Below are 115343 nucleotides of genomic sequence, written 5' to 3'. Positions count from 1 at the left end.
GGGCAACGGCTCGCTCCCGGGCGCGCTGCGCGAACAGGTCGAGGCGGGCGTGTGCGGCCTCAAGGTGCACGAGGACTGGGGCAGCACCCCGGCCGCGATCGACAGCGCGCTGGGCGTCGCCGACGAGTACGACGTCCAGGTGGCCATCCACACGGACACCCTCAACGAGTCCGGCTACTTCGAGGACACCCTGTCGGCGATCGACGGCCGCACCATCCACACCTTCCACACCGAGGGCGCCGGCGGCGGCCACGCCCCGGACATCATGCGGATCGCCGGCGAGCCCAACGTCCTGCCGTCCTCCACCAATCCGACGCTGCCCTACACCGTCAACTCGGTCGACGAACTGCTGGACATGGTGATGGTCTGCCACCACCTCAGCCACGACATCCCCGAGGACGTCTCCTTCGCCGACTCCCGGGTGCGCGCCGAGACCATCGCCGCCGAGACCGTCCTGCACGACGAGGGCGTCATCTCGATCTTCTCCTCCGACTCGCAGGCGATGGGCCGGATCGGCGAGTCCTTCACCCGCGCCTTCCAGACCGCCCACCACTGCAAGGACCAGCGCGGCAAGCTCGCCGGCGACAGCGAACGCCACGACAACGTCCGGGTGCTGCGCTACCTCGCCAAGCTCACCATCAACCCGGCCCTCGCCTCCGGCACCGCCGACCACATCGGCTCGCTGGAGCCCGGCAAACTCGCCGACATCGTGCTGTGGCCGATCAACTCCTTCGCCGCCAAGCCCAAGATGGTGATCAAGGGCGGGGTGATCAACTGGGCGCTGATGGGCGACCCCAACGCCTCGCTGCCCACCCCGCAACCGGTGTACTACCGCCCCATGTTCGGCGCGTACGGGCGGGCCAAGCAGGCCACCCGGGTCTCCTTCATGTCCCGGGCGGCGGTGGACCTCGGCGTCCCGGAACAGCTCGGGCTGGACAGCCGGGTGCTGCCGGTGCGGCGGTGCCGGTCGGTCGGCAAGCAGCACATGGTGCGCAACGACGCGCTGCCGAAGATCGCGGTCGACCCGGAGACCTACCGGGTCACCCTGGACGGCGAGCCGGCGACCATCGAGCCGGCCCGTGAACTGCCGCTCAACCACCTGTTCTACCTCGCGTGAGTGCCGACTCCGGAGGCCCGGGCGGCGTTCCCGAGGACCGGCTGGACGCCCTGCTGGTCTGCCTCCAACTGACCGACTCCGCCTTCCCCAGCGGCTTCTACACCCTCTCGCACGGCCTCGAAGGCTACGCCCAGGCCAAGGCCGTCACCCCGGACACGCTGCCCGAACTGCTCGCCGACCTGCTGCGGCACGGCGTCGGACCGTCCGACGCCACCGCGCTCGCCCTCGCCCACCGGGCCGCCTCGGCGGGCGACTGGGACCTGCTCGCCGAGACCGACCAGCGGCTGCACGCCACCAAGCTGAACCGGGAGCTGCGGCTGGCCGCGACCCGGACCGGGCGCCAACTCCTGGACATCGCACGGGAGTCGGTGGGCGGCGAGCCACTGGAGCGGTACGCCGCGCTGGTCGCGGACAAACGCGCGCCCGGCTGCCAGGCGGTGGCCGCCGGGGTGGCCTACGCCTCGGCCGCCGTTCCCGTCGAACAGGCCGTCACCGGCGACCTGTTCGCGTTCTGCAGCAGCTTCGTCGGCGCGGCGCTGCGGCTGCGGCTGACCGACCACCGCCGGGCGCAGGTGGTGCTGCGGTCGGTCGCGCCCGTCATCCGGGAGGTCGTGTCGGCCGCCCTGGTGCGGGAGTCGGCCGACCTGGGCGGCTGCGTGCCGGTGGCCGACGCGATGTCCGGACGCCACGAACGGGCCGAGGCCCGGCTGTTCGCGAGCTGAACCCCGGACGTGCACGACGTGACGACCACAACCTGACGTACGCACCACAACGCGACGTGAACAACGTCGCACCAGAGGAGGAGAGTTGACCGAGAACGTGCTCCGCGTGGGCATCGGCGGGCCGGTGGGCTCCGGCAAGACGGCGCTGATCGAGGCGCTCGTCCCGGTGCTGATCGCGCGCGGCCACCGCCCCGCCGTCGTCACCAACGACATCTACACCCAGGAGGACGCCCAGCACGTGCGCCGCACCCTGGCCGGGCTGCTGGACCCGGAGCGGGTGGTCGGCGTGGAGACCGGCGCCTGCCCGCACACCGCCGTCCGGGACGACCCGACGATGAACCTCGCGGCCGGCGCCGAACTCCTGGAACGCTTCCCGGACGTCGACACCCTGCTGTTCGAGTCCGGCGGCGACAACCTCACGCTGACCTTCAGCCCGGTGCTGGTCGACCTCTTCCTGTTCGTCCTCGACACCGCCGAGGGCGAGAAGATGCCCCGCAAGCGCGGCCCGGGCATCACCGAGTCGGAGCTGCTGGTCATCAACAAGATCGACATCGCCCAGTACGTCCGCGCCGACCTCGGCATCATGGAGTCCGACGCCCGCCGGGTGCGCGAGGGCGGCCCCGTGGTGCTCACCAACTGCCTGACGGGGGAGGGGCTGGAGGAGATCGCCGCGTTCCTGGAGACCTTCCGGAAGGTGCCGGCGTGACCGGGGCGCGGTCGCGCGTCGCACCGCCGGCGGTGCCCCGACTCGACCCCCGGCACTACGAGCCCGCCCGCGTCCCGTACGAGGTCCGCCGCCACGCCGGGACGCCCGACACCCTCGCGGTCGGGCGCCCCGGCAAGGTCGGGCTGCTGGAGCTGGCCTTCGAGCGGATCGGCGGACGCACCGAACTCACCGGCCACTACCAGAAGTCGCCGCTGCAGATCATGCGCCCGCTGTACTTCGACCCGGCCCGCCCCGACCTCGCCGTCACCTTCCTGATGTCCACCGGCGGCGGCATCCTGCAGGCCGACCGGCTGCGCACGGACGTGCGCTGCGGCGCCGACACGGCCGTCCACCTCACCACCCAGGCGGCCACCAAGGTCTACCGGATGGAGCACGACTACGCGACGCAGCTCCTCTCCCTGGCGGCCGGCCCGGGCGCCTACGTCGAGTACCTGCCCGAGCCGGTGATCCCCTTCGTCGACTCCCGCCTCTACCAGCGCACCGTCCTGACCGTCGACCCGGGAGCGACGGTGCTGGCGAGCGAGACGGTGCTGGCCGGCCGCCTCGCGCGGGGCGAGCGCAACGCCTACCGGGTGTTCGCCTCGGACCTCGAAGTGCGCCGCCCGGACGGCCGTTTGGTGGCCCTGGACACCGTACGGCTGGAACCCGCGCGCTCCGGCGGCGGGTCGGGGGCGGGCGTCGGCGGTGCAGGCGGTGGCGGTGGTGGAACCGGCGCTGGTGGTGCAGGCGGCGTCGGTGGTGGAACCGGCGTCGACGGTCCGGCCGTGCTGGCCGGCCACGACGTGATGTCCAGCCTCTACGTCCTCACCCCGCTCGCGCCGCCCGCGCTGGTCGCGGACGCCCTGCACGAGGCGCTGGCCGGCTCCGGCCTGCTGTACGGCGTCAGCGTGCTACCGGAGGACAGCGGCGCCTGGCTGCGCCTGCTCGGCTCGGACACCCGCGCCTGCGCGGCCGCGCTGCGCTCGGCCTGGGACGCGGTGCGCCGGCTGCTGATCGGGGCCCCGGCGCCGGAACTCCGCAAGACCTAGGAGGCGGCCGGGGCGTCGTCGCTTCCCGTCAGGCGGGCGATCTGGCGGTGACTGAGCTCCACCGTGCGGTTCATGTGCCGCAGCAGGAAGGCGAGTTCGTCCTCGCTGTCGTCGGCGAAGGCGGCCGCCCAGTCGGCGCCCAGGGTGCGCCACACCGCTCCGAAGCGCTCCAGCGCCTCGGGGCGGACGGCGACCAGGACGCGGCGGCGGTCGGCCTCGTCCCGCCGGCGGGCGACCAGGCCGGCCTTCTCCAGGCGGTCGACCAGCCGGGTGGCCGAGCCGCTGGTGAGGCCGGTCAGCTCGGCGATCCGGCCGGTGGTGACCGGGCCGTCCTCCAGGGTGAGCAGGTTGAGGCACTGGACGTCGGTGGGGTGCATGCCGAGATGGTCGGCGACGGCCTGGTTGAACAGCACGTAGGAGGCCAGGTAGCGGCGCGAGACCGGCCACAGCCGTGCCATCAGTTCGTCGCGGGTCGTCATGGGGGAAGGGTAACCGGCCGTCCGTCGGCGGCAGCCCGCCGGATAATTGGTTGCGTGACGCAGACATCTCTTTCTATGTTGTCTGCATGACGCAGATAAATGGCCTTCCCGAGTTCCCTGAGGTCTCCGAGTTCCCCGGGTTCCCCGAGGTCTCCGAGCTCCCCGTCGCCGTCACCGGCGCCACCGGCGCCCAGGGCGGTGCCACCGCCCGCGCCCTGCTCCGCGCCGGCCGTCCGGTCCGCGCCCTCACCCGCGACACCGGATCGCCGGCCGCCGCCCGACTCGCCGCGCTCGGCGCCCACGTGGTGCACGCCGACTTCGACGCCCCGGCCACGCTGGCCGCGGCACTGGACGGCGCGGGCGCGCTGTTCGCGATGTCCACCCCGTTCGGCACGGACCTCGACACCGAGGTCCGCCAGGGCATCGCCCTGCTCGACGCGGCGGCCGCCGCCGGTGCGCGGCACGTGCTCCTCACCTCCGCCACCAACGCCGACCGCTCCACCGGTATCCCGCACTTCGACTCCAAGCAGCGCATCGAACAGCACCTGGCCGGCCTCGACCTGCCCTGGACCGTCATCGGCCCGGCCGCCTTCCTGGACAACTACGGCAACGACTGGACCCTCCGGTCCCTGCGCGAGGGCGTCTTCCACCTCCCCATGCCGTCCGGCGTCCCCATCCCGGTGATCGCCGTCGAGACCATCGGCGCCTTCGCCGCCCATGTCCTCACCCACCCCGACGCGTACGCGGGCCGCCGGATCGACATCGCCTCCCAGTGGTGCACCGGCGATCAGATCGCCGCCGCGATCGCCGCCGCCAGTGGACGCCCGATCCGCTGCGAGGAGGTGCCGCTGACCGTCGTCGAGACCTACTCCGAGGACCTCGCCGCGATGTTCCGCTACTTCCAGGAGTCCGGCCTCGACATCGACACCGACGGCCTGCACGCCGCCCACCCGGACATCGACTGGCAGCCGCTGGAGGCCTGGGCCGCCGCCCGGACGTGGGACCTCTGACGGGTACCGTGGCGGGATGGCCCGCAGGACACCGCGCAGGATCCACGTCGACGGCCGCGACTACCGCTGGACCGTCCGCTCCCGGGACGCCGGGCACGTCGTGGTCCGGGTCTGGCCGGACACCCCCGAGTGCGCCGGGCGTTGCGCGGGCTCCGAGGACGCCGACAGCCGCAGCGGCTCCGAGGACGCCCGTGGCCGGAGCCGCAGCCGCCTCGGCCGCACCGGGGGCGCCGGCCGCCCGCTGGAGGTCACCCTCCGCTTCGACGACCCCTGGCTCCACTACGGCGTCCTGCTGACCGCCCCCGCCGAGCGCATCGCCGAGGTCTTCCAACTCGCCCCGGTCACCCCCGCCCTGACCGCCGCCCTGGTCCGGGCCGGCCTCGCCGCCGGCTGGCGGCCCGAGCAGCAGGGCGCGCCACGGCGCTTCACCATGGACGGCGGGCCGGCCGACTTCACGCTCCACCGGGAGGAGTGAACGGCCGACGGGCGCCGGGAAGTGCACCGTACGAGCCGGGTGCCTTCGCGCCAACCTGACGGCACGGCATCGGTGCTGCTCGGCGGCGGTGCCGAGGCGCTCCGCCGGGAGTCGGCCGGAGTGTCGGGTGTCCGGTTCCGGACGGTGCGGTCGTGCGTGTGCCGAGGAACCGCTGCTACATCGAGGGACGGGGTCGGCGGCGCACCGGGCGCCGTCCCCCGCTCGGGAGGCGCAGTGGCAGGCCGGGACGACCGGGTCTTCGTACGGGCACACCTCCGCCGTCGGCCGCGACCGGGCGGCGGGGCCGCCCCACGGGGCAGCGGCTGGCTCATCGCCGGGGTGGTGGCGGCACTGTGGCTCTGGAGCCGCTTCGTCGGGTTCTCCGACACCCCGCCCGCCGCCCCACCGCCGACCCCGGCGGCCACCGCCGTGCCGGGGGCGGTGTCGACCGGCGCGCCGCCCGCGTCCACGGCTGCCACGGCCTCCGCGCCAGCGTCCGCGCCAGCGTCCGCGTCCGCGTCCACGGCCTCCGTGCCCGCCGAGATCGGCGCGCCCTGATGGCCCGCGCCGTCCGCGTCCGCCGCCCGCGCGGTGCGGGGGAGCGGCTGGGCGCCGCCCTGGTCGCGGTGGCGGCCGCCGTGTTCGTCGTCGGCGTGCTCCAGTCGCTGCTGCGGTCCTGGGTGTTCCTCGCCGTGGTCTCGGCCGGCTGCCTGCTGTCCGCCGCCCGCGGTCCCGCCCTCGACCGGTCGCGGACCAGGCGGCTCGCCGCCCTGCGGATACCGCTGGCCACCGTCGACGCCATGGACGACCGGGCCTTCGAGTTCGCGCTGCGCGACCTGCTGGTCCGGGACGGCTGGAGCGCGCGGCAGGTCGGCCGGCACGGCGACCAGGCGGCCGACGTGATCGGCCACCACCCGCGGCTCGGCCGCATCGTGCTGCAGGCCAAGCACACCAGGGTCGCGGCCAAGGTCGGCGTGCACGTGATGTACCAGGTGAAGGGCACCGCCGGCCCGGCCCACGGCGCCGACGTGGCCGTGGTGGTGACCAACGGCGGTCTGACCCGGGACGCCAAGGCCTGGGGCGACCGGCACGCCGTCCACTGGCTGGACCGGGCGCGGCTGGCGGCCTGGGCGGAGGGCGGGGTGCCGCTGGAGGAGGTGCTGCGGCTCAGGCGCACGCGGAGGTGAGGCGGGCGACGGCGGCCAGGCCGGACCGGGCGGCGTCGCGGACGGCCTGCTCGGTGTCCGCGGCCGCCGCGTGCTCCAGGACGGTCCGGGTCCCGGGCCGGTCGGGCCACTGCCAGGCGAGCATGGTCAGCGCCCGGCGGCGCACCTCCCGGCCGGGATCGTCCTGCGCCCGCGCGTGGACGACGGACTCGGCGTCGTCGGGGGCGAGCACCGCGTAGTGGCCCAGTGCGGCGCCACGGACTCCCTGGTCCGGGTCCGCCGTGGCCCGGTCCAGGAGGAGCAGCACCGTCTCGGGGTGCGAACCCCGGTACTGGGCCAGGAGGTTGACCGCCTTCAGCCTCAGTTCGGAGTTCTCCGGGCCGGTTGCGAACCGGGTGAGCAGTTCGACGGTCGCCGGGTTGTCGGCGTCCAGGTGGGCGAGGCCTTCGAGGGCGCGGCGGCGGGTGCTGGGGCTGCGGTCGTGCAGCGCCCGGTCGTGCAGCACCGGCAGGACGGCCCGGGTGTCGGTCCGCCGGCGCGCCAGTTCGCGGACGGCGGTCTCCCGGACGCTGATCTGCAGGTCGCCCGCCGCGCGGTCGAGGAGCAGCGGCAGCACCTCGGGGTGCGCGGGCCAGGACCGGGCGAGGGACTGGAGGGCGTCGCACCGGACGGACCCCGTCGTGCCGTTGGCGGCGAGGTCCAGCAGCTGCACCGGGTCGCCCGCGGCACCGGGAAGCGTGGTCATGGGCGGGATGTCGACCACGTCGCGGCCGACGAACATCGGCGTGGCCAGGGCCGCCTCGACCTCCGGCAGCAGTGGCACGACGTCCGGGTGATCGGGCCATCCGTCCGCCAGCTCGAACAGCACCCTCATCCGGAGCGGGAAGAAGGACTGCTCGGCCGCGATCGCCAGCAGCGCCGGCACGATGCCGGGATGAGCGCTCCACCGGCGGGCCAGCGCGGTGACGGCGGCGTGCGTGTTGTCCCCGGGGCCGAACGCGGCGAGGGCCAGGGAGGTCTCGATGTCGGTGTGGAGGGCGACCGCCACGGTGACCCTCGCGCTGGTCGACGAGGCGAACTGCCCGTGCAGGTGGAACCAGCGGAGGTAGCGCTCGCGCCCCGTCCAGCCGGGAACCGCGCTCAGCGCGGCCAGCGGGGCCAAGAGCGGATCGGTCCTGAAGGCCATGGTGGTGTACCCCGCGAGGCGGCCGGTGAGGCCGTCGATCGCCCGGTCGCTCTGGGCCCGCAGCAGTCCGACCTTCCGCACCTCGGCCAGGGACCGGATCGCCAGGACCAGTGAGGTGTCGTCGCCCCGGTCGAGCAGGTGGTCGATCGCCGTCGCCGCGTCGTGCTCGCTCAGGTGGTTGACCACCAGCAGGAGCACCTCGTGCCACGCCGGGTCGTCGGCCCTGCGCGCGAAGACCTCCTCGATCAGGCCCTCCGGCGTCCACTCCCGCTGCACGGTGTAGCGGTGGACGATGTCCTCCGCCGCCAGGTGTTCCAGGAACGCGCGGTGCACGAAGCCGTACACCTCGCCGCCGTACCTCGCCAGGATGAAGTTGCGCTCGCGCAGCTGGTCCCGCAGGGCGCGGGCCGCGGCGAGGCACTGGTGCACCGGGAGCCCGAACTGGCCGAAGTAGTCCCGGAAGACGCACTCCAGCTCCTCGGCGTGGATGTGGTTGCCCGCGATGCCTCCGGTGCCCTCCTGCATCCGGCGGGCGAGCAGGCGCAGCAGTTCCAGGCGCTCGCGGTCGTCGAGGAGGTCGATGGCCTCGGCGGCGCCGGGCTTCAGCGGGGTGCTCAGGTGCTTGGTGTCGCGGTCCCAGTGGGCGACCAGGACCCGGACGGCGTGCTCGTAGACGCCCCGGCGGTCCCTGGGCAGGGTACGGCGCCGGCCGATGATCGCGAGGACGGTCAACAGCAGGGGATTCCCGGCGAGTTCGCGGATCGGCCGGGAGGCGTCCACCGCGTCGGTGATGCGTTCGACCAGCCGGGCGGCGAGTTCGGGGTCCGTCGGGCAGGCGATCGCGTACCAGCGGCGGGCGAAGTCGGCGATCCGGCCGTGGTCGAGGTCCTGCAGCATGAAGTGCGTGAAGCCGGCGCCGCCGAGGACCGCGCGCTGGTAGCCGATGACCCGCGAGGTGACGACGACGCGCGCCCGCTCGTAGCGGGCCGCGAATGCGGCGATCCGTTCGGCGGTGGCGGCGCGCACCCCCGGGTCGAAGAGCTCGTCGAGGCCGTCGAAGACGATCACCACCCGGCCCTCGTCGAGGAGCCGCAGCAGTTCGGGCCGGGGGAGGGACATCCCGGCGACGCGGTGGCGGTGGTCGAGGAAGTCCTCGAACGTGCCGTCGCGCCAGTGCCCTTCGGCGTACTGGCGCAGTTCGACCACCAGCGGCACCAGCCCGTCCAGCGGGGCGAGCGGCCCGGCAGCCCCCTGGCAGAGGGTGAGGGCCAGGTACCGGGCGAGGGTGGACTTCCCGGAGCCGGGGTCGCCGAGCAGGACGACCCGACGGCCGCGCGGTCCGGTCAGGACGGACAGCGCGTCCTCGGTCGGCCGGTCCAGGTAGTCGTCGCACAGCTGCTCGACGGCCGGCCGGCCGAGCCCGGGCGGGAGCGCGCCCCCGGCGAACTCGCCGTACACCGCCAGCCGTTGGACCAGTTCACGGGGCAGCTCCACCGGCGGCGGGTCCTCCCGGACCTGCGGGGTGACGAACACCTCCCGCAGCTCCACGGCCGGGTGCTCGCCCTGCTCGGACAGCGGGGTGAGCACCTCCAGGTCCAGCCGGCCGTACGTCTCCCGCACCCGGCGGGCGTACGCGGCGCAGGCAGCCGCCGTCGACCCGGCGCTGACCTCCGGCCCGCCGGCGCGGGTCAGATTGATCGTCCCGGCCTGGTAGACGTCGCCGGTGATCGTGTCGACGGTGACCCGGTTGACCGCCGAAACCTCAGGATCCCCACCCATGCCGCCTAGGCTAGCCGCTCCACGAACTTCCGTTGCCACGGCGTCTCGACGGCGTGCCGGCTGTAGTGCTCGCGCACGTACGCGACCGCCTCCGCCGCCGGGACGCCGTCCAGCACCGCGATGCAGGCGAGCGCGGTGCCCGTGCGGCCGCGCCCGCCGGCGCAGGCGAGTTCGACCCGGCCGGTGGCGGCGCGCTCCCAGGCCTCGCGGAAGGCGTCGGCCGCGTCCGCGCGGTCGCCGGGCAGCCGGAAGTCGGGCCAGCGCACCCAGCGGTGCTCCCACGCGATGCCCTTCGGCGGCCGGCCCAACAGGTAGAGGCCGAAGGTGGGTCGGGGCCCGGGCGGCAGCGGGAGGCTCAGGCCGCGGCCGCGCAGCAGGCGGCCGGAGGGCAGGCGCAGCAGACCGGGGGTGCCGGGCGCCCAGGAGGTCGGCGGCCCGGCGGGGTCGGCGGGGTCGGCGGGGTCGGCGGGGAGGGTCGGGTCGGAGGTGTCGGAGGTGTCGGAGGCGTCGGCCGGGTGGGTCGGGTGGGTCGGGTCGGTCATGTGGTGGCTCTCCGGGGAGTCGGCTGCCGTGCGGCGCGGGTGGGGCGGGCGGGGCGGGGTGCGGGCGCCCGGCTCAGGACGCCACGTACAGGCCCAGCGTGCCGCCCGGCATCCCGGCGCGGTGGGCCAGGGCCGCCGCCTCGCCGCGCGAGGCCACGCCCAGCTTCGCCAGGATGTTGGCGACGTGGAACTTCACCGTCGACTCGCTGATGTGCAGCGCGGCGGCGATGTCGCGGTTGCGCCGGCCCTGGGCGAGCTGGTCGAGGACCTCCGACTCCCGCGGCTGGAGGCCGTCCAGGGGGTCGGTGGCGAGGGCGGGCTCGGGGAGGGCGAGCGGCAGGTCGACCGTCACCGTGGTGCCCCAGCCGGGGACGGCCTCGACGGTGCAGCGGCCGCCGAGCGCGGTGATGCGGTCGGCGGTGCGGTGCACGGCGAGGGCGTCGGCGGCCAGCACGCCCAGGCCGTCGCCGCGGACCACCGACCGCAGGGCGGCGCCGTCCGGGGTGAACTGCCAACTGACGTGCAGGCGGCTCGGCTTGTCCTGCTCCAGCATCACCAGGACGGCCACCCGGACGGCGTCCCGGGCGGTGTGCGCGGCGTCCGCCGGGACGGAGCGGCCGGCCTCCGCCGGGGGCGCCGCGTCCAGGCGCACCCGGGTGTGCCGCAGCAGCGGGCGCAGCTCCCGGGCGAGCCGGGCGAAGGCCGCGTCGGCCGGCTCCTCGCTGAGCGTGCGGTCCAGGTCGGCACCCCGGCGCAGGTCGAGCAGGGCGGTGACGGCCAGTTCGGTGGCCGTGCGGCGCGCCGTCGCGTCGTCCAGGTCGGGCGATCGCAGCGGCGCCAGGATGGCGCTGAGCGCCGCGCTGTGGGTGCCGGTGAACTCGGCGATCGCCCGCGCGCGGGCGTTGGCGGAGGCGCGGGAGGCCGCCGCGTGCTTGGGGCCCGCGTCGGTGGCGCGGTGGTCGGAGTGGGCGATGACCAGGTCCCACAGCTGCTGCAGGACGGCGAGGGCCCCCGGCGCCACGGGGTCGGCGTTCGCCCGGACGAGCACCAGGACGGCGCCGTGGCCGGCGCCCGGTGCGGGGCCGGCGCCCGACGTGCCGCCGTCCGGGCTGCTGCCGCCGCTGCCGCTCGGGGCCGGGGTCGTGCTGCTCGGGGCCGGGGTGATGCCGCTCGGGGCCTGGGTGGTGCTGCTCGGGGCCGGGGTGATGCCGTTCGTGGTCGAGGTGGCGCCGGCCACGGGTGGGGCGCCGCCGCCCGTGCTGGTCGAGACGACGACCACCGGTCGGATGCGGCCCGCGAGTTCGGCCTCGCCCTGCCAGGGCCGGCCGGCCGAGGTGGTCGCGGTGGTGCGCTCGGCCAGTCGGGACAGCTCCAGGCTGCTGACCCCCTCGGTCAGCTCCGGCAGGCCGTACGCGTACGTGGGGGAGAGCGTGCACACGCCGCTGAGCTGGGCGACCGCCACGTGCGGCACGAGCGTGCCGAGCATCGTGGAGAGGCGCAGCAGGAGTTCCGGCCGCGGCGTGCGCAGCACCTCCACGGCCCGCGCCAGCGCGTCCTCGGGGCGGCCCCAGGCCTCCCGCCACCCCTCGTCCGCGCCGCCGGCACCGCCCGTGCCGATCTGGTCGTCCCTGCCGCTCGTCCCGCGCACGCCGTCCACACCATCCATGCCGTCGAGCCTAGTCCGGTCGCGATCGGATCCGCCTGGCCGTTCGGACAGGTCGAACCGTCCGAACGGGCAGGGTCCCGGGCCAGGGCCCCGGGACCACGATGGGAACCGTCGGAAGTGCCACATCACCGAAACCCCGAGGAGCTTCCATGACCAAGGCGATCGCCTTCCACGAGTACGGCGGCGCGGACGTGCTGCGCCCGATCGACATCGAGCTGCCCGCCCCCGGCCCCGGCCAGGTGCGGGTCGCGGTCCGCACGGTGGGTGTCAACCCGCTGGACCACAAGGTGCGCAGCGGCGCGATGGCCGACTTCTTCCCGGTCGTCTTCCCGGCCGTGAACGGCTACGAGGTGGCCGGTGTGGTGGAGACCGTCGGTGAGGGCGTGAGCGGATTCGCGCCCGGCGACGAGGTGTTCGGCGCCGTGATGGGCGGCGGCTACGCCGAGCACGTGCTGGTGCCCGCCGAGATGCTGGGCCACAAGCCGGCCTCGCTCGGCTGGGAGGAGGCCGCGGCGATCCCGGTGGCGGCCGAGACCGCCGAGCGGGCGCTCGACATCCTCGGTGCGCGGTCGGGCGAGACCCTGCTCGTGCACGGCGCGGCCGGCGGGGTCGGCACGGTGCTCCTGCAGTTCGCCCGGGCGCGCGGGATCACCGTGATCGGCACCGCGAGCGAGGCCAACCACGACCACCTGCGCGAGCTCGGCGCGATCCCGGTGACGTACGGCGAGGGCCTCGCCGAGCGGGTGCGGAAGGCCGCCCCGGGCGGGGTGGACCGGGCCCTGGACGCGGTCGGGCAGGGCGGGGTGCTGCCGCTGTCCATCGAGCTGACGGGCGGTGCGGACCGGGTCCTGACCATCGCCGACTTCGCGGGCGCGCAGCAGTACGGCGTCCGTGTCTCCGGCGGCGGCGAGGTCGAGTTCCACCACCAGCGGGCCTACGCCGCCGCGCTCGCCCTGCACGAGGCCGGGACGCTGCGGCTGCCGCTGCACCGGGTGTTCCCGCTGGCGGAGGCGGCCGAGGCGCAGCGGGTCAGCGAGCGGGGGCACCTGCGCGGCAAGATCGTCCTCACGGTCTGACGCCGGGTCCGGCGGCCGCCCGTACCCCGGCGCTCGCGCACTTGTGCGGAGCGGCAGGTACCGGTCCCCCGAAATGGACCCGGGGTGCGGCCGGAGGCGTGGGACCGGGGGCGCGGGTGCCGGGTGCGGGCGGCAACGGCGTTTGGCAGTCCGGCCGTTGACCTCGCAGTCGGCCCTTCCCCGGGGCGGGCCGCCCGGCGACGCTCCGGCGCCGAGGCGCGCCGCGACGTCGTAGGGCGGAACGCCGACGCGCCGACCGTGCGCGGCGGCGGAAGCCCGGCTTCCACCCGCTCCGGTCGGTAGAGTCACGCCCATGGTGATGGTGGACGCGGCGGGAAGCCCTGCGACCGGTCGGCTGGCCGGCCGCTCCTGCGTGGTGACGGGTGCGGCGAGCGGCATCGGACGGGCCGTCGCCGAGCGGTTCGTCGGCGAGGGCGCGGCGGTCGTCGCCGCCGATGTCGACGCCGCGGGGCTGGGCCGGCTGGCCGGGCAACTCCCCGGCGCCGTCAGCACGGTGGTCGGCGACGTGGCCGACGACGAGGACGCCCGCCGGATGGTCGCGGCCGCCGTCGAGCGGCACGGCCGACTGGACGTCCTGGTCGCCAACGCCGGGGTGATCCCGCTGATGGAGATCACCGAGGCCACCGCGGAGGACTGGGACCGCGTGATGGCCGTGGACGGCCGCGGCATGTTCCTCACCTGCAAGTACGCGATCCGGGCGATGACCGCCCAGGAGCGGCCGGGCGGCGCGATCGTCTGCCTCTCCTCGATCTCCGGCGAGGCCGGCCAGCGCGGCCAAGCGGTGTACGGGCCCGCCAAGTTCGTCGCCTCCGGCCTCACCAAGCACCTCGCCGTCGAGTGGGCCGACCGCGGCATCCGGGTCAACGCTGTCGCCCCCGGCACCATCACCACCGAGCGCGTCGCCCGTCTGCGCGACGAGCCCGGCGGTCCCGAGTACCTCGCGGCGATCGAGAAGCTCCACCCGATGGGCCGCCTCGGCGCCCCGGACGAGGTCGCCGCCGCCGTCCTCTTCCTGGCCTCCGACGACGCCTCCTTCATCACCGGTGCCGTCCTGCCCGTCGACGGCGGGTACCTGGCGCAGTAGCGCCCGCGCGGAGCCGCCCCGCCGGGCAGCCCACCCGGTTTGCGGGGTCGGTCGGGTGGCCCGTGTGGCCGCGCGGACGGTCGGGCGGAAACCCGGTGGCGTGCGCCGCCGCGCCGTGCTGGAGTGAGCGGATGGATCACGACGAGGTGCTCGCCCTGTTCGACGAGCGAATCCGGCGCAACGCACAGTCCGACGGCCCCGGTGTCCGGGTCGAGCACGACGGCGCGGTGGTGCGGCTGGTGGGCGGGCCGGGCGACTGGAACGGCGTGGTGTGGTCCGGCCTGGACGAGGCCGGGGCGGACGCGGCGATCGCCGCGCAGGTGCGCCACTTCACCGAACTGGGCCTGGAGTTCGAGTGGAAGGCCTACTCCCACGACCGCCCTTCGGACCTCGGGCAACGGCTGCTCGCGGCCGGCTTCGAGCCCGAACCGGACGAGGCGCTGATGGTCGCCCGGATCGCCGACCTGCCGACCGAGGTGGTCCTTCCCGAAGGCGTGCGGCTGCACCCGGTGACCGACCCGGCCGGGGTGGACCTGATGGTGGAGGCCCACGCCCAGGCCTTCGGCACCGACCTCCCGGGCCTGCGCGAGCGGATGCTCGGCCACCTCCGGCACGGCAGCGACACCGTCAGCATGGTCGTCGCCCTGGCCGGCGACCGCCCGGTGTCTGCGGCCCGGATGGAACTGAACCCCGGCACCGGCTTCGCCGGCCTCTGGGGCGGAGGCACCGCCCCCGACTGGCGCGGCCGGGGCATCTACCGCGCCCTCGTCGCCCACCGCGCCCGCGTCGCCGCCGACCACGGCTACCGGTACCTCCAGGTCGACGCGAGCGACGACAGCCGCCCCATCCTCCAGCGCCTCGGCTTCGTCCGGCTGAGCACGACGACGCCGTACGTGTACCGGCCGTAGGGCCCGGTCCGCGGCGCGGGCGTCGGATCGCGGATCTCCCGGCCGCCGGGCCGGAGGCCGTGCCGGACGGTGATCCCGGCCCGTGAGCCACTTCCGGTCGTTCCCCCCTGATCAACCACGAGCCAGGTACGGGCTGATCGTTCACGACGGCGGCGGGCGAGCATCGGGATCGACTTCTGTTCCTGGTGCGGACAGCGCCTCCTCGATTCCCGACGGGACCGCTGGTTCGACGAGATGGAGCGCCGCGGGATCGATCCCTCCAAGGACGACGTCCCCGCCGAGTTCCAGGACGGGGCCTGGCTCGGCCACTGGCGGGCGGCGGCGAGGGCCAGTCGGCGGGCGTCGGGGTCGGTGGTCGTGGGCTGCGGCCCGCCGTAGAGGTTGATCACCTCGGCCTGGTGGACGGTGCGCGCCTGTCCGCCGGAGAACCGGTTGGACGTCACGCTCTGCTTCGCCCTGCCCCGGGCATCGTTGTGAACCTCGTCCCGCACGGTTCCTCAGCGTACCGGCGGGGGACGGCAGTTGGACCGCCTGTGCGGAGTGGGACGGCCTCCCCCCGGCTGGGGGTGGGCCCGGCCGGCGCCGGTCATCGGGTGACCGCGAACCGCCCCGGGAACGGCTCCCCGGGCTCACCCGAGAAGACCACCTCGCCCCGGTGCAGCACGTGCACCACGGCCGCCCCGGCGAGCGTGCGCGGCAGCGACTGCGAAGCCAGCACCACCGTGCGGCCGGCGGCGGCGTCCGCCAGCAGACGGGCGTGCAGCCGGGCGGCGACGGCGGGGGCGAGGCCCCGCTCGGGCTCGTCGAGCAGGAGGAACGTCGGCCGGGCCGCCAACGCCCGCCCGACGGCGACCAGTTGCTGCTGGCCGCCGGAGAGACTGCCCGCCCGGCGGTCCAGCAGCGCGGTCAACTCGGGGAAGAGCTCCAGCACTTCGGCCGGGCCCGGGCCGCCCAGGGTCAGGTTCTCGGCGACGGTCAGCGACCCGAACACCCCGCGCTCGGCGGGGACGAGAGCCAGCCCCCGCCGTACCCGCTGGTACACCGACAGCCCGCCGATGTCCCGGCCCCGCCACAGCGCCCGCCCGCCCGACAACGGTACGACCCCGGCCAGGGCGTGCAGCGCACTCGTCCGTCCGGCGCCGTTGCGGCCGAGCAGAACGGTGAGGGCGGCGGAGGGGAAGACGAGGTCGACCCCGTGCAGTGCCTCCAGCGGGCCGTACCGGACCCGGGCGGCGCGGAGCGCGGCTTCGACGGGCATCAGGTCACCGCTCCCCAGACCCGGGTGACCCGGGGATCGGCCAGGACGGTCGCGGTCGGGCCGCCCGCCACCATCCGGCCCTCGGCCATGGCGTAGACGGAGTCCGCGAGTTCGGCGACCAGCTCGACGTCGTGCTCGACCAGCAGCAGCGCCATGCCGCGCCCGGCCAGGCTCCGCAGCACGGACACCAGACGGGCCGTCTGCGCGGCGTCGAGCCCGGCGGCCGGCTCGTCCAGCAGCAGCACCCGGGGCTCGCCCGCCAGCGCCCGCGCCAGCTCCACCAGCCGCAGCACGCCGGTGGGTTGCGCCCCGGCGGGCTCGGCGGCGACGTCCTGCAGCCCGAACAGCCGCAGCGCCCCGGCCGTCCGCTCGGCCACGGCCCGGGCCTCGACCCGCCCACTCCGCCGGGGCCGTCCGGGCCGGTGGGGTCGCTGCTCGGTCCGTCGTCCTGTTGGTCGTTCCGCTCGTCGTTCCGTCCGCTGTTCGGCGCCGACCCGGACGTTGTCGGCCACCGAGAGGGTGGGGAAGACGGCGATCTGTTGGAAGGTCCTCGCCAACCCGAGCCGCACCCGTCGGTGGGCGGGCAACCCGGTGACGTCCCGCCCGCCCAGCAGCACCCGCCCGGCGTCCGGACGCGCGGTGCCGGCGAGGCAGTCGAACAGGGTGCTCTTGCCCGCCCCGTTCGGCCCCACCAACGCCGTGATCCGCCCCGGCAACGCCACCAGGTCCACCCCGGCCACCGCCTCGATCCCCCCGTACCGCCGCACGATGCCCCGGGCGGTGAGCCGGGCAGCGGGGTGGGTGGCGGGGTGGTTTGCGGCGTGGGAGGCGGCGCGGCGGCCATGAGAGTCGCTCATGGCTGTCCGTTCCGTGCGCCGAGGAGTGCCGCTCGGTCAAGGGACGGGCGATGGCATGAGAGTCGCTCATGGCTTGTCGCGCGGGTGGTGGGATGAGTGTTGCTCATGGCTGCTCCTCTGCATGGTCGGCGAGGCGGCATGAGTGTTGTTCATGGCTTGTGACTGGAGGCGGTTGGTAGGTCGACATGAGAGTTGCTCATGGCTGCGGCCTCGCATGGCCGGCGAGGCAGCATGAGAGTTGCTCATGATGCCCGCTCCTCGCCGGCCTGCCGCGCCGCGATGGCCGCTCGTACCCGGCGTCCCGTCGGGGTGAGGCGGGTCGGCGGGAGGGGCGGGGGTTGGCGGCCGTCGCGGCGGGGGTGCAGGGGGAGGGAGGCGAGACCGCCCGGGAGGCGGCCGATGACGGCGGCGAGGGCACCGACGGCGACGGCGGAGACGCCCGCGACGGTGCCGGCGTCGAGGCCGATGAGGAGGGCGGCGGCCAGGACGGCGGCGAGGGCGCTGTCGGCGCCGGCGACGACGACGGCCGCGAACCAGAGGAGCCCGCGCACCGGGTCGAAGTCGGCGGGGTCGAAGGCGCGTCCGGCGAGGCCGATCAGGCCGCCGCCGAGGGCGGCGAGCGCCGCGCCCGCGACGAAGGCGAAGAGCTTGAGGCCGGGGACGTCCACACCCGCCGCGACCGCGCCCGGTTCGTGGTCCCGCATGGCGGTCAGGGCCCGGCCGAGGCGGCCCCGGTGCAGAGCGCGTACGGCGAGCAGGCCGAGGCCGAGGAGCAGGAGTTCGGCGAGGTAGAAGACACGGTCGCCGGCCAGGAAGGACGGGCGGTCGAGGACCAGCCCGGTGGTGGCGTACGGCTGCTGGAAGACGAAGCGGCTCATCGCCATCCCCACCGCGAAGGTGACCAGGGCCAGGGCGAGCCCGCGTCGCCGGATCGCGGGCCAACCGGTGAGTAGGCCCAGTGGCGCGGTGGCGAGGACCGCGATCAGCAGCGCGGGTACGGAGGGCATGGCCGGGATGCCGGGGATGCGGCCGGACATCAACAGCGCCGTGCCGAGCGCGCCGAGGCCCGCGTAGCCGGCCTGGCCGAGCGAGATCTGCCCGCCGTAGCCGGTGACCACGACGATGGACAGCAGCACGAGCGCGAGCGCGGGGACGAGCAGGGCGCTGCGCAGGTCGTTGCCGCGGAAGCCGAGCGGCAGCAGGAGCAGCACCAGGCAGACGGCCCCCGCGAGCCGTCCGCCCCCGCTTCCGGCACGGCGCAGGTCCAGCGGCGCCGTGCCGGCCCGGTCCCCGCCGGTGCGTGGCCCGCCGGTTCCCGGTCCGCCGATGCGCGGCCCGGCGAGCAGGGCGGTGGCGAGCAGCGCGATCACGAACAGGTTGGACTGCACCGCCTGCACCAGCGGCAGCAGTTGCCCGGACGGGTGCACCCGGGTGAGCTCCGACTGGGCGACGCCGAGGGCCAGCCCGGTGGCGACGGCGACCGGGATGCTCTGCAGCCGGGCGGCGACCGCGACCGCCATGGTCTCCATCACCAGCAGCGGCAGCCCGTACGGATCGAGCAGCAGGTACGGCGCGAGGGCGATGCCGACGAGCCCGGCGGTGAAGGTGCCGAAGGCCCAGCCGGTGGCGGAGAGCCGGTCGGCGTCGACCCCGGCGAGGGTGGCGAGGTGGCGGTCGTCGACGACGGCGCGCAGCTGGAGGCCGAAGCGGGTCCACCGGGTGACGGCGGAGACGGTGAGGCCGAGCACGAGGATGGCGGCGAGCTGGGCGACGGTGTCGGGCCGGAGGCTGTGCCCGCCGGGCAGGTGGATCGGGGTGCCGCCGAGCGGGGAGGGCGCGCCGGCCAGTGGTGCCGGGCCCCACAGCAGCACGGCCACGCCGATGAGCAGCACGAAGACGCCGAGCCCGGCGACCACGGTTTCGGCCGGTCCGGCGCCGCGCCGTTGCAGCGGGCGGTAGACGAGGACGTCGAGCAGCGCTCCCAGCGCGGGGGCGACGACCAGCAGGCAGCAGGCGACGGCAGGCCACACCGGCCAGTGCCGCACCACCACGAGGTCGCGCAGCAGGTAGGCGATGGCCATGGCCTGGGCGCCCTGGGCGATGTTGAGCACGCCGGTGGCGCGGTGGCAGACGACCAGACCGATGCCGCTGAGCGCGGCGGCGCTGCCGACGGTGAGCCCGGCGAGGGCGAGGTCGACGGTGAGGTCGAACGATTCGGTGGCGGCGGTGAGCAGCGCGGTGGCGGTCATGGGCGGTCAGCCGGTCGGCGGGGCGGATTCGCCCGGACGGGTGGTGGGGCCCCGGCCTGCGTCGGGGCCAGGGCCAGGGCCAGGGCCAGGACTTGGGTCTGGGTCTGGGCCGGGACCGCGGCCGGGGTCGGGACCGCGCTCGGGATCGCGACCGGGGCCCGGGTCGGGGCCGATCGCGGGCGGTGAGCAGAGCGGGCAGGGCGTCAGCCCCCGGTCCCGGACGGCGCCCCGGCCCACCGGTTCGGCCCGTGCCTTGCCGGTGACCAGCGGGCAGTCCGGGCGGTGGTAGTGGCTCCCCTCGGGAACGGCCAGCCACCCCCCGGCGCCCCCTCCCGCCCGATCCGCCGCAGCGGGTCCGGCACGCGGCCCGGAACCCGGTCCGGTGCGCGGTCCGGCGCCCGGTCCGGCACGGGAACCGGCGTCGGGCTCCGCGACCGGCCCTGCGTCGGGCTCGGCGACCGGCCCTGCGTCGGGCTCGGCGACCGGCCCGGCGTCGGGCGGTGCCGTGCCGGACGGTTCGACGAGCAGCTCGTACAGCCGCTCCACCCGTCGGTCGGTCAGGTCCTCGCGCTCCGGCGGGGGCGGCGGTCGGAGCGCGACCAGGAGGGTCCCGGCCACGATCAGGGCCGCGCCCGGGACGGTGGAGGAGGCCAGGTAGGGGACCTGCTGTTCGACGAAGCGCTCTCCGGAGACCCCGTACCAGCCGAGCACGCACAGCACGGCGCCGGCCGCGACGAGCAGCCAGCCGACCCATTCGCGCGCACCCCGGGGGGCACCACGACCCGGGGCGCGGCCGCCCGCGGGGCTGCCCCGGAGCACGCCGCCCCGGACGGGGGAACCCTTTGGGGCGTTACGGGTGATTTCTCCGTCGGATTGCGATTCGTCCATGGATCCGCCTTCATGGTGTCACTTGAGACGTTTCCAGGATCGGCCTGGAACAGCATCCGGGACACCGAGACACCGGCCCGGGCGGCGCAGTCGAGAGGGAACACCATGCACGTGACGCGAAGCGGCACCCCCACGGGCGGCGGCCGGGCCCTGCGGACGGCGAGCGTGCTGCTCGCGCTGGTGCTGGCGGGTACGGCGGCCGGGTGCAGCAGCAGCGGCAAGTCCAGCTCCTCGGCGACCTCCCCGGCAGCCTCCCCGGCGAGTCCGACCGCGAGCCCGAGCCCGAGCCCGACCGCGACCGGCACCGCGAGCCCGGGGGCCACCGGCAGCGCCCCGGCCGACCAGGCCGCCGCCAAGACCGCGATCACCACCAACTGGGAGAAGTTCTTCGACCCCGCCACCCCGATCGCCGACAAGGCCGCGCTGCTCCAGGGCGGCGACGCGCTGCTCCCGGTGCTGCAGGGCTTCTCGCAGGATCCGCGGGTGGGCCAGGTGCAGGCGAAGGTCACCGACGTCTCGTTCGCCGACGCCTCCACCGCGACCGTCACCTACTCGCTGTCCCTCCAGGGCACGGTGGTCGAGCCGAGCGCGTCCGGTCAGGCCGTCCTGGAGAACGGCACCTGGAAGGTGTCGCGCTCGACCCTGTGCGGCCTGCTGACCCAGGCCGGCGGTGCCAGTGGCACGCCGGTCCCCGGATGCAGCTGACGCCCCGCTCGTGCTGCCGGGCCGCCGACGCGTTCGCGCGCCGACGGCCCGGCAGCGTCGTGGCGGCGGTGCTCGCCCTCCTCCTGCTCGCGCTGCCGACCGGCTGCGGCACCCGGCTGCCCGCCGACGCCTTCACCGCCCGCGCGACCCCCACCTCCGGGGCGAGCGGGGGCACCGGCAGCACCAATGCCACCTCCGACACCGGGGTCACCGCCGGCGAGATCGTGATCGGCATCGTCACCTCCCTCACCAGCCCGGTCGGCAGCGAGGTGTTCAGCGGTCCCCGGTACGGCGCCCTGGCCTTCTTCCGGTCCCTGAACGACCGCGGCGGCCTGCACGGGCGCACCGTCCGGGTGGTGACCTGCGACGACGGCGGAAGCGGCGTCGGCAACCAGGACTGCGTGCACCGGCTGATCGACCAGGACCACGTCTTCGCCTTCGTCAGCGGGAGCGTCCTCGACTACGCGGGTGCACCGTACGTGAGCGGCAAGGCGGTGCCGGACATCGGCGGACAGCCGATCGGCACGGCGTACGACCGCTGGCCGCACCTCTACGAGATCTACGGCAACGCCGCGCCGCGCGACGGCCGCTCGGTCGGCTGGAACGGCACGCTCTACCAGAGCACCGAGGTGTTCCGTTTCTTCAAGCAGCGCCTGGGTGCGAGCAGTGCCGCCGTGGTCGCGTACAACCAGGCCGACTCGGCCCGCTACGCCGGACAGCTGAAGGCAGGGCTGGAGGCGGAGGGCTACCGGGTGCTGCTGCAGACGGTGGACTTCGCGCTGCCGAACTTCCAGGCGGTGGCGGCGGCGGTGCGCGCCGACGGCTCGCAGCTGCTGTTCGACGCCATGGACACCCGGGGCAACGCGGCGCTGTGCAGGGCACTGGACGAGTCCGGGGTGACGGTCGAGGCGAAGGTCACCAACGTGCAGAACTGGTCGGAGTCGGTGCGCAGCGACTACCAGGCCTCGCCGAACTGCCGCAACGTGCTCTGGGCGACCTCGTCGAGCCTGAACTACGAGGACCAGCAGTACCCGGCGGTGCACGACTTCCGGACGGCGATGGCCCGCTACTACCCGGACCGCGCCGGTCAGCTGTCCGCCTGGGAGCTGGAGGGCTGGGCGGGCGCGCAGTGGCTGACCGACGCACTGGACTCCTGCGGCGCCGCGCCGACCCGCTCCTGCGTCGAGGCGTTCATGAACCGTGCCGAGCCGTACGACGCGCACGGCCTGATCCTGCCGGCCTCCTTCGTCCCGCAGCCGCCGCCGTCCGGCCCGACCCGGGCCTGCCTGAACGCCGCCCGCTGGCAGGACTCGGCGCAGGGCGGGCTGGGCGGCTGGGTCACCCAGGTGCCGTCGATGACGACGAACTGCTACGACGTGCCGCAGCTGCCGTACAAGCCGTAGCGCTGCCGGCGGCGGACCCCGGCCCGGCGGAGCGCGGCCCGGCGGAGCGTGGCTCGGCTGACCCCGGCCCGGCCGCCCCCGAGTCGGTGGGCCCCGAGTCGGTGGGCCCCGAGCCGGTGGCCGCAGGGCCGAGCCCTGCGGTCGACCCGAGCCCTGCGGCGGCCCCCGCCCCGGCCGCACTCCCGAGCCCGGCCGGAGTGCCGAGGCCGGCCGGGGCGCCGAGGTGGGCGGTGGAGCGGCTGCCGTGCTGCGGTCCGTCGTCGTCCGGGAGCCGCTCGACCACGACCATGGCCGCGTCGTCGTCCAGCCGGCCGCCGACGTGGGCGAGCAGGTCGCGGCGGAGGCGGTGGAGGAGGACGGTGGGGCGGTCGGCGCGCCAGGCGGTGACCCGCTCGGTGAGCGGGTAGAAGCGCCGCTGGGCGTCGCGGGCCTCGATCACGCCGTCGGTGTAGATCAGCAGCCGGTCGCCCGGGCGGAACGGGAAGGTCTCCACCTCGTAGCGCACCGGGGCGAGGTCGCCGAGACCCAGGGGCGGCGACGGCTGGCGGGCGGCGAGAGTGGTGATGCCCTCGGGGCGCAGCAGCAGCGGGGGCGGGTGGCCGCAGTCGATCAGACGGACCGGTGAGCCGTCGTCGGGGATGTCGAGCAGGACGGCGGTGATGAAGGACTCGCCGGCCTCGCCCGACTCGTGGGGCTCCTCGTCGGCGCCGTGGGACGACGCCCGGGGCAGGGCGCGCCGATCCTGCTGCGTCCGGCGGGCCTGCCGGGACTGCTCGGCGAGCTGGGCGAGGTCCCAGCTGACGCTGCCGTCCAGGTAGGCCGCCAGGTCGGGCAGCTCGGCGTGCAGGTGGGCGGCGGCGCGGAAGGCGCCGAGTAGCAGGGCCGCGTCGCCGAGCGAGGACAGGCCCTTGCCGCGGACGTCCCCGACCAGCAGCCGGGTGCCGGTGGCGGTCCGGGCGGCCGCGTACAGGTCGCCGCCGACCTGTGCCTCGGCCTCGGCGGCCAGGTAGACGGAGGCCAGGTGCAGCGGGCCGATCCGGTCCGGCAGTGGGCGCAGCAGCACCCGCTGGGCGGCCTCGGAGACGGACCGGACCCGGGCCAGCTCCCGCTCGTGCCGCTCGCGCAGCACCCGCAGGCCGATGATCAGTGCGGAGACGACGGCCTGCGCACTGAGCTGGGTCTCGATGTTGGCGCTGGTCAGGCTGTCCCGGACGGAGCCGATGACGGTCAGTGCGGCGAACGCGATCAGGGCGACCGCGGCGGTGGCCCGGGGGCCGGCGAAGGAGGCGGTCAGGGCGGGGGCGACGATCAGCAGCGGGCCGAGGTGGATGTCCGGCGGGGCGAGGATGTCGACGACGGTGATCAGCGCGATCAGCGCGAGCGTCAGCGCCGTCAGCACCCGGGGGTCGGGTCGCCAGGTGCGGCGGCGGTCGGGGGGATGCGGCGCGTGCGGCGGGAACGGCGCATCGGGACGCTGCCGGAGGGGCACCTCTCCTCTGTACACCGTGGGGGCGGCGGGGCGCACCCCGAGACGGCCGTCGGTCCGCCACCGTCGACCGCCGGGAGCGCTCCGTCGTCGGCCGCCCCCGGCGCGCAGCCGGTCGGCGCCCGTCGGGCTCCGTCCTCGGGTTGCGTCGGTCGGCCGTGTCCGTCGGGCCGCGCCCGGCGGCTTCGCCCGGCGGCTGTGTTCCGTCAGCCCTCTTCGCCGTAGCGGGCCAGGTAGGCGGCGAACCGGGCGATGTCCTCGTCGGACCAGTCGGTGAAGCGGGTGGTGAAGGCCAGCCGGCGCTGCTCGTTGGCGTCCCGCAGCAGGGTCAGCCCGGCTTCGGTGGCGCGCAGGATCTGGCCGCGCTGGTCGTCCGGATCGGCCTCGCGGGCCAGCAGGCCGAGCCTCTCCAGAGCGGTGACCTGACGGCTGACGGTGGACTTGTCGAGCATGAAGTGCGCGGCCACGTCGGCGGCCCGGCAGCCGCCGCGCTCGGTGATCAGGTCGAGGATGCTGTACGTGACCAGGGAGAGGTCGGGGTGCAGCTGGGAGGCCTTGTGCCGGGCGCGGCGGGCGAACGCGGTCAGCTCGCGCTGGATGGTGTCGATGGACGACTCGCGGCCGGGCACGGCGTTCCTACCTCCTCGATATTTGTTGCACTATACAACGGATTCGCCCGGGGTCGCGCGACGATCCGACGCCGGCCCTCCTCGCGCGGCCTGCCAGGCGCGGGCGGCGGCGATCCTTCGGGTCGCACTCGGGTGAGTGGCGAACAGTAGCCCAAGCAGCCTGGGCGGGTCGACATCGGAGACGTTCGCCAGTGCCAGTCTGCGCTGCATCGCCACGAACTGCTCGGCATCGCCGGTCAGTTCGAGCGCGTGCCGGTCGGCCCGGGCCTCGATCCGGCGGCTCACCGCGCACTGCACCGGACCCGACAGCGCACCCAGCAGCGCCGCGAGCGCCGCCAGCAGCGGCAGCGCCCGGGGGTCCGCCGCATCGGTCGCGCCGGCCGCGTCCAGCAGCGGTTGCCAGTCGGCCGACAGGCCGATGACCGCCACCGCGACAGCCGCCCCGACCGCGCCCAGCGCCGTGCCGAGCGGCACGTCCCGGTGCTTGACGTGGCCCAGCTCGTGCGCGACCACCAGCTCCACCTCGCTCGGCTCCGCGGTGCTCAGCAGCGTGTCGTACGCGACGATCCGGCGGGTGGCGCCGAACCCGGAGACGTACGCGTTGAGCGCGCTGGTCCGGCGGGAGGCGTCCGCCACCAGGACGTCCCGCACCCGGACGCCGTCCCGCTCGGCCAGCGCCAGCAGCGCGGTGCGCAGCTCGCCCGGCGGCATCGGGGCGAAGCGGTTGAACACCGGCTCGATCAGCAGCGGGTGGAGGAAGGAGAGGGCGACGGTCAGCAGCGCCGCCGCGCCCGCCGCCGGCAGCCACCAGTGCTGCGGCGACCGGGCGGTCAGCGCGAACAGCCCGAGGGCGAGCGGAAGAAAGAGGACGAGGGTGAGGAGCAGGCCGCGCAGGGCGTCCAGTGCCCAGCCGGCCCAGCCCTGGGTCACCAGCCCGTACCGGGCCCGGACCGACCGCACTCGGGCGTCGAAGGGCAGCTGCAGCAGTCGGCCGAGGAGCACCAGGGCCGCCGCGCCGGCCAGGACGGTGGCCGTGCGGGAACCGCCGAACCAGCCGCCCACGGCGGTGACCAGCGCGGCGCCGGCCGGGGTGAGGCCGAGCAGCAGGGTCAGCGTCAGGCCCGCCAGCCGGCCGCCCAGCGCCCACGGCAGCTGGGCGCGGCGCAACGCGCGGCCCCGGGCGCGCTCGGCAGGGGTGAAGTCGGGGGAGGAGCCGGGTGTGACGTCGGGTGTGTCGGGTGTGGCGTCGGAGCCGGAGCCGGGCGTGCGGTCGGCGGAGTCGGGCCTGGGGTCGGGGGACGCGGCCGGGCCGCCCGGAGCGGACGCGGACGCGGACGCGGAGGCAGGGCCGGGGGCCGGGTCCGCGTCGGGGCCCGGGGTGGGCCGGCGGTCGGGGGTGGTGTCCATGGGCGGGGTACGGCTCTTCCGGTCGTCCGGTGTTCCGGTCGGGTGTCGCGGTTCAGCATGGCGTACCCGGACGGGCGGTGCGCACTCCTGCGCCGGGCACGGCCGTGGCGCGGTCCAGCCGGGTGCCGGTCACTCCTCCGCGGGGCCGGTGGCGCCGTGGACGCCCGCGCGCAGCAACTGGTGGCCGAGGTCCACCAGGGCGCGGCCGACCGCGAACTCGTCGCCGACCTGCGGGGCCGGGGTGTCGCGCGGGTTGCGGCGCGAACGGGCGTCGCTGTGCAGGACGTTGCCGTCGGCGTCCAGGACGGCGTGCACCCGGGTGGTGTCCCGGTCCTCGACCACGTGCAGGCTCAGCTGCCAGTCCTTGGTGCGGACGGCCCGCCCGCCGCCCCCACCACCGCTCGCCGCCGACTCCGCCGCCACTGCTGTCGTCGCTGTCGCCGCTGCCTCTGCCGCTGCTGCTGCCGCGGCCCCCGACGGCCCGGTGGCGGTGGCCCCGCCCGTGTCGCCGGGCGTGGCCCGGCTCGTGCCGCCGGACGTGGCGACGCCCGTGTCGCCGTGTGCCGCGCCGCTCACGTTGCTGCCCATCACGTCACACCTCCGGACCTCCCGCGCGGGACCGGTTCCCCGTACCACCACGCTGCGCGCCCTCCCCGCCGCCGCACCAGGGACACGGTGGCCGGGACGGGTGGGGTGATTGGGACGGGCGGGCCAGGGGTGGGTCCGTCGGCGCCCTTTTGTGGCCGGAAAGTTGCGGCTGCGGGCTCAAGTGGTGGTGATTCCGTGGCGTAGGCTGACCGCTCTTGCACCGTCCTCGGGGGGAACCACTCATGCGCCGTGCCGCGGCCGCCGTCGCGCTGCTCGTCGGACTCACCGCCGTCACCGCCTGTGGTCCGGACGACCCCGACCCCGCCCCGGCTGGCGCCGCGCCGGCTCCCACGGCCGCGTCCCCGACCACGGGTGCCCCGACCACCGCCGCGGCCCCGAGCAAGAGCGCCGCGCCCCGGCCGGACGGCACCATCACCGTCGCCTTCGCCGGGGACGTCCACTTCGAGGGGCGCACCGAGGCCCGGCTGGCCGTCCAGCCGCCCGAGCCGGCGCTCGGCCCGATCTCCCGCAACCTCGCCGACGCCGACCTCTCCGTCCTCAACCTGGAGACCGCGATCACCGGGCGCGGCGCCCCGGAGCCCAAGCTCTACACCTTCCGCACCGAGCCCAAGGCGCTGTCGGTGCTCAAGGACTCGGGCGTCGACGTCGTGTCGATGGCCAACAACCACGCCGTGGACTTCGGCGCGGACGGCCTCGCCGACACCCTCGCCGCCAAGGACTCCTCGCCGATCCCGGTCGTCGGCGTCGGCCGCAACGCCAAAGAGGCGTACGCCCCGTACGTCACCACCGTGCGCGGGGTGAAGGTCGCCGTGGTCGCCGCCAGCCAGGTCGAGGACCTCACCAACCAGAAGTGGCGGGCCGGCGCGAACAAGCCGGGCATAGCCTCCGCCCTGGACGTCCCGGCACTGGTCAAGGCGGTGGAGGGGGCGAAGCAGCAGGCCCCGGTCGTCCTCGTCTACCTGCACTGGGGCGAGGAGGGCAAGGCCTGCCCGACCGCCGCGCAGACCACCATCGCCAAGAAGCTCGCCACCGCCGGCGCCACCGCGGTGGTCGGCACCCACGCGCACACCATGGTCGGCTCGGGCATGCTCGGCAACACCTACGTCGGGTACGGCTTCGGCAACTTCCTCTGGTACGGCACCTCCGACTACCCGAACTCCAACGAGACCGGCGTCACCACCCTCACGCTCACCGCCGACGGCAAGGTGACCGGCGAGGCCTTCGCCCCGGCCGCCATCGACGACAAGGGTATCCCCGAGCCGGTCACCGGCGCCGCCGCAGCGGCCGCCCTCAAGCGCCGCGACGGCCTGCGCGGCTGCGCGGGACTCTCCCCCGCACCGAAGGCGCCGACGGAGCCCTCGGCCTCGCCGTGAGGTCAGGACGCACCGTGATCGCGGCGGGACGGTGATCGCGGCGGGACGGTGATCGCGGCGGGACGGTGATCGCGGCGAAACGGTGATCGGGGCTGCACGATGATCGGGGCGGAGCGGTGATCGAGGCGGAGCTGAAGGCGCTGGTGCGCCACCCCGGTGTGCTGCTGCGCCACTTGGAGGGCCTGCACGGACCCGGTCGGGCCGAGGTGTACCGGGACACCTACTACGACCTCCCCGACGGCAGCCTCCTCGCCGCCGACCGCGAGCTGCGCATCCGTGAGATCGAGTCCTCGGACGGTGGTCGACGTGCGCTGCTCACCCACAAGGGTGCGCGGGTCGACGACGCGTCCGGCTCGAAGCCGGAGCACGAGACCGCGGTGGCGGACGCCGGGGCGGCGCACGCGATCCTCCGCGGCCTGGGGTACCTCCCGCGGCTCGCCTTCGAGAAGCACTGCCGGAACTACACGCTGGAGCGCGACGGCCGCCGGTTCCTGGCGACGCTGGTCCGGGTGCCGCAGCTGGCCGGGGTGTTCCTGGAGGTCGAGACGGCCGCCGCCCGGGTGGACGAACTGGCCCCGGCGCTGGCCGCCGTGCGGGCAGTCCTGGGCGAACTCGGCGTGGGCGACGCGGATGTGACCGGCGAGCTGTACACGGACGCGGTCCTGCGCGCCGGCGGCGCGGGTGGTGCCGGTGGTGCCGGTGGTACCGATGGCGAGGGTGGTGCGGGCGACCGCCGGTAGCCGCGGCGGTCCGCGCGGTGGTTCGGGGGGTGGCACGAGGACTCTGCGAGACGAACCGTCTCGTTTTCACCTGCCCCTCGGGCGTCGGCATTCGAATTGACGGTCGCACAGGCTCTCGGCGTAGGCGAACAACTGTGTTAGGTTAGGCTTGCCTAATCTTGCTGGTCGGAGGGGATGTCCTGTGCAGCAGCAGTCCGAATTCACCGGTACCGTCGCGATGGTCACCGGAGCCGGGCAGGGCATCGGCGCGGCCGTGGTGCGGGCGCTGGTGGCCGAAGGAGCCGTCGTTGCGGCGGTGGACCGCCGTGCCGGTCCGCTCGACGCGCTGGCGGCGGAGCTCCCGGCCGTCAGACCGTACGTGCTGGACGTGTCCGATGCCCAAGCCGTCGACGACGCCGTCGAACTGATCGAACGTCAACTCGGCCCGATCGCCACGCTCGTGAACGTCGCGGGCATCCTGCGTACCGCACCGGTCGTCGAACTCACCGACGCCGACTGGGCGGACACCTTCGCCGTCAACACCACCGGCGTCTTCCACACCGGTCGCGCCGTCGCTCGGCGGATGGCCGGCCGGGGGCGCGGAGCCGTCGTGACCGTCGGCTCCAACGCCGCCGGCGTGCCGCGGGCCGGGATGGCCGCCTACGCGGCGTCCAAGGCCGCGGCCACCATGTTCACCCGCTGCCTGGGGCTGGAGCTCGCCCGCTCCGGGGTGCGGTGCAACGTCGTGTCACCCGGGTCGACCGACACCGAGATGCAGCGCGCGCTGTGGGGCGAGGACGCCGCGGCGGCCGAACAGCGGGTGATCGAGGGCGACCTGGCCGCCTGGCGGGTCGGCATCCCGCTCGGCCGGATCGCCGCACCCGCCGACGTCGCGGAGGCCGTGGTGTTCCTGGCCTCCGACCGGGCGCGGCACATCACCATGCACGACCTGTACGTCGACGGCGGCGCGACCCTGCGCGCCTGAGCCGCCTCGGCCCCGTCGAACCGCTGCCTCCGCGCGGTTCCGCCCGCGCCCCAAGCCCTGTCGGCCCCCGAGTTCTGTCGGCCCCCGAGTTCTGTCGGTGCCGAGTTCCGTCGGCCCCGAGTTCGGTCGGCGCCCACGGTTCCGCCGGCGCCCCCGAGACCCGCGGCCCCCGAAGACATGCCGGTCCCCGAAAGACGTGCCGGCCCCCGGGATCCGCCGACTCCCCGTAGAGCTGCGATCACCCCCCCGCAGACCCGTCCCAGACTGGAGATTCCACCGTGACCACGGTGCACCACGCCCCGGCGGCCCCCCTCGCCGGCGGCCCCGACCACGCCGTCATCGGCGCGGCCAGCGGACTGCTCGGCCAGTACCGGGCCGCCTCCGACGACGCGTTCTTCGCCTCGCCGACCCGCACCCTGCTGACCTCCGGCGTGCGGGCCCGGGTGCCGCAGGACGGGCGGCCGCTGCCCCTGCGGGTCGCCGAGACGCTGGCCGAGGCCGGCCGCACGGGGGGCGAACGGCCGTTGGTGGTCGGCGCCGTGGCGTTCGACCGGGACAGCAGGGTCGAACTCGCCGTGCCCGAGCGGGTCCGGACCGCCGGTGCGCTGGGTGAGGACCCGCTGATCGCGCTGCCCGCGCCGCCGGCCGAGCGGGTCGACTGGCGGATCCGCCCGGTGCCCGAGCCGGAGGCGTACGGCGCCGGCGTCGCGGTGGCCGTCGAGTGGCTGCGCGGTGGCGAGTTGAGCAAGGTGGTGCTCGCCCGGACGCTGGAGCTCAGCGCCGCCGAGCCGCTCGACCTGCCGGCCATCCTGCAGCGGCTGGCCCGGCGCGACCCGGGCGGCTACACCTTCGCCGTCCCGGCCGGCGGCGGCCGGACCCTGATCGGTGCCAGCCCCGAACTCCTGCTCTCCCGGCGGGGAACGGCCGTGCTGGCCAACCCGCTGGCCGGATCGGTGCCGCGCAGCGAGGACCTCGGCGAGGACGTGAGGCGCGCTGCCGCCCTGCTGGAGTCCCCGAAGGACCTGCACGAGCACGCCGTGGTGGTGGACGCCATCCGCGAGGCGCTGGCGCCGTACTGCCGCACCCTGGAGGTGCCCGAACGGCCGACCCTGGTGCGGACGGCCGCGATGTGGCACCTGGCCACCACGATCCGCGGCGAACTGGCCGACCCGGCGGTCTCGGCCCTGGAACTCGCCTGCGCGCTGCACCCGACTCCGGCCGTCTGCGGCACGCCGACCGACGTCGCGCGCCGCGTGATCGGCGAGGTCGAGCCCTTCGACCGCGGGCTGTACACCGGCATGGTCGGCTGGGAGGACGCGACGGGCGACGGCGAGTGGGTGGTCACCATCCGGTGCGCGGAGGCGGACGAACGGACACTGCGGGTGTACGCCGGTGCGGGGGTGGTCGACCGCTCGCTCCCGGAGGCCGAACTCGCCGAGACCAGCGCCAAGTTCCGGACCTTCCTGGACGCCGCGGGGGTGTCCCGGTGACGCCGGCGGACGGGTTCACCCCGTACCCCGCCGAGTTCGCCGAGCGCTACCGGGCCGCCCGGTACTGGCGCGGCGAGACCTTCGGTCGGATGCTGCGCGAGCGCGCCGCCGCACACGGCGGGCGGATCGCCGTCGTCGACCCGGGTGGCCACTGCGCGGCCGGGGAGGAGCGCCGCTGGACGTACGCCGAACTCGACCGCCGGGCCGACCGGATGGCCGCCGGGCTGCTCGCCCGGGGCATCCGGGCCGGGGACCGCGTGGTGGTCCAACTGCCCAACGCCGCCGAGTTCTTCGAGGTCGTCTTCGCGCTGTTCCGGATCGGTGCGCTGCCGGTCTTCGCGCTGCCCGCGCACCGGTACACCGAGATCGGGTACTTCTGCTCCTTCACCGGGGCGGCGGCGTACGTCGTGGCCGCCGTCGACGGCGGCTTCGACTACCGCGAACTCGCCTCCCGGGTACGGGCGGAGAACCCCGCGCTGCGGCTGGTGCTGGTGGCCGGGGAGGACGCGGGCGAGCACGTCCGGCTGGCCGACGTGCCCTGCGACGGTCCCGGCCCCTCGGACGAACCCCGGCCGGGGGACGTCGCCTTCCTGCAGCTCTCCGGCGGCAGCACCGGCGTGCCGAAGCTGATCCCGCGCACCCACGACGACTACATCTACTCGCTGCGCGGATCGGTCGAGCTGTGCGCGCTGGACGCGGACAGCGTGTACCTGTGCGTCCTGCCCGCCGCCCACAACTTCCCGCTCAGCTCGCCGGGTTCGCTCGGAGCGCTGTACGCGGGCGGCCGGGTGGTGCTCTGCCCGCAGCCCGCTCCGGAGACGGCCTTCCCGCTGATCGAACGCGAGGGCGCGACCGTCACCGGTCTGGTGCCGCCGCTCGCCCTGCTCTGGCTGGACGCCGCCGAGCGCGGCGCCCGGGGGTACGAGAGCCTGGAGGTCCTGCTGGTCGGCGGCGCCAAGTTCAGCACGGAGGCCGCCCGCAGGGTGCGGCCGGTGCTGGGCTGCACGCTCCAGCAGGTGTTCGGGATGGCCGAGGGGCTGGTCAACTACACCCGGCTGGACGACCCGGAGGAGCTGATCACCACCACCCAGGGCCGTCCGATCTCCCCGGACGACGAGGTCCGCATCGTCGACGACCAGGACCGCGACCTGCCCGACGGCGCCACCGGTCACCTGCTCACCCGCGGCCCGTACACCATCCGCGGCTACTGGAACGCGCCCGAGCACAACGCCGCCTCCTTCACGGCGGACGGCTTCTACCGCACCGGCGACCTGGTCCGGCGGACCCCGACCGGCCACCTGGTGGTCGAGGGACGGGCCAAGGACCAGATCAACCGGGGCGGCGAGAAGGTCGCCGCCGAGGAGATCGAGAACCACCTGCTCGCGCACCCCGCCGTGCACGACGCCGCGGTGGTCTCGATGCCCGACCCCTACCTGGGCGAGCGCACCTGCGCGTACGTGGTGCTCCGCGCCGAGCACCTCGAACAGCCCCCGAAGGGCGTCGAGTTGAAGAGGTTCGTGCGACAGCGCGGACTGGCCGACTACAAGGTGCCGGACCGGGTCGAGTTCGTCGAGGCCTTCCCGGCCACCGGCATCGGGAAGGTCAGCAAGAAGGACCTGCGCGCCGCCATCGCGGCCTCCCTGACCGCCGCCCGTTGATTCCCCCCGACTGCTAAGGAACGACCATCGTGGGCCTGCCCCGCATTCCCTCCTATCCCATGCCCGCCGCCGAGGAGCTGCCCGCCAACCGGGTCGCCTGGACGGTGGACCCGGCACGCGCCGTCCTGCTGGTCCACGACCTGCAGAACCACTTCCTCGACGCCTTCGACACCGCGGCCGCTCCCGTTCCCGAACTCCTGCACGGTGTCGCGGACCTGGCCAAGGCCGCCGGCGCCGCCGGCGTGCCGGTCGTCTACTCGGCCCAGCCGGGCGGACAGAGCCCGGCCGAGCGCGGCCTGCAGCAGGACTTCTGGGGGCCGGGCATCCCGGACGACCCGCGGGCCATCGCGATCGCCGACGCCGTCGCGCCGGCGCCGGGCGACACCGTGCTGACCAAGTGGAAGTACAGCGCCTTCGTGCGCACCGAGTTGGAGCGGCTGCTGCACGAGCAGGGCCGGGACCAGTTGGTGATCACCGGGGTGTACGCGCACATCGGCGTGCAGGCCACCGCCTGCGACGCCTGGATGCGGGACGTGCAGGCCTTCGTGGTGGCCGACGCGGTCGCCGACTTCGGCCCGGCGGAGCACCGCGCCGCGCTGGCCTGGGTGGCCGGGCGCTGCGGGGTGGTGACCACGACGGCGGCCGTGCTCGCGATGCTCGACGGCGGCACGGACGGGCCGGTCCCGGTGGGCGGGACGCTCGTGGTGGACAGGACGGACGCTGTGGACGGGACGGACGAGGTGGAGGGGAAGTGACGGGCATGGGCTTCACGGTGGAGCGGATCCGGGCCGAGGTCGCCGACGTGCTCGGCGAGGACCCGGCGGACATCCCGCTGGACGAGGACCTGGTGGACTGGGGGCTGGACTCCATCCGGCTGATGACGCTCGCCGAGCGCTGGCGGGCGGAGGGCGCCGAGGTGGCGTTCGTCCGGCTCGCGGAGCGTCCGGCGGTCGAGGCCTGGGTCGAGCTGCTGGGCGCGGTCTGATGGAGGCGGTCGTGCGGGAGGCGGCCCGGGGGGCCGTGCGCGAGAGCGTCCGGGGGCCGGTTCAGGAGCCGGCGGGAACGGTCGTCCGGGAGCCGGAGCGGGAGACCGTCCGGGGGTCGGTGCGGGAGGAGGCGCCGACCCCGGTGCCGTCCCTGCCCCGCCGTACGGTGACCTATCCGGCGACCACCCTGGTCGGGCCGGTGGAGGCGCAGGCGGCCCGGACGCCACACGCGCCGGCGCTGGTGCTCGCGGGCGGACTGACCGTCACGTACGGGGAGTTGAACGCCTCCGCCAACCGGCTGGCGCGCGCCCTGGCCGCCCGTGGGGCCCGCCCCGGCACGGTGGTCGGCTTGGCGCCGTTCCGCCGCCCGGCCGAGCTGCTGACGGCGCTGCTGGCGGTGGTGAAGTCGGGCGCGGCGTACCTGCCGCTGGACCCGGCGGACGCGCCCGGGCGACGGGAGCGGCTGCTCGCGGAGAACGCGCCGGTGTGCGTGCTGGGGGAGGGGGTGCCGGGGGCACTGGCCGGGCTGGAGGTGGACGGCGCGCCGGCCGTCGACCCGCCGCGGGCGCTCACCCCGCAGCACCTGCTGTGCGTCGGGTACGGCCCGGGCGGGCGCCCGACGGCCGTCCGGCTCACCCATGCCGAGGCGGACCGCCGGGTGCGCGAGCTGCAGGCGGAGCACCCGCTGGGCCCGGGCGACCGGGTGCTGCAGCTGGGGCTGCCGCTCTGGGAGTTCCTCTGGCCGCTGCGGACGGGAGCGGCCGTGGTGCTCGCCGACCCGCAGCGGGACGGGGACGTCGGGGCGGTGGTCCGGGAGCTGGGTGTGACGGCGGTGCGGGTGGCACCGGCCGCCCTGCTGGGCGCGTGACGGCGGACGGGTTTCAGATGACAACTTTCAGCGAACAGATGATGAAATCTGTTCGCTGAAAGTTGTCGACCGTCACGTCTGCGCCCTCGCCCCAGTCGAGGCCCCAGTCGAGCTCGCAGCCGAGCCCGCGGCCGGGGTCGGAGCCGAGGCGACCAGGTCCGCCGCTGTCCACGCCATGGCGACCGCGCCGTCCAGCACCGCACGCTCCGCCTCCGCGCCCAGCGCCGCCTCGGCGAACGCCGCCTCGTGCGGGGCGCAAGCGCCGCCCGTGATGTCCAGGACCGGATGGATCGAGGGCACCACGTGCGACACGTTCCCCATGTCCGTACAGGCGAACGGCCCGCTCTCGACCGGCTCCGGCCGGCCGAGGGCCGCCGCGTTGGCCCGCCACAGGGTCAGCAGTCCCGGGTCGGACCGCATGTCCAGGTAGTCCGGCTCGGGGCGGGACAGCTCCACCTCGCACCCGGTGGCCAGCGCCCCGGCGCGGAAGCAGTCCTCGACCCGGGAGCGCAGCTCCGCGAGGTCCTCGGCCGCCGAGGCCCGGATCTCGTACTCGGCGCTCGCGCTGTCCGGGATCAGGTTCGGCGCCGTGCCGGCCGCCGTGGTGATGCCGTGCACCCGCCAGTGCGGCGGGAGTTGCTGACGCAGCAGCCCGATCGCGACCTGGGCGACGGTGAGCGCGTCGGCGGCGTTGCGGCCGTCGTGCGGGTTGAGGCTGGGGTGGGCCGCGCGCCCGGTGTAGCGGACGGACAGGGTGCCGAGCGCGAAGGAACGGAAGTCGGCGACCTCGACCGGGCAGGGGTGCACCATCATCGCCGCGTCCGCTCCGGCGAAGGCGCCGGCCTCCAGCAGCAGCGCCTTGCCGGCCCCGCGCTCCTCGGCGGGCGCGCCGATCACCCGTACGGTGAGCCCGAGCCGGTCGGCGTACGGGGCGAGCCCGACGGCCGCGCCCAGGCCCGCGGCGGCGATCAGGTTGTGGCCGCAGGCGTGCCCGAGGCCGGGCAGCGCGTCGTACTCGCAGACCAGGGCGACGGTGATCGGTCCGCTGCCGAGGGTCGCGCTGAACGCGGTGGCCAGGCCGTGCGCGGGCGCGGTGACGGTGAAGCCGTGGCCGCGCAGCAGTTCGGCGCACCAGGCGGCGGCGCGGTGCTCCTCGAAGGCGGTCTCGGGGTGGGCGTGGATGCGTCGACTGAGGGCGAGCAGCTCCTCCCGGTGTGCGTGCACGCGCTCGCGGACGGCCTTCTTGGTCGCGTCGAGGGTCGGCGTGGTCGCGCTTCCGGGCGGGGGCGTCGCTCCGGGCGTGGTCGCGCTTCCGGGCGGGGGTGTGGACAGGGGCATGGGTGGCGCCTCCGGGGTGTCAGGGCCCGGCTGGTCCCGGGCCGTTGACCAGATCATATGAAGTTAGATTAGGCTAACCTAAGTAAGGCGTTCCGGATCCCGAGGAGCTTTCCGAACCATGCCCGCCGCCGAGACCCACCCTGGCGACACCCAGACCGGCGACACCCAGCCCGGAGACACCGTCGACACCGGGACCGTCGAGACCCTGGCCGCCGATGTCCCGTTGCTCGCCGCCCAGGCCGCCATCTGGTACGCCCAGGAGCTCGACCCCGCCAGCCCGGTCTACAACACCGGCGACGCCGTCGAGATCGTCGGGCCGTTGGACGAGGACCGGTTCGAACGGGCCCTGCGGCAGGCGGTGGAGGAGGCGGAGGCGCTGAGCGCCGTCGTCGTCACCGGCCCCGACGGCACGCCCCGTCAGCGTCTGCAGCCCGGCCGCCACTGGCCGCTGCACCGGCTCGACCTGCGCGTCGCCGTCACCCCCGCCGAGGTCGTCACCCCCGAGGTCGTCACCCCCGCCGAGGCCGCCGAGGCCTGGATGCGCGCCGACCTCGCCCGCCCCGTCGACCTCGCCGAGGGCCCGCTGTTCGCCCACGCGCTCATCCGCCTCGCCGACGACCGGCGCCTCTGGTACCGGCGGATCCACCACCTCGCCGTCGACGCCTACGCGTTGACCCTCCTCGGCGACCGGGTCGCCGAGCTGTACCGCGCCGCCGGTGCCGACGCCGCCGAGCCTGTCGGTGCCGCCGCCGGTGCCGAGCCCGCCGGTGCCGACGCCGCCGAGCCCGCCGGTGCCGAGCCCGCCCCGAGCCCGTTCGCGCGCCTCTCCGAGGTCGCCGCCGAGGAGGCCGCCTACCGCGCCGGCGAGGACTACCGGGCCGACCGCGCCTACTGGACCGCCCGGATGGCCGACGCCGACACCCCGCCGACCCTCCCCAACACCCTCCCCAACGCTCTCCTCCCCGACACCCCCGCCCCCGACCCCCGCCCGGCCCCGCTGCGCCACACCGCCGACCTCCCCGCCGGCACCCGGGACCGCCTGGAGCGCGCCGCCGGCGCCGTCCGCGCCACCTGGGCCGAGCTGCTGCTCGCCGCCACCGCCGGCTACCTGCACCGCCTCTCCGGCAGCCGCGACGTCGTCCTCGGCCTGCCGCTCGCCAACCGCCGCGGCCCGGCCGCCCTGCGCACCCCCGTCGCCACCGCCAACGTGCTGCCGCTGCGCCTCGCCGTCCGCCCCGCCGACAGCGCCGAGGCCCTGCTGCACCGGGTGGTCCGCGAACTGCGCGCCGTCCGCCGCCACCAGCGCTACCCGCTGGAGGACCTGCGCCGCGACCTCGGCCGCACCGCCGACGGCCGCGCCCTGTTCGGCCCGATGGTCAACATCAAGGCCTTCGAGGGCGACCTCGACCTGGCGGGTCTGCCCGGCACCGTCCGCAACCTCGCCGCCGGCCCCGTGGACGACCTCGCCCTGAACGTCTCGCCCGGCCCGGACGGCGCGCTGCGCCTGGTCATCGACGCCGACCCGGCCCGCCACGGCGCCGCCTCCGTCGCCGCCCACCGCGACGGCCTGCTGCGCTACCTCGACGCCCTCGCCGACCTGCTGCTCACCGCCCCGAAGACCCCGATCGCCCGGATCGACCTGCTCGACGCGGACGCCCTGGGCCGGGCCACCGCGGGCCGGACCGAACCCCCGGCCGAGTCGACGGTGCCCGAGCTGTTCGCCGCCCGTGCCGCCCGCACCCCGGAGGCCGTCGCCGTCCGCAGCGGCGCGGACGCCCTGACGTACCGGCAGCTCGACACCGCCGCCAACCGGCTGGCCCACCGCCTGGCCGCGCTCGGCGTACGGGGCGGCGCGCCGGTCGCGATCGCCCTGCCGCGCGGCGCGGACACGCTCGTCGCGATGCTCGCCGTCCTCAAGGCCGGCGGTGCCTGCGTGTCCCTCGACCTCGCCCACCCGCGGCAGCGGCTCGCCGCCGTGCTGGCCGACGCCCGTCCGGTCTGCGCGGTCGGCACCGCCGAGGCCCTCGCCGCGCTCGACCTGCCCGCCGACCTGCCCACGGTCCGCCCGGGGGAGGCGGACGGCGAGGCGGACGGCGAGCCGGACGACGCCCCGCCGGCACCCCGACCGGCCGACCCGGCCTACGTGCTGCACACCTCGGGCTCCACCGGCCGCCCCAAGGGCGTGGTGGTCACCCACGCCTCACTGGCCAACCTGCACGCCGGCCTCGGCGAGGACCACATCGCCCCCGCGCTGCGCCGCACCGGCCGCGAGCGCCTGCGCGTCGCCCACAGCGCCTCGTTCGCCTTCGACGCCTCCTGGGACCCGGTGCTCTGGATGGTCCACGGCCACGAGCTCCACGTGCTGGACGACGCCACCTACCGCGACCCGGCCGCCCTCGCCGCCCACCTCGACCGCGAGCGCATCGACTACCTCGACCTCACCCCCTCCTACCTCGAAGTCCTCATCGCCGAAGGGATCCTGGACGAGGGCCGGCACCGCCCGTCCGTCCTGGTGGTCGGCGGCGAGGCCACCCCGCCGGCCCTCTGGCAGCGCCTGACCGCCGTCCCCGGCCTGCACCCCGTCGACCTCTACGGCCCGACCGAGACCACCGTCGACGCCTACGCCTGGACCCCCGGCCCGGACGGCGCCCCGGTCGGCCGGGTGGTGCGCGGCTCCCGCGCCTACGTCCTGGACGGCTCGCTGCGCCCCGTGCCCGACGGTGTCACCGGCGAACTGTACGTCGCCGGCGCCTGCTTGGCCCTCGGCTACCTCGGCCGCCCCGACCTCACCGCCGAACGCTTCCTCGCCGACCCCTTCGGCCCGCCCGGCAGCCGGATGTACCGCACCGGCGACCTCGCCCGCCGCCGCTCATGGGGGTCCCCCCGGCCGGAGGCCGGGGGAAGCACCCTGGAGTTCCTCGGCCGCGCCGACGACCAGGTGAAGATCCGCGGCTTCCGCGTCGAGCCGGGCGAGATCGCCGCGGTCCTCGCCGAACTGCCCGGCGTCGCCCAGGCCGTGGTGATCGCCCGCCCCGGCCCGCAGGGCACGCGCCTGCTCGGCTACGCCGTCCCCGCCGCCGACGGCGCCCCCGACCCGGCCGGACTGCGCGCCGCGCTGGCCGCCCGGCTGCCCGCGCACATGGTCCCGTCGGCCGTGCTACTGCTGGACGAACTGCCGCGCACCGCCCACGACAAGCTCGACCACCGGGCCCTGCCCGAGCCGGCTGCGGAGACCGAGGGCACCGCCGCGGCCACACCGCAGGAGGAGCTGGTCTGCGGCCTGTTCGCCGACGTCCTCGACCTGCCGCGGGCGCCCGGCCGGGAGGCCTCCTTCTTCGACCTCGGAGGCCACTCGCTGCTCGCCGGCCGACTCGCCGCCCGGCTGCGCGAGACCTTCGCCACGCCGGTCGGATTCGCCGACGTGTTCCGCCACCCGACCCCGGCCGGCCTGGCCGCCCTGCTCGCCGAGCGAACCGCCCAGGACGAGGCCGACACCCACGGGGCCATCCCGACCGAGGCCGCCGCCAGCCGCCGCGGCGCCCCCCGACCGGGCCCCGCCCTCGTGCCCGTCCCGCGCACCGAGCGGATGCCGCTCTCGCCCGCCCAGCGCGGACTCTGGTTCCTGCACCGGCTCGAAGGCCCCAGCCCCACCTACAACATCCCGCTCGTGCTCACCCTCACCGGCCCGCTCGACCGGCCCGCGCTCACCCGCGCCCTCGGCGACCTCGTCGCCCGGCACGAGGTCCTGCGCACCGTCTACGGCGAGGAGCCGGACAGCACGCCGTACCAGCGGATCCTGCCCGCCGCGCCCCTCGAACTGCACGACGGTTCGGGGGACTTGGCCGACGCCGTCCGGTACGCCTTCGACCTCGCCGCCGAACCGCCGCTGCGGGCCATGCTGTTCTCCGCCGGGCCGACCGAGCACACCCTGCTCCTGCTGCTCCACCACATCGCCGGCGACGGCGCCTCCACCACCCCGCTGATCCGCGACCTCGCCGCCGCCTACGCCGCCCGGCTCGCCGGAGACGAACCCGAACTACCGCCGCTTGCTGTCCAGTTCGCCGACCACGCGGCCTGGCAGCGGCAGCGCCTCGGCACCGCCGACGCGCCCAGCCCGCTCGCCTTCCGGCAGGCGGAGTACTGGCGCACCGCGCTCGCCGGGCTGCCCGACCAGCTGGAGCTGCCCGCCGACCGTCCCCGCCCGGCCGTCGCCGACCACCGCGGCGCCACCGTGCCGTTCGCCCTCGGCGCCGAGGCGCACGCCGCCCTCGCCGCCATGGCCCGGGCCGCCGACAGCACGGTCTTCATGGCCGTCCAGGCCGGGCTCGCCGCCCTGCTCACCCGGCACGGCTGCGGCACCGACATCCCCATCGGCACCCCGGTGGCCGGCCGCGAGGACGACGGAACCGCGGACCTGGTCGGCTACTTCGTCAACTCCGTGGTGCTGCGCACCCCGACGTCTGGCGACCCGACCTTCCGCGAGCTGCTGACCCGCGTGCGCGCCGCCGTCCTCGACGCCCACGAGCACGCCGACCTGCCCTTCGACCGCCTCGTCGAGGAGCTCAACCCGGCGCGCTCACTCGCCCGCCACCCGCTGTTCCAGGTGATGCTCGCCTGGCAGAGCCGCCCCGACGAGCCCATCGACCTGGGCGGCGGCCTCACCGCCGAGATCGCCGCCGTGCCCAGCGGCACCGCCAAGTTCGACCTCACCCTCAACGCCGGCGAACTGCCCGGTGGCGGCATCGGCGGCTTCCTGGAGTACCGCACCGACCTCTTCGACGCCGGCACCGTGGCCGCGCTCGGGGAGCGCCTGGCCAGGCTGCTCACCGCCGCCGCCACCGCGCCCGACACCCCGATCGGCGGGCTCCCGCTGATCAGTGAGGAGGAGCGGCTGCGCGCCCTGGTGGAGTGGAACACCGCCCCGGCGCCGGCGGGCCGGGCCGGCGCCGCTCCCGGCTCCACGCCCGGCGCCACCCTGCCCGAGCTGTTCGAAGCGGCGGCCGAGGCCAACCCGACGGCCATCGCCGTGAGTTACCAGGGGCACCGGCTCGACTACACCGAACTCGGCGCCCGCGCCGACCGGTTGGCCCGCCTGCTGGCCGCCCAGGGCATCGGCCCCGGCACCATCGTCGCCCTCGCCCTGCCGCGCTCGGTCGAACTCGTCGTCGCCCTGCTGGCGGTGACCAAGTCCGGTGCCGCCTACCTGCCGCTCGACCCCGACTACCCGGCCGACCGGCTCGCCTACATGCTGGCCGACGCCACCCCCGCCGCCCTGCTCACCGACCGCGCCACCGCGTCCCGGCTGCCCGCACACGAGGTGCCGCAGATCCTCGTCGACGGACCGGAGGCCGAGCGGTACCCCGCCGTCCCGCTGGGCCGGCACGAGCGCACCCGCCCGCTGCGCGCCGACGACACCGCGTACGTCATCTACACCTCCGGTTCCACCGGCCGTCCCAAGGGCGTGCCCGTCACCCACCACAACGTCGTCCGGCTGTTCGGCGCCACCGACCACTGGTTCGGCTTCGGCGCCGAGGACGTCTGGACGCTGTTCCACTCCTACGCCTTCGACTTCTCCGTCTGGGAGCTGTGGGGCGCCCTGCTGCACGGCGGCCGGCTGGTCGTCGTCCCGCACCTGGTCAGCCGCGACCCGGCCGCCTTCCTCGACCTGCTCGCCCGCGAACGCGTCACCGTGCTCAACCAGACGCCGTCCGCGTTCTACCAGCTGAGCGCCGCCGACCGGGACCGCCCCGGCAGCGAACTCGCCCTGCGCTACGTGGTGTTCGGCGGTGAGGCCCTGGAGCTCGCCCGCCTGGACGACTGGTACTCCCGGCACGCCGAGGACGCGCCGACGCTGGTCAACATGTACGGCATCACCGAGACCACCGTGCACGTCTCCCACATCGCCCTCGACCGGGCGAGCGCCGCCGCCGGAAGCAGCAGCACCATCGGCGTCAACATCCCCGACCTGCGCGTCTACGTCCTCGACGGGCACCTGCAGCCCGTCCCGCCCGGCGTCACCGGCGAGATGTACGTGGCCGGGGCGGGCCTCGCCCGCGGCTACCTCGGCCGCCCCGAGCTCACCGCCACCCGCTTCGTCGCCGACCCGTACGCCGAGCTCTTCGGCGAGCACGGCACCCGGATGTACCGGTCCGGGGACCTCGCCCGCCGCCGCGCCGACGGTGTCCTGGAGTACTTCGGCCGCGCCGACCAGCAGGTCAAGCTGCGCGGCTTCCGGATCGAACTCGGCGAGATCGAGGCGGTGCTGGCCGCCCACCCGGCCGTCGCCGACGCCGCCGTCGTGGTCCGCGAGGACACGCCGGGGGACAAGCGGCTGGTCGCCTACGCGGTGGCCGGCGGCGAGGCGGACGGCGCTCCGCAGCCGGAGGAGCTGCGTGCCCACGCCGCCGCCGAACTGCCCGTCCACATGGTGCCGTCCGCCGTCGTCCTGCTCGACCGCCTGCCGTTGACCGCCAACGGCAAGCTCGACCGCCGCGCCCTGCCCGCCCCCGAGGCGCCGTCCGCGGGCGCCGGCCGGCCGCCGCGCACCCTGCGCGAGCAGCATCTGTGCGAACTCTTCGCCGAGGTGCTGGGCGTGGCCGCGGTCGGCGTCGAGGACGACTTCTTCGCCCTCGGCGGGCACTCCCTGCTGGTGGTGCGCCTCGCCGGGCGGATCCGCGAGGTGCTCGGGCTGGAGGTCGGCATCGGCACGCTCTTCCAGGCCCCCACGCCGGCCGCTCTCGACGCCTCGCTCGCGGCCGGCGCCGAGTCGACCGACGCGCTGGACGTCCTGCTCCCGCTGCGGCCCGCCGCCCCCGGACGGCAGCGCCCGCTGTTCGCCGTCCACCCGGCCGGCGGCCTCAGCTGGTGCTACACCGGCCTGATCCGCCACCTGCCCGGCGACGTCCCGATCTACGGCCTCCAGGCCCAGGGCGTCGGCGCCGCCACCGCCGCCGAACCGCTGCCCGGCACGATGGAGGAGCTCGCCGCGCACTACGTCGACCGGCTGCGCGAGGTCCAGCCGGAAGGACCGTACCGACTGCTCGGCTGGTCCACCGGCGGGATCATCGCGCACGCCGTGGCGGTCCGGCTCCAGGAACTCGGCCAGGACGTCGAGCTGCTGGCCATCCTGGACGCCTACCCGGCCGAGGGCTTCCGCGAGCTGCCCGTGCCCGACCAGGCCGAGGCCCTCGAAGCACTGCTCACCATGGGCGGCTTCGGCCCCGCGGACCTCGACGGCCGGCCGCTCGAACTCGACGCCGTCACCGAGCTGTTGCGCCGCGAGGGCAGCCCGCTCGCCGGCCTCGACGACGCCACCGTGGCCGCGCTCAACCGGATCTACCTCAACACCAACCACCTGGTGCGCGGCTACGACCACCGGCGCTACGACGGCGACGTGCTGTTCTTCCGCGCCACCGTCGACACCATCGACGACGCCCTGGTGCCCGAGCTGTGGGCCCCGTACGTGACCGGCCGGATCGCCGACACCGACGTGGCCTGCTCCCACAAGGACATGACCCTGCCCGCCCCGATCGCGCACATCGCGAGCGTGATCGCCGACCACCTGGAGAAGACCTCCGATGAGTGACGCCCCCGTCAACCCCTTCGACGCCGAAGGCGAGTTCCTGGCGCTCGTCAACCCCGAGGGGCAGCACTCCCTCTGGCCCGCCTTCGCCGCCCTCCCGGCGGGCTGGGGCGTCGCCCACGGCCCGTGCGAGCGGGCCGCCGCCCTGGAGTGGATCACGGCGCACTGGACCGCCCTGTGACCCCTCCCGACGCCGCTCCCGGGGCCGCCGACGCCGCCGCCGAGGCCGCTCCCGGGGCACCCGGTGCCCGGGGCCCGGCGCGTCCCCTGCTCAGGGGGCGCGCCGCGGTGGTCGTCGTTTACACGGCCGCGATGTGCATGAACGGCCTGGACTCGACCATCGTCAACCCCGCGCTGTTCAGCATCGCCGAGGACTTCGGCCGCCCGGTCTCGGCGGCCAACGCCGTCGAGACCGCGTTCCTGGTCGGCCTCGCCCTCGGCCTGCCGGTGGCCGGCTGGCTCGGCGACCGGTACGGCGTGAAGCGGGTCTTCCTCGGCGCGCTCGCCGCCTTCACCCTCGCCTCCGCGCTGTGCGCCGCCGCCCCCGGGCTCGGCCCGCTGGCCGCCGCACGGGCGGTCCAGGGCGTGGCGGGCGGTCTGCTCACCCCGGTCGGGATGACCCTGCTGTTCCGGGCCTTCGCCCCGCACGAACGGGCGGGCCTCGGCCGGATCCTGATCGTCCCGACCGCGCTGATGCCCGCCCTCGGGCCGCCGCTCGGCGGCTTCCTCACCGAACACCTCTCCTGGCACTGGCTGTTCCTGGTCAACGTGCCGATCGGGGCCGCGGCCGTCGCGATCGGCCTGCTCGGCCTGCGGGGAGCCGAGGAACCCCCGGCCGGCCGTTTCGACACCACCGGTTTCCTGCTCGCCACCCCCGGTCTCGGCCTGCTCACCTACGCCCTCGGCTTCGGCCCGGCGCACGGCTGGTCCTCCCCGGGCGTCGCCCTCAGCGGGGTGACGGGCCTGGTCCTGCTCGGCGTTGCCGTGCGGCACCAACTCCGCACGGACGAACCGCTGGTGGACCTGCGGCTGCTCGCCGACCGGACCTTCGGGGCGGCGAGCTCATTGGCCCTGCTCACCTCGGCCGGGCTGATGGGCGCGCTCTTCACCCTGCCGCTGCTCTACCAGGCGGCCCTCGGCGCCTCCGCCCTCGACGCCGGGCTCAGCGTCTTCCCGGAGGCGATCGGCCTGATGGCCGCCTCCCAGGTGGTCGACCGCCTGCTGCCTCGCCTCGGGCCGCGCCGGCTCGCCCTGCCGGGGCTGCTGCTGGCCGCGGCGGTGCTGGCCGCACTCGGCTTCGCGGAGGACCCGTGGCTGGTCCGGGCCCTGATGTTCGGCGTCGGCCTGATCCTCGGCACCGCCGTCCTCACCGTCCAGATCGCCGGCTTCGCCGACGTCCCGCCGCCCGCGATGGGCCGGGCGATGGGCCTGTTCACCATCCTCCGCACCCTCGGCGGCGCCCTCGGCATCGGTGCCGCCGCCGCCCTCATCGGCGCCCTCCCCGCCGACTCCGGCACCACCCCCTACCGGCTCGCCCTCCTCCTGACGGCCCTGCTGGTCGCCGCCGGAGCCGTCCTCGCCGCGCGCCTCCCGGCCGAGGCCCCGGGCCCGCCCCCGGAGGACTGAGCGCCGCGTGGATCCCGCTCCGCGTGCTCCGGCTGCCGTACGGTGGCCGGAGCACCGGAGGAGAGCGCATGGATCCCGATCGCCACCACCTGCTCGAAGAGGCCCGCCGCGCCGTCCCGGACGGCTTCAAGGCCGAGCTGTCCGGCGACACCGTCGTCATCCAGGCGCCGCCGTCCCCGATCCACCAGCTCGACCTCGCGATCGTCCAGCGCCAGTTCGAGGCGCACTGCCCGCCCGGCTACTTCCCGACCGGGAACAGCGACCTCTCCTCGCCCGAGGTCGGCTCCGTCCGGAACCCCGACCTCACCTACCTGCCCGAGGACGTCATCGAGCTGGGCCGCGAGGTCCCCGCCGAACTGGCGCTGATCGCCGTCGAGGTGGTGTCGCCTTCGAGCCCCGAGAACGACTGGACCGGCAAGGTCCGCGACTACCCGCGGATGGGTTTCCCGCTCTACCTGATCGTGGACCCGCGGCAGAAGACCGTGACGTTGTTCTCCGAGCCGAATCGCGACCGCTACCACACCAGGACGGAACGGGAGTTCGGCGAGACCCTCCGCATCCCCGAGCCGTTCGCCTTCGAGCTGGACCTGTCCCGGCTCGTCCCGTACCGGGACTGACTTCACCCGCCGCTGCGCGGATCCGGCGGGCTCGCAGATCGACAGGGGCCCGGCCGCCGGGCGACCGGGCCCCCTCCGTGTCACGTCGCCGTCCCGGGCGGCGTGCCGTTCCCCAGCAGGTGCGCCAGCCCGTCCGCGAGTCCGCCGCGCCAACAGGCGTAGTCGTGACCGCCGTTGAACTCGCGGTAGGCGAGGTCGTAGCCGCGCGCCCACAGCACGTCCCGCAGGTGTCGGTTCTGGGTGAGCAGCATCCACTCCTGCAGCCCGACCTCGACGTAGAAGCGGGCCGCGCGGCGTTCCCCGGTGGCGAACTGCCGGGTCAGCCACTCGCTGCCCTCGTCGAACTCCGTCTCGTCCGGCCACCAGAAGGAGCCGGACTGGGAGAGTGCGTTGCCGAAGCGGTCCGGCCGGCGGTAGGCGGCGTAGGCGGCGGTGAGCCCGCCCGCGCTCTGGCCCGCGATCACGGTGCCGGCCGGGTCGGTGGTCGCGCCGAACTCCGTTGCGGCCCAGGGGAGGAGGCGGTCGGCGAGCAGGTCGACGAAGGCGGGGTTGCAGCTGAGGTCGGCGGGCCGTTCGGGGCCCATGGTGTGGACGAGCAGGGCCACGGTGGGCGGGATCGCGCCGGCGGCGGCCAGGTTGTCCAGCGTGTCGCCGACGGACAGCACCTCGCCCCACATCTCGCCGTCGAGCAGCACGACGACCGGGTGGGGGCCGTCCCCGTGCTCCGCCGGCAGGTGGACGTCCACCCGCCGCCGCGCGACGGTGTGCGGCACGGTGCGGCCGCGCGGAACGCCCTGGCGCCGCCGGACGTACGGCTGCGGCGGCGCGTCGGGCAGGCTGAGCACCGAGGCGGGGTGGCGGCCGTCGCGGGCGGGCAGCCGGGGTTCGGTGTCGTACGGGTCCGGGCGGGCGTGGTCGAGGACGCGCAGCCAGTCGGAGCGGGTCGTGCCGGGGGCGTCGCCGCGGAACGGGTAGAGCTGGTAGGAGGCCCGGTGGTCGGCGCGCAGCCGGTAGGTGATCGACCACGTCCCGTCGTCCCGGCGTGCCATCAGGTGCGGCGTGAGGTCGCCGTCGTGGCGGTCCTTGTCGGTCACGGTGTGCAGCAGCGCGAGGACGCCGTCGCACTCGTCGTCCCGGTGGGTGAAGGTGACCAGGCGGTGGGCGGGGTCGTGCGGGTCGGGTGCGACGAGGGGAGGGGTTTCCATGGTCGTGGTCTCCTGAAGAGGCTTGCGAAGAGGCTTACGCGGTGCGGCCGTTGCGGCCGAGCAGCACCCAGAGCAGGAAGGGGCCGCCGAGGACGGTGGTGACGATGCCGACGGGGATCTCGACCCCGCCGATCAGCACGCGTCCCAGGGTGTCCGCGAGGACGACGAGCAGGGCGCCGGTCAGCGCCGAGCCGAGGACGGGGACGCGGGCGGGCCCGGCCAGGCGTCCGGCGATCACCGGCGCGGCCAGTGCCACGAAGCCGACCGGTCCGCAGACGCCGACCGCCAGCCCGGCCAGTGCCACGGCCAGCAGCAGGCAGGTCAGCCGGACCCGGCCGGGGTCGACGCCGAGCGCGGAGGCGACGTTGTCGTCGAAGCGCAGCACGGCGAGCCGCCGGGCCGCCGCCAGGGCGAGCGGCACCAGCACCGCGAGCCCGATCAGGACGGGCGTGGCGATGGCGTAGTCCCGGCCGTTGAGGCTGCCGGAGGTCCAGACGTACAGCGAACCGGCGGAGTTGAGCGAGCGGCGGGCGAGCGCGACCTGGATCACCGCGGAGGCGAGCGCGGACATGGCGAGCCCGACGACCAGCACCCGGTAGCCGCGGGCGCCGAGCCCGCCGGAGACCAGGGTGACGACCAGGACGGCGGCGAGCGCGCCGAGCGGCCCGGCCCACCAGGCGCCGAAGGTGCCCGAGGCGGTGGCGGAGACCAGCACGGCGGCCGTGGCGCCGTCGTTGACGCCGAGGAGTTCGGGGGTGGCGAGGCGGTTGCGGGCGAGGGTCTGGGTGAGGCAGCCGGCCAGGCCGAGCGCGGCCCCGGCGGCGAGCCCGGCGACGATCCGGCCGAGCCGGAACTTCTGCACCAGCAGGACGTCGAGGCGGTCGCCGTAGCCGAACACGGCCTGGAAGGTGCGTCCGAGGTCGAGTTCGCTCTGCCCGGCGTGCGCGGAGACCACGACGGCGCCGAGCAGCGCCGCGGCGAGGCCGAGCGAGGCCGCCAGGGCCCGGCGGGGGATCAGCAGCGACCAACTGCCGTACCGCAGCGCCGTGTCCGGCTTCGGGGCGGGCGGTTCGGCGTGCCGTACGGGCGGGGCGGCGGCCTCGACCGGGTCGGTCATGGCGAGGGCGGCGGAGCGCCGTGAGCGGACGATGGCGATCAGCGCCGGGGCGCCGACGAGGGCGACGATCACCGACACCGGTGCCTCGAAGGGCCGGGCCACCACCCGGGCCAGCACGTCGGTGCCGGTGAGCACGGCGGCGCCGAACAGGCCGGCCAGCAGCGTCAGTCGGCCGACCCGGGGCCCGGCGACGGCCCGGGCGAGGAATCCGGCGAGCAGTCCGAGGAAGGAGATCGGCCCGGCCAGGGCGACGGCCGAGGCGGTGAGCAGGGTGACGGCGGCGGCGACCGCCGCGCGGGTGGCGCCGGGCCGGTGGCCGAGGCCGCGGGCGAGGTCGTCGCCGAGGGCCAGCGCGGTGAGCGGCCGGGTGGTGAGCAGGGCGAGCAGGAAGCCGGCGCCGAGGACGGGGGCGAGCTGGCGCAGCGTGGTCCAGCCCTCCACCCCGGACAGCGAGCCGAGCACCCACACCCGGTAACGGTCGTACGCCTCGGGGGAGTTGACGATCAGCACACCGGTGAGGCCGCCGAAGGTCGCGCCGACCGCGGAGCCGCCCAGGACCAGCCGCATCGGCGATCCGCCGCCGCGACTGCCCGCGATCAGCAGCACCAGGGTGCTGGCGAGCACGGCGCCGCCGAAGGCGAAGGCGAGGTACCCGTAGGAGGTCTGCACGCCGAGCACGGCGATGCCGAGCACGACGCCGAGGGAGGCGCCGGCGTTGACGCCGAGCAGTCCGGTCTCGGCGAGCGGGTTGCGGGTGACGGACTGCAGTTGCGCCCCGGCGACGCCGAGCGCGGCGCCGACCAGCAGGGCGGTGACGGTGCGGGGGAGTCGCAGGTCGCCGACGACCAGGGCGAGTCGGCCGTCGGCGCGGGCCCCGTCGCGGTTCAGCAGGTAGTCCAGCACCCGTCCGGGGCCGACCTCGCCGGCGCCGATCGACAGGGACAGTGCGGCCAGCGCGAGCAGGAGCGCCAGCGCCCCCACGATGACCGGCCAGGCGGGGCGCCGGGGCTCGGCCCGGTCGGACCCGGGTCGGTCGGATCCGGACCGGCGGGGCCCGGACCGGTCCGGATCCGGCCGGTTCGGCTCGGACCGGTGCGGTTCGGAGCGTTGTGGCTCCCCCGTCGGCGACGTGTCCGGCGCGGCGGCGGGGGACGCTTCGTGGGCGCCCGCTTGCGACAATGTCATAAGGTAAGGCTAACCTAATGGCCGAGTCGCCCCGCAGGGCGCCCGGCAGGGCACCTCCGTCCTGTCGGGCTGCCCGCACGTCGCTCAACTCCCGTACCACCATTGCCCGGAGGCACCCATGCCGTTCGCCCGTCGCCCGCTCAGCCCCGTCCGCCGCCGCGCGGCCCAGGCGCTGGCCGTCACCGGGGCGGCCGCCCTGCTGCTCACGGGCTGCGGCTCCTCGGGCACCTCCGGCTCCTCCTCAGCCGCCTCCTCCCCGGCGGCGGACGCCGCGGGCGGCGGCAACGGCGGCAAGCGGACCGTCAAGGACGCCACCGGCAAGGCCGTCGAGGTCCCCGCCGAGCCCAAGCGGATCGTCACGCTCACCCAGGAGGACCTGGACGCGGTCCTCGCCCTCGGCGTCAAGCCGGCCGGCATCACCAACGGCCAGGGCCTCAACGAGCCGCCCGCGTACCTGAAGGACAAGGTCCAGGGCGTGCCGGTGGTCGGCAACCTGCTGCAGCCGGTGATGGACAAGGTGATCGCCGCCAAGCCCGACCTCATCCTGGCCGGTGACATGCAGGACGAGCAGGTGCTCAAGCAGCTGCGCGAGATCACCCCGGCCACCCTGGTCACCATGGCGCCCACCGACGACTGGAAGCTCGCCTTCCGGGGCATCGGCAACGCCGTCAACAAGCTCGACCAGGCCAACAAGGTGATCGGCGACTACGAGGCCAAGGCCGTCAAGGCCGGCGGGGAACTCACCCGGAACAAGGGCGCCGCCGTCTCCATCGTCCGCTGGAACCCCACCGGCCCGAGCTGGATGGAGAAGAAGCAGTTCGCGAGCGGCGTCGCGCTCGACATGGGCCTCACCCGCCCGGCCGCGCAGGACAAGGACGGCAACGCGCACAGCCCGGCGCTCAGCCTGGAGAAGCTCTCAGAGATCGACGGCGACTGGCTGTTCCTGTCCACCCTCACCGACGACGGAAAGTCCGCGCTCAAGGACGTCCAGTCCAAGCCCGCCTACCAGGAACTGAACGCCGTGAAGAACAACCACGTCGTGACGGTGGACGGCTCGGTCTGGTCCACCCGGGGCGGCCCGCTCGCCGCCGACGCCGTCATCGGCGACATCGGCAAGGCGCTCGCCGGCAACTGAGCGCGCACCGGACCGGGGAGTCACCATGGAGGGGACACAGGGGAGTTGACGCTGTGGAGTTGACGATCGAGGGGCTCACCGCCGGCTACGGCCCGGGCCGTCCGGTGCTCGGCGGGGTCGACCTCACCGTCCCGGCAGGGAAGGTGGTGGCGGTGGTCGGGCCGAACGGCTGCGGCAAGTCCACCCTGCTGCGGGCCGTCGCCCGGCTGCACCGCCCGGACGGCGGGCGGGTCCTGGTCGGCGGCGAGGACGTCTGGCGGCTGCGGCCGCGGCAGGCCGCCCACCGGATCGCCCTGCTGCCGCAGAGCCCGCAGGCGCCGGAGGCGGTCACCGTCGCCGGGCTCGTCCGCTACGGCCGCCACCCGCACCAGGGCCTGTTCCGCCAGTGGTCGGCGGACGACGAACGGCTCACCGCCGAGGCCCTGCGCGCCACCGGCGTCGAGGACCTCGCCGAGCGCCGCCTCGACCGCCTCTCGGGCGGCCAGCGCCAGCGCTGCTGGCTCGCCATGGTGCTCGCCCAGGACACCCCGGTCGTCCTGCTCGACGAGCCGACCAGCGCGCTCGACCTCGGGCACGCGGTCGAGGTGCTGGAACTCGTGCGCCAGGTCGCCGCGGGCTGCCGGACCGTGATCATGGTGCTGCACGACCTCGCGGGGGCGGCCCGCTACGCGGACCTGCTGGTCGCCCTGCGGGACGGCGCGGTGGTGGCCTGCGGGCCGCCGCGCGAGGTGGTGGACGCGCCGCTGGTGCGGGCGCTCTACGACATCGACAGCCACGTCCTCACGGCGCCGGGCGACGGCGCGCCGGTCATCGTGCCCCGGGCGCCGGCGGTCTGAAGGCGGGCCAGGGGGCGGGGTGGTGGTCCGAGGGCGGGCCAGGCGGCGGGGCAGCGGGGCAAGGCTGGGCGGATGTGGTGTGCTGGGCATCCCGTCCGCCGAGAGGTCCCCGGTGCGCTGTCGTCGTCTCGCCGTCCTGCTGCTGGGCGCACTGCTCCTGCCCGCCGCCTGCTCCTCCGCTCCCGTCCGCGGCTCCGCCTCCTCCGCCACCGCTTCCGCCCCGGCGTCCGCCGGGCCGGTGGTGCGGGCCACCCTCGCGGAGGGCTTGGCCGTCCCCTGGGGCGTGGCCGTGTTGCCCGACGGGGACCTGCTGGTCTCGGAACGGGACACCGCGCGGATCGTGCGGGTCGCCGCGACCGGCGGCACGACGAGCGAGGAGGGTGTCGTACCCGGCGTCACGGCCGGCGGGGAGGGCGGGCTGCTCGGCCTCGCCCTCTCCCCGTCCTTCGCCGACGACCACCTGGTCTACGCCTACCTCAGCACCGCCGGGGACAACCGCGTCGTGCGCATCGGCTACCACCCGGAGCGGTCCGCCGGCTCCCGACTCGAAGCACCGGTCGACGTGTTGAGCGGAATCCCGCACGGCCCCCGGCACAACGGCGGCCGGATCGCCTTCGGCCCGGACGGCATGCTCTACGTCACCACCGGTGACAGCAGCGACCCCGAACTCGCCCAGGACAAGGGCTCGCTCGGCGGAAAGATCCTCCGGCTCACCCCCGACGGCGCCCCCGCCCCGGGCAACCCCTTTCCCGGGTCGCCGGTCTACTCCTACGGCCACCGCAACGTGCAGGGTCTCGCCTGGGACGGCGAAGGGCGGCTCTGGGCCGGCGAGTTCGGCGAGGACACCTGGGACGAACTCAACCTGATCCGGCCCGGCGGCAACTACGGCTGGCCCACCGTCGAGGGGTCCGGCCACCGCCCCGGATTCCTCGACCCCGTCGCCCAGTGGCACCCCGCCGACGCTTCCCCGAGCGGGCTCGCGTACGCCGGCGGCGCCCTGTGGATGGCCGCCCTGCGCGGCACCCGGCTCTGGTACGTCCCGATCGCGGGTGACCACCTGGCAGGCAGCCCGCAGTCCTACCTCGACGGCGCATACGGGCGGCTGCGCACGGTCGTCACCGACCGGGACGGCACGCTGCTGCTCGCCACCGGCAACACCGACGGCCGCGGCGACCCGCGCCCGGGTGACGACCGCATCCTGCGGCTCGGCGTGCCTGGGTCCTGAGTCGTGCCTGGGTCGCGAGCCGTGCCTGCATCCTGAGCCGTGCCTGGGTCCTTAGTCGTGCTTGCGTCCCGGGCCGTGCCGGAGTCGGGATCCGAGCGAGTTCGTTCACTCGTTCGAGGGGTTTGAGCCCCGCCGGCCATCGACCACCCGCCCCCGCCCGTCGCGTTGTCAGTGGGCCTCGCTACGTTCCTCGCATCGCTGGTCAGCAGGCGATCTCGACGTGGTTCCCGGGTGCTCCCCGGGTGGGAGGAGTACGGCCGTGGCATGGGTGGAGACGGGCGCGGGAGGGTACCGCGTCGCGCTCGACGGGGAGGGCAGGGTGGTGTGCCGCAACGCTGCGGGCCGCGACCTCAAGTCCGTTCCGTCGAAGCTCGGTGACGACCCGGTGGTCACCCAGCTCAGGCAGCTCGCCGAGTGGCTGTCCGCGCACGAGCGGAGCTGCCAGGAGGACGTCGAGCGCTGGATGGTGCGCTCGCTGCCGGTGCCCGCCGCGGTGATCACCGCGGTGTGGCCGGACGAGGCCTGGCAGGCCGTGCTGCGCGACCTGGTGGTCACCGGCGCGGACGGCTCGGTCGCCGGCTTCCTGCGCGGCGCGGACGCCGAGCGCGGCCTCGGTCTGGTCGACCTGGACGGCGACACCGTCCGCCTCACCGACGGCGAGGTCCTGATACCCCACCCGGTCCTCCTCGAAGACCTCGACGAGCTGCGCGAGTTCGCCGTCGAACTCGGCGTCTCCCAGCGCGTCCAGCAGCTCTACCGCGAGGTCTGGCACCGGCCGGCGGAGCTGCCGCGCGGCACCGAGGTCACCACCTACGCCGGCGGCCGCTACCGCGAGCTGCGCGAGCTGGTCGGCCGCTGCAACCGGCTCGGCTGCCGGGTCCGCGGCGGCTCCGCCGTCCAGTCGATCACCGAGGGCGGGCGCACCGTCGAGGCCCGGGTGTGGGTCGGCGACTACTACGACTACGACGAGTGCGAGACCGGAGCACTCACCTGGGCGGGCGCCGACGGCCGGGCCCTGCCGCTCACCGAGGTCGGACCGGTCGCCTGGTCCGAGGGCATGCGGATGGCCGCCGCCCTGTACGCCGGCCGCACGCTCGAAGGGGAGGACGCCGCATGACCGCCACCGGCTCGCACACCGACGCCACCACCACCACCACCACGGCCACGCCCGCCACGCCGGAGGCCCTGCTCGACGCCGGCGCCGTGCTGCCGGCCGGCACCCTGGCCGACGCCGGCCGCCCCGACAGCGCAGCCGACGTGCTCACCGCCCGCAGCTACACCCACCCCGCGCTCGACGGCCGCCGGATCGTCCGACTGGTCCCCGGCGCGCTCGGCGGGGCCGAGGACCTCGCCCTCGACTTCCTCGGCCTGGCGCCCGACGCCGAGCCCGCCGAGGTCGGCCAGGTCCGCCAGGAGGCGCTCGGCTTCCCCGCCTGGGCGCTGGTCCACGACCCGGCCAACGGCCACCACGCGCTCGCCCTGGTCAAGGAGGTGGAGCGGCTGGCCCGCCAGGCCGCCTCCAAGCCCGGCGCCGCCAAGGACGGCTTCGACGCGCTCGCCACCCGCCTCGGCCGCGCCGTCCCGCACTTCCTGCCCACCTTCTGCGAGGAGGTCGGCCGGATCTTCCTGGACCACGGCAACCAGACCTACGCCGCCGCCTGGTTCGGCAAGGCCCGCGAGGCCGAGCGCACCCACGGCCTGACGGTGGACGAGGAGCGGCTGCGCGCCGTCTTCCTGGAGTTCGCCCTGGCCGGCGCGCTCACCGTCAAGTCGCTGCGCCAGTACGTCAAGGAGCTCGCCCAGCGGCTCGACCCGGCGACCGCCTGGCAGCGCTTCCGCCAGCTGTGCACCGAGCGCTCCGCGGCCGGCATGGCCCCGTACGCCGGGGTCGCCGAGGACGCCCGCGCGCTGGTCCGGGCCGCCGGACTGGACCGCGTCGAGCACGAACAGGCGCTGCTCGCCGAGCTGCTGGACTCCCCGGCGGTCAACCGGGCGCCCGCCGCGTTCTGGAAGTCCTGGCACGGCGCGCTGGTCGAGCTGGGCACGCGCGACGCCGAGGTCCGCACCCGCCTGCTGGAGCTGCTGCCCGACCCGGCCGCCTCCGGCTCCGACCCCGCCCCGCACGACACCGCCTGGCTGGCGGTCCTCGCCGAGACCGGCGCCGAGAGCCTGCTCACCGGCCCCCGCGCCGAGGGCGCCGAGCCCGCCGCCGCCTGGCTCCGGCGCTGGTGCGATCACCTCGGCCGCGGCTGGCGCAGCCGGCCCGGCTGCCCCGCCACCCTCGCCCTGGCCGGCCGGATGGTCGAGCGGCTGCGCGCCGACGCCGTCCCGGTCGACCTCTTCACCGGCATCCGCGCCAGCCACACCCGACTCGACCTGCTGGAGCTCCTGCTCGCAGAGGGCATCCCCGTCGCCGACCCGCCGGCCGGCCTCGGCTTCGACCTGCGGGACTGGGTCGGCCAGTGCGGCCCCGACAGCGCCGGCCTCGCCGCCGTCGCCGCCGACGCCCGCTTCCGGCCGCTGCTGCGCCGCGCCACGCCGCCCGCCTGGGAGACGGCCGTCGAGCGCCAGGTGTCCGTCCGGCCGCTGCTCGACGAGCTGTTCGCGGAGTGGGCCGAGGCCCGCGCCGAGGAGGTCGCCGCCGCCCGCGGTCTGGCCGGCGCCGCCGACCTGGTCCGCTCGCTGAGCCAGCACCGCACCGCCATCCGCACGGTCGCCCCGGCCGTCGCCGAGAAGATCGCCGCACTCGACGTCAGCGGCCTGCTCGCCCGGGCCCTCGGAGCCGGCATCCTGGACGAACTCGGCTGGCCCGCCCTGGAGGACGCGCTCGCCAAGCTCGCCGACCCGCCCGCCGCCGACGCCCCGCCGACCACCGCCCCGGGCCTGCGCACCAAGGGCCTGACCGGCCTGATCGTCGAGGACGCCTGGCCGTACCTGATCCTCGCCCGCCTGGACCGCGCCGTCGTGGTCGGCCCCGAGGGCATCCTGCTGGACCACACCCTGCGCCTGCCCAAGCTGACGGAGAACTGGAACCGGCCCCGGCTGCGCCTGGTCGACGGCGAACTCCTGGTCGCCTGGTACCAGGACGGCAAGCAGACGGCCTACTGGTCCGGCCGCCCGGACCACACCTTCGAGCTCGAAGGCCGCACCATCGCCGGCTACCACTACGGCGAGCGGTTCCCCGAGGAGCCGTCCCTGCCGCTGCCCGGCGGCGGCCGCACCACCGGCGAGCGCCCGCTGCACCCCGGCGACACCCGGATGCCGAACGAACACCCCGTCCTCGGCGACGGCACCGGCTACTGGACGCTGCGCCACGGCACCGACGGCCCGGTCCTGCGCGAACTCGACCCGGTCACCGGCACCCTGGGCCGCGCCGCCGAGCCGCCCGTGATCGCCGCCACCGCCGCGGCCGGCCGGCTCGTCGAGGGCCGCACCCGCCTGCTGCCGCTGCAGCCCGGCCTGGAGCGGACCCCGCTCGGCACCGACGGCACCGTGCTCGGCAGCTGGGTGCGCACCGATCCCGGCCGGGCCGTCACCACCTTCACCGCCGACGGGCAGCGCATCGTCCTGCCGCTGGACGGACGGCACCAGCCGGACACCGTGCCGGTCGGCCGGCTCGCCCTGCCCGGCGAGGGGCGCCCGGTGGTCAGCCGCCCGGGCGGCGAGCACGTGTCCCTCAACCTGCCCGACCTCGCCGACCGCGGCGACCGCACCGCCGACCTGCGCCCCTGCCGGTCGGGCGACCTCTCCGCGGCCGGCACCGTCATCGTCCCGCCGTACGACCACTGGCACGCCCTGCGGCCGCGGGACGAGGCCGGATCCCGCGCGCTGCGCGGCGTGACCACCGAGCAGGCCGCCCGGCTGATCGACCTCGCCTGGCCCGTCGACGCCGAGCCCGTCCCGGAGGACGAGCAGCGCTGGCTGACCGTCCAGGGCGTGCGGCGCCCGCTCGCCCAGCGCGGTGAGGCCCGCAACAGCCTGCCCGTCGAGGCGGTCGGCGCCGCCCTGCCCGGCATCGCCGACCCGCTGCTGCTCGCCGGCGTCGCCGGATTCGCCCGCGCCGCCGCCGACCTGCTGGACCGCATCGCCCGCTTCCTCCCGCAGCCGGAGGCCGAGCGCCCCAGCAAGGCGGAGGCCGCCCAGTGGCGGCCCGAGCACGGCCGGGACGACGAGCTGCGCGACGCCGTCCGCAACGTCCTGCCCGAGATCGGCGGCTTCGGCAACAGCTGGGGCACCTCCGACCGGTGCTGGGTGCTCAACAACCTGCGCACCGTCAGCGCCGTCCTAGCCGCCCCGCCCGCCACGACCGGCGAGGGTTGGAGCAGCCCGGCGAGCGTCGCCCTGCACGGCGGCGACGCCAACCACGGCTGGCTGCACCTGCTCGGCCGGGTCGACGTCCTGGCCCACGCGGTGGCCGCGCCGCTCACCCAGCCGGCCCACCGCTCCACGCTGGTCCTGCTGCTCGGCGAACTCACCAAGGGGCCGCTCGCCGACCGCGGCGCCACCCTGCGCGAGATCGTCCTCGGCGAGCCGGCGGACAGCGCCGCCGCCGACCGGCCGGTCACTCACCGCCAGGGCGAGGTGCTGCGCCACGGCGAGCGCACCGTCGTCATCCTCGGCCACCGGCGCCAGTTCAACGACGGCACGGTGCACTGGCTCGCCGTCGACCACGACCCGAGCGGGGAGTTCGGTCCCGTCGCGCACTTCACCACCGTCGAGGAGCGCGGCACCGAGGAGCGGGTCACCGCCGCCTGGATCGCCACGTTCTGGCGGGTCGCCGCCCTGCACGGCAGCGTCCCGTGGGACGCGGCCCGCGCCGCCGCCTTCTCCGAACTCACCGGCATCGGCACCACCCGCGCCACCCTGCTGCTCAGCCCGCCCCCCGGCCTGCTGCACTGGGGCAACGCCGAGCTGCCCGAGGAGTACGGCGCCAAGCCCGCCGCGGTCCGGGCCGCCCAGCGCTGGCTGCGCGGACACGACCACGCCGGCGTCGCCGACGTCTGGAGCGCCCTGTTGCCCGACGACCCGAAGACGCTGTGGACCGACGGCCCCGACCTCGCGGCCGGCGCCGAGGCCTGGATCCGTCGCTTCGGACGGCTCGTCACCCTCCCCGAGGAGGCCCACGCCACCGTCCAGGGCGTGTCCATCGACACCGTCGAGGCGGTGCTCAACCCCTCCCACACCCCGTGGCTGACCCGCACCACCGCCTTCCGGATCCACAAGGACGCCCAGGGCACGCCCCGGTTGGTCGCCGACGACGTCACGGCGCTGCCCGACTCCGGCGCGCTGGACCAGACCATCGACGCCATCCGCTGGCTCGCCTACCACCTGCCCGCGGACAGCCCGCTGCGCACCCTGCTGCCCCGGGCCGCCACCGCGCTGCGCGAGCGCCTGGCCGACCCGGAGCTGCTGCTCGACTTCGACCTCCTCGGCACCACCAAGAACACCCCGCTGGCCCCCGTGCTGCGCACCCACTTCGGCCTGCCCGCCGAGGGCGGCGCCGACCCGGACGGCGTGGTCCGCTGCGGTCCGGCGCTGGTCCTCACCCCGAACCACGAGGCGTACGAACGGGTCTGGCTGCGACCGGCCGCCCTCACCGGCCCGGACGACCCGCTGCTCGACCTGCTCGACGGGCTCGCCGTCAGCTACTGGTTCAGCAGCGAGCGGGCCGCCATCTCCTCCGTCCTGCGCGGCGAGCCGGAGCGACTGGCCGCCTCGGCCGCCGCGACGGCCGACGGCGACAGCAGCGGCGGTGCCAGCGGCGGCGACGGCCCGGCCTGGCTGCAGGACCCGCAGCTGTCCGCCCCCGAGCTGGTCACCGAGGTGTCCCGCACCCACGGCCTCGGCGAGGACGCCGCCGCGCTCTACCTCCAACTGCTCGCCCTGCCCGACCCCACCGACCGCAACGTCGCCCGCTGGACGGGCTGGAAGCCCGCCCGGCTGAAGCGGGCCCGCGCCGAACTCGCCGCCACCGCCCTGGTGCTGGAGGCCAAGCGCTCCCGGGCCGGCCGCAGCCTCTTCCTGCCCGGCGGCTGGCAGGAGGCCAAGTCCCCGGCCCTGCCGGCCGAGACCTGGAAGGCCGCCCTGTACGAACTGCCCACCCACCGGCCCGTACTGGTGCCCCTGCCCGTCCCCGAACTGTTCGCCCGGGCCTGGCAGCGCACCCTCGACGGCGACGCCCCCGGTTACGAAGAGCTCCAGACCAGCAAGCGCAGGAAGGCCCGCCGATGAGCACCACCACCGTCCCCGCCCCCGCGGAGCGGCAGATCGTCCCGCCCGAGGAGAAGTACGCCGCCGAACTGGAGTTCCTCGCCGCGCACGACAGCGGCCCGCGCCCGCCCGGCTGGCGGCTCACCCCGCGCGCCGTCGTCACCTTCGTGATGGGCAGCGCCGGCGAGAAGCTCAAGGCCGGGCGCAGGAGCCTGGCCGTCGAGCCCAAGTTCGTCGGCGAGCGCGCCCTGGTCGAGCGCTGCGTCGTCACCCTCGCCGGGGAGCGCGGCCTGCTGCTCGTCGGCGAGCCCGGCACCGCCAAGTCGATGCTCTCCGAACTGCTCGCCGCCGCCGTCTGCGGCACCAGCGCGCTCACCGTCCAGGGCACCGCCGGCACCACCGAGGACCAGCTCAAGTACGGCTGGAACTACGCCCTGCTGCTCGCCAAGGGCCCCAGCCGCGACGCCCTCGTCCCGTCCCCGGTGCTCACCGCGATGACCACCGGCGCGGTCGCCCGGGTCGAGGAGGTGACGCGCTGCCTGCCCGAGGTGCAGGACGCCCTGGTCTCCCTGCTCTCCGAGCGGCGCGTCGCCGTCCCCGAGCTTGCGGGCAGCCCGGACGGGCAGCTGCACGCCGCGGCCGGGTTCACCCTGATCGCCACCGCCAACCTGCGGGACAAGGGCGTCAGTGAGATGTCCGCGGCGCTCAAGCGGCGGTTCAACTTCGAGACGGTCGGCCCGATCGGCAGCCTCACCGCCGAGGTCGAGCTGGTCCGCCGCCAGTCCACCGTCGCCGTCACCCGGGCCGGCGCCGCCTACGCGGTGGACGACGCCGTCCTGGAAGCCCTGGTCACCGCCTTCCGTGACCTGCGCAGCGGCCGCTCCACCGAGGGCTGGGACGTCGAGCGCCCGTCCACCGTGATGAGCACCGCCGAGGCCGTCTCCGTCGCCACCGCGCTCGGCGTCACCGCCGCGTACCTGCCCGACGGCGGCGACCTGCTCGGCCGCCTCCCCGGCCAACTCCTCGGCGTGGTCCGCAAGGACGACCCCGCCGACGCGGCCCGCCTGCTCGGTTACTGGGACGGGCCGGTGCGGCGCCGCGCCGAGCAGGGCGCCGCCACCTGGCGCACCCTGTGGGACCTCCGTTCGGCACTGGAGGCCTGAGCCGATGAGCACGAGCAGCGCGGTGACACCCGCCCCGGACGACGCGGACCGGACGGTCCGGACCGAGGCCGACCGGCTGGCCGCCTCCGGCACCGGCCGACCGGGGCCCTACCTGATCGGCGTGCGCCACCACGCGCCGTCCCTCAGCGCGGCCGTCCCCGCGCTGCTCGACGCCGCCCGGCCGGAGGCGGTCCTGGTCGAACTGCCCGCCGAGTTCCAACCCTGGCTCGACTGGCTGGCCGACGAGGCGACCGAAGCCCCGGTCGCCCTCGCGGCCGCCCCGGCCGGGCCCGAGGAGGCGGGCGGGCCCGCCTTCTACCCCTTCGCCGACTTCTCCCCGGAACTCGCCGCCCTGCGGTGGGCCCGGCGCAACGGCGTGGAGGCCATCGCCTGCGACCTCCCGCTCGCCCGCCGCTCCGCCCGGGCCGCGGCAGGCCGGCCCGGTACCGCCGAGCCCGGTGCCGCCGAGCCCGGCACGGCCGGTGCGCCCGGCGTCGCCGACGCGCTGCGCCACCGCCTCACCGGCCGGGACTCCGACGAGGACCTGTGGGACCGCCTGGTCGAGACCGCCGCCCCCGGTTCCAGCCCGGAGGCCGTCCGGCGCGCCGCCCTGCTCGTGGGCTGGGCGCTGCGCCACGACGCCGAGACCGGTCCCGGCGTCGACCCGTACGACCTGCGCCGCGAGGCCTGGATGCGCGCCCGCATCCGCGCCGCCTCGGCCGGCGGGCGCCGGATCGCCGCCGTCATCGGCGCCTTCCACGCCCCCGCCCTGCTGGACGGGCCGGTCGCCGCCGACGAAGCGACGCCCGACGACCCCGGCCACGTCCTGTCCCTGATCCCCTACACCTACCCGCTGCTCGACGCCCGCTCCGGCTACCCGGCGGGCATCCGCGACCCGGAGTGGCAGCACACCGTCCTCGACGCCGGCGGCGACCCCGAACGGCTCGCCGAGGCACTCACCACCACCGCCGTCCGGATCTGCGCCGCCCTGCGCGCCCAGGACCACCCCAGCGGCCCGGCGGACGCCCGCGAGATCGTCCGCCTGGCCGGCGACCTCGCCCGGCTGCGCGGCCACGCCGCCCCCGGCCGCGGCGAGCTGGTCGAGGCGGTGCAGACCGTCCTCGCCCAGGGCGAACCCCTCGGCCGCGGCCGGGCCGTCGCCCGCGCCCTCGAACAGGTCCTGATCGGCACCCGCACCGGCCGTCCCACCCCCGCCGCCCCGCGCAGCGGTCTCGCCCCCGCCGTCGAGACCCTCCTCGCCGACCTCGGCCTCCCCGGCCCCGGCGACCCCGGCCCGCGGGACCTGCGCCTCGACCCGCTGCGCAGCCCCCTCGACCGCCGCCGCGAGATCCTCCTCCACCGGCTCACCGCCTGCGACGTCCCCTACGGGGAGCCCGTCGCCACCACCGGCGCCGGCGGCACCGAAGCCCTCGGTACCCGCTGGAACCTTCACTGGACGCCCGCCACCGCCGCCATGCTCACCGTCGCCGGCACCCGGGGCGTCACCCCCGCCCAGGCCGCCGAAGGCGCCCTGCGCAGCCGCCTCACCGCCGACCCGTCCCCGCGCGAGATCATCGACGGCCTCACCGCCGCCGCCTCCTGCGCCCTCCCCACCCTCACCGCGACCCGCCTCACCCAACTCACCACCACCCTCCCCACCTCGGCCACCCTCCCCGACCTCCTCGACGCCCTCTCCCTCCTGGACCGCCTCGCCGCCGGCCACTTCCCGGGCTGCGCCCCGAGCGAGGGGACGGCACCGGCGACGGCCACCCCTGCGCCGGGCGGAGCTGCGCTTCCGCGGACCCTGGCCGAGGCGACGACCGCCGGTCCGTCGGGGGAGTCCGAGCCCTCCGGTGGCGCGGTCGACGCCGATCGCGCCCAGGAGTCCGGATCCTCCTCCCCCCTCCCGGTCGAGCCGCTCTCGGCCGCCCCCCTGGCAGCCGCCGGGGAGGTCCTGACGGTCGCCGCCGTACGGCAGTTGGAGGGGCTGGGCGGGTCCGACGACCCGCAGGACGCCCGGGCGCTGGTGGAACTCGTGCGGCGGGCGGACCGGCTGGGCGGGGTGCGACTGGCGTACGTGCTGGCCGAACTCGCCGAGCGGGGGAGCCCGTTGGTGCGGGGCGCGGCCGGCGCGGTGCGGGTGCTGCTCGGGCAGGACGAGGCCGGGGCGCTGGGCGGCCGGGCGGCCTCCTGGGTCGACGGCGCGACCGGCCCGGAGGCGCGGCACGCGCTCGGCCGGGCGCTGGTCGGGCTGCTGACGGCGGCGGAGGGACTGTTCGACTCCGCTCCCGAAGCGCTGGAGCCGGTGCTGGAGCGGGTCACCTCGCTGCCCGACGACGCCTTCCTGGACCGGCTGCCCGCGCTGCGCGGCGGCTTCGACACGCTCAGCCCGGCCGCCCGCGACCGGCTGCTGGCCCTGGTCGAGGAGCGCCTGGGCACCCGCCTCACCGCGTTGCCGGAGGAGGCCGGCCCCGCCGTGGTCGCCGGCTGGGTGCGGGCGGACCTCGCGGCCCGCTCCGCGCTGGCCCGCCGCGGCCTGCTGCCGGCGGCGCCGCCGGCCCCCGAGGCGGCCCCCGAGCGGGACGCCGAGCGGGCCCACGCGGCGGGGCCCACCCCCGTGGTGGGTGACCCGGCCCGGCACACCCTCGCCCCCGCCGACCGCTGGCGGCTGCTCCTCGGCCGCCCCGGCAGCGGCGGCCTGAGCGGCCGGAGCGCCCGAATCGCCACCGCCCTGGACGAGTTGTACGGCAGCGGGCACGGCGAGGGCTCCGGCCCCGGACTGGAGAGCCGGGGCGGCCGGGGCGGCCGCGAGGCCCCCTACCCCGGCGTGCGGGAGTGGGCCGAGGAACTGGAGTCGCTGTTCGGACCGGGCCTGCGGGAGGAGGTGCTGGCCACCGCCGTCGCGCAGGGCCGCACCGACGTCCTGGAGGCGATCGACCCGTCCGCCGTGCGCCCGTCCGTCGACCTGCTGCGCACCGTCCTGGAGCACGCGGGCGGCCTGCCCGAGGCCCGGCTGGCGCGGCTGCGCCCGCTGGTGCGGCGGCTGGTGGACGAGCTGACCCGGCAGCTGGCGACCACGCTGCGCCCGGCGCTGACCGGGATCGCGGTGCCGCGCCCGTCCCGGCGGCCGGGCGGCCGGCTGGACCTGGACCGGACCATCCGGGCCAACCTGGCCACCGCCCGTCCCTCGCCCGACGGCGGCACCCTGATCGTGCCCGAGCGCCCGGTGTTCCGGACGAGGGCGCGCCAGGCCAACGACTGGCGGCTCATCCTGGTCGTCGACGTCTCCGGATCGATGGAGGCCTCCACGGTCTGGGCGGCGCTGACGGCCTCGATCCTGGCCGGGGTGCCCTCGCTGAGCACCCACTTCGTCGCGTTCTCCACCGAGGTGGTCGACCTCACGGAGCGCGTCGAGGATCCGTTGAGCCTGCTGCTGGAGGTGCGGATCGGCGGCGGTACCAGCATCGCGAGCGGCCTGCGCTACGCGCGGGAGCTGGTGACGGTGCCGTCCCGCACGCTGGTCGCGGTGGTCAGCGACTTCGAGGAGGGCGGGCCGGTGGCCGGGCTGCTGGCGCAGACCCGGGCGCTGGTGGACTCCGGTGTGCACCTGCTGGGTTGCGCGGCGCTGGACGACACCGGGACGGCCCGCTACTCGAAGGCGGTCGCGAGCCGGTTGGTCGCGGCCGGAATGCCCGTGGCGGCGTTGAGCCCGCTGGAACTGGCCCGCTGGGTGGGGGAGAAGGTGCGATGAGCGTGATTGCGCGGACGAGTGACTGGCCGGGTGTGCGGCCGGAGGTGGTCGCCGAGGTGGTGGCGGGGCTGAGCGCCCGGCTGCAGAAACGGGTGGACGGTGCGGCGGCGAAGCTGGCGGGGCGTCCGGTGGCCCGCGAGGGCGACGAGTGGCGGGTGGAGGTGGACGAGGAGACGGTGCTCGTCCTGCACGCGCCGGGCGGTACGGTCGCCGACCAGGCGGACGTCCGCTGCGGCTGCCTGCTCGCCCCGGCCTGCGTGCACCGGGCCGCGGCCGTCACCCTCTGCCCGCTTGCCGAGCCGACCGCGGAGGAGGAGCCGCCCGGGACGACCGGGACGACCGAACAGCCCGGGACACCCGGGACGACCGGAGCCGCGCCCGCAGGCCCGGCGCCCGTCGAACCGCAGGCCCCCGTCGCCCCCCTCACCCCGCTCACCACCGCCGAGCTCGACGCCGCCCGCCACCTCCACCGGGCCGCGACCGCCGTCCTCGCCGCCGGGGTGAGCGGTGCGGGCGCCGTCGTCCAGGCCGAACTCCTGCGCGCCGGCCACCGGGCCCGGCTCGCCGGCCTGCACCGACCGGCCGCGGCGGCCGTCGCCGTGGTGACCGGGGTCCGGGCGGCCCGCACCGGCGCGCCCGACCACCGGCTGGCGGACCTGGTGGCCGGCCTTCGCGAGCTGCTCGGCCTCACCACCGCGCTGACCGCGAGTGTCGGCCCGGTCGCCGAGCTGCGCGGCACCGCGCGCCAGGCCTACCGGGAGGAGGGCGGCCTGCGGCTCTACGGACTGTTCGCCGAGCCGGTGCTGACGGCGACCCACGCGGGCGCGGTCAGCTGGGCGGTGGACGCGGACGGGCGCCTCAGCACGATCGCCGAGGTCATGCCGCACGACGACGCGGCGGCGGCCGCCCCGCAGGCGGTCGGGGCTGGCAACCGGACGGTCCGGCTGGGCGACGCCGCGCTCAGCCACCGCGAGTTCAGCCGCGCCGGGCTGGTCGTCCAGGGCGCGACCCGGTCCGCCTCCGGGCGGCTGGGGGCCGGCGCCGCCGTCCGGGCCGTCCGCGCGGCGGGCGCGGCGTGGGCGGCCGAGCCGGCGGCCCGGCTCTGGGCCGAACCGGCAGCGGCCCAGGTGGCACGGGCGCTCGGGGCGCAGGACCTTCCGTACGAGAGCCGGCCGGCCGGGAGCGACCTGCTCTTCCTGGACGTCACCCTGCTGGGCCCGGCCCCCACCGGGCCGGGCGGGGCGCCGCAGCTGTTGGCGCGGTGCGCGGAGGACGGGCCGGTGATCGCCCTGCGCGCGGCGCACGAGCACCCCGACCTGCCGTTCCGGGCGAACCTCGCGCTGCTCGCCACCGTGCCCGGCCTGCGGCTGCGGGTGGTCGGCCGGCTGGAACGCGCGGACCGCCCGGAGCTGCGCCTGCTCGCGATCGGCACGCCGCCGCAGGCGCCCGACCCGCTGGCCGTGGCCGACAGCGCGGGCCGGGTCAACCTCGGCCTCGAACGCCTGCAGACCGCCGACCTCACCGTCCCCGTTGCGACGGACCCTCCGACCGCCGACGCGCTCCCCGGCGTGACGGACCGTACGGCTCCCGAGCGCTCCGACGCCCCCGCGCCGTACGGTCCGCCCGTGCACGTGCTCGGCCGGCGGGTGGAGCAGACGGTCACCACCGGCCGGCACGCCCTCGGCCCGAGCGGGGCCACGGCGGCGGCCGACCGGGGCCTGCTGCGCGCCGCCGGGCTGACCACCGCCGCCGAGCTGCTGGACGGCCTGCGGGCCGCCGCGGCCGACCAGCGGCGTGACGTGTTCGGCCGGGTCGTCGTGGACGACCATGACGCCTTCGCCGCCGCCTGGCTGGCGGCTGCCTGGTACACGGAGGAGCTGGCCACGGCGCTCTGCGCGGCGGCCTGGGCCGGGGAGGGGTGAGCCATCGGCCGAACTGCTTGCAGGGACCGGTAGTCCGCGCTGACTGGCATACTTGTCGCCCAGGAGGCACCGACCACGCGGTGCAGCGGAAAGGACGGCGCGCCATGGGGATCCGGGACGACGCGGCCGAGATCCGGGCCCGCGGCTGGCGTACGCTCGCCGCCCTGCACGGCATGATCGACACCGCGCTGGAGAAGGCGCTCCAGGCCGAGTGCAAGCTCTCGGTGGTCGAGTACACCGTGCTGGAGGCGCTCTCGCGCCAGGACGGCTGGCACATGCGGATGCAGCAGCTGGCCCGTGCGGCGGCGCTCAGCAGCAGCGCGACCACCCGGCTGGTCAGCCGGCTGGAGGACCGGGGCCTGCTGGGCCGTTACCTCTGCGCGGACGACCGGCGCGGCATCTACACCGAGCTGACGCCGGCGGGCCGCGACCTGCTGGCGGTCGCCCGGCCCGTGCACGACGCCGTCCTGGAGGCGACCCTGGCCCGGGCCACCGAGGTCCCCGAGCTCGCTCCGCTGGTGGGCTCGCTCGCCGAGCTCGACCCGGCGCACGCCTAGCCGCACGGCTCCGCAGTCGGGACCGACCGCCCGCGCAGCCCGCGGCCGACGGCACGGCCACCCGTACAGCCACGGCCAGCCGCGCAGCCAGGGCCGCCCGCGGGGCGGGCGACCGCCCTCACCGCCGCCCGGAGGCCAGGGCGTTGCGGTGCACCCGGTCGAGCAGCGCGAGCAGCAGCTCCTTGCTGGACGCCCGCTCCCGGACGTCGCACAGCACGACCGGGACCTCCGGCCCGAGGTCGAGGGCGCGGCGCACCTCGTCGGGGGTGGCGTCGCGGCGGCCGTGGAAGCAGTTGACGCCGATCGCGAACGGGATGCCGCGCTGCTCGAAGAAGTCCACGGCGGCGAAGCTGGATTCGAGCCGTCGGGTGTCGGCGAGGATGATCGCCCCGAGGGCGCCGAGCGCCAGGTCGTCCCACATGAACCAGAAGCGGAACTGGCCCGGCGTGCCGAAGAGGTAGAGCACCAGGTCCTCGCGGACGGTGATCCGCCCGAAGTCCATGGCCACCGTGGTGGTGGACTTGTCCTGGATGCCGTCGAGGCTGTCGACCCCGATGCTGGCGCGGGTCATCCGTTCCTCGGTCTGCAGCGGTTCGATCTCGCTGACCGAGCCGACCATGGTGGTCTTACCGACGCCGAAGCCGCCGGCAACGAGGATCTTGACCGCGCCTGGCACCAGGCTCTTGGTCGTCAATTCGGGTCTCCTGGAAGGGAACTGGGAGAGCGGGGGGCAACTGGGGCAGCCGGTCCGCCTGGGGCCGGCCGGGCCGCCCGGGTTGACGGGAGCCGACCGGAGCCGACCGGGGAACCGGGCCGTCGGCGCGACCGGAGCCGCGTCGGGCGGTGCCCCCGTCGGCCGTCGGTACGGCCGCGGCGGGGGCACCGCCCCTCAGAGTCTGCGGACTCCCTCGATCACGGCCTGGATCAGTGAGATGTCGGGCGCTTCGGCGAGCTCGACCGGGGCACGGGTGAGGATCAGCCGGGCCTCGGCCAGGTCGTCCAGCAGCACCTTGACCACGCTGACCGGCAGGTCGAGGGTGGCCGCGATCTCGGCCACGGCCAGCGGGCGTTCGCGGCACAGGTCGATGATCGCGGCCGGTTCGGGCGAGAGCCGGGTGGTGTCGGTGCGCGGGTCGGCGGTGACCACCAGGGTGATCAGCGCGAAGCCGTCACGGACCGGCCCGGTGCGCCCGTTGGTGATCGCGTAGGGGCGGACCAGATGGCCGGCGTCCTTGTCGTAGAACCAGCCCTCGTCGGTGTCGGCGGTGGTCACGCACCGCCACCCACGCCGACCTGGCCGGCATCGCTGCGCGGCGCCGCGGTCAGGTACTGGCCGACCTGCTTGACCAGCATGTTGATCTCGTAGGCCATCAGTCCGGCGTCCACCTGCTCGCTGGTCAGGACGGCGAGCCGGGCGCCCTGCCCGGCGGTGGTGACGAACAGGAACAGCTGGTCCATCTCGACCACGGTCTGCCGGACCCGTCCGCCGTTGAAGCGGTGCCCGGCGCCGCGGGCGAGGCTCTGCAGGCCGGAGGCGACGGCGGACAGGTGCTCGGCGTCGGCCCGGTCGAGGCCCTGGGACATGCCGACCAGCAGGCCGTCCTCCGAGAGGACGATGGCGTGCCGGGTCTCGGGGACCCGTGCGACCAGCTGGTCCAGCAGCCAGTTGAGGTCGCGCTGGGTTTCGGTGTGCTGCGTCATCACTGCTGTTCCTTGGCTTCCTGAGCGGCGGAGGCTTCCTGAGCGGCGGAAGGTGCGGCCGGGGTGCGGGGGGCGGCGGGCGCCGGGGAGGCCGGGGCGCCCGGTTCGGTGGCGGCCGCGCGGGCGGTCCGGGTGCCGCGCTGGATGGCGGCCATGGTGGCGCGGGAGCGCTGCGGTGACGGGTCCTCGGCTTCGGCGTCGGCTTCGGCACCGCCGTACCGGGGCGCGAGCGGGGCGGCCGGAGCCGCCGGGGTGCCCGGCGCGGCAGGTCGGACGGCGCCGGTGGGGCCCGCATGGCCGGGGTGGCCGAGGGACGGCGGGAGCAGGGCACCGGGCGCGTTGGCCTCGCGGAGCTGCTCGGCGAGGCTGGCGTTGCGGACCCGCTGCGGCAGGACCCGCGGGGTGCGCAGTTCGCCGTCCGGGCCGTGCTCCACGCGGTCCTCCTGCGGGCGTTCGTGGGTCGTCGCGGAGTGGTCGGCGGGCGCCGGGTCGAAGGGCGCCGGGTCGAAGGGCACCGCGGCCGGCTCGCCCGCGAACTCCGTGCCGTAGTGGCCCGCCGACGGGCCCTCGGCGAGGGCGTCCGCGGGGACGTCGCCACCCGCGCCGCCGGGGACGTCGTACGGGCGCGGCAGGGCGGGCCGCGGGACGACCACGGCACCGGGCAGTCCGGGGATCCGGGCGCCGACGGGCAGACCGCCGTTGGCCGGTGCCGCAGGAGCACCGTCCCGCGGCCCGCCGTCGAGGAGTCCGCCGTCGATCAGCCCGCTGTCCAGCAGACCGCCCTCCAGCAGCCCGCCGTCGATCAGTCCGCCGTCGAGGAGACCGCCGTCCGTCCGGCCGCCGTCCGCGGGTCGCGGGTCGACCAGCTCGCCGGCGATCACGGTGCCGTCGCCCGCGACGGCGCCGGTGGTCGTTCCCGGAGCACCGTCGAGCCCGGTCTCCGGGGAGGCCGGCCCGGTGGGTCCGGTCGGCCCGTTGCCCAGCAGTCCGCTGAGCACTCCGGCGAGCGCGCCCGACAGTTCCTCGTCGACCTCCCCGAGGTCGCCGTCTCCCGTCGCCCGGGCGTCCGGCACCGGGGTGCGGGTGACGCGTGCGCCGGACGGCAGTCCGGGCACCGCGGCCGGCTGTTCGGCCTGCTCCAGCAGGGCCGAGGGCACCAGTACCACGGCCCGGGTGCCGCCGTACGGCGAGGGCCGCAGGGTGACCTGGATGTCGTGCCGGGCGGCCAGCCGCGCGACGACGAACAGGCCGAGGCGCAGGTCGTCGCCGAGCGCGGAGACGTCCAGCTCCGGCGGGTTGGCCAGGTACTCGTTGAGCCGCTCGTACTCCTCCTCGCCCATGCCGAGGCCGCGGTCCTCGACCTCGACCGCCAGGCCCTTGGGTACCTCCTGCGCGGAGACCTGCACCTGGGTGTACGGCGGGGAGAAGGTGGTGCCGTTCTCGATCAGCTCGGCGATCAGGTGGATGACGTCGGCGACGGCCTGTCCGCTGAGCGAGGCGCGCGGCACGCCCTGGACGACGACACGGGCGTAGTTCTCGGTCTCGGAGACGGCGCTGCGCAGCACGTTGACCATGGGCACGGCGTTGCGCCAACGGCGGGCGGGCAGCGCGCCGCCGAGGATGACCAGGTTCTCGGCGTTGCGCCGCATCCGGGTGGCCAGGTGGTCGACCGCGAACAGCTCACGCAGCAGCTCGGGTTCCTCGTGCTCGCGCTCCAGCGCGTCGAGCATGCTGATCTGGCGGTGGATCAGGATCTGGGTGCGGCGGGCGATGTTGAGGAAGACCTTCTTCGTCCCCTCGCGGCCCTGGGCCTGGTGGACGATGGCGGCGACGGCGGCCTGGCGGACGGCGGCGAGGCCGTCGGCGGTCTGCTGGACCTCGTCGCCGATCCGGCGGGAGGGCGCCCAGGCGGGCGGGGTGGGCACCGGCTCGCCGGCGCGCAGTCGCCCGACCACCTCGGGGATCTCCTGCTGGGCGAGCGCGAGGGTGTCGGCGCGCAGCCCGGAGAGGCGGCCGGACAGCATCCGGGCGGCCCGGATGCCGCGGATCAGGCTGAACAGCAGGACCACGGCGACGACGGCGGTGCCGATCAGCAGCGCGGTGCGGTTTCCGGCGTCGCGCAGCAGGTAGGCGGCGTAGCCCCAGGCTGCGGCGAGGCCCAGGCTGGGGACCAGCACGAGGGCGAGGAGCGAGCTGCGGAGGGAGCCGGACCGGCCGGCGCGGTGGCCCGTGCGGGGGGCCGATATGCCTGGCATCTGATTCCTTGTTGCAGGGCCGAGTTGCAGGCCGGGTCGCGGGTCCGAACGACGGATCGGCCCGTGCGGCCCGGGCGGGCTTCAGGGCGCCGAGGCCGGGGCCGCCGGACGGGGTGACGCGGTGTCACCGTCCGGGCGGTGTACAGCCACGGCCGCCGACGGCAGGAAACCTATCAGTCCCAGGTGGCCTCATCGCAACATCAACTGACGATATGTGAACGGCTGATGACCCGGGAGGTTCTCGGCGGCCGGAGCGTTCGCCGACGGATCGCCGCAGCTCAGCGCCTTCGTCGTGACATGCGGACGGCCCTCCGGGAGGCGGGGTGCGCTTCCCGGAGGGCCGTCAGGAACAGGTCAAACGATCGTATGCTGAAGGATCGTCACCGTCTGTCCCGGCCGGGCCCTGGCCGGAGGTCGGGTGCCGCTGATCAGCCCGGTCAGGTGCGGGGGGCGCCCGGACCGGTACCGGTGATCAGCCCGCCAGCGAGATCGGCACCACCCGTCCGTCCTTCTCGTCGCGGCCCTCGGCCTCCAGCTGGTTCAGCTCGGTCCACGCCCAGCTCGCCAGGTCGGACAGCTCGGCCGACCACTGCTTGCCGTAGGTGCCCGAGGCGACCTGCCCGAGCCGGAGCTTCTGGACGTCCGAGGTGCCGGCCGGGGCGTAGATGTGGGTCGCGTCCCGCAGGTAGCGGATGATGTTGAACTCCTCCTGGGTGCCGCGGGCGGCCAGGATCTCCATCGCGCTGCGCGCCGAGTCCATCGCGTACTCGGTGTTGATGAGCTTGGCGTTCATCAGCTCGGCGTCGCACGGCTTGCCGTTGTCCAGCAGGTGCGAGGCGTGGTACGCGGCCAGCTTGGCGGTCATCAGCTTGGACTGCAGCTCGCCCAGCTTCAGCGCGACGCTGTTCAGCTGGTTGAGCGGCTTGCCGTACAGGACGCGCTCCTCGGCGTAGCGCACGACGTCCTCGACGATCGCGACGTGGATGCCGAGCGCCACGGCGCCCAGGTTGAGGCGGCCGTAGAGGGTGGAGGAGGAGTAGGCGACGTCCAGGCCCTGCCCCTCCTCGCCCAGCCGGTTGCCGACCGGGATGCGGCAGTCCTCGAATATCAGCTCGCCGAAGCTGAAGCCGTGCAGGCCGCCCTGGGTGCCGAGCGTGCCGGTGCGGAAGCCCGGCCGGTCGCTCTCGACCAGGAAGGCGGAGAGCCCCCCGCTGCCCTTGTCGGTGCGGAAGACCACACCGTGCACGTCGCCGATGTGGGAGTTGCCGACGAACCACTTGCGGCCGTTGATCACGTACTCGTCGCCCTCGCGGCGGGCGGTGCCGGCCATGCCGAGCACGTGCCCGCCCGACTCCGGCTCGGTGACCGCGATGGTCGGCAGGGACTCGCCCGAGGCGAACTTCGGCAGCCACTCGCGCCGCTGCGCGTCCGAGCCGAAGTGGATGACCTTGGCGACGCCGAGCTGGGAGGCCTGCGCCATGGCGCCCATCGCGCCGCTGACGCGGGCGAGTTCCTCCACGATGATGGTCTTGGCCAGGTGGCCCAGCCCCAGGCCGCCGAACTCCTTGGGGATGGTCACGCCGATCCAGCCGCGGCGGGCGATCTCCCGGGAGAGCTCGAACTCGACCTCCCGGTCGGCCTCCATTCTGGCGACCTGCGGACGCACCTCCTTCTCCGCGAACTCACGGACCTCCGCCCGGAGGCTCTCGTGTCGCTCGTCGGTGAAGTAGTCCATAGCCATGCTTGGTCCTCTCGTTCCAGTGGGTGTCGTGCCTCCGTTCATGCCGTCGATGCCGCTCCGGCCGCGCCCCGGGGATATCGGGTGGGGGTGTGGAGGTGTGGCGGCCGATCGCTCCCTTGCAATCGGTGCATGCGGACCCTGGCGCGGTTTCCCGGGGGGAGAGGAATACCGTCCGTGTCTCCGGCAGGGCTCATTGTCATATGTGAACACCCCCTTCACAGCTAGTTGATCTTGGAATGGCGAGATTCGGCGCGTCGTAGTTACTCACGGGTTTCGTTCCCATGTGGGTAGGGGAATGATCTTTCCCCTCCTCGCAACCCGGCTGAGCGCCCGTTCACATGCGGCTTTGACTGTGCATCAGCAACGCTGGTGACCGGTACCGGTAGCACCGAAGGGCCCGGATGTCTGATTACATGTGCGCCATGACTGATGTGATGAGCACTCAAGGCCAGTTCCCGGGTGCCGCCGGGGAGTCCGAGCGGACCCGCAGGCTGCGCAGCCTGGGTCTGAACGAACCGTCCGCGGACGAGGCCTTCGACCGCTTCGCGCACCTGGCAGCCAGCATCACCCGCGCTCCCATCGCGATGGTCAACTTCATCAACGACGAGCGCCAGATGTTCCGGGGGCTCTACATTCCGCCAAACTCGGCCGAGATCGCGGCCGAAGAGGGAGCTTCGTGGGCGGACCGGGGCATCGCCTTCGACCTTCCGACCCGTCAGATGCCGATGAGCCACGGCTTCTGCCCGCACGTGGTCGCCCAGCGCTCGCCCCTCGCGCTGGACGACATCCTCGCCTACCCCCGGTTCGCCGGTAACCCCGTCGTGGACGAACTCGGCGTCCGGGCCTACCTCGGCGCCCCGCTCGTCGACGACACCAACACCGTCATCGGCACCGTCTGCGTCCTCGACCGGGAACCCCGGCAGTGGGGCCGCGAGCGGCTGCGCGACATCCAGCACCTCGCCGAGGCGCTGCTCTCCGAGATCCGGCTGCGCGACAACCTGCTCGCCCAGCAGCAGGAGATGTTCGCCGCCTTCGACGGCTCCCCGTTCCCCATCATGCTCACCGACGGCCCCGGCCAGGAGATCCGCTACGCCAACGCCCAGCACGCCAACGCCTTCGGTGCCCCGGTGGCGTACGGCGCGATCGGTCAGGCCTACCCGCAACTCGGCGTGGCCGGCCTGCAGCAGGCCGTCTCGGAGGCGTACCGCACCGGCCGCACCACCGTCCTCAACGACGTCCGGGTGCAGTCGACCAGCCCCGACGCCCAGCGCATCCAGCAGATCTTCAGCTTCACCTGCACCCCGCTGCGGGCCGCGCGCACCGGCCAGGTCAACGGTGTCCTCACCGTCGGCATGGACGTCACCGCACAGTCCCGCACGGAGGAGGAGCTCGGCACGCTGGCCGCGCTGCTGGTCGACCGGCTGCAGCAGAACGGCGCCGCGACCGCGACCGGCCGTCCGGGCATCGCCGGCGGAGCCGGACTCGTCCTGCCGGGCTGAGCCGCCGACCGGTCGCCCGCGTGCGGCATCGAGGCCCGCGCCCGAACCGCCCGATCCGTCCGTGCGGGCCGGTTGGCCCGCATTACCCGCATCACCCGCATCACCCACGTCCCCCGCACGACAGGCACTACGCACAGTCCGTCCACCAGTCGTACTGCTCGTACCACTTGCGTGACTTGCGCGACTTGCACCATCCGCACCATCCGCGCCGTCATCGCCACCCGCACCACCCACCACCGTGGCGGGGCGCCTCTCACCCCCGATGAGAGGCTCCCCGCCACAGTGCCGTCCCGGTACCGCCGGAACTCCGCCACCCGCGGCGCCGCGCGCCCCGGCCGGGCCGAGCGGGTGAACCGTCCGCCGCCCGCGCCCCGGCCGGGCCCGCCCGCCGGACGGCGGTGGTAGGCATGGGCCGCATGGACTGGTTCGCCGCCCCCGACTACTGGCTGAGCCGGCTGCTCGTCCAACGCCTGCTCGCCGCGCTCTACCTGATCGGATTCCTCAACGCCGCCGCGCAGTTCCGCGCCCTCATCGGCGAGCACGGCATGCTGCCGGTGCCCCGGTTCACCGCGCGCGTCTCCTTCCGGCAGTCACCCGGCCTCTTCCACCTCCACTACAGCGACCGCTTCTTCGCCGCCGTCGCATGGAGCGGGGCCGCCCTCGCCGCCGCCGTCACGGCCGGGCTCGGCGACGCGGTGCCGCTCTGGGCCTCGATCCTCCTCTGGGCCGTGCTGTGGACCCTCTACCTCTCCATCGTCAACGTCGGGCAGACCTGGTACTCCTTCGGGTGGGAGTCCCTGCTGCTGGAAGCCGGCTTCCTCGCCGCCTTCCTGGGCAACGCCGACACCGCACCGCCCGCCCCGGTGCTGTGGCTGATGCGCTGGCTGGTCCTCCGCGTCGAGTTCGGCGCCGGACTGATCAAACTGCGCGGCGACAGCTGCTGGCGCGACCTGACCTGCCTCCGCTACCACCACGAGACCCAGCCGATGCCCGGACCGCTCAGCTGGTTCTTCCACCACCTGCCCGACCCGCTGCACCGGGTCGAGGTCGCCGCCAACCACTTCGTCCAACTCGTCGTACCGCTCGCCCTGCTGCTCCCGCAGCCGGTCGCGAGCTACGCGGCCTGCGCCGTCATCGCCACCCAGCTGTGGCTGATCGCCTCCGGCAACTTCGCCTGGCTCAACTGGCTCACCGTGACCCTGGCCATCGCCGCCGTGGAACCAGCCCGCCTCGGCCTGCCCGTCCACGCCCGCGCCTACCCCGGCACCCCGCTCTGGTACGAGGCGCTGGTGATCGCGCTGACCGCGGCCGTCGTCGTCCTCAGCTACTGGCCGGTGCGGAACATGGTCTCCCGCGGCCAGGTCATGAACCGGTCCTTCAACCGCCTCCACCTCGTCAACACCTACGGCGCCTTCGGCAGCGTCAACCGCCTGCGCCAGGAGGTCGTGGTCGAGGGCACCGACGAGGCGGTCCTCACCCCGCGCACCGTGTGGCGGGAGTACGGCTTCAAGGGCAAACCCGGCGACGTGCGCCGCCTGCCCCGTCAGTACGCCCCCTACCACCTGCGGCTGGACTGGCTGATGTGGTTCGCCGGCATCTCGCCCGGCTACGCCCGCCCCTGGTTCCTGCCCCTCGTCGCCCGCCTGCTCTCCGGCGACCCGGCCACGCTCCGGCTGCTGCGCCACAACCCCTTTCCGGACGCCCCACCGACCCACGTCCGGGCGACCCTCTACCTCTACCGGTTCACCGATTGGCGCGAACTGCGGGAAACCGGCGCGTGGTGGCGCCGCACCGCTCTGAGCGAGTACCTCGCGCCGGTCGACCTGCCCGCCCTCGGCCGCGCCGGGTACCGGCCACCGCTCGGCCGGCCGCGCCGCGGCGTCCGCGAGGTCCCGCTGGAACGGCTGCGAAGGCCCGGCCGCCGCCCCGGTCCGTCCGCCGTTCGGAGGCCGGGACACCCGTCCGGACCAGCGCCGGACCACCCGGGAGGGTCCCCCGAGTAGCGGCCAGGCGGGCGGTATGGCACACGACACCGGCCCGTCGGGGCGGTGGGTGCGTGCATGGCTCGAACGGGCACCCGTATTCTGGGCCTCCACACCGGCAGCCCGCCCGCGCGCCCCCTCGCCCCTCCCCGGGGCACCCCCGCGCAACCGGTCCGCCGCCCCCTCGCCGCCAGCCCCGCCGTCGTCGCCCAGAACCGGACCTCACATGACAGTGCTTCACTCGCGCAACGCCGACGCAGCCGACCCGGCGGACGTCGCCGACGCCGCAGACGTCAAGGACCCCCAGGACGCCGCCGCGGAGCCCGACCTCCGCGAGGACCTCGGCCGCTACGCCGAACTCGGGGCCTTCACCCTCACCGCCGACACCCACGCCTGGTACGCGGCCGTCGACACCGTCTCCACCCCGGAGGACGCCCGCGCCGCCTCCACCGCGCTCGCCGAGCTGCGCGGCAGCGACCTGCAGCAGACCTGGGAGGCCGTCACCGCCCTGGCCGCCGAGGTCAAGCTCGACGAGCCGGACACCGTCGCCAAGACCGCGCTCCTCGTCGAGATGCTCCAGCGGGTGCACCGCACCTCCGCCACCCTCACCACCGCCGCGTACGACGCCGACCTCGGCGCCCTCGCCGCCGCCACCGCCGACAGCGCCTGGCGCCGCGAGAACGGCGTCAAGCTCTCCTGGCTGCGCGGCCGCTTGCTGCGCAAGCAGGCCGCCGCCCTCGCCACCGACCGGCGCGTCCGCCGCGAGGACCTGCACGAGGCGCTCACCTCCGCCGAGATCGAGCGCCGCGCCTGGGCCGCCCTCGCCCCGGCCGGCAGCCTCCCGGTGGCGCCCGCCGACGGCGCCCTGATCGACCGCACCGCCCAGGCCTTCGAGGCGATCAACACCGGCCTGCGCGAGCTCTCCCGCCTCCTGCCCGACCACGACCTGGACGGGCTGCCCTTCGCCGAGCTCATCGACCTGGTCGAGCGGCTCGCGGCCGACGAGGGCACCCTCTACCGCCTCCCCACCATCCGCGGCCTGCGCGCCACGCTGGAGGAGGCCGGTCTCGGAGAACTGCTCACCGAACTCGCCGCCGCCAAGGCCGACCGCCGCGCCGCCGTGGCCGCGTACTCGGCCCGCCAGGCGCTCGCGGGCGGGCAGCGGGACGGGCTGGCGGAGAAGACCGTCGCCGAGGAGCCGACGGTCGAGGAGTCGGCGGTCGAGGAATCGGCTGCCGAGACCGAGACCGAGGCCGGTGCCGAGGCCGGTGCCGAGGCCGGTGCCGAGGCCGACGCTGAAGCGCTTGCGCGTCAGGCGCTCGCCGGTGGGCAGCGGGACGGTCTCGTGGAGGAGGTCCCGGCCCCGGTGACCGCTCCCGCCGGGGAGACCGTCGAGGTCGATGCGGCTGTCGACGTCGAGGCCGAGGCTGAGGCCGAGGACGTGACCGAGGCTGAGACCGGTGTTGAGGCGGTGTCGGGCTCGGACTCCGACACGGACGCCGCCGCCGTCGAGACGGCTGCCGCGGAGGAGCTGACGGAAGAGACCCCGGTTGCCGTGGTCTCCCTCCCGGCCCCGTCCCCGGCCGCCGACGACCTGGTCGCCGCGGCGACGGCCGCCCTGGCCGAGGTCGCAGCGGTGGAGGAGACGGCGGCCGAGGACGCGGAGTCGGCCGTCGAGGTCGAGGAGCCCGCCGCCGAGGCCGACGTGACGGAGACCGAAGTCGTCATCGAGGAGCCCGCCGTCGAGGCGGAGGCCCTGGTGGCCGAGCCCGAGCCCGAGCCCGAGGCCGAGGCCGAGGCTGAGGTCGAGGTCGAGCCCGAGGCTGCTGTCGAGGAGCCGGTTGTCGAGGTGGCCGTGGCTGCTGACGATGTCGCCGAGGCTGAGCCGGTGGCCGAGGTCGTGGCCGAGGAGCCGGTCGTCGAGGCCGAGGCCGCGCTGGCTGAGCCGGTGGCCGAGGAGGCCGCTGCCGAGGTCGAGCCCGAGGCTGCTGTCGAGGAGCCCGTCGCCGAGGTGGCCGTGGCTGCTGAGGACGTTGCCGAGGCTGAGCCGGTGGCCGAGGTTGTCGCCGAGGAGGCCGTTGCCGAGGTCGAGTCCGAGGTCCTTGCTGAGGAGCCCGTCGCTGAGGAGCCGGTTGTCGAGGCCGTCGTTGAGGAGCCCGTCGCCGAGGTGGCTGTGGCTGCTGAGCCCGTTGCCGAGGCTGAGCCGGTGACCGAGGTCGTCGTCGAGGAGCCCGCTGCCGAGGTCGTCGTCGAGGAGCCGGCCGTCGAGGAGCCCGTCGTCGAGGCGGAGACCTCCGCGGCCGAGCCCGAGCCCGAGGCCGCACCCGAGGCCGCACCCGAGGCCGCACCCGAGGCCGCACCCGAGGCCGCACCCGAGGCCGAGCCCGCTGCCGGTCGCGTGAAGCCGGACTTCACGCCCGGTCGTCCCGTGACCGCCTACTCGGCCGACGAGCTGCTCGCCGTCGTGCGGTGGGTGGACGGCGACGGGGTCGAGCGGAGTGACGAGGAGCTGCTGCGCGCGGCCATGAAGGAGCTGGGCTTCGCCCGTCTCGGCCCCCGCATCAAGGAGGCGCTGGGCGCCGCCGTCACCGCCGCACGCGGCTGACCTCGCCTGCCCCACAGGGCCCGGGACGCGATTTCGCGTCCCGGGCTCTTCCATGTCGTCGGCGGTCCCGCGGCGCTGAGCGGATCTCCGTCCGTCAGGCGTCGGCCGCGTCTGGTGTGAACGGGTGGTCGATCGCCTGCCGTAGGACGGCCGGGGCGGTGACGAGGGACGGTCCGTACCAGGTCAGGTGTCGCCCGCTGACCAGTGCGACCGGCGTGCCGGGGAAGGCCTCGGGGCCGTCCTCGGCGGTGAAGCGGTACGGTTCGTCCGGCAGGACCACCAACTCTGCTCGACAGTCGAGCAGTTCGGGCAGCGGGACGGCGGGGTAGCGCTCGGGGTGGTCGGCGTGGACGAGCCGCAGGCCGAGGCGGCGCAGCAGGTCCCCGGCGAAGGTGTCGCGGCCGAGGACCATCCACGGGCGGCGCCAGATCGGCACGACCGCCGTCGGGCCTTCGGAGGCGCCGGAGCTCTCGGACTCGTCGGGGCTCGGTCCGAGCGGCGCCCAGGCCGCCTCCGCCTCGTCCAGCCAGCCGGGGCGCGGCAGTCGGCAGGCGACGGTGAGCAGCCGGTCCAGGGACCGGAAGGCGTCGTCCAGGGTGCGAATGTCGGTGACCCAGACGGGGACGCCCGCCGCCCGCAGTGCGTCCAGGTCGGGGCGCCGGTTCTCCTCGTCGTTGGCGATGACGAGGTCGGGTTCGAGCGCGAGGACACCGGGGACGTCGGGGTTCTTGGTGCCGCCGATCCGGGTGACGGCGAGATCGGCGGGGTGGGTGCACCAGTCGGTGGCGCCGACCAGCAGTCCGGGCGCGGTGGCGGCGACCGCCTCGGTCAGCGAGGGTACGAGGGAGACCACGCGGCGGGGCGGGCGTGACCCGAGCCGGACGGGGAGGTCGAGGTCGTCGCGCGGGGCGGTGGGGTCGGCCATCCGGTCAGCCTACGTCCGTGCTGCGACGGTCGGTGGCGCCCTTTCCGGCGGATTCCCGGGAACCCGGTGCCCGGGGCGTCCGACTACCTGGTCCGGGTCCGCTGCACGGGCCCGAGCACGGACCACCGACCAGGAGAGTTGTCATGCGCCCACGCGTTGTCTGCGGAATCGCGGCCGCCGTCGCCCTGTTCGCCACGGCCTGCGGAAGCGGGGGCGGGGGCCCGCAGGGTGCCTCCGTCACCGCCGCGGCCCAGGCGGCCCCGGCCGGCGCCTACCCGGTGAAGGTCGCGGACTGCGCGGGCAAGGAGACCGTCGTCGCCAAGGCGCCGACGAAGATCGTCACCAGCAACGCGTCGAGCCTGGAGATGCTGCTCCGGCTCGGTGCCGGCGACCGGGTGATCGGGACGGGTTTCCCGCCCGGCAAGGGCACCCTGCCGGCGGACCTCGCCGACCAGGGCGCCAAGGTGCCGGTCCTGGGGGAGAAGGTGATCCCCAAGGAGAAGCTGCTCGGCTCCGGCGCCGACCTCTACGTGGACACCTTCAGCGCGATGCCGATGATGGGCGGGGGAGCCACCGGGCCGAGCGAGGAGGAGTACGCGGCGGCCGGCATCCAGCACGTCTACCTGCTCTCCACCGCCTGCGCCGGAACCCCGAAGGCGGCCAAGGCGCCGCGCACCGACCTCGCGGGGATCGAGGACGACATCCGCCGGCTCGGGGCCGTCACCGGCACCTCGGCCCGGGCGGAGGAACTGGTGGCCGGGATGGAGCGGCAGATCGGCGAGGTGCGCACCGCGCTCGCCGCCGTGCCGGAGGGGCAGCGGCCGAGCTACTTCGTCTTCGACTTCGACGCGGGCACCAAGCAGCCGGTGGCGGTCTGCGGCCGGCAGGTCGCCAACGCGGTGATCACCCAGGCCGGGGCGCGCAACGTGTTCGCCGACTGCGACGCCGACTTCAAGCCCGGCTCCTGGGAGGACGTCGTCGCCAAGAACCCGGACTGGATCCAGCTCGCCGTCCGCAACCGGGGCAGTGAGGAGGCCACCCGCAAGGCCTTCGACGACGCCGAGGCGTTCCTCAGGAGCTTCCCCGCGACCCAGGGCCTGAAGGCCGTCCAGGAGGGGCACTTCGTCCGCCTCGGCTCGGAGGTGACCACCATCGCGGGTGTGCGCAACGCGGACGCCGTCCGGCAGATCGCCGCGACCGTCCACCCCGACCTCGTCAAGAACGGCCAGTAGAACGTGACTCCGGCCGCTCACACGGAGGCCGCCGTCACCCGCCGTCCGGCCCGCACGCTGCGGGCCGGGCCGACGGCCGCCGTCCTCGCCGTCGCGCTGGTGCTCGCGCTGACCGCAGCCGTCTCGCTCGGCGCGGTGGACATCCCGCCCGGCGAGGTCTGGTCGGTGGTCGCCCGCCGACTCACCGGTCGGGCCGCCGAACCGGGCACCCGCGACCTCATCGTCTGGCAACTGCGCGTGCCGAGAGCCCTGTTGGCGGCGGTGGTGGGCGCGGGACTCGGCCTGGTCGGCACCGCCGTCCAGGCCCTGGTCCGCAACCCGCTCGCCGACCCGTACCTGCTCGGCATCTCCTCCGGAGCCTCCCTCGGGGCGGTCGCCGCCATCGTCCTCGGCACCACCTTCGGGCTCCAGCTCTCCTTCGGCAGCGCGCTCGGTCTCACCGTCTCGCTGGCGGCGTTCGCCGGCGCGCTCGCCGCGTTCTCGCTGGTCTGGCTGATGGCCCGGCGGGGCGGCGGCTTCTCCCCGCTGCGCCTGGTCCTCGCGGGCATCGGCATCGCCCAGTTCCTCGGCGGCATCACCAGCTACCTCGTCCTGCAGACCCGCGACGAGCAGCAGACCCGGGGCGTGCTGTTCTGGCTCATGGGCAGTCTCGGCGGCGCCGTCTGGGCCCAACTCGCCGTCCCCACCGTCGCCGTGGTTCTCGGCCTGGCCCTGCTGCAGGCCCGTGCCCGGGGGCTCAACGCGGTGCTGATGGGTGACGAGACGGCGGCCGGGCTCGGCGTGGACGTCGCCCGGCTGCGCCGCGAGGTGTTCGTCGTCACCAGCGTGCTGACCGGCGTCCTGGTCGCCGTCTCCGGCGCGATCGGCTTCGTCGGCCTGATGGTGCCGCACGTGTGCCGCCTGCTCCTGGGCGGCGACCACCGGCGTCTGCTGCCGCTGTCCGCGCTCACCGGGGCGCTGCTGCTGGTCGTCGTCGACACCGTCGCCCGTACCGCCCTGGACGGCCAGGAACTGCCGATCGGCGTGGTCACCGCCGTCCTCGGCGCCCCCACCCTGCTCTACCTGCTGGACCGACGACTGGAGCGCACGTGAGGATCGCCGTCGAGGACCTGAGCGTGACCCTGGCCGGGCGAACGGTGGTGGCCGGGGTCCACCTGGTCGCCGAGGAGGGGGAGATCGCCGGGCTGGTCGGGCCCAACGGGAGCGGCAAGTCCAGCCTGCTGCGCACCGTCTACCGGCACCTGCGGCCGAGCGCCGGCCGGGTGCTGCTGGCCGGGCGGGACCTCGCGGAGCTGCGGCCCGCGCAGTCCGCCCGGCACATCGGCGCGCTGCCCCAGGAGCGCGGCGGGGACTTCGAGTTGAGCGTCCGCGAGGTGGTCGCGATGGGCCGCACCCCGTACAAGCGGGCGTTCGCCGCCGATGACGCCGAGGACCACCGGATCACCGCCGGGGCGCTGGACCGGGTCGGCATGGCGGGCGCCGCCGACCGCCGGTTCGGCCAACTGTCGGGCGGGGAAAGGCAACGGGTGCTGCTGGCCCGCGCGCTCGCGCAGCAGCCGGACGTCCTGGTGCTGGACGAACCGACGAATCACCTGGACGTCCGGCACCAGGTCGAACTGCTCGCCCTGCTGCGTGAGCAGCGCCGGACCACCCTGGTCGCCCTCCACGACCTGAACGCCGCCGCCTCGGTGTGCGACCGGCTGCACGTCCTGCACCGCGGCGCCCTGGTGGCTTCCGGCGCTCCGCGCCAGGTGCTGACCCCCGAGCTGATGGCGGAGGTCTTCGGCGTCCGGGCGGCGGTGATCGATCACCCGCTCACCGGCGATCCGCTGATCGCCTTCGACCACCGCACCCCGGCCGGTGCGGTGGCCTCCGTGGCGGTGACGTAGCCGGTCCTCGGGGAGGGAGAGGGGGAGGGGGAGGGGGAGGGGAGACTCAGCGGCCGACGTGGCTGTCCGCGTGGCCCTCGTAGTGGCTCGGCCGGCCGTCGCGCAGGACCGCGCGGCCGAGCCGTGCGGCCTCCTCGCTGCGCAGCAACTCCCAGCCACCGTCCGGTCGGTGGAGCACCGCGGAGTGCCAGGGGGTGGTCCAGGCGTCGGCCGCCGCCAGCAGCCGGATGCCGAACTTGGCGACCCCGGCCGGCTGCGGGTGGATGGACAGCCGTACGGCCCGCGGGTGGTGCTCGGCGATCAACTCGCCCCAGGCGCGGCTGCGCTGGATCACGGCGTAGGCACGGCGGCGGCACTCCCGCTGCAGGGCCGAGCGGGTGCCGGTGAATCCCACGGCGTCCTCGGTGAGGAAACGGGTGATGCCGCGGTAGAGCCGCAGGGTCTCCTCCTCGGTCAGCACCTGCTCGCGCAACTCCTCGACGGTGGGGGCGTAGCGCTCGTGCACCCGGGCGCGCTTCTCGTCGTACGGGAGGTCGCCGAGGACGGCCCTCAGGTCGAAGGTGGCGAGGTGGCGCAGGCCCTCCCGGGCGATCATCATGGTCAACTCGTCCGAGTAGGCGTCGATGTGGTCGTCCGGGACGTTGATCAGGTCGCCGAATATGTGCCCGTCGGAGCAGATCAGGATCCGGGCGCCGGGCTCGTGGAGGCGTCCGATCTCGGCGCAGAGCCGGTCGAGGAAGGTCAGGGACAGCCGTTCGCCCTCGTCGGGCAGGTGGCCCAGCACCTTCGCCGGGTTCGGCGACTTGCAGGGGAAGCCGGGCAGGGTGAACACGATGGGCTCACCGGCGGCGATGAAGTCCGCCAACTGCGCGAGCTGGAGCGGGAAGTGCTCGGGGCGGGCGGCGAACTCCGGGTCGGCGGCGCGGCGGTGCGGCAGCAGGAGGCCGAGGATGCGGGCGGCCAGGCGCTCGGGCCCGGCGGAGGTGGCGGGCCCGGTCACGGCGTCGGTGACGGGAGTGGGAGCGGTCGCGGTGCCGACGGGCGGCATGGTGGGTCCTCCACGGATGGTGGTCTGGTGCGGGCTTCGGGTGGGCGCAGCCGGGCGGGTCGCGGCGACGGGGTGTCCCGGGGTCAGCGGCGGCGGTCGTAGGCGACGGGCAGTCGGTTGACCCCGCGCGCGAGCACGGCGGGGATCCAGGCGAGGTCGGCCAGGCCGTCCCCGGGGGCCTCGGCCGGGCGCAGCCCGGGCAGCCGGGTGAGCAGGGTGCCGATGGCGATCCGGAGTTCGGCCCGGGCCAGGGCGGCGCCGGGGCAGTAGTGGACGCCGTGGCCGAAGGCGAGGTGCTGATTGGGGGAGCGGTCGAGGTCGAGGTGGTCGGCCCCGGTGAACTGCGTGTCGTCGCGGTTGGCGGCGCAGAGCGAGACGATCACGGAGTCGCCGGCCGGCACGGTGGTGCCGAACAGGTCGCTGTCCTCGGCGAAGAAGCGCCAGGTGGTGAGCTCGAACGCGGCGTCGTGGCGCAGCAGTTCCTCCACCGCCCGGGCGAGCCGGCCGGGCTCGTCGAGGCCGTCGCGCAGGCGGGCGAGCTGCTCGGGGTGGCGCAGCAGGGCGATCAGCATGGTGGTGATCTGGTTGGTCACCGGTTCTTGCCCGGCGACCAGCAGCTGGAACACCATGGAGTCGAGCTCCTCGCGGCTCAACTCGCCCCCGTCGTGGGCGGCGACGAGCCGGCCGAGCAGGTCCTCGGTGTCCGTCCATCCGGGCTCCCGGCAGTCGGCGCGCTTGCGGGCGACGACGTCGGCGATGTAGGTCTGCAGGCCGCGCAGCCGTGCCTCGTACGCCGGGCGGCCGGGGTCCTGCGGGCCGACGGGCTGGACGACCTTGCCCCAGTCGCGGTCGAAGCGGCTCGCCAAGTCGGCCGGGAGTCCGATGACTTCGGCGAGCACCCGGAAGGGGTAGTGGGCGGCGAAGCCGGCCACCAGGTCGGCGCCGCCGGTCTCGGGCAGCTCGTCCACCAGCGCGTCGGCCAGCTCCTGCAGGCGGGGGAGCAGGGCCTCCACCCGGCGCGGGGCGAAGGCGTCCAGGACGAGCCTGCGCATCGCGGTGTGCTTGGGCGGGTCCTGGTGGAGCAGGTGGACCTGGAGCTGCGAGTGCTGCGGCTCGGGCATGATCGACGCGAGTCGGCGCCAGCCTTCGTTGCCCAGTGCGTGGTTCTTGCCCAGGCGCGGGTCGTTGAGGGTCGCGTGGGCGGCCCGGTAGCCGGTGACCAGCCAGGCGTGGATGCCGCTGGGGAACTCCACCCGGTGCACCGGCCCCGCCTCGCGCATCTGCCGGTACAGCGGGTACGGGTCGCTCTTGTACGCCGGGCCGTACAGCGGGACGGGGGAGGGGAGGCGGTCGTGGCCGTACGGGCAGCGCGGGGCGTCGTCGGTCGCGGCCGGGTTCGGGTTCGCCGTCGGGGCGTCGGTCGTGGCCGGGGAGGGGATCGTGTCGGTCATCCGGGGTGGTCCTTCGGTGGGGTGCGGACGGTCAGGGCCTGGGGCGGCGGTGCAGGGCGAGCAGGGCGACGGCGGTCGCCGCGACCAGGGCGGCCAGGGCGATCCCGGCGCTGGTTCCCGTGCCGGTCCCGGTGGTGGTGCCGCTCGCGGCCACGCCGCCGGCCGTCGAGGCGGCGGCGGTGGCGAGGGCCGGGCCGAGGGCGAAGCCGAGACTGCGGGCGAGTTGGACGGCGGAACCTGCGGTGGCGAGCTTCCCGGGCGGGGACGCGGCCATCACCAGGGCCTGGGTGGGGCCGCCGTTGAGGCCCATCCCGGCCCCGGCGAGGGCGAGCCGGGCGGCGATGTCCACGGTGGACCAGCCGGTGTCCGACGGGATGAGCAGGGCGAGGCCCAGGGTGGTGACGGCGGCGCCGGTGAGCGCCGTCGGCCGGGCGCCCCAGCGGTCGGCCAGCCGTCCACCGACCCGTCCGGCCAGCACCATGCCGAGCGGGAACGCCAGCATGGTCAGCGCGGTGGTGGTGGCGCTCTCGCCCCGGGGGCCGCGCAGGTGCTGGGCGAGCAGGTAGTGGCAGGCCGCGAAGCCCGCGGCGAGCGACAGCACCGAGGCGTTGACCCCGGCGGTCCCGGCGGTCCGCAGCACCTCGGCCACCGGACGGCCGCCGGGGCGGCGCAGCCACAGCAGGACCAGCGGCGCGGCGGGCAGCGTCAGCAGCAGCCACTGCGGTGCCTCCGGGGCCAGGGTGAGCCCGAGCAGGACGGCTGCCACGGCGCCGCCTATCAGGGCGGCGTCGCCGAGCGAAGCCCGGTCGGGCGGGCGCAGTCCGCCGCGCCGCGGGGCGTGGCGGAGCACGATCAGGACGGCGGCCAGGCAGACCGGCAGCTTGACCAGGAAGACCGCCCGCCAGCCGAGGTGGTCCAGCAGCAGTCCGCCGATGACCGGGCCGGTCACGGCACCCAGCGGGCCGAGGGTGGCCGGCACGCTCATCGCCCGCCCGCGCAGCTCGGGCCGGACGGACGTCGCGGCGAGCACCGGCATCAGGACGAAGAGCACGGCCCCGAAGGCGCCCTGCAGCATCCGGGCGGCGATCAGCCAACCGGCCCAGGGGGCCGCGGCCGCCAGCACGCTGCAGGCGGCGAAGCAGCCGACCGCGAGCAGCAGCGCGGACCGGGTGCCGACCTGGTCCAGCCACCGACCGGCGGGCAGGAGGAGGGCCACGAGCGGGAGTTGGTAGCCGAGGACGGCCCACTGGGCGAGGCCGGGCGAGACGTGCAGGCCGGACGAGATGTCGGTGAGCGCGAGGTTGACCACGTTCATGTCGAGCATCGCGACGAAGGAGAGCAGGCCCGCGGCCACGACCAGGCTCCAGCGGTCGACCGACTCGGGCTGACTGATCGTCAGTTCGACGGCGGACGTGGGTTGTTGTGCTGCCATGGAGTCCCTCCGTTCCCGGGTTGCCGTGCCGGACACCGCCTCGGCGGCGGGGTCCGGTACAGCAGTCGGGGGCGCGGCGGCTCCGGTTCCGAACACTTGGGGGAATTTTTCGGCGGGGTTCGGGCGGCGGGGTTCGGACGGCGGGTGACGGATGGCAGGGATGACAGCTGACAGCTGACAGATGTTGAAATCTGTCAGCTGTCAGCTGTCAGCTGTCAGCTGTCATCTGTCAGTTGTTCCCCGTCATCCGCCGCGTGTCATCGGTCGCCGTCTGCCGTCCGCCTGCCGCCCACGTGCCGGCACCGCTCAGCAGGCGGCCGCGAGCTCCCCGGCCTCGGCTGCCCGCAGTCGCGCCACCAACTCCTCCCGCGCCCGGGCGACCCGGGAGCGGACGGTGCCGACCGGGCACCCGGCGACCTCGGCCGCCTCGGCGTAGCTCAGCCCGACCACCTGCGTCAGGACGAAGGCCTCCCGCCGTTGGGCGGGCACCCGGTCGAGCAGGTCGCCGAGCGCGATGCCGTCCTCGAACCCGGCCGCCGGGCCGCCGCCCTGCCGCTCCGCCGCCTCCTGCCAGTCCGGCAGCGCCGCACAGCGAGGGCGGGCGGCGGCCATCCGGTACCGGTCGATCACCGTGCGCCGGGCGATCGACAGCAGCCAGGTGCGGGCCGAGGAGCGCCCCGCGAACGCGGGCAGGCCGCGCAGCGCGCGCAGGAAGGTCTCTTGCGCGAGGTCGTCGGCGGACTGCACGTCGGTCAGGTGGGCGACGAAGCGCCAGACGTCGCGCTGGGTCGCGCGGACGAAGGCCTCGACGTCCGCCGCCCGGCCGGAGCGGGCGGTCAGTGCGAGTGCGGTGAGCTGCTCGTCATCCACGGCGGCCTCCGGACCGGCCGGTCCCGCCGCAGTGGCCGTGCGGGACGATGGTCACATGAGATGCGCGCAGTTCCGTACCGCTCTGTCCGCCCGCCTCGACGGCGAACCGAGCGGTCTCCCGGAGGCCCGGCTGGACAAGCACGTCGCGCGCTGCACCGGTTGCCGGGAGTGGCTGGAGCGGGCGGAGCGGCTGGGCGGCCACGTCCGGGCGGCCGCCGCCGTCGGGCCGTCGCCGGAGTGGTCGGTCCGCCTGCCGGCGGGGCCGGAGGGGTTCGAGTCGAAGGGTGCCGGTCCGGCCGAGGGGGCGGACGGCCGCGCTCCGGAGGGCCCGCAGGCCGCGGAGCGGTAGGACGGTGGCGCCGACCGCAGCCGGCGCGTCGTCGTGGTCAGACATGGAAGGGTCCCGAGGGGAAGGCTGGAACGGCACCGCTCAGGGCGGCACCGTCGGCGTCCATGGGCCGTGCGCGTGGCACCCCACACCTCCCGGGGAAACCGGGGAACGGCGGCGGGCGGCGCGGGCCCGAACCCCGGCGTCACGGCGGCGGAAGGCGCGGCCGTACGGCGGGGCGACCTGCCCGTCGCGGGGCCCCGGTGGCCGGATGAAACCGGGGGAGGCCGGGGGATGCAGCGGCGGGCGCGTCAGCAGGCGAGGGCGAACGCCGGCGGCCCGCGCCGGACCACGGCATGCGTGAGCAGCACCGACCGGGGCGGCCGGGCCGTGTCCGGGGCGGGCCGGGGCGGTGCCGGGGCCCGGTAGCCGAACGGCCGGGCGAAGAGCGCCAGCAGGGGGAGCAACAAGGCACCCGCGACGACGGCGCCGAGCGAACCGAGCAGCTCGAAGAGCCGGACCAACGCCGCGTCACCGCGCCAGAGCAGCAGTGCACAGGCCAGGGCGGCCAGCACGTGGGCGACGGCCATCCCCGGCGACATGGCGTGGGACATTCCGTGCGCCATCCCGTGGGAGGTGCCGGGGGGCAGGCCGCCCGTCGTGGCGTCGGGCATCCCGCCGGGCATCGGGTGGGACATGCCGGGCATCCCGGCCGTCCCGGGCAGGCCCAGGTCCATGGCCGCCCCGTCGGCGGAGGCTCCTGCACCCGCGGCCCCGTGCTGCATCCCGTGCATCCCGTGCATCCCGGCCGTCGGGCGCAGTCCGCCGGTGGACGGCGGGACGTCCGGGTCGATGCCCGCCATCCGCGCCAGCTCGACCGGTGACAGCCCGTCGGGCACCCGGTCCGGGTTGCACAGCAGCAGGGCGGCCCAGTCCGTGGTGGCGAGCCGGCCGAGGCCGCCGCCGCTGCCTCGGCCGAGGGCCCCGGCTTGTTCGAACAGCTGGTGCAGCGCGATCTGCGCGGCGACCATCCAGACGCTGATCACAGCGAGCCCGCGGCGCTTCCCGGCGAGCAGCCAGGTCAAGCCCAGGATCGCCCCGAACGCACCGGCCAGCACGGTCGGCGAGACACCGGCCCCGGCCATGGCGACGTGCGCGGTGGCGGCCATTGCCACGCACAGCGCGGCGAAGACCACGGCGCGCAGCAGGCGGATCCGGTCGGTCATCACGATGGCACTCATCGTCGCACCCACCCCGCCCGGTGCGCACCGCACCCTCCGGTCATGGCCGGTTCCGCCCCGTGAGACCATGCCCGGCCGCTCGCCCGGTGACCGGCCAGGCGAGAGGCCGGGCGGCCAGGCGGCAGGCCGGGCGGCCCGCGCGGAGGTCCGCCCGGCTGCCGTCCCGCTCGCTGCACCGACCCGAACAACCGCTCGTACGACCATCCGCACGGTTTGACAAGTGGTCACCGCATGCTCACTAGATGTCACGATCCGGTGCGTTCCGTGCGGGCGTGTCGGAGCGATGCCGTCCAGAAGCAGGGAGGTCCGGCCGTGGAGACCCCGACGCAGGCCGCCGAGCCCATCGCCGACCGTGCCGAGCCGGCCGACCGCCCCGGTGCGCCGGCCGACGGCCCCGGTGTGCAGGCCGACCAGGCCGGGATCCCCAGGACCGCCGGCGCGCCCGGGATCCCCGACCTCGCCGACCCCGGCTTCTGGCGGCTGCCCACCCCCGCCCGCGCCGCCGCCTTCGCCGAGCTGCGCCGCCTCCCGGGCCCGCTGTTCTTCGGCGACCGCGCCACCGGCAAGGGCTTCCACGCCCTGGTCCGCCACGCCGACGTGGTCGAGGCCAGCCGAACCCCGGCCGTCTTCCTCAGCGGCCCCGGCGTGACCACCCCCGCCCCCGCCCGCTGGGTCCGGCTGCTGTTCGGCGACTCGATGGTCAATCTGGACGACCCGCGCCACGCCCAGTTGCGCCGGATCGTCTCGCGGGCGTTCACCCCGCGGCTGCTCGGCCGGGTCGAGGACGACGTGCAGCGGATCAGCGTCGCCCTGGTCGACCGGGTCGAGCGGGACCGGCCGGAGGACTTCGTGTCCGCGGTCGCCGCCGAACTCCCGTTCCAGGTGATCTGCACCATGATGGGCATCCCCGAGCAGCCGCGCCGCGCCATCCTCGACCTGGTCAACCGCACCTCGGCGGACATCGGGGTGGCCCGCACGCTGCGCCACCGGCTGCGGGCGCCCGGGCGTGGGCTGCGGGCGCTCGCCCGGATGCAGGCCATCGTGGCCGGGATCGGTCGGGAGCGGCGCCGCCGGCCGGCCGAGGACCTGATCTCCGCGCTGGTCACCGCCGACGTGGACGGCCGTCGGCTCACCGGCCGCGAGCTCGGCGCCTTCTTCACCCTGCTGCTGGTCGCCGGGGTCGAGACCACCCGCAACGCGCTCGCCCACGGTCTGCACCTCCTGACCGTCCACCCCGAGCAGCGCGCCCTGCTGCTGTCCGACCTCGACGGGCGGCTCGGCGGGGCGGTGGACGAGATGGTCCGTCACGCCACGCCGATCATCCAGTTCCACCGGACCGTCGCCGTCGACCACGAGCTCGGCGGCCCGGGCGGCACGCTGCTGCGCGCGGGGGAGAAGGTCGCGCTGTTCTACGGGTCGGCCAACCGCGACGAGGCGGTCTTCCCCGATCCGGACGCCTTCGACATCACCCGCACGCCCAACCCCCACCTCGGCTACGGCGGTGGAGGCCCGCACTACTGCCTCGGCGCGCACCTGGCCCGGCAGGAGATGACGGCGCTGTTCCGGGAGCTGTTCACCCGTCTGCCCGATGCGCGTTCGGTCGGCGAGCCGGAGCTCGTCCCGTCCAGCTTCGACCACCGGGTCCGCTCGCTGCGCTTCACCTGCTGAACGTCTCCCCGGCGGTCCTCGGGGCTGCGACGCCCCGGCGCCGGGCACCGCTACCCGCCCGGCTCCCACACCGCGTGGTCGTGCGCGAACAGCACCCGGCGCGGACGGTGCTCCGCCACCCGGTCGAGCCAGGCCCGGTAGCCGGGCAGCGGCGCCGCCACGCCCTCGCGCGCCGCCCGCCGGGCGAGCAGTGCCTGCCCGTACTCGGAGGCGAAGTCGTACGCCTGCCCGGCGAGCAGGACCGGGCCGCCGCCCGGGCGTTCGACCAGCAGGGACTGGTGGCCCGTGGTGTGGCCGGGGGTGGGCAGCACCCGGACGCCGGGCCAGATCTCCGCCTCGCCGTCGAGCTCCCGGTAGTCGGCGCCGGGGAAGTCGACCAGTGCGTCGATGGTGTAGCCGCCGCGCCGGGCGGTGGCCAGCTCGCTCGCCTGGACCAGGACGGTCGTGCCGGCCAGTAGCGGATTCCCGCCGCAGTGGTCGAAGTGCAGGTGGCAGTTGACCACCAGGTCGATGTCGGCGACGGAGACCCCGGCCGTGGCGAGGGCCTCGGGCAGCGGGCGGCGGACCGGGCGGTAGTGCGCCTCGGTCTCCGGGTCGCAGCCGCCGATCCCGGTGTCGAACAGGAGCAGCCCCTCCGGGTGCCGGACGAGGTACGCCAGCACCGGCTCCACCCGCGGCTCCGGGCCGCCCACCTCGGAGGCCGGTCGGACGAAGTACCCCAGGTCGAGGCGCCGGATCACGTGCACGTCATTCCCCCATGTCGCGGTGCGTCGCTCTGCCCGGGTACCGGCGGCCCCCGGACGGGCGGCTCCCGTTCGTCCCCCGGTCGGCCTCCCGTCGGCCCGCGTTCGCACCCTACCCGCCGCTCACCCGCCCGCCACCCGCCGACCGGCGGGCCGGTCCGCGCCCCCGGTGCCCGGGCGCCGGACCCGGCGGTGCTGCACGCCGCACGCCGGTTGCCGAGGTTTCGGCGCGGCCACCGACGGTCGTGACTGGCGTCACGGCGAGCGACCAAGAAGGGGAGCACAATGCCGACATGACCGATCATCCGCTGCCCGCAGGAACCGTCGGACCCGCCGGACCGGGCGGGGGTGAGCCCGCCGACCGCCCCACCGCCGACGCCTGGGCGGCCCTCGGCGGCCCGGCCGACCTGCTGTCACGGGTGAGCTTCCACGGCCCGGACGGCGTCCTGCCCTCCCGACTGCCGGTGCGGCGCCTCGCCCGGGCCACCGTGGCCGTCTGCTCGCTCGCCGCCGCCGAGCTGGCCGCCCTGCGCAGCGGCGGTCCGGTTCCGGCCGTCCGGGTGGACCAGGGCGCGGTGGCCACCGCGTTCGTCAGCGAGCGGCACCTGACGGTCGACGGCCGCACGCCCGTCAGCTTCGCCCCGCACTCCGGCTTCTGGCGCACCGCCGACGGCTGGGTCCGGACCCACGCCAACTACCCGCACCACCGCACCCGGCTGCTGTCGGCCCTCGGCCTCGCCGCGGACGCCGGGCCCGATCGACTGGCGGAGGTGCTCGCCGGTCTGCCGGCCGAGCAGGTCCAGGAGCGTGCGTACGCGGCGGGGGCGCTGGCGGTCGCGGTCGCGCCGGTGAGCGAGACCGTGCACCCCCTGGTGGAGCACCGGGAAGTCGCTGCCCCCGGCGCCGTCGCGGGCGTCGCCGTCGGTACCACCGGCAGCGTCGGTACCGCCGGCACCGCAGGCACTGACGGCGCCGCCTCCGCCCGTCCGCTCGGCGCGGCCCCGGTGGACCGGCCCGCCGCCGGGCTCCGGGTCCTCGATCTCACCCGGGTGATCGCCGGACCGGTCGCCACCCGCACCCTCGCCCTGCTCGGCGCCGACGTCCTGCGCATCGACTCGCCCCGGCTGCCCGAGGCCGAGGACGCGCACGCCGACACCGGCTTCGGCAAGCGCTCGGCCCGCCTCGACCTCGCCGAGCCCGCCGATCGGGCCGTCTTCGAGGACTTGCTCGCCACCGCCGACGTCGTGGTCAGCGCCTACCGCCCCGGCGCCCTCGACGCCCACGGCCTGGCCCCCGACACACTGTTCGCCCGGCGTCCCGACCTGATCGTCGTCCAACTCTGCGCCTGGGGCTGGACCGGCCCGTGGGCCGGGCGGCGCGGCTTCGACAGCCTGGTCCAGGCCGGTGTCGGCATCGCCGCCCACGAGGCCGCCGACGACGGCCACCCCGGCGTCCTGCCCGCCCAGGCACTCGACCACGGCACCGGTTACCTCATCGCCGCCGCCGTCCTGCGCGCCCTCTCCGACCGGCACACCGGCCGCCCCGGCGGCCGACACCTGCGCCTCTCCCTCGCCGGCACGGCCTCCTGGCTGCTGCACGGCATCGAACGGGAGGTCCCGTCGGAGGTCCCGTCGGAGACCCCGGGCGAGGCCCCGTCCGAGCCGTACGACCCGTCGGGGTGGCTCGCCGAGACCGACTCCGCGTACGGGAAGCTGCGCCATGCCCTGCCGCCGATCGGCTACGAGGGCGCGCCCGCCGACTGGTCGCGCCCGCCCGGGCGTTGGGGGACGGACGCTCCGGTCTGGCTCTGAGTCGGGGGCGGCCGGGCGGGGGCGGACCCGGCGAGCCCGGGACCGAGGACCCGGCCCCGGTGGTGTCGGTGAGGTCCGGCATCATCGGGGCATGACCGCCGCACACGCCACCGACTACACCTGGTTCGAGCAGCGCTACCCCGTCCTGGGCGAGGCCCACTGCCTCACCCACGTCCAGGGGATCCCCGCCGACGAACTGCTGCGCCGCTTCGACGCCCTGCCCGGTCGCGAGGTCTCCGGCCTGGACGCGGTGATCGAGGCCTGGGAGACGTTCGATGACGGCGAGGACGAGGACGCCGCGGCCCTGCTCGGCGAGGACGACGACCGGCTGCTCGTCGCCGTCACCGAGCTGGACGGCTGGGCCCTCGCGGTCGAGCCGTACGGGTACCTCGGCAGCCTCCACGACCTCGTCCCCGGGCTTTCCGACGGCACCCGGCTGGTCTCGCACTACCGCAACGTCAACGCCGCGGACAGCTTCCACTGGTGGGAGCACGGCAGCTGCCGCCTCCACTTCGAACCGCTTTTCGCCGACCAGCGGCACGGCTCGGACGCCGCTGCCTCCGGCATCCCCGAGCTGCTGACGGCCTGCGGCTTCGACCTCGGCGGTGAGCGGTACGAGCTGCACACCGAGGCCGCGTTCGCCCTGGCCGAGCGGCTGACCGACGTCCGGCTCGATCCGGAACGACTGGAGGCCGCCACCTTCCGGCTCGGTTACGCCCCGCGCCCGTAACGGCGCCTGGGGGCGGCCCCGGCCGGAAGCGGCAGCCCCTGCGATCCGCCGATCGGAGGTCCGTGGGGTCAGACTCCGGACGGGATGTGCTTGGCGCGGTCGCGCATCTGGATCGCCGTCACGATCTCGATGAGGCCCAGGATCAGCAGCCAGCATCCGGCCAGGACGGTCAGCGCCTTGATCGACCCGACCGGCCACACCATCAGCAGGACGCCGGCCAGCGTGTTGGCCACGCCCGCGAAGGCCTGCCAGCCGCGGGCCGGCATCTGCGGGTCGGAGATCGCGGCGGCCAGCTGCGTGATGCCGCGGAAGAGCCAGCCGATCCCGATCCAGAGCGCGAGCAGCAGCAACGACTCTGCCGCGCTGCGGAAGCAGAGCAGCCCCAGCATCACGCAGATCGCGCCGCTGATGAAGGCCAGGACCCGCAGCGCGGTGGCGGCGTGGGTGCCGAACGCGGCGACCAGCTGCACGATGCCGATGACCAGCAGGTAGAGGCCGAACAGCACGCCCACCACCCTCAGGGTCTCCTCGGGCCAGGCGAAGACCACGATCCCGAGGGCGAGTGAGACGAGCCCGGCGACGAGCAGGACCTGCCAAGCGGCCTTGGCGAGCATGCCGAGCGGGCCCTGGACCGGGGAACCGTCGGGGGTGATGATCGGAGAGACCACGGTGGTGTAACTCCTCGGGCGGGGGTAGAGGACGAGCCCCAGCCTCTGCGCGTCGCCGCCCCGCCGCGCGCCGGATTCGGCCGTTCAGGGCTGTCGGATAAGGCCGTTCGGGGGATCCGCCGCGGCCACCGGAATGACATCCTCCGGACACTTGCCGTCGATATCATCCGGCGGTATGACTTCTGAAGGGTGGGGGACCCCTCCGGTCGAGCCGATCAGCCAGCACTACATCGTCTGCGGGGGCAATGCGCTGGCGCACCGACTGATCCTGGAGCTCGTCGAGCACTACGAGGTCCCGGTCGTCGTCCTGGTCGCCGACCGGACCCGCGACCACGCGCCGCGGATCGAGCAACTCGACGGCGTCGCCGCGGTCGTGGAGTACACCAGCATCACCGACGAGGCCCTGCGGGCGGTGTCCATCGGCACCGCCCGCGGACTCGCCCTGGTGGAGGGCAGCGACCAGGAGAACATCCACGCCGCGCTCAGCGCCCAGAACCACAACCCGGACATCCGCATCGTGTTCCGGATGTTCAACCAGCGGCTCGGCGAGAACATCGAACGGCTGCTCAGGAACGGCGCCGCGCTCTCCGGATCGGCCACCGCCGCCCCGGCGTTCGCCGCCGCCGCGCTCGGGCGGCCCAACTCGGTCGAGATCGAGGGGCGTTACCTGCACATCGCGTTCGACGACGCCATCACCTCCGACCGGATCTGCGTGGTCGCCGACCAGATCGACCGGCAGGACCTCAGCAGGATCAGGCTGCTGCCCGCGCAGCAGGGCGACTCGGCCGAATTCGTCCGGCTCGCGAGCGAGTTCGGCGACGACGGGCCGATCCGCCCCGGCGGGGTACGGCGCGAACCGGTGCCCGAGGCCGGCCCCGGACCGGAGGAGGAACCGGGCGGCACCGCCGCGCTGCAGGTGCTGCCGATCGAGCCCCGGGAGCCGATCGACTGGCGGCGGCGGTTGCGCTGGCGGCTGCTCGACACCATGCGCTTCTTCACCAGCGCCCGGATGCGGCTGGTGCTGCTCACCGCCCTGGCCGCCGTGCTGATGTCCTTCGGCGTGCTCTGGTACCTCAACCGGGACTTCGGCTGGACCGTCTACGTCTCGCTGCTCGACCTGGCCGGTGCGGCCCAGCCCGACCAGCTCGCCGACATCGCCGCCGGGACGGGCACCGGAGGGCTCTGGCAGCGGGTCGCGCAGGTGGTGATCACCATCTGCGGGATCACCTTCGCACCGGTCGCCACCGCCATCGCGGTCGAGGTGCTCGGCTCCGGACGGCGCGGTCAGCCGCGCAACCCCGGGGCGGGCACCCGGGACCACGTGATCGTCGTCGGGCTGGGCAACGTCGGCACCCGCGTCGCGACCCAGCTGCACGACCTGGGCGTGCCGGTGGTCTGCATGGAACGGGACCCACAGGCGCGTGGGGTCGCCGCCGTCCGGGCGCTCGGGATCCCGGTGGTGATGGGCGACGGCCCGTTCGAGGAACAGCTGCGCCGGGCCCGGCTGAAGCACAGCCGGGCGCTGGTGGCGGTCAGCGGCGACGACGCCACCAACCTGGAAGCGGCGCTGGAGGCGCGGCACGGCAATCCCGAAGTCCGGGTGGTGGTGCGGCTGTTCGACGACGACTTCGCCGGGCACTTCTACAAGACCCTGGACAACGCGGCGTCGCGGTCGGTCTCCTACCTGGCCGCGCCGGCCTTCGCGGCGGCGCTGATGGGGCGCGAGGTGCGCGGGACGCTCTCGGTGTTCCGGCACGCGCTGCTGATCGCCGAGCTGACGGTGGAGGACGGCAGCGGGCTGATCGGCCTGAACCGGCACGACCTGGAGGACCCGGGCGGCGTCCGGGTGATCGCCGTCCGCTTCGCCCGCGGCGCGCAGCTGCAGTGGGGCCTCCCGGACCGCACCCGGCAGCTCGCGCCCGGCGACCGCATCGTGGTCGCTGCCACCCGCAGCGGGCTCGCCCGGCTGAACACGGTGGCGCTGGAGGAGTGACTGCGCGGAACGGGTGGTGACGGGTGGGACGGGCGGTGGCGGGTGTGCTGGGTGACGGGTGAGGGTCGACAGACTTCAGCTGACAGATTTCATCATCTGAAATCTGTCAGCTGTCGTCCGTCGGTCGTCGTCCGCCGCTGGTCAGCGGTTGGTCAGCGGTTGGTGAAGGACGGCGGGCGCTTCTCGGCGAAGGCCGCCATGCCCTCCTTCTGGTCCGCCGTGGCGAAGGCCGCGTGGAAGAGCCGGCGCTCGAAGCGGACGCCCTCGGCGAGGGTGGTCTCGAACGCCCGGTTGACGCTCTCCTTCATCATGACCGCCGCCGGAGCGGACATCGCCGCGACGGTCTCGGCGGTGGCCAGGGCCTCGGCGAGCAGCTGGTCGGCGGGGACGATCCGGGAGACCAGGCCGGCCCGCTCGGCCTCCTCGGCGCCCATCATCCGGCCGGTCAGGCACAGCTCCATCGCCTTGGCCTTGCCGACCGCCCGGGTGAGCCGCTGCGAGCCGCCGATGCCCGGGATCACACCGAGCTTGATCTCCGGCTGCCCGAACTTCGCGGTGTCCGCGGCCAGCAGGATGTCGCACAGCATCGCCAGCTCGCAGCCGCCGCCCAGCGCGAATCCGGCCACCGCCGCGACGACCGGCTTGCGCAGCGCACCGAGCCGGTCCCACGGACCCAGCCAGTCGTCCAGGTAGACGTCCGGGAACCGGTTGCCCTGCATCTCCTTGATGTCGGCGCCGGCCGCGAAGGCCTTCTCCGAGCCGGTGATCACCAGACAGCCGATCTCCGGGTCCCGGTCGAATGCGGTGGCGGCCGCGACCACCTCGTTCATCAGCTGGGTGTTCAGCGCGTTGAGCGCCTTGGGCCGGTTGAGCGTGATCAGCCCCACCCGGCCCTTGCGCTCGACCAGGATCGTCTCGTAGGTCTCGGTCTCGGTCATCGCCGTCGACTCCCATGTCTGCTGCTCGGCGCCGCGCGGGCGCGCCCTGACCACCCAACGATCTACGACGTGCCCTGTTCCGCGCCAGTCTTGACATGCGAGACGCCGGTCACGGGGCCGGGAGACGGCCCGGAGGGTCAGGCCAGGCCCAGCTCGTCGCCGTCGCGCGGGGCGAGGAAGCGGGCGACGTCCGCGTCCGTCACTCCGGCGAGGGTGGCGGGCTCCCAGCGCGGGTTGCGGTCCTTGTCGACCACCTGGGCGCGGATGCCCTCGACCAGGTCGTGGCCGTCCAGCGCGGCGCAGGAGACGCGGTACTCCTGGTCGAGCACGGCCTCCAGGGAGGGGAGCGTACGGGCCCGGCGCAGCGCGGCCAGGGTGGCCTTGACCGCCGTGGGGGAGTTCGCCAGCACCAGCCCGGCGGCCTCCTTCGCCTCCGCGACACCGGAGTTCAGCAGGCGCTCGACGATCTCCTCGACGGTGTCGGCCGCGTAGCAGGCGTCGATCCAGGCGCGTTGCCCGGTCAGGGCGGCGGGCGGTGCGGGCTCGGTGTGCGCGGTGACGACCGCCCTGACGGCGGCGGTGGCGGCGGCGGTATCGGCGGTGGTGTCACCGGCCCTGGTGCCGCCCGCCATGGCGTTCGCGGAGGTGCTGCGGGCGAGGGCGTCGAGCAGTTCCGGGATCCGGGCCGACGGCACGTAGTGGTCCGCGAACCCGCACAGCAGCGCGTCGCCGGGGCCCATCGAGGCCGAGGTCAGCCCGAGGTGGATGCCCAACTCGCCCGGCGCGTGGGCGAGCAGGCGGCTGCCGCCGACGTCCGGGACGAGCCCGATCCGGGTCTCGGGCATCGCGACGGTGGAGCGCTCGGTGACGATCCGGATCGCGCCGTGGGCGGACAGGCCGACGCCACCTCCCATCGTGATGCCGTCCATCACGGCGACGTACGGCTTCGGGTACCGGGCGATCAGCGCGTTCAGCCGGTACTCGTCGCGGAAGAACGCCCGGGTGCCGGCTCCGCCCGCCTTGGCGTCGTCGTGCATCGCGCGGATGTCGGCGCCCGCGCAGAGGCCGCGTTCGCCCGCGCCGGTCAGCACCACGGCGCGCACCCGGTCGTCGGCGGCCCAGTCGTCCAGCGTCGCGCGCAGGGCACCGATCATGCCGTGGGTCAGCGAGTTGAGCGCCCGCGGACGGTTCAGCACGATCCGCCCGATCCCGCTCTCCAGGAATGCCTGGACCTCTGCCACCTCTGCGCTCATCGGGCCCGCTCCCGTCCCCTCGGTGATGGACTTCCGCCGCCCACCGTACCGGGGAGGCCGGGCCGTTGTGATCACCTGGCCGGAGATCGTTCCCGCCCGCGGCCGCCGGCGCGGTGCGGCACAGCGGATGACGGCAGGCGACAGACGGATGACAGCTGACAGATGATGAAATCTGTCAGCTGTCATCCGTCATCCGTCGCCTGTCGGCTGTCACCCGTCGTCCGTCATGTGCCCGGGTGGGGGCAGCCGTCGCTACGCCCGCACCCGCCCGGTCACCTCGCCGAAGCCGACCACGGCCCCGTCCGGCCCGGGTGCGGTGGCGGTGATGGCGACCTCGTCGCCGTCCTCCAGGAACGTCCGGGTCGTGCCGTCCGGGAGCTTCACCGGCTCCTCGCCGTTCCAGGTCAGCTCGATCAGCGCACCCCGGGTCTCCGGCTCCGGCCCGCTGACCGTCCCCGAGGCGAACAGGTCCCCGGTGCGCAGCGAGGCGCCGTTGACGGTCATGTGGGTCAGCTGCTGCTGCGCCGTCCAGTACATGGTGGCGAACGGCGGGCGGGAGACCGGGTGCCCGTTCAGCCGCACCTCCATCGCCAGGTCCAGGCCCCACGGCTCGCCGTCCCGGTCGTCCAGGTACGCGAGCGGCTCGACGTCGCGCTCCGGCGGCGTGACGCGGGCGTGCTGCAGGGCGTCCAGCGGGACGATCCACGGCGAGATCGAGGTGGCGAAGGACTTGCCGAGGAACGGGCCGAGCGGCACGTACTCCCAGGCCTGGATGTCGCGCGCCGACCAGTCGTTGAGCAGACAGACACCGAACACGTGCTCGCGGAAGTCGGCCAGCGGGACGGGCTTGCCCAGTTCGGACGGCGTGCCGACGACGAAGCCGACCTCGGCCTCGATGTCCAGCCGGCGCGAGGGCCCGAAGCTCGGCGCCGGGTCGGCGGGCGCCTTGCGCTGCCCGTGCGGCCGCACCACCGGCGTGCCGGAGACCACGACCGTGCCCGCCCGCCCGTGGTAGCCGATCGGCAGGTGCTTCCAGTTGGGCGTGAGCGGCTCCGAGCCCGGGCGGAAGATCCGGCCCAGGTTGGTGGCGTGGTGCTCGGAGGCGTAGAAGTCGACGTAGTCGGCGACCTCGAACGGCAGGTGCAGTTCGACCTCGGCCACCGGCAGCAGGGCCGGCGACAGGGCCTCGCGGAAGGACTCGTCCGTGAGCCACGTGGTGAGGTCCGCCCGCACCCGGGTCCAGACCGGCCGCCCGGCCGCCATCAGCGGGTTGAGCGAGTCCGCGTCCAGCAGCGCGGAGGGCGCACCGGCCGCGCGGGCCGCCGCCCCGGCGTCCAGGACGAAGTCCCCGACGCGCACGCCGATCCGGCGCCGCCCGGGCTGGTCGGCGGCGGTGAAGACGCCGTACGGCAGGTTGTGCACGCCGAACGGCGAGTCCTGGGCGCTGGCGAGCCAGCTGCGGGGGGTGGTCAACGGTCCTCCTGGTGCGGTGGAGTGGGCGACGACAGCAGGCCGAGCGAGGCCAGGTCGCCCAGGGGCTCGGCGATGCTGCAGGTGCCGAACGCGGTGAACGAGTTGCGGATCACCGTAACCTGACGATCAGTCAGTGCACGCACCGCCTTGGCGAGGGCCTCGCCGTCGCGCTCCGCCAGCACCTCCGCGGCCGCGGCCCGGTCGGTCTCCTGCGCGGCCAGCAGCACGTTCAGGAAGCCGTGGTGCTCGAAGCCGGTCTCCGGGTCGGTGTGCCGGACGGCGTTGTGCAGTCCGGCGGTGCACTTGTAGGGGAGTCCGCGCTGCGCGCAGCCGGTGAGGAAGGCGGCCAGCTCCGCCTCGTCCGGGAACGCCTCGGCGACCAGCCCGCCGGTGCGGAACTTCGCCCGGTACGGGCTGTCCACCAGCACGTCCAGGACGGCGTCCAGGTCGTCCCCGCGCAGGAGTTCGCGCGGCAGCTCGACGGCGGCCGGGACGTCCGGCGGCAGCAGCCGGTCCAGCTCGGCGACCGCCTCGGCGGCGTCCCGGGTGGCCAGTTCGACACCGGCCAGGTCGAACGACGCGGCGGCGGCGAGCGCCCGGGCGAGCTCGGCGCTGCCCCCCGGCAGCACCAGCCCGACCCTGAGCCGCGAGTCGCCGCCCGCGCCCGCCGGACCGCCCGTGGCGGCCGGACCCGTCGCGCCCGCTGCGCCCGCCGGACCGCCCGCGGCAGCCACCGCCGCGGCCAACTCGCCCAGCCGGCCCGCCCCGCACAGGAGCGGGCCGACGGCCTCGGCGTACCAGGCCGCGCGGTGGACGCGGTGTGCGGGCACGGCCTCGGCGACCGGCAGGTTCCCCGGTGGGAACACCGCCGCGTCGTCGAAGAGTCCGTGGAACAGCTCGGGGATGACACCCCCCGACGGCAGTCCGCTCATCGTCCGGGCCCCCGACCGGCCCAGGTCCAGGCGTAGTTGGCGTCCTCGCTGGCCCGCCCGCCCTCGCCGAGCTCCAGCGGGCGGAAGGTGTCCACCATGACGGCGAGCTCGTCGAAGAACTCCGCGCCGATGCTGCGCTCGTACGCGCCCGGCTGCGGCCCGTGGGTGTGCCCGCCGGGGTGCAGCGAGATGGAGCCCTGGGCGATGCCCGAGCCCTTGCGCGCCGCGTAGTCGCCGCCGCAGTAGAACATGACCTCGTCGCTGTCCACGTTGGCGTGGTAGTAGGGCACCGGGATCGACAGCGGGTGGTAGTCCACCTTGCGCGGGACGAAGTTGCAGATCACGAAGTTGTTGCCCTCGAACACCTGGTGGGCCGGCGGCGGCTGGTGGATCCGGCCGGTGATCGGTTCGAAGTCGCTGATGTTGAAGGCGTACGGGTAGAGGCAGCCGTCCCAGCCGACCACGTCGAAGGGGTGGTGCGGCACGGTGTAGCGGGTGCCCGCGATCCCGTTCGGGCCGCGGTGCTTGACCAGCACGTCGACGTCCCCGGGCGCGTCCACGACCAGCGGGCCGACCGGCCCGCGGAAGTCCCGCTCGCAGTACGGCGCGTGCTCCAGCAGCTGCCCGTACTTGGACAGGTACCGCTTCACCGGGGTGATGTGGCTGTTCGCCTCGATGCAGTACGCGCGCAGCGGCTCGTCGCCGGTCGGCACCCAGCGGTGGGTGGTGGCGCGCGGGATGATCACGTAGTCGCCCTGGCCGACCTCGATCGAGCCGAACACCGTCTCGACCGTGCCCGCGCCGGACTCCACGTACACGCACTCGTCGCCGAGCCCGTTGCGGTACAGCTCGCTGGGGGCCCCGGCGGCGACGTACGAGATCCGCACGTCGCCGTTGCCGAGGACCAGCCGACGGCTGCCGACGACGTCCGCGGACTTCCACTCCTGGCCCGCGAACAGCTCGTGCAGCTTGAGGTGACGGGGGAGCAGCGGGTGGTTGGGCACCGTGGACTGGTCCGGCAGCTCCCAGGGCACCGCGTTGACCACGGCCGAGGGGATGCCCCGGTGGTAGAGCAGCGAGGAGTCCGAGGAGAACCCCTCTTCGCCCATCAACTCCTCGTAGTACAGCCCGCCTTCGGGGGTTCGGTGCTGAGTGTGCCGCTTGGGCGGGATGCTGCCCAGCTGCCGGTAGTACGCCATCTCCGTGGTCCTCCTCGACCGTCCGTCAGAGCTCTCCGACGCTCACAGGTTGCCGCGTCGGTCCTGCTCGCGCTCGATCGACTCGAAGAGCGCCTTGAAGTTGCCCTTGCCGAAGCCCAGCGAACCGTGCCGCTCGATGAACTCGTAGAAGACGGTCGGGCGGTCGCCGATCGGCTTGGTGAAGATCTGCAGCAGGTAGCCGTCCTCGTCGCGGTCGACCAGGATGCCGCGCTTCTTCAGCTCCTCGATCGGCACGCGCACCTTGCCGATCCGCTCGCGCAGCTCCGGGTCGTCGTAGTAGGCGTCCGGGGTGTCGAGGAACTCGACGCCGCGCGAGCGCAGCACGTCCACGGTGGTGAGGATGTCGTTGGTGGCGAGCGCCATGTGCTGGCAGCCGGGGCCGGTGTAGAACTCCAGGTACTCGTCGATCTGGGACTTCTTCTTGGCGATGGCCGGCTCGTTGAGCGGGAACTTCACCCGGTGGTTGCCGCTGGCGACGACCTTGGACATCAGCGCGGAGTACTCGGTGGCGATGTCGTCGCCGACGAACTCGGCCATGTTCACGAAGCCCATGACGCGGTTGTAGAACGACACCCACTCGTCCATGCGGCCCAGCTCGACGTTGCCGACGGCGTGGTCGAGGGCCTGGAAGAGGCGCTTCGGCGAGCCCTCCGGGTGCTTGACCTTGCTCTGCGCGACGACGTAGCCCGGCAGGTACGGGCCGTGGTAGCGGGAGCGGTCGATCAGGGTGTGGCGGGTCTCGCCGTAGGTGGCGATGGCCGCGCGGCGCACGGTGCCGTTCTCGTCCGAGACGTCGTTCGGCTCCTCCAGGACGGTGGCGCCGGTCGCGCGGGCGTGCTCGATGCACTTGTCGACGTCCGGGACCTCCAGGGCGAGGTCGACGACGCCGTCGCCGTGGCGGCGGTGGTGGTCCAGCAGCGGGCTGTCCGGCTGGACGCCGCCCTTGATCACGAAGCGGCAGGAGCCGGAGCGGAGCACGTACGCCTTGCGGTCCCGGCGGCCGGTCTCCGGGCCGGAGTAGGCGACCAGCTCCATGCCGAACACGACCTGGTAGAACTGGGCCGTCTGGGTGGCGTTGCCGACCACGAAGACGACCGCGTCCTGGGCCGTCACCGGGAACGGGTCGGTGGCCTGGTCGTGCTCGACGAGGCCGACGAGGCGGCGCAGCTGGTCGGCGTCAAGACCGGCCTCGCGCTCCTCGGGGGTCAACTCAAGGGCGTGGGACTGCGTGGTCATCGCTCGTTCCTCCACTTCGGGCCTCGTCTTCGAGGCTTCCGCTGGATCGCGGCCGCACCGCGTACGGGTGGGCGGTGTGGTTGCGGAGAGCTTGCTCCTGTCGGGGTGGTTGGGCAACAGGTCGGTTTTTCACTGCTCAATGTGTACAAGCTGGTCAGGATTTCCCGCCTCGCACTGCGCAAAATGTGCTGCCGCTTCCCGGGGATACACGAAGTCTGCGCAATCACCGTCGAGGGGTCGTTCACGGGTTCCCGGCCCCGGGACCGCGCTCGGGGAGGTGGTGCAGGAACCAGTTCCGGGCCAGCTCAGCGACCTGGTCGAGGGTCCCGGGCTCCTCGAAGAGGTGGGTCGCGTGCGGCACCACCGACAGTTCACTCTCGCAGCGCAGCCGACTCCCGGCCCGCCGGTTGAGGTCGAGCACGGTGGTGTCCAGGGAGCCGACGACGAGCAGCGTCGGGGCGCTCACCCGGCCCAGGACCTCGGCCCCGGCGAGGTCCGGGCGACCGCCCCGGGAGACCACGGCGCGCACGGCCGGGCCCAGCTCGGCGGCGGTGTGCAGCGCGGCGGCGGCCCCGGTGCTGGCGCCGAACAGGCCGAGCGGCAGGCCGCGGGTCTCGGGCACGGTGGCGGACCCGGGCGGGGCGTCGGTCCCGGGCACGGTGCCGGACTCGGGCGGGGCGTCGCTCCGGGGGTTCAGCTGCCGGGCGACGGCGGTCAGGCGGGAGCCCAGCAGTCCCACGTCGAAGACGTTGCGGCGGTCCGCTTCCTCGGCCTCGGTGAGCAGGTCGAACAGCAGCGTGGCCAGCCCGGCACGGTTCAGGTACTCGGCGACGTACCGGTTGCGCGGGCTGTGCCGGCCGCTGCCGCTGCCGTGCGCGAAGACCACGACGCCCCGCGCGTCCGGCGGTACGGTCAGCCGGCCCGCGAGCAGGACCCCGGCGGCGGGCAGGACCAGCTCGCGGTCGACCCCGGCGGAGGCCGCAGCCGGGCTCCCCGGATCCGACTCCCGCTCCCGTTCCCGTTCCTGCTCCCGGGCCCGGGCCTCGGAGAGCAGCCGTAGCACCTCCGCGTCCTCGGTCTGCGAGAAGTCGGCGTAGAACTCGCCGATCGCGAAGAACGGGGACGGCGTGTCGACGCAGACCAGCTCGTCGGCCACCTCCTCCAGGCGGTCCGTCCAGTCCCGGGGCGCCACCGGCACGGCGAGCACCACCCGGGCCGCGCCCCGCGCCCGGACGATCCGGCAGGCCGCCCGGGCGGTGGACCCGGTGGCGATGCCGTCGTCCACCACGACCACCGTGCGTCCGCGGACGTCCGCGCTCGGGCGGTCGCCCCGGTAGCGGCGGGCCCGGCGCTCCAGCTCGGCGCGCTCGCGCCGCTCCACCTCGGCCAGTTGACCGTCGGTGACCGAGGCGAGCCGGATGACCTGTTCGTTCAGCACCCGCACGCCGTCCTCGCCGATCGCCCCCATGCCCAGCTCGGGTTGGTAGGGCACGCCGAGCTTGCGGATCACACAGATGTCCAGCGGCGCGTCGAGCGCCCGGGCCACCACGGCGGCGACCGGCACCCCGCCCCTCGGCAGCGCCACGACGACGGTCCCGGGGCCGCCCACGTGACCGAGGCGTGCGGCCAGCCGCCGTCCGGCGTCGGTGCGGTCGGCGAAGTGCGTGAAGTGGGTTCCGGTGACGTGCATGACACGGCCTCCGGTTCCACCGTACGTCGTTCCGGGCGGCACGCGCGGGTGCGGCCGCGGACGCGTGCGGCCCGGGCGGGACGGCGCGGACGGCAGTCGGCAGGGTCGGGCCGGGCGCGCACCGGGAGGGGTCCCCGGCCGGGGCGGGAGCGGCCCGGGACGGGGCAGGAGCAGCCCGGGATCCGACCGGGATCGCGCCGGGCCGGGGCCGGGATCGGGCCGGGCGGGGGCCCGGATCGGGCCGGGCGGGGGCCGGGATCGGGCCGGGATGCGGTCGGGAGCGGGACGGGACGCAACCCCCGTGTGGGCGGGACAGCGGGCGGCGCACCGTGGGTCGCAGAGGCGGACCGAAGGGTCCGCCGGTGACCGGAAGGAGCGCCCGACATGCCGGGCACCGTCATCACCGATCTCCGCCGACGCGGCGCCGTGGACCCCGGCCGCCTGCTCGCGGGACCGCTGCGCGGCGTCGGCCTGCAGCGGCTCGAACCGGGCCACAGCACCGAGGTGGCCGCCGACGGCGTCGAGCACGCGCTCTACGTCACCGCCGGATCCGGCCTCGCCGAACCGCCCGAGTACGCGGTACGGCGGGACGCCTCGCCGGAGGCCCACGACCCCGAGCGGTGCGACGCCGAGCCGTACGAACCCGAGCCGTGTGACGCCGAGCCGCGCGACGCCGAGCAGTACGAACCCGAGCCGCGCGACGCCGGCATCCCGCTCGTCGAGGGCACCGCCGTCGTCCTCCCGCTCGGCACCCGGACCGTCCTCACCGCCGGCACCGCCGGGATGGAGTACTTCCACGCCGTCCTGACCGTTCCCGCCGGCGTCCGCACCTCCACCAGCGGAGATGAACCCGCATGATCGTCACCACCGACACCGGCGCCGCCATGGTCGTCCTCGGCCCGAACGGCGAACGCGTCCGGATCCGCTCCCTGGCCCGCCGCTCGATGCTCACCAGTGCCTGCGAGGCCTTCGACCACCTGCGGCTGAGTCCGGGCGCCCACCACGTGCTGACCGGCCGGCCCGACGCCGAGACCGTCCTGCACGTGCTGCGCGGCGCCGCCGTCGTCGGCCGGCTCTCCGACGAGCCCGACCACCTGGCCTCGGAAGGCGATCTGCTGCTGGCCCGCCGGGGCCGCACGCTGCAGCTCGAAGCCGGTCTGCTGGGCGCCGAACTGCTCTGCCTTACCCTCGCCGTTCCCCGGCGCGGCGCCGGCACCGGGGCCGTTCCGGCCCGCCGCCGCGCCGCCCGCCGTGACCGGCCCTGACCCTCCTGCCCGTCCCGGACCGTACGTCCTCCGTCCGAGGAGACCTCTCGTGATCGTCGTACCCGCCGCCGTCCCCCGCACGGCACCCGTCCTCCGGCGGCTGATCGACCCGGACCAGCGGCCCTCGGTCCGCGCCGGGCTGACCGTCGAGACCCTGCCGCCCGGCGTCCGGGTCGACCAACTCCCCTTCGAGACGGCCGAGTCGGTGACCGTGGTGCTCTCCGGCCGGCTGGAAGCGGCCGGCCGGATCCTCTCCCCGGGCGAGGCGATGCACCACCGGCCCGGCAGCAGTTGCCGACTCACCGCCGTCCGGGGCGCGCCGACCACCGTGCTCACCGTCCGTCCCACCCCGTCCCGGGGTGCCATCCCGGCCCAGCGCTCGGGCCCGGAGTCCGCCAAGGCCTGGCGGCAGGTCGACGTGGGCGTCGTGGACCTCGACCCCGGCGGCCTCTGCGGGCCGTACGAGGACCGTGCGGCCGACGCCTTCCTGCTGGTCCTGTCCGGGGCCGGTGCCTTCCTCGGCGAGCTCGGCGAGGTGCCCGTGCGCACCGGCGACCTGGTCTACGTCAGGGCGCACGAGCGCTACGGCCTGCGGGCCGGATCGCACGAACCGGTGACCGTCGTGCTGGGCCGGATCGGCGCCCCCGGCGCCGAGTCGGGACCGGAATGGGACATCAAGCCCATGCGCTCGGGGCGTGTTCGTCCGCAGAGTTGAACGTGATCGATCGACCACGACCGGTCACTCGGAAGAATCGGGAGTACCTCCTCATGGCAACCAACACCACGACCACGGCGATCTGCGCGGCCGGCGTGCTGGCAGGCCTGATCGCGGCGGCCATGGCGCTGCGCAGCGCGTGTTCCGCCTCCGCCTCCGCCTCGGCATCCCGTCGCCGTTCCGCCCTGTCTCCCGTCGTGACACCGAACGGCGGTGGTGGCATCGGCTGCAAGCTCGGCAACTGCGGAGTGCCGCCCACCCCGCCCGGACCGGACGCCTGACCCGGCTCGCTCTCGGGCGACTCGTCGGGGCTGGCATCCGACGGGCGGCGGCCGACGGACAACGAATAACAGATGACAGGGAACAGATGACAGACTTCGAAATCTGTCATCTGTTCTCTGTCGTCTGTTCTCTGTCATCTGTTCGGCGTTACCTGTTCCCGGTATGTCTGCACCTCCTCGCCCGCCCCCCCGGCACCGCTCGCCCGGCACCGCCCAACACCGCCCGTCACCGGTCCGCCGCCGCCGAGCGCGGCAGCACCGCCAGCACCTGGGTGCCCCCGTTCGGCGGAAGTGCGCGGACGGTGCAGTGCCCGCCGATCTCCGCCGCCCGGTCCGCCATCGACCGCAGGCCCACCCCGCTGCCGTCGGCCGGGGAGCCGCCGTCCGCCCGGTACCCCACCCCGTCGTCCTGCACGGTCAGCGTCAGCGCCTCCTCGTCCGCCCGCAGCGTGATCCGCGCGGTCCGCGCCCGGGCGTGCCGCAGCACGTTGTTCAGGGCCTCCGCCGTGATCCGGTACGCCGCGACCTCCACCGCCGCCGGAAGCTCCGGCAGCGGGTCCGGCGAGACCTCCGCCGTCACGGTCAACCCGGCCCCGCCGAAGGTGTCCGCCAGCTGCCGGACCGCCCGGGTCAGCCCGAACTCGCCGAGCGGCGCCGGCCCGAGCCGGTCGGTGATCCGGCGGACCTCCTTGATCGTCAGGCCCAGGCCGTCGGAGACCCCGCGCAGCGTGTCCGCGAGCCCGTCGGCCGCCGAGGTGGCCGCGTTGTCCACCCGCAGCCGCAACCCGGCCAGCGCCGGACCGAGCCCGTCGTGGATGTCCCGCCGCAGCCACCGCCGCTCCTCCTCCCGCGCGGCGACGATCTGCTCCCGACTGGCCTGCAGGTCCTCCTGGAGCCGCAGCGAGGCGACGGCGGGCGAGGCCTGGTCGGCGAGCGAGCGCAGGATGTCGATGTCGCTGGCCTCCAGGCGTTCCTCGCCGTCGCGCAGTCCGACAGTCAACTCGCCGATCGGCAGCCCGTTGTGGACCAGTGCGAAGTCCTGGCTGCGCCCGTCCAGCCGTCCGGCGGTGGCCAGGGTGCGCCGCCCGGCCCGGGTGGTGACGGCGAGGGTGACCCCGGGCAGCCGCAGCTCCTCGGCGACCGTCGCGCACAGCGCCGCCGGCAGCCGCGCCGGGTCGACGACCTGGCGCACCCGGCCCGCGAGCGTCCGCAGCACCTGGTACGGCTGCGCGCGCTCGCCGTAGTACAGCCGGTCCACCAGGGCGACGACCCGCCGCGCCGCCCGGGGCAGGGCCGCGCCGAGCGCGTACACCAGGGCGATCAGCAGCAGCGCCGCCCCGCCGCGCCCCGGCAGCAGCCAGGTGGAGAGCACGGCGGCGGCCACCACGAACAGCCCGGTGACCCCGGTGCCCAGCAGCAGCCCGATGAGGACGCTGCGGGCCGCCCGGTCGAGCCGCCAGCCGTGGTCCCGGATGACCAGGACGGCCACCGCGACCGCCCAGACCAGTCCCGCGGCGGCGAACAGCGAGTAGCTGAGCCAGTAGTGCTCCTCGAAGTTCCGCGAGTACAGGTCCTGCATGCCGGCCCAGAGCAGGTAGGCGCCGAGCATCGCCGCCACCCGCAGCCGGTGCCGACGCATCTCGCCCTCGTCGCCCGTCCGGCGGCGCGGACGCAGCAGACGGGTCAGCAGGACGACGGTCACGATCCCGATCAGGCATTCGCTGACCAGCAGGTCGCGTCCGCCGAGGGCGTCGGTCACGACGCCGAAGAAGTGCGCGGGCGGGTTGCCGGCCAGCGGGTTGGGCCGCCCGAACTGCATGGGGCGGTCGAGCCGTTGGGACATCTCCGGGACCACGAACAGCGCGACGGCGCCGATGTACCACCACCAGCGCCGGGTCGTCAGCCGGCCGTCGGGTAGCCAGAGCGGGAGCACGTAGAAGATCGTCACGTTCACCGAGCTGCAGAGCGCGGCGAAGGCGGCGACGGCGGCGACGATGCCCGGGTCGGCGATCTCGACCGAGACGGGTGCCGCCGCGGCGTCCGGCAGGATCTCGGTCAGCGCGTAGACGAGCAGCACCCAGCCGAGCGGGTTGCCGGGGCGGTGGGCGTGCAGCAGCATGCCGGCGCCCGCGGTCGGGAGGGCGTAGATCAGGTTGCCGAGTTCGTCGCGCGGTTGGTGCACGCCCGGATCGCCGAGGTGGACGAGCACGTAGCAGATCCACACCGTCGAGGCGACGACGCAGAGCGCCGTGGCGAACGCGGCGGCGGTCAGCTGCCGTTGGGCCGGGGAACGGCGCCGGACGGAGGTCACCGTGGTCATGGCACCACCTCGCAGACGGGCTGGGCCGGTGGGGCGGACTCCGGTGGTGCGAACCCCCCCGGCGGTACGGATTCCCGGTCGGCGAGCCGGTCGGCGGCGCGAACCGAGCCAGGTTCCAGTCTCGACGGCCCGGTGTCCCGGGCGCCTGAGGCAGTGGTCTCGGATCCTGCTCCCGATCCTCGGTTCCGGTGCCGGATCGGTTCCCGCACCGCCCGCCACGCGGACGACTTCCGAGCATGTCACGGAAAGTAGCCGATTTGCTGCTGGTAGTGTCGGCCGTGTGGATGAAGAACAGCCGTTGGCACCCTCGGGCCCGGGCGGCGCAGCGCCCGTCCGTGTACTGATCGTCGACGATCACCCCCTCTTCCGGGAGGGGCTCAAGGCGGCCCTGGAGAGCGCCGCGGGCGTCCTCGTGGTGGCCGAGGCCGAGCGGGTCGCCGACGTGCCGGAGGCGGTCGCCCGGCACCGTCCGAGCGTGGTGATCATGGACCTCTCGCTGCCCGACGGGTCCGGGCTGGAGGCCGTCCGCCGGCTCGCCACCCAGGAGGCACCGCCACCGGTGCTGATGCTGACGATGTCGGACGACGACGGCAACCTGCTCGCCGCGCTCCAGGCGGGCGCGCGCGGCTACCTGGTCAAGGGGGCCGGGCGGGAGGAGGTGCTGCACGCCGTGCGGACGGTCGCCGCGGGTGGTGCCGTGTTCGGCGGCGAGGTGGCCGGACGGATCACCGCCCTGCTGGCGGGGGCCCGGATGCGCGAGGCGGGGCAGCTCTTCCCGGACCTCACCGCCCGCGAGGCGGAGGTGCTGGACCTGGTGGCGCGCGGGCTCGACAACCGGCGGATCGCCCGGGAGCTGGTGGTCGCGGAGAAGACCGTGCGCAACCACATCACGCACATCTTCGAGAAGCTGCACGTCGCCACCCGCGCCGAGGCGGTCGCCCGGGCCCGCGACATGGGCCTCGGCGACGGCTGAGACAGCGACGACCGGGCGGCTGGCCGAGACGAGGCCCGGGGCGAGGCCCGGGGTGAGGCCCCGGGGCGGGCGCCGAGCCTCCCGGACGGGGCGACCCACGGGGCGGACCCGCGGACACCGAACCGGGGGTGCCGGTCCGCCGACCGGCACCCCCGGGGGTCCTTCCCATGACTGCTGCCGCAGTCGCGCTCTCTCAGTCACGCTCCCGCAGTAGCGCTCCCGCAGTAGCGCTCTCTCAGTCGCGCTACCTCAGGGCGCTGCGGCCGTCGTTACGGCTGCATCTCGTACGCGCCCGAGAGCGCCGCGACCTGCTCCCACACCCGCGCGGCCCGCGCCGCGTCGGACACCGGCCGGCGCACGTTCGCCAGCGCCCAGGCGGCCTGCTCCTCGGTGGTGGAGGCCTTGCCGTGCAGCTCGGTGGCGTGCGCGGAGAAGTCGCGGACCAGGGCGTCGAAGAGCTGGTCCAGGACGTCCGCGTCCAGGCCGGTCGCCTCGGCCTGCTCCAGCACCAGCTGGCCGTAGACGATCAGCGCGAACAGCTGGCCGATCTCCAGCAGGAAGTCCAGGTCCGCCTGCTGCTCCTTGCTCGGCGCGTGGCTGAGCAGCAACTCGCAGAAGCCGTCGGCCTGTTCGCGGAAGCGGGCGACGTTGGGCAGCTGCGCGTGGCGGTCGTAGGCGGCGCGCCAGTCGTGGAAGCGGATCGCGCCGAGGCCGCGGGCCGGGCCCTGGCGGAACAGGAAGGCGTCGTCGGCCGCGTCCAGGCGGGTCGGCACCGGGGCGTAGTCGGCCGGGGCGAACAGGTAGTTGCCCATGAACTTGAGGATCAGCGCCAGGTTGACGTGGACGGTGCCCTCCAGCTTCGGCAGGCCGCGGATGTCCTTCGCCGCCTTGTCGAAGTAGGTGTCCGCCTCGAAGCCCTTGGCCGCGATGACGTCCCACATCAGGTCGATGACCTTCTCGCCCTCGGTGGTGACCTTCATCTTGGTCATCGGGTTGAACAGCAGGTACCGGCGGTCCTCGGGGGAGGCGGTGCGGAAGTAGTCCACGGCCCGCGCGCTGAACAGCTTCATCCCGGCCAGGCGGACGTACGCGTCCGTCAGCTCCCGCTTGACGTGCGGGAAGTCGGTGACCTTGCGGCCGTACAGCACCCGGTTGTGGGCGTGCGTGACGGCCTCGTACATCGCGTGCTCGCAGATGCCGACGGAGGCGGTGCAGAGGTTGAACTTGCCGACGTTGACGGTGTTCAGGGCGGCGTCGAAGGCGGCCTGGCCGGTGTGCAGCACGTCCTCGGCGCGCACCGGGTAGTCCTCCAGGCGGAACTCGCTGACGTACATCTGGGCGTTCACCACGTTCTTGACCAGGTGGTACGCCTCGTGGCGGCTGTCGGCGGCGAAGAAGACGTAGCCCTCGGGGCCCTCGACGTCCGAGCGGCGGCCGAACACCGAGACCAGGCCGGCCACGTTGCCGTTGCCGATGTAGTACTTGGAGCCGGTCGCGGTGAAGCCGCCCTCGCCGTCCGGGGTGAGGATCATGTCGGTGGAGTAGATGTCGGCGCCGTGGGTGCGCTCGGAGAGGCCGAACGCCATGACGTGGCCCTCCGCCAGGAGCTTGGCGGCGCGGGCCCGGACGGCCTCGTTCTCGCTCTGCCAGACCGGGCCGAGGCCCAGGATGGTGACCTGCCAGGTGTACCAGTAGCCGAGGCCGTAGAAGCCGAGGATCTCGTTCAGCTCGGCGATCCGCGCGGTGTCCCAGCGCTTGTCCGGGTCGGCCGCGGACGGGGTCAGGAACTCCGCGAACAGGCCTTCCTTCGCGGCGAATTCGAGGAAGTCGGCGTACCAGCTGCGGTCGATGTAGGTGTCGATCAGCGCCTTCTTGCCGCGGGACTCGAACCAGTCCACGGTCGCGCGCAGCAGCCGGCGGGTCGGCTCGTCGAACTGTGCGGGGTCGTAGGTGCGCGGGTTGAAGAGCATCGAGGGCTCCCTGGGGTCGAGGGTGTGGGAAGCGGGTGGAAGGTGCGGTGCCGACGGGTCAGGACGGCCGGTCGGCGGCGAGGCGGCGCAGGGTGGCGAGCACGTCGTCGAGCCAGGCGAGGGTCATCCGCTCGTACTCCATGCCGCCGCGCAGCACCACGTGCTGCAGCTCCTGGCGGGCGTCGAGCGCGTCGAGGTCGGGGAAGTCCCGTTGCTCGCCGTGCAGGTAGCGGGCGAGCAGGGCGGCGTGCCCCTCGCGGTGGCGTTCGACCTCGGAGATCAGCGCCGCCGGGTCGTCGAAGGCGGCGGCCCGGATCTTGACCGCGAGTTCGTGCCGGACGGTCTCCGGTTCGACCGGCTTCCGCAGCCAGCCGGCCAACGCGGCCCGCCCGGCCTCGGCGGCCGAGTAGACCTTCTTGTCCGGGCGCCCGTCCTGGGCGACCTCCTCCGCGGCGACCCAGCCGTCCGCCTCCATGCGCCGCAGCACCCGGTAGATCTGCTGGTGGGTGGCGGTCCAGAAGCGTCCGATCGAGCGGTCGAAGCGCCGGGCCAGCTCGTAGCCGGAGCCGGGCTGCTCCAGCAGCGAGACGAGGATCGCGTGCTCCAGTGCCATGACCCGCATCCTGCTATGCAACGAGTTGCATAGGCAATGGCGCCCTGCGGGGTTGAGACGCAGGTCACCGGCGTGATCGGATGGTTATCGATCATTCCGGACTATCGGGTGCAAAACAGTAGAGAAGGGACAGAATGGGTACGGGGCATGCGCCTTCCGGGTGACGGAGGACAATGCGCCCCGCGGATTCCGGACCACAGGAGGTGGTATCGGTGGCAACCCATATCCCGACGGGCATGGAGCACCATCCGGACATCGTCGAACTACGAGAGCACTACGAGCGGGTCACCTCGACCCCCCGGGCCCAGGGCGTCGAAGCCCTGGCCGTACTGGCCGGCCTCTTCCTGGCGGCATCGCCGTGGATCGTCGGCTTCACCGCGTTCAGCACCCTGACCGTGACCTGCCTGATCGTCGGACTGGCCTACACGGTGCTGATGGCGGGCTACGGCACGGCCTACGAACGCACCCACGCGAGGGCCTGGGCGGCCACGGCGCTCGGCGCCTGGACGATCATCTCTCCCTGGGTCATCTCCGGATCGGTCGCCCGGGGCAAGAACATCGTCACCTGCATCATCGTCGGCGCAGTGATGTTCCTGCTCGGACTCGCGGCGATCTCGATGGCCACGATCACGGCGAACGGAGCAGCGATGCGGCTCGGCCGGGCCGGTCGGGCCGGCGGAACCAGGGGCTGATCTTCCCCGCAGCCCTTCGTCCGGGGCGCGGCGGGACCACCTCCCACCGCGCCCCGGCGCACGTCCCACGCACCTCCCGCGCACCTCCGGGGCCGTCCCCGGGCGCCCGGGTGCCCCGGGGCGGCTACGGGCGCGTCATCCGCAGCACGTCCAGCGCCTCGTCCAGCTGCTCCTCGGTGAGCCTGCCCTGCTCGACGTAGCCCCGCTCCAGCACCACCTGACGGATGGTCTTGCGCTCGGCCAGCGACTGCTTGGCGACCTTCGCGGCCTCCTCGTACCCGATGTACCGGTTCAGCGGGGTCACCACCGACGGCGAGGACTCCGCGTACTCCCGGGCCCGTTCGACGTTGGCGGTGATGCCGTCCACCGTCCGGTCCGCCAGCAGCCGGGCGCTGTTGGCCAGCAGCCGGACCGACTCCAGCACGTTGCGGGCGATCACCGGGAGCATCACGTTCAGCTCGAAGTTGCCGCTCGCGCCGGCCAGCGTCACCGTCGCGTCGTTGCCGACCACCTGGGCGGCGACCATCAGCACCACCTCGGGCAGCACCGGGTTCACCTTGCCCGGCATGATCGACGAACCGGGCTGCAGGTCCGGCAGGTTGATCTCGCCGAGCCCGGTGCGCGGGCCGGAGCCCATCCACCGCAGGTCGTTCGCGATCTTCGTGAACCCGACCGCCACCGTGCGCAGTTGGCCGCTCAGCTCGACCAGGGCGTCCCGCGCTCCCTGCGCCTCGAAGTGGTCCCGGGCCTCGGTCAGCGGCAGGTCGGTGACGCGGGCCACCTCCGCGATGACCGCGGCCGGGAAGCCGGGCGGGGTGTTGATGCCGGTGCCCACCGCCGTACCGCCGAGCGGGAGTTCGGCCACCCGGGGAAGCGTGGCCAGCAGCCGCTCCCGCCCGTGCCGCACCTGCGCCGCGTAGCCGCCGAACTCCTGGCCCAGCGTGACGGGCGTGGCGTCCATCAGGTGTGTGCGGCCCGACTTGACCACCTCGGCGAACTCGACGGACTTGCGCTCCAGCGCCTCCGCCAGGTGCTCCAGCGCCGGGATGAGGTCGTGCGTCACGGCGGCGGTGGCGGCGATGTGGATCGAGGAGGGGAAGACGTCGTTGGACGACTGGCTCGCGTTGACGTGGTCGTTCGGGTGGACGGGCCGGCCCAGCCGCTCGCCGGCCAGGGTGGCGATCACCTCGTTGGTGTTCATGTTGGACGACGTGCCGGAGCCGGTCTGGAACACGTCCACCGGGAACTCGTCGTCCCAGCGCCCCTCCGCGACCTCCTCGGCCGCCGCCACGATCGCCTCCGCCGTCTCCTCGTCCAGCACCCCCAGGCGGGCGTTCACCCGGGCCGCGGCCGCCTTGATCCGGGCCAGCGCGGCGATGTGCGCGCGCTCCAGCCGCTGGCCGGACACCGGGAAGTTCTCCACCGCCCGCTGCGTCTGCGCCTGCCACTTCGCGGCGGCCGGCACCCGCACCTCGCCCATCGAGTCGTGCTCGACCCGGTACTCCTGCGGCTTCGCCTGCTCGTCACCCATCGCGCGCTGCACCTCCTGTACGGGCCGGTCGGCCCGGAACGGATCTCCGATCACGACAGCCGCGAGCGGGGCCCGGGTATTTCCGACACGGCCGGTCGGGTTCTCGGCCGGTTCCGCCTTCCTGCCGCCGCCCCCGTACGCCCCGCGCCGAGGCCCCGGGCCGATCGGGCCGAACTCACTCGAACGAGTGAGTCACCGGGTGGACGCTTCAAACCGGCGTGCGGTGCTTCGTACGCTCCTCCCCGGGCCGAACCGACAGTCGGCCCGACCCGGACAGCCGTAGCTCGGCCCGGGGGGACCAGCGCGAGGGGCGGACGGACGGATGACCAGCGGACACGGCACGGCGGGCACGGCGGGCGGGGCGGCTTCGGCGGGCAGAAGCGGTGGTGCGCGGCACCGGGGGA

The 115343-nt window shown here is 75.0% G+C and carries 89 protein-coding genes and 1 pseudogene (2 of these 90 cut by a window edge); 52 read left to right on the top strand and 38 right to left on the bottom strand.

The features are described 5' to 3' along the window. The 4 genes from ureC to ABT048_RS00945 all read left to right on the top strand — a co-directional run. Positions 1 to 1117 carry the 3' portion of an urease subunit alpha gene (gene ureC / locus ABT048_RS00960; protein WP_350519129.1) on the top strand. The gene continues 608 nt to the left of window position 1, outside the view, so only the last 1117 of its 1725 coding nucleotides appear in the window; the start codon falls outside the window, past its left edge; it ends in the stop codon at positions 1115 to 1117. Continuing rightward, positions 1114 to 1839: an urease accessory protein UreF gene (locus ABT048_RS00955; protein WP_350519128.1), complete on the top strand. Its 726-nt coding sequence runs from the start codon at positions 1114 to 1116 to the stop codon at positions 1837 to 1839. The genes ureC and ABT048_RS00955 overlap by 4 nt, the downstream gene beginning before the upstream one ends. An 85-nt stretch (positions 1840 to 1924) precedes the next feature. After that, positions 1925 to 2545 carry an urease accessory protein UreG gene (gene ureG / locus ABT048_RS00950; RefSeq protein WP_350519127.1) on the top strand — a complete coding sequence of 207 codons (621 nt, stop codon included), beginning with the start codon at positions 1925 to 1927 and terminating at the stop codon, positions 2543 to 2545. After that, a complete protein-coding gene (locus ABT048_RS00945; protein WP_350519126.1) occupies positions 2542 to 3594 on the top strand; it encodes an urease accessory protein UreD in 1053 nt (350 codons plus the stop codon). The genes ureG and ABT048_RS00945 overlap by 4 nt, the downstream gene beginning before the upstream one ends. Here the strand turns inward: ABT048_RS00945 and ABT048_RS00940 are convergent. Continuing rightward, positions 3591 to 4073 carry a MarR family winged helix-turn-helix transcriptional regulator gene (locus ABT048_RS00940; protein ID WP_350519125.1) on the bottom strand — a complete coding sequence of 161 codons (483 nt, stop codon included), beginning with the start codon at positions 4071 to 4073 and terminating at the stop codon, positions 3591 to 3593. The genes ABT048_RS00945 and ABT048_RS00940 overlap by 4 nt on opposite strands. 86 nt (positions 4074 to 4159) lie before the next feature. Here ABT048_RS00940 and ABT048_RS00935 point away from each other — a divergent pair, with 86 nt between their 5' ends. The 3 genes from ABT048_RS00935 to ABT048_RS00925 all read left to right on the top strand — a co-directional run bounded on the left by ABT048_RS00935 (position 4160) and on the right by ABT048_RS00925 (position 6745). Beyond that, positions 4160 to 5083, top strand: a complete 924-nt coding sequence (locus tag ABT048_RS00935; RefSeq protein WP_350519124.1) for an NmrA family NAD(P)-binding protein — start codon at positions 4160 to 4162, stop codon at positions 5081 to 5083. A gap of 16 nt (positions 5084 to 5099) precedes the next feature. Next, complete coding sequence (locus ABT048_RS00930) at positions 5100 to 5558, top strand: hypothetical protein (protein ID WP_350519123.1); 459 nt, start codon at positions 5100 to 5102, stop codon at positions 5556 to 5558. Positions 5559 to 6115: 557 nt separating this feature from the next. Continuing rightward, on the top strand, positions 6116 to 6745 hold the full coding sequence (locus tag ABT048_RS00925) for a restriction endonuclease (protein WP_350519122.1): 630 nt from the start codon (positions 6116 to 6118) through the stop codon (positions 6743 to 6745). On the opposite strand, the gene ABT048_RS00920 is transcribed toward ABT048_RS00925, so the two are convergent. The 3 genes from ABT048_RS00920 to ABT048_RS00910 form a co-directional block, all read right to left on the bottom strand. Beyond that, entirely contained in the window at positions 6726 to 9689 is a 2964-nt protein-coding gene (locus ABT048_RS00920) for an NACHT domain-containing protein (protein WP_350519121.1), read from the bottom strand. The two genes, ABT048_RS00925 and ABT048_RS00920, sit on opposite strands and share 20 nt — an antisense overlap. Before the next feature lie 5 nt (positions 9690 to 9694). Continuing rightward, positions 9695 to 10090 (bottom strand): protein-tyrosine phosphatase family protein, encoded by a 396-nt coding sequence (locus ABT048_RS00915; protein ID WP_350519281.1) that lies wholly within the window; start codon positions 10088 to 10090, stop codon positions 9695 to 9697. A 214-nt stretch (positions 10091 to 10304) separates the two neighbouring features. Beyond that, positions 10305 to 11897 carry a helix-turn-helix transcriptional regulator gene (locus tag ABT048_RS00910; protein WP_350519120.1) on the bottom strand — a complete coding sequence of 531 codons (1593 nt, stop codon included), beginning with the start codon at positions 11895 to 11897 and terminating at the stop codon, positions 10305 to 10307. 149 nt (positions 11898 to 12046) lie between these two features. Between ABT048_RS00910 and ABT048_RS00905 the strand changes: the two genes are divergently transcribed. The 4 genes from ABT048_RS00905 (at position 12047) to ABT048_RS00890 (ending at position 15364) form a co-directional block, all read left to right on the top strand. Further along, positions 12047 to 12973 (top strand): NADP-dependent oxidoreductase, encoded by a 927-nt coding sequence (locus ABT048_RS00905; RefSeq protein WP_350519119.1) that lies wholly within the window; start codon positions 12047 to 12049, stop codon positions 12971 to 12973. Positions 12974 to 13286: 313 nt separating this feature from the next. Then, positions 13287 to 14078, top strand: coding sequence for an SDR family NAD(P)-dependent oxidoreductase (locus ABT048_RS00900; RefSeq protein WP_350519118.1), 792 nt, complete (start codon positions 13287 to 13289; stop codon positions 14076 to 14078). Between the two features lie 131 nt (positions 14079 to 14209). Beyond that, positions 14210 to 14986 (top strand): GNAT family N-acetyltransferase, encoded by a 777-nt coding sequence (locus ABT048_RS00895; RefSeq protein WP_350519117.1) that lies wholly within the window; start codon positions 14210 to 14212, stop codon positions 14984 to 14986. 162 nt (positions 14987 to 15148) lie between these two features. Further along, positions 15149 to 15364 (top strand): DUF6980 family protein, encoded by a 216-nt coding sequence (locus ABT048_RS00890; protein WP_502893955.1) that lies wholly within the window; start codon positions 15149 to 15151, stop codon positions 15362 to 15364. Between the two features lie 208 nt (positions 15365 to 15572). Here ABT048_RS00890 and ABT048_RS00885 read toward each other — a convergent pair whose 3' ends face one another. From ABT048_RS00885 to ABT048_RS00875, 3 genes are all read right to left on the bottom strand, one after another. Next, positions 15573 to 16244, bottom strand: a complete 672-nt coding sequence (locus ABT048_RS00885; RefSeq protein WP_350519115.1) for an ABC transporter ATP-binding protein — start codon at positions 16242 to 16244, stop codon at positions 15573 to 15575. Continuing rightward, entirely contained in the window at positions 16244 to 17101 is an 858-nt protein-coding gene (locus ABT048_RS00880; RefSeq protein WP_350519114.1) for an ABC transporter ATP-binding protein, read from the bottom strand. Before ABT048_RS00880 ends, ABT048_RS00885 begins: the two co-directional genes overlap by 1 nt. 242 nt (positions 17102 to 17343) lie before the next feature. After that, on the bottom strand, positions 17344 to 19350 hold the full coding sequence (locus ABT048_RS00875; RefSeq protein WP_350519113.1) for a branched-chain amino acid ABC transporter permease: 2007 nt from the start codon (positions 19348 to 19350) through the stop codon (positions 17344 to 17346). Positions 19351 to 20343: 993 nt separating this feature from the next. Between ABT048_RS00875 and ABT048_RS00870 the strand changes: the two genes are divergently transcribed. After that, on the top strand, positions 20344 to 20943 hold the full coding sequence (locus ABT048_RS00870; RefSeq protein ID WP_350519112.1) for an MTB12 C-terminal domain-containing protein: 600 nt from the start codon (positions 20344 to 20346) through the stop codon (positions 20941 to 20943). Continuing rightward, positions 20934 to 22346 carry an ABC transporter substrate-binding protein gene (locus ABT048_RS00865; protein WP_350519111.1) on the top strand — a complete coding sequence of 471 codons (1413 nt, stop codon included), beginning with the start codon at positions 20934 to 20936 and terminating at the stop codon, positions 22344 to 22346. Before ABT048_RS00870 ends, ABT048_RS00865 begins: the two co-directional genes overlap by 10 nt. A 271-nt stretch (positions 22347 to 22617) precedes the next feature. Here the strand turns inward: ABT048_RS00865 and ABT048_RS00860 are convergent. From ABT048_RS00860 to ABT048_RS00845, 4 genes and pseudogenes are all read right to left on the bottom strand, one after another. Further along, positions 22618 to 23745, bottom strand: a pseudogene (locus ABT048_RS00860) (PP2C family protein-serine/threonine phosphatase); the annotation flags it as partial. A gap of 293 nt (positions 23746 to 24038) precedes the next feature. Then, complete coding sequence (locus tag ABT048_RS00855; RefSeq protein WP_350519110.1) at positions 24039 to 24461, bottom strand: MarR family winged helix-turn-helix transcriptional regulator; 423 nt, start codon at positions 24459 to 24461, stop codon at positions 24039 to 24041. 30 nt (positions 24462 to 24491) lie between these two features. Then, positions 24492 to 25868 carry a M48 family metalloprotease gene (locus ABT048_RS00850; protein ID WP_350519109.1) on the bottom strand — a complete coding sequence of 459 codons (1377 nt, stop codon included), beginning with the start codon at positions 25866 to 25868 and terminating at the stop codon, positions 24492 to 24494. A 129-nt stretch (positions 25869 to 25997) separates the two neighbouring features. Beyond that, a complete protein-coding gene (locus ABT048_RS00845) occupies positions 25998 to 26456 on the bottom strand; it encodes a dsRBD fold-containing protein (protein ID WP_350519108.1) in 459 nt (152 codons plus the stop codon). A 242-nt stretch (positions 26457 to 26698) separates the two neighbouring features. Between ABT048_RS00845 and ABT048_RS00840 the strand changes: the two genes are divergently transcribed. The 8 genes from ABT048_RS00840 (at position 26699) to ABT048_RS00805 (ending at position 34556) form a co-directional block, all read left to right on the top strand. After that, positions 26699 to 27850, top strand: coding sequence for a CapA family protein (locus tag ABT048_RS00840; RefSeq protein ID WP_350519107.1), 1152 nt, complete (start codon positions 26699 to 26701; stop codon positions 27848 to 27850). Between the two features lie 116 nt (positions 27851 to 27966). Beyond that, complete coding sequence (locus tag ABT048_RS00835; RefSeq protein WP_350519106.1) at positions 27967 to 28590, top strand: class IV adenylate cyclase; 624 nt, start codon at positions 27967 to 27969, stop codon at positions 28588 to 28590. 181 nt (positions 28591 to 28771) lie between these two features. Then, on the top strand, positions 28772 to 29554 hold the full coding sequence (locus ABT048_RS00830) for a 2,3-dihydro-2,3-dihydroxybenzoate dehydrogenase (protein ID WP_350519105.1): 783 nt from the start codon (positions 28772 to 28774) through the stop codon (positions 29552 to 29554). Between the two features lie 278 nt (positions 29555 to 29832). Beyond that, complete coding sequence (dhbC, locus tag ABT048_RS00825) at positions 29833 to 31044, top strand: isochorismate synthase DhbC (protein ID WP_502893948.1); 1212 nt, start codon at positions 29833 to 29835, stop codon at positions 31042 to 31044. Then, positions 31041 to 32702 (top strand): (2,3-dihydroxybenzoyl)adenylate synthase, encoded by a 1662-nt coding sequence (locus ABT048_RS00820; protein WP_350519104.1) that lies wholly within the window; start codon positions 31041 to 31043, stop codon positions 32700 to 32702. Before dhbC ends, ABT048_RS00820 begins: the two co-directional genes overlap by 4 nt. A gap of 29 nt (positions 32703 to 32731) precedes the next feature. After that, positions 32732 to 33457 carry an isochorismatase family protein gene (locus ABT048_RS00815; RefSeq protein WP_350519103.1) on the top strand — a complete coding sequence of 242 codons (726 nt, stop codon included), beginning with the start codon at positions 32732 to 32734 and terminating at the stop codon, positions 33455 to 33457. A gap of 5 nt (positions 33458 to 33462) precedes the next feature. Next, positions 33463 to 33687 carry a phosphopantetheine-binding protein gene (locus tag ABT048_RS00810; RefSeq protein ID WP_350519279.1) on the top strand — a complete coding sequence of 75 codons (225 nt, stop codon included), beginning with the start codon at positions 33463 to 33465 and terminating at the stop codon, positions 33685 to 33687. Positions 33688 to 33698: 11 nt separating this feature from the next. Next, positions 33699 to 34556: an AMP-binding protein gene (locus ABT048_RS00805; protein WP_350519102.1), complete on the top strand. Its 858-nt coding sequence runs from the start codon at positions 33699 to 33701 to the stop codon at positions 34554 to 34556. A 72-nt stretch (positions 34557 to 34628) separates the two neighbouring features. Here the strand turns inward: ABT048_RS00805 and ABT048_RS00800 are convergent, their stop codons facing one another. Continuing rightward, positions 34629 to 35894: an amidohydrolase gene (locus ABT048_RS00800; protein WP_350519101.1), complete on the bottom strand. Its 1266-nt coding sequence runs from the start codon at positions 35892 to 35894 to the stop codon at positions 34629 to 34631. A gap of 118 nt (positions 35895 to 36012) precedes the next feature. Here ABT048_RS00800 and ABT048_RS00795 point away from each other — a divergent pair, with 118 nt between their 5' ends. From ABT048_RS00795 to ABT048_RS00780, 4 genes are all read left to right on the top strand, one after another. Continuing rightward, a complete protein-coding gene (locus ABT048_RS00795) occupies positions 36013 to 43479 on the top strand; it encodes a non-ribosomal peptide synthetase (RefSeq protein ID WP_350519100.1) in 7467 nt (2488 codons plus the stop codon). Continuing rightward, on the top strand, positions 43472 to 43657 hold the full coding sequence (locus tag ABT048_RS00790) for an MbtH family protein (protein WP_350519099.1): 186 nt from the start codon (positions 43472 to 43474) through the stop codon (positions 43655 to 43657). The genes ABT048_RS00795 and ABT048_RS00790 overlap by 8 nt, the downstream gene beginning before the upstream one ends. A gap of 86 nt (positions 43658 to 43743) precedes the next feature. Next, the gene (locus tag ABT048_RS00785; RefSeq protein ID WP_350519278.1) at positions 43744 to 45102 is read left to right on the top strand and encodes a DHA2 family efflux MFS transporter permease subunit; all 1359 of its coding nucleotides are present in this window, start codon (positions 43744 to 43746) and stop codon (positions 45100 to 45102) included. A 68-nt stretch (positions 45103 to 45170) separates the two neighbouring features. After that, positions 45171 to 45719, top strand: a complete 549-nt coding sequence (locus ABT048_RS00780; protein ID WP_350519098.1) for a Uma2 family endonuclease — start codon at positions 45171 to 45173, stop codon at positions 45717 to 45719. Between the two features lie 80 nt (positions 45720 to 45799). Here ABT048_RS00780 and fes read toward each other — a convergent pair whose 3' ends face one another. Together fes and fhuB are read right to left on the bottom strand one after the other, a co-directional pair. Then, positions 45800 to 46924, bottom strand: a complete 1125-nt coding sequence (fes, locus tag ABT048_RS00775; protein WP_350519097.1) for an enterochelin esterase — start codon at positions 46922 to 46924, stop codon at positions 45800 to 45802. Positions 46925 to 46958: 34 nt separating this feature from the next. After that, the gene (gene fhuB / locus ABT048_RS00770; protein WP_350519096.1) at positions 46959 to 49226 is read right to left on the bottom strand and encodes a Fe(3+)-hydroxamate ABC transporter permease FhuB; all 2268 of its coding nucleotides are present in this window, start codon (positions 49224 to 49226) and stop codon (positions 46959 to 46961) included. Positions 49227 to 49344: 118 nt separating this feature from the next. Here fhuB and ABT048_RS00765 point away from each other — a divergent pair, with 118 nt between their 5' ends. The 9 genes from ABT048_RS00765 to ABT048_RS00725 all read left to right on the top strand — a co-directional run bounded on the left by ABT048_RS00765 (position 49345) and on the right by ABT048_RS00725 (position 66025). Beyond that, positions 49345 to 50361 carry an ABC transporter substrate-binding protein gene (locus tag ABT048_RS00765; RefSeq protein WP_350519095.1) on the top strand — a complete coding sequence of 339 codons (1017 nt, stop codon included), beginning with the start codon at positions 49345 to 49347 and terminating at the stop codon, positions 50359 to 50361. Between the two features lie 53 nt (positions 50362 to 50414). Continuing rightward, positions 50415 to 51197, top strand: coding sequence for an ABC transporter ATP-binding protein (locus ABT048_RS00760; RefSeq protein ID WP_350519094.1), 783 nt, complete (start codon positions 50415 to 50417; stop codon positions 51195 to 51197). Between the two features lie 112 nt (positions 51198 to 51309). Next, positions 51310 to 52422 carry a PQQ-dependent sugar dehydrogenase gene (locus tag ABT048_RS00755; RefSeq protein WP_350519093.1) on the top strand — a complete coding sequence of 371 codons (1113 nt, stop codon included), beginning with the start codon at positions 51310 to 51312 and terminating at the stop codon, positions 52420 to 52422. 259 nt (positions 52423 to 52681) lie between these two features. After that, positions 52682 to 53539, top strand: a complete 858-nt coding sequence (locus tag ABT048_RS00750) for a DUF4132 domain-containing protein (protein WP_502893947.1) — start codon at positions 52682 to 52684, stop codon at positions 53537 to 53539. Then, positions 53536 to 58653 carry a hypothetical protein gene (locus ABT048_RS00745; protein ID WP_350519092.1) on the top strand — a complete coding sequence of 1706 codons (5118 nt, stop codon included), beginning with the start codon at positions 53536 to 53538 and terminating at the stop codon, positions 58651 to 58653. Before ABT048_RS00750 ends, ABT048_RS00745 begins: the two co-directional genes overlap by 4 nt. Then, the gene (locus tag ABT048_RS00740; protein WP_350519091.1) at positions 58650 to 59795 is read left to right on the top strand and encodes an ATP-binding protein; all 1146 of its coding nucleotides are present in this window, start codon (positions 58650 to 58652) and stop codon (positions 59793 to 59795) included. The genes ABT048_RS00745 and ABT048_RS00740 overlap by 4 nt, the downstream gene beginning before the upstream one ends. A 4-nt stretch (positions 59796 to 59799) precedes the next feature. Further along, on the top strand, positions 59800 to 63546 hold the full coding sequence (locus ABT048_RS00735) for a DUF5682 family protein (RefSeq protein ID WP_350519090.1): 3747 nt from the start codon (positions 59800 to 59802) through the stop codon (positions 63544 to 63546). Further along, positions 63543 to 65468, top strand: coding sequence for a hypothetical protein (locus tag ABT048_RS00730; protein ID WP_350519089.1), 1926 nt, complete (start codon positions 63543 to 63545; stop codon positions 65466 to 65468). The genes ABT048_RS00735 and ABT048_RS00730 overlap by 4 nt, the downstream gene beginning before the upstream one ends. Before the next feature lie 104 nt (positions 65469 to 65572). Continuing rightward, a complete protein-coding gene (locus tag ABT048_RS00725; RefSeq protein ID WP_350519088.1) occupies positions 65573 to 66025 on the top strand; it encodes a MarR family winged helix-turn-helix transcriptional regulator in 453 nt (150 codons plus the stop codon). Between the two features lie 118 nt (positions 66026 to 66143). On the opposite strand, the gene ABT048_RS00720 is transcribed toward ABT048_RS00725, so the two are convergent. The 5 genes from ABT048_RS00720 to ABT048_RS00700 form a co-directional block, all read right to left on the bottom strand. After that, positions 66144 to 66719 carry a GTP-binding protein gene (locus ABT048_RS00720; protein WP_350519087.1) on the bottom strand — a complete coding sequence of 192 codons (576 nt, stop codon included), beginning with the start codon at positions 66717 to 66719 and terminating at the stop codon, positions 66144 to 66146. A 195-nt stretch (positions 66720 to 66914) separates the two neighbouring features. Next, on the bottom strand, positions 66915 to 67298 hold the full coding sequence (locus ABT048_RS00715; protein WP_350519086.1) for a DUF742 domain-containing protein: 384 nt from the start codon (positions 67296 to 67298) through the stop codon (positions 66915 to 66917). After that, on the bottom strand, positions 67295 to 67726 hold the full coding sequence (locus ABT048_RS00710) for a roadblock/LC7 domain-containing protein (protein WP_350519085.1): 432 nt from the start codon (positions 67724 to 67726) through the stop codon (positions 67295 to 67297). The genes ABT048_RS00715 and ABT048_RS00710 overlap by 4 nt, the downstream gene beginning before the upstream one ends. Next, entirely contained in the window at positions 67726 to 69981 is a 2256-nt protein-coding gene (locus ABT048_RS00705) for an ATP-binding protein (RefSeq protein WP_350519084.1), read from the bottom strand. The genes ABT048_RS00710 and ABT048_RS00705 overlap by 1 nt, the downstream gene beginning before the upstream one ends. A 472-nt stretch (positions 69982 to 70453) precedes the next feature. Then, positions 70454 to 71722, bottom strand: coding sequence for an acyl-CoA dehydrogenase family protein (locus tag ABT048_RS00700; RefSeq protein WP_396547472.1), 1269 nt, complete (start codon positions 71720 to 71722; stop codon positions 70454 to 70456). Positions 71723 to 72144: 422 nt separating this feature from the next. Between ABT048_RS00700 and ABT048_RS00695 the strand changes: the two genes are divergently transcribed. The 3 genes from ABT048_RS00695 to ABT048_RS00685 all read left to right on the top strand — a co-directional run bounded on the left by ABT048_RS00695 (position 72145) and on the right by ABT048_RS00685 (position 77808). Continuing rightward, entirely contained in the window at positions 72145 to 73221 is a 1077-nt protein-coding gene (locus ABT048_RS00695) for a GAF domain-containing protein (RefSeq protein ID WP_350519083.1), read from the top strand. 416 nt (positions 73222 to 73637) lie between these two features. After that, the gene (locus ABT048_RS00690; RefSeq protein WP_350519275.1) at positions 73638 to 75224 is read left to right on the top strand and encodes a lipase maturation factor family protein; all 1587 of its coding nucleotides are present in this window, start codon (positions 73638 to 73640) and stop codon (positions 75222 to 75224) included. A gap of 205 nt (positions 75225 to 75429) precedes the next feature. After that, positions 75430 to 77808 (top strand): hypothetical protein, encoded by a 2379-nt coding sequence (locus ABT048_RS00685; RefSeq protein WP_350519082.1) that lies wholly within the window; start codon positions 75430 to 75432, stop codon positions 77806 to 77808. Between the two features lie 94 nt (positions 77809 to 77902). Here ABT048_RS00685 and ABT048_RS00680 read toward each other — a convergent pair whose 3' ends face one another. After that, a complete protein-coding gene (locus ABT048_RS00680; protein WP_350519081.1) occupies positions 77903 to 78733 on the bottom strand; it encodes a helical backbone metal receptor in 831 nt (276 codons plus the stop codon). 143 nt (positions 78734 to 78876) lie between these two features. Here ABT048_RS00680 and ABT048_RS00675 point away from each other — a divergent pair, with 143 nt between their 5' ends. Genes ABT048_RS00675 through ABT048_RS00665 form a run of 3 tightly spaced genes read left to right on the top strand, consistent with a single transcriptional unit; the run spans position 78877 to position 81854 of the window. Continuing rightward, positions 78877 to 79965: an ABC transporter substrate-binding protein gene (locus ABT048_RS00675; protein WP_350519080.1), complete on the top strand. Its 1089-nt coding sequence runs from the start codon at positions 78877 to 78879 to the stop codon at positions 79963 to 79965. 3 nt (positions 79966 to 79968) lie between these two features. After that, positions 79969 to 81057 carry a FecCD family ABC transporter permease gene (locus ABT048_RS00670; protein ID WP_350519079.1) on the top strand — a complete coding sequence of 363 codons (1089 nt, stop codon included), beginning with the start codon at positions 79969 to 79971 and terminating at the stop codon, positions 81055 to 81057. Then, the gene (locus ABT048_RS00665) at positions 81054 to 81854 is read left to right on the top strand and encodes an ABC transporter ATP-binding protein (RefSeq protein WP_350519078.1); all 801 of its coding nucleotides are present in this window, start codon (positions 81054 to 81056) and stop codon (positions 81852 to 81854) included. Before ABT048_RS00670 ends, ABT048_RS00665 begins: the two co-directional genes overlap by 4 nt. A 46-nt stretch (positions 81855 to 81900) precedes the next feature. Here ABT048_RS00665 and ABT048_RS00660 read toward each other — a convergent pair whose 3' ends face one another. The 4 genes from ABT048_RS00660 to ABT048_RS00645 form a co-directional block, all read right to left on the bottom strand. After that, a complete protein-coding gene (locus tag ABT048_RS00660) occupies positions 81901 to 82902 on the bottom strand; it encodes an L-tyrosine/L-tryptophan isonitrile synthase family protein (protein WP_350519077.1) in 1002 nt (333 codons plus the stop codon). A gap of 83 nt (positions 82903 to 82985) precedes the next feature. Beyond that, positions 82986 to 84353: a cytochrome P450 family protein gene (locus ABT048_RS00655; protein WP_350519076.1), complete on the bottom strand. Its 1368-nt coding sequence runs from the start codon at positions 84351 to 84353 to the stop codon at positions 82986 to 82988. 31 nt (positions 84354 to 84384) lie between these two features. After that, a complete protein-coding gene (locus tag ABT048_RS00650; protein ID WP_350519075.1) occupies positions 84385 to 85785 on the bottom strand; it encodes an MFS transporter in 1401 nt (466 codons plus the stop codon). Between the two features lie 306 nt (positions 85786 to 86091). Next, positions 86092 to 86655 carry a sigma-70 family RNA polymerase sigma factor gene (locus ABT048_RS00645; RefSeq protein WP_350519074.1) on the bottom strand — a complete coding sequence of 188 codons (564 nt, stop codon included), beginning with the start codon at positions 86653 to 86655 and terminating at the stop codon, positions 86092 to 86094. A 55-nt stretch (positions 86656 to 86710) separates the two neighbouring features. Between ABT048_RS00645 and ABT048_RS00640 the strand changes: the two genes are divergently transcribed. Continuing rightward, a complete protein-coding gene (locus ABT048_RS00640; RefSeq protein WP_350519073.1) occupies positions 86711 to 87004 on the top strand; it encodes a zf-HC2 domain-containing protein in 294 nt (97 codons plus the stop codon). 290 nt (positions 87005 to 87294) lie between these two features. Here ABT048_RS00640 and ABT048_RS00635 read toward each other — a convergent pair whose 3' ends face one another. Further along, positions 87295 to 88224, bottom strand: coding sequence for a hypothetical protein (locus ABT048_RS00635; RefSeq protein WP_350519072.1), 930 nt, complete (start codon positions 88222 to 88224; stop codon positions 87295 to 87297). Positions 88225 to 88623: 399 nt separating this feature from the next. Here ABT048_RS00635 and ABT048_RS00630 point away from each other — a divergent pair, with 399 nt between their 5' ends. Next, positions 88624 to 89892: a cytochrome P450 gene (locus tag ABT048_RS00630; RefSeq protein WP_350519274.1), complete on the top strand. Its 1269-nt coding sequence runs from the start codon at positions 88624 to 88626 to the stop codon at positions 89890 to 89892. 50 nt (positions 89893 to 89942) lie between these two features. Here ABT048_RS00630 and ABT048_RS00625 read toward each other — a convergent pair whose 3' ends face one another. Further along, positions 89943 to 90629, bottom strand: a complete 687-nt coding sequence (locus tag ABT048_RS00625) for an N-acyl homoserine lactonase family protein (protein ID WP_350519273.1) — start codon at positions 90627 to 90629, stop codon at positions 89943 to 89945. Between the two features lie 299 nt (positions 90630 to 90928). Between ABT048_RS00625 and ABT048_RS00620 the strand changes: the two genes are divergently transcribed. Next, positions 90929 to 92446: a CoA transferase gene (locus tag ABT048_RS00620; RefSeq protein ID WP_350519071.1), complete on the top strand. Its 1518-nt coding sequence runs from the start codon at positions 90929 to 90931 to the stop codon at positions 92444 to 92446. A 91-nt stretch (positions 92447 to 92537) separates the two neighbouring features. Then, the gene (locus tag ABT048_RS00615) at positions 92538 to 93176 is read left to right on the top strand and encodes a DUF6461 domain-containing protein (RefSeq protein ID WP_350519070.1); all 639 of its coding nucleotides are present in this window, start codon (positions 92538 to 92540) and stop codon (positions 93174 to 93176) included. 68 nt (positions 93177 to 93244) lie between these two features. Here ABT048_RS00615 and ABT048_RS00610 read toward each other — a convergent pair whose 3' ends face one another. Further along, complete coding sequence (locus ABT048_RS00610) at positions 93245 to 93844, bottom strand: HdeD family acid-resistance protein (RefSeq protein ID WP_350519069.1); 600 nt, start codon at positions 93842 to 93844, stop codon at positions 93245 to 93247. A gap of 175 nt (positions 93845 to 94019) precedes the next feature. On the opposite strand from ABT048_RS00610, the gene ABT048_RS00605 reads away from it, so the two are divergent. Further along, positions 94020 to 95837 carry an NAD-binding protein gene (locus ABT048_RS00605; protein WP_350519068.1) on the top strand — a complete coding sequence of 606 codons (1818 nt, stop codon included), beginning with the start codon at positions 94020 to 94022 and terminating at the stop codon, positions 95835 to 95837. A 152-nt stretch (positions 95838 to 95989) separates the two neighbouring features. Here the strand turns inward: ABT048_RS00605 and ABT048_RS00600 are convergent, their stop codons facing one another. The 7 genes from ABT048_RS00600 to ABT048_RS00570 all read right to left on the bottom strand — a co-directional run bounded on the left by ABT048_RS00600 (position 95990) and on the right by ABT048_RS00570 (position 104579). After that, the gene (locus tag ABT048_RS00600; RefSeq protein WP_350519067.1) at positions 95990 to 96775 is read right to left on the bottom strand and encodes an enoyl-CoA hydratase; all 786 of its coding nucleotides are present in this window, start codon (positions 96773 to 96775) and stop codon (positions 95990 to 95992) included. 137 nt (positions 96776 to 96912) lie between these two features. Next, a complete protein-coding gene (locus ABT048_RS00595; RefSeq protein WP_350519066.1) occupies positions 96913 to 98028 on the bottom strand; it encodes an enoyl-CoA hydratase/isomerase family protein in 1116 nt (371 codons plus the stop codon). A 252-nt stretch (positions 98029 to 98280) separates the two neighbouring features. Beyond that, positions 98281 to 99501 (bottom strand): fumarylacetoacetase, encoded by a 1221-nt coding sequence (fahA, locus tag ABT048_RS00590; protein ID WP_350519065.1) that lies wholly within the window; start codon positions 99499 to 99501, stop codon positions 98281 to 98283. Beyond that, positions 99498 to 100433 carry a hypothetical protein gene (locus tag ABT048_RS00585; RefSeq protein WP_350519064.1) on the bottom strand — a complete coding sequence of 312 codons (936 nt, stop codon included), beginning with the start codon at positions 100431 to 100433 and terminating at the stop codon, positions 99498 to 99500. Before ABT048_RS00585 ends, fahA begins: the two co-directional genes overlap by 4 nt. Beyond that, positions 100430 to 101632 (bottom strand): homogentisate 1,2-dioxygenase, encoded by a 1203-nt coding sequence (locus ABT048_RS00580; protein ID WP_350519063.1) that lies wholly within the window; start codon positions 101630 to 101632, stop codon positions 100430 to 100432. Before ABT048_RS00580 ends, ABT048_RS00585 begins: the two co-directional genes overlap by 4 nt. 42 nt (positions 101633 to 101674) lie before the next feature. Further along, positions 101675 to 102889, bottom strand: coding sequence for a 4-hydroxyphenylpyruvate dioxygenase (gene hppD, locus ABT048_RS00575; protein WP_350519062.1), 1215 nt, complete (start codon positions 102887 to 102889; stop codon positions 101675 to 101677). 241 nt (positions 102890 to 103130) lie between these two features. Then, on the bottom strand, positions 103131 to 104579 hold the full coding sequence (locus ABT048_RS00570; RefSeq protein ID WP_350519061.1) for a phosphoribosyltransferase family protein: 1449 nt from the start codon (positions 104577 to 104579) through the stop codon (positions 103131 to 103133). A 384-nt stretch (positions 104580 to 104963) separates the two neighbouring features. On the opposite strand from ABT048_RS00570, the gene ABT048_RS00565 reads away from it, so the two are divergent. Genes ABT048_RS00565 through ABT048_RS00550 form a run of 4 tightly spaced genes read left to right on the top strand, consistent with a single transcriptional unit; the run spans position 104964 to position 106840 of the window. Beyond that, complete coding sequence (locus ABT048_RS00565; protein ID WP_350519060.1) at positions 104964 to 105437, top strand: hypothetical protein; 474 nt, start codon at positions 104964 to 104966, stop codon at positions 105435 to 105437. After that, positions 105434 to 105844 carry a pirin family protein gene (locus tag ABT048_RS00560; RefSeq protein WP_350519059.1) on the top strand — a complete coding sequence of 137 codons (411 nt, stop codon included), beginning with the start codon at positions 105434 to 105436 and terminating at the stop codon, positions 105842 to 105844. The genes ABT048_RS00565 and ABT048_RS00560 overlap by 4 nt, the downstream gene beginning before the upstream one ends. A 49-nt stretch (positions 105845 to 105893) precedes the next feature. After that, complete coding sequence (locus ABT048_RS00555) at positions 105894 to 106559, top strand: cupin domain-containing protein (RefSeq protein WP_350519058.1); 666 nt, start codon at positions 105894 to 105896, stop codon at positions 106557 to 106559. Between the two features lie 53 nt (positions 106560 to 106612). Next, a complete protein-coding gene (locus tag ABT048_RS00550) occupies positions 106613 to 106840 on the top strand; it encodes a hypothetical protein (RefSeq protein WP_350519057.1) in 228 nt (75 codons plus the stop codon). Positions 106841 to 107066: 226 nt separating this feature from the next. Here the strand turns inward: ABT048_RS00550 and ABT048_RS00545 are convergent, their stop codons facing one another. Further along, on the bottom strand, positions 107067 to 109160 hold the full coding sequence (locus tag ABT048_RS00545) for a sensor histidine kinase (RefSeq protein WP_350519056.1): 2094 nt from the start codon (positions 109158 to 109160) through the stop codon (positions 107067 to 107069). A gap of 280 nt (positions 109161 to 109440) precedes the next feature. Between ABT048_RS00545 and ABT048_RS00540 the strand changes: the two genes are divergently transcribed. Further along, on the top strand, positions 109441 to 110133 hold the full coding sequence (locus ABT048_RS00540) for a response regulator (protein WP_350519055.1): 693 nt from the start codon (positions 109441 to 109443) through the stop codon (positions 110131 to 110133). 269 nt (positions 110134 to 110402) lie between these two features. Here the strand turns inward: ABT048_RS00540 and ABT048_RS00535 are convergent, their stop codons facing one another. Together ABT048_RS00535 and ABT048_RS00530 are read right to left on the bottom strand one after the other, a co-directional pair. Further along, positions 110403 to 112103: an acyl-CoA dehydrogenase family protein gene (locus ABT048_RS00535; RefSeq protein WP_350519054.1), complete on the bottom strand. Its 1701-nt coding sequence runs from the start codon at positions 112101 to 112103 to the stop codon at positions 110403 to 110405. A gap of 58 nt (positions 112104 to 112161) precedes the next feature. After that, entirely contained in the window at positions 112162 to 112716 is a 555-nt protein-coding gene (locus ABT048_RS00530; protein WP_350519053.1) for a PadR family transcriptional regulator, read from the bottom strand. 236 nt (positions 112717 to 112952) lie between these two features. Between ABT048_RS00530 and ABT048_RS00525 the strand changes: the two genes are divergently transcribed. Continuing rightward, a complete protein-coding gene (locus ABT048_RS00525) occupies positions 112953 to 113408 on the top strand; it encodes an SPW repeat protein (RefSeq protein WP_350519052.1) in 456 nt (151 codons plus the stop codon). A gap of 124 nt (positions 113409 to 113532) precedes the next feature. On the opposite strand, the gene ABT048_RS00520 is transcribed toward ABT048_RS00525, so the two are convergent. Further along, complete coding sequence (locus ABT048_RS00520) at positions 113533 to 114939, bottom strand: class II fumarate hydratase (protein ID WP_350519051.1); 1407 nt, start codon at positions 114937 to 114939, stop codon at positions 113533 to 113535. A 322-nt stretch (positions 114940 to 115261) separates the two neighbouring features. On the opposite strand from ABT048_RS00520, the gene ABT048_RS00515 reads away from it, so the two are divergent. Beyond that, on the top strand, positions 115262 to 115343 hold the beginning of the coding sequence (locus ABT048_RS00515; protein WP_350519050.1) for a cholesterol oxidase substrate-binding domain-containing protein. Its footprint extends 1916 nt past the window's final position; 82 of the gene's 1998 nt are visible here — the first part of the coding sequence; the start codon lies at positions 115262 to 115264; its stop codon lies beyond the right edge, outside the window.

Source organism: Kitasatospora sp. NPDC096140, assembly GCF_040303045.1.
Classification (GTDB): Bacteria; Actinomycetota; Actinomycetes; order Streptomycetales; family Streptomycetaceae; genus Kitasatospora.
Note: the sequence above shows the minus strand (reverse complement) of the source record. Positions and strands in the feature narration are given on the sequence as shown.

What these genes read in the sequence shown, in the direction of transcription:
- ABT048_RS00615 (WP_350519070.1), top strand. Translation starts at nt 92,538, where the DNA reads ATGACCGCCGCACACGCCACCGACTACACCTGGTTCGAGCAGCGCTAC.
- ABT048_RS00560 (WP_350519059.1), top strand. Translation starts at nt 105,434, where the DNA reads ATGATCGTCACCACCGACACCGGCGCCGCCATGGTCGTCCTCGGCCCG.
- ABT048_RS00700 (WP_396547472.1), bottom strand. Translation starts at nt 71,722, where the DNA reads ATGGCTATGGACTACTTCACCGACGAGCGACACGAGAGCCTCCGGGCG.
- ABT048_RS00525 (WP_350519052.1), top strand. Translation starts at nt 112,953, where the DNA reads ATGGAGCACCATCCGGACATCGTCGAACTACGAGAGCACTACGAGCGG.
- ABT048_RS00655 (WP_350519076.1), bottom strand. Translation starts at nt 84,353, where the DNA reads ATGACCGACACGATCCCCTCCCCGGCCACGACCGACGCCCCGACGGCG.
- ABT048_RS00910 (WP_350519120.1), bottom strand. Translation starts at nt 11,897, where the DNA reads ATGGATGGTGTGGACGGCGTGCGCGGGACGAGCGGCAGGGACGACCAG.
- ABT048_RS00635 (WP_350519072.1), bottom strand. Translation starts at nt 88,224, where the DNA reads ATGAGTGCCATCGTGATGACCGACCGGATCCGCCTGCTGCGCGCCGTG.
- ABT048_RS00810 (WP_350519279.1), top strand. Translation starts at nt 33,463, where the DNA reads ATGGGCTTCACGGTGGAGCGGATCCGGGCCGAGGTCGCCGACGTGCTC.
- ABT048_RS00585 (WP_350519064.1), bottom strand. Translation starts at nt 100,433, where the DNA reads ATGAGCGGACTGCCGTCGGGGGGTGTCATCCCCGAGCTGTTCCACGGA.
- ABT048_RS00745 (WP_350519092.1), top strand. Translation starts at nt 53,536, where the DNA reads ATGACCGCCACCGGCTCGCACACCGACGCCACCACCACCACCACCACG.
- ABT048_RS00580 (WP_350519063.1), bottom strand. Translation starts at nt 101,632, where the DNA reads ATGGCGTACTACCGGCAGCTGGGCAGCATCCCGCCCAAGCGGCACACT.
- ABT048_RS00600 (WP_350519067.1), bottom strand. Translation starts at nt 96,775, where the DNA reads ATGACCGAGACCGAGACCTACGAGACGATCCTGGTCGAGCGCAAGGGC.
- ABT048_RS00875 (WP_350519113.1), bottom strand. Translation starts at nt 19,350, where the DNA reads ATGACCGCCACCGCGCTGCTCACCGCCGCCACCGAATCGTTCGACCTC.
- ABT048_RS00650 (WP_350519075.1), bottom strand. Translation starts at nt 85,785, where the DNA reads ATGGCAGCACAACAACCCACGTCCGCCGTCGAACTGACGATCAGTCAG.
- ABT048_RS00790 (WP_350519099.1), top strand. Translation starts at nt 43,472, where the DNA reads ATGAGTGACGCCCCCGTCAACCCCTTCGACGCCGAAGGCGAGTTCCTG.
- ABT048_RS00620 (WP_350519071.1), top strand. Translation starts at nt 90,929, where the DNA reads ATGACCGATCATCCGCTGCCCGCAGGAACCGTCGGACCCGCCGGACCG.
- ABT048_RS00565 (WP_350519060.1), top strand. Translation starts at nt 104,964, where the DNA reads ATGCCGGGCACCGTCATCACCGATCTCCGCCGACGCGGCGCCGTGGAC.
- ABT048_RS00530 (WP_350519053.1), bottom strand. Translation starts at nt 112,716, where the DNA reads ATGGCACTGGAGCACGCGATCCTCGTCTCGCTGCTGGAGCAGCCCGGC.
- ABT048_RS00735 (WP_350519090.1), top strand. Translation starts at nt 59,800, where the DNA reads ATGAGCACGAGCAGCGCGGTGACACCCGCCCCGGACGACGCGGACCGG.
- ABT048_RS00740 (WP_350519091.1), top strand. Translation starts at nt 58,650, where the DNA reads ATGAGCACCACCACCGTCCCCGCCCCCGCGGAGCGGCAGATCGTCCCG.
- ABT048_RS00800 (WP_350519101.1), bottom strand. Translation starts at nt 35,894, where the DNA reads ATGCCCCTGTCCACACCCCCGCCCGGAAGCGCGACCACGCCCGGAGCG.
- ABT048_RS00520 (WP_350519051.1), bottom strand. Translation starts at nt 114,939, where the DNA reads ATGGGTGACGAGCAGGCGAAGCCGCAGGAGTACCGGGTCGAGCACGAC.
- ABT048_RS00605 (WP_350519068.1), top strand. Translation starts at nt 94,020, where the DNA reads ATGACTTCTGAAGGGTGGGGGACCCCTCCGGTCGAGCCGATCAGCCAG.
- ABT048_RS00545 (WP_350519056.1), bottom strand. Translation starts at nt 109,160, where the DNA reads ATGACCACGGTGACCTCCGTCCGGCGCCGTTCCCCGGCCCAACGGCAG.
- fhuB (WP_350519096.1), bottom strand. Translation starts at nt 49,226, where the DNA reads ATGACATTGTCGCAAGCGGGCGCCCACGAAGCGTCCCCCGCCGCCGCG.
- ABT048_RS00725 (WP_350519088.1), top strand. Translation starts at nt 65,573, where the DNA reads ATGGGGATCCGGGACGACGCGGCCGAGATCCGGGCCCGCGGCTGGCGT.
- ABT048_RS00850 (WP_350519109.1), bottom strand. Translation starts at nt 25,868, where the DNA reads ATGGACACCACCCCCGACCGCCGGCCCACCCCGGGCCCCGACGCGGAC.
- ABT048_RS00840 (WP_350519107.1), top strand. Translation starts at nt 26,699, where the DNA reads ATGCGCCGTGCCGCGGCCGCCGTCGCGCTGCTCGTCGGACTCACCGCC.
- ABT048_RS00675 (WP_350519080.1), top strand. Translation starts at nt 78,877, where the DNA reads ATGCGCCCACGCGTTGTCTGCGGAATCGCGGCCGCCGTCGCCCTGTTC.
- ABT048_RS00695 (WP_350519083.1), top strand. Translation starts at nt 72,145, where the DNA reads ATGACTGATGTGATGAGCACTCAAGGCCAGTTCCCGGGTGCCGCCGGG.
- ABT048_RS00710 (WP_350519085.1), bottom strand. Translation starts at nt 67,726, where the DNA reads ATGACGCAGCACACCGAAACCCAGCGCGACCTCAACTGGCTGCTGGAC.
- ABT048_RS00935 (WP_350519124.1), top strand. Translation starts at nt 4,160, where the DNA reads ATGACGCAGATAAATGGCCTTCCCGAGTTCCCTGAGGTCTCCGAGTTC.
- ABT048_RS00880 (WP_350519114.1), bottom strand. Translation starts at nt 17,101, where the DNA reads ATGAGCGACTCTCATGGCCGCCGCGCCGCCTCCCACGCCGCAAACCAC.
- ABT048_RS00895 (WP_350519117.1), top strand. Translation starts at nt 14,210, where the DNA reads ATGGATCACGACGAGGTGCTCGCCCTGTTCGACGAGCGAATCCGGCGC.
- ABT048_RS00900 (WP_350519118.1), top strand. Translation starts at nt 13,287, where the DNA reads ATGGTGATGGTGGACGCGGCGGGAAGCCCTGCGACCGGTCGGCTGGCC.
- ABT048_RS00550 (WP_350519057.1), top strand. Translation starts at nt 106,613, where the DNA reads ATGGCAACCAACACCACGACCACGGCGATCTGCGCGGCCGGCGTGCTG.
- ABT048_RS00795 (WP_350519100.1), top strand. Translation starts at nt 36,013, where the DNA reads ATGCCCGCCGCCGAGACCCACCCTGGCGACACCCAGACCGGCGACACC.
- ABT048_RS00685 (WP_350519082.1), top strand. Translation starts at nt 75,430, where the DNA reads ATGACAGTGCTTCACTCGCGCAACGCCGACGCAGCCGACCCGGCGGAC.
- ABT048_RS00865 (WP_350519111.1), top strand. Translation starts at nt 20,934, where the DNA reads ATGCAGCTGACGCCCCGCTCGTGCTGCCGGGCCGCCGACGCGTTCGCG.
- ABT048_RS00940 (WP_350519125.1), bottom strand. Translation starts at nt 4,073, where the DNA reads ATGACGACCCGCGACGAACTGATGGCACGGCTGTGGCCGGTCTCGCGC.
- ABT048_RS00885 (WP_350519115.1), bottom strand. Translation starts at nt 16,244, where the DNA reads ATGCCCGTCGAAGCCGCGCTCCGCGCCGCCCGGGTCCGGTACGGCCCG.
- ABT048_RS00680 (WP_350519081.1), bottom strand. Translation starts at nt 78,733, where the DNA reads ATGGCCGACCCCACCGCCCCGCGCGACGACCTCGACCTCCCCGTCCGG.
- fes (WP_350519097.1), bottom strand. Translation starts at nt 46,924, where the DNA reads ATGGAAACCCCTCCCCTCGTCGCACCCGACCCGCACGACCCCGCCCAC.
- ABT048_RS00535 (WP_350519054.1), bottom strand. Translation starts at nt 112,103, where the DNA reads ATGCTCTTCAACCCGCGCACCTACGACCCCGCACAGTTCGACGAGCCG.
- ABT048_RS00920 (WP_350519121.1), bottom strand. Translation starts at nt 9,689, where the DNA reads ATGGGTGGGGATCCTGAGGTTTCGGCGGTCAACCGGGTCACCGTCGAC.
- ABT048_RS00780 (WP_350519098.1), top strand. Translation starts at nt 45,171, where the DNA reads ATGGATCCCGATCGCCACCACCTGCTCGAAGAGGCCCGCCGCGCCGTC.
- hppD (WP_350519062.1), bottom strand. Translation starts at nt 102,889, where the DNA reads ATGACCACGCAGTCCCACGCCCTTGAGTTGACCCCCGAGGAGCGCGAG.
- ABT048_RS00690 (WP_350519275.1), top strand. Translation starts at nt 73,638, where the DNA reads ATGGACTGGTTCGCCGCCCCCGACTACTGGCTGAGCCGGCTGCTCGTC.
- ABT048_RS00730 (WP_350519089.1), top strand. Translation starts at nt 63,543, where the DNA reads ATGAGCGTGATTGCGCGGACGAGTGACTGGCCGGGTGTGCGGCCGGAG.
- ABT048_RS00595 (WP_350519066.1), bottom strand. Translation starts at nt 98,028, where the DNA reads ATGAGCGCAGAGGTGGCAGAGGTCCAGGCATTCCTGGAGAGCGGGATC.
- ABT048_RS00905 (WP_350519119.1), top strand. Translation starts at nt 12,047, where the DNA reads ATGACCAAGGCGATCGCCTTCCACGAGTACGGCGGCGCGGACGTGCTG.
- ABT048_RS00930 (WP_350519123.1), top strand. Translation starts at nt 5,100, where the DNA reads ATGGCCCGCAGGACACCGCGCAGGATCCACGTCGACGGCCGCGACTAC.
- ABT048_RS00925 (WP_350519122.1), top strand. Translation starts at nt 6,116, where the DNA reads ATGGCCCGCGCCGTCCGCGTCCGCCGCCCGCGCGGTGCGGGGGAGCGG.
- ABT048_RS00570 (WP_350519061.1), bottom strand. Translation starts at nt 104,579, where the DNA reads ATGCACGTCACCGGAACCCACTTCACGCACTTCGCCGACCGCACCGAC.
- ABT048_RS00765 (WP_350519095.1), top strand. Translation starts at nt 49,345, where the DNA reads ATGCCGTTCGCCCGTCGCCCGCTCAGCCCCGTCCGCCGCCGCGCGGCC.
- ABT048_RS00660 (WP_350519077.1), bottom strand. Translation starts at nt 82,902, where the DNA reads ATGCCGCCCGTCGGCACCGCGACCGCTCCCACTCCCGTCACCGACGCC.
- ABT048_RS00845 (WP_350519108.1), bottom strand. Translation starts at nt 26,456, where the DNA reads ATGGGCAGCAACGTGAGCGGCGCGGCACACGGCGACACGGGCGTCGCC.
- ABT048_RS00705 (WP_350519084.1), bottom strand. Translation starts at nt 69,981, where the DNA reads ATGCCAGGCATATCGGCCCCCCGCACGGGCCACCGCGCCGGCCGGTCC.
- ABT048_RS00870 (WP_350519112.1), top strand. Translation starts at nt 20,344, where the DNA reads ATGCACGTGACGCGAAGCGGCACCCCCACGGGCGGCGGCCGGGCCCTG.
- ABT048_RS00640 (WP_350519073.1), top strand. Translation starts at nt 86,711, where the DNA reads ATGAGATGCGCGCAGTTCCGTACCGCTCTGTCCGCCCGCCTCGACGGC.